General features: G+C 54.2%; 86 protein-coding genes, 1 tRNA gene, 1 other RNA gene and 7 pseudogenes. 84 read left to right on the forward strand and 11 right to left on the reverse strand.

All coding sequences use genetic code 11. From position 1 onward, the window contains the following. The first annotated feature begins 445 nt into the window (after positions 1 to 445). From GM30_RS16160 to GM30_RS16170, 3 genes are all read left to right on the forward strand, one after another. Positions 446 to 1,303 (forward strand): small-conductance mechanosensitive channel MscS, encoded by an 858-nt coding sequence (locus GM30_RS16160; RefSeq protein WP_049849459.1) that lies wholly within the window; start codon positions 446 to 448, stop codon positions 1,301 to 1,303. Between the two features lie 144 nt (positions 1,304 to 1,447). Further along, a complete protein-coding gene (gene argO / locus GM30_RS16165) occupies positions 1,448 to 2,083 on the forward strand; it encodes an arginine exporter ArgO (protein WP_049849460.1) in 636 nt (211 codons plus the stop codon). 90 nt (positions 2,084 to 2,173) lie between these two features. After that, positions 2,174 to 2,917, forward strand: a complete 744-nt coding sequence (locus tag GM30_RS16170) for an oxidative stress defense protein (protein WP_049849461.1) — start codon at positions 2,174 to 2,176, stop codon at positions 2,915 to 2,917. 40 nt (positions 2,918 to 2,957) lie between these two features. On the opposite strand, the gene argP is transcribed toward GM30_RS16170, so the two are convergent. Continuing rightward, positions 2,958 to 3,851, reverse strand: a complete 894-nt coding sequence (argP, locus tag GM30_RS16175; RefSeq protein ID WP_049849462.1) for a DNA-binding transcriptional regulator ArgP — start codon at positions 3,849 to 3,851, stop codon at positions 2,958 to 2,960. A 146-nt stretch (positions 3,852 to 3,997) separates the two neighbouring features. Between argP and rpiA the strand changes: the two genes are divergently transcribed. Together rpiA and serA are read left to right on the forward strand one after the other, a co-directional pair. Then, complete coding sequence (gene rpiA / locus GM30_RS16180) at positions 3,998 to 4,657, forward strand: ribose-5-phosphate isomerase RpiA (RefSeq protein WP_049849535.1); 660 nt, start codon at positions 3,998 to 4,000, stop codon at positions 4,655 to 4,657. Between the two features lie 265 nt (positions 4,658 to 4,922). Then, complete coding sequence (serA, locus tag GM30_RS16185; protein ID WP_049849463.1) at positions 4,923 to 6,155, forward strand: phosphoglycerate dehydrogenase; 1,233 nt, start codon at positions 4,923 to 4,925, stop codon at positions 6,153 to 6,155. A 54-nt stretch (positions 6,156 to 6,209) separates the two neighbouring features. On the opposite strand, the gene GM30_RS16190 is transcribed toward serA, so the two are convergent. From GM30_RS16190 to zapA, 3 genes are all read right to left on the reverse strand, one after another. Continuing rightward, positions 6,210 to 6,815, reverse strand: coding sequence for a 5-formyltetrahydrofolate cyclo-ligase (locus tag GM30_RS16190; protein ID WP_049849464.1), 606 nt, complete (start codon positions 6,813 to 6,815; stop codon positions 6,210 to 6,212). An 18-nt stretch (positions 6,816 to 6,833) separates the two neighbouring features. Next, positions 6,834 to 7,017, reverse strand: a non-coding RNA gene (gene ssrS, locus GM30_RS24715) — 6S RNA. 42 nt (positions 7,018 to 7,059) lie between these two features. Beyond that, positions 7,060 to 7,389, reverse strand: a complete 330-nt coding sequence (zapA, locus tag GM30_RS16195; protein ID WP_038158105.1) for a cell division protein ZapA — start codon at positions 7,387 to 7,389, stop codon at positions 7,060 to 7,062. A 166-nt stretch (positions 7,390 to 7,555) separates the two neighbouring features. On the opposite strand from zapA, the gene GM30_RS16200 reads away from it, so the two are divergent. From GM30_RS16200 to trhA, 8 genes are all read left to right on the forward strand, one after another. Beyond that, positions 7,556 to 8,134 carry a YecA/YgfB family protein gene (locus GM30_RS16200; protein WP_124966067.1) on the forward strand — a complete coding sequence of 193 codons (579 nt, stop codon included), beginning with the start codon at positions 7,556 to 7,558 and terminating at the stop codon, positions 8,132 to 8,134. A 24-nt stretch (positions 8,135 to 8,158) separates the two neighbouring features. Then, the gene (gene pepP, locus GM30_RS16205) at positions 8,159 to 9,421 is read left to right on the forward strand and encodes a Xaa-Pro aminopeptidase (protein WP_049849466.1); all 1,263 of its coding nucleotides are present in this window, start codon (positions 8,159 to 8,161) and stop codon (positions 9,419 to 9,421) included. Beyond that, positions 9,418 to 10,584, forward strand: a complete 1,167-nt coding sequence (ubiH, locus tag GM30_RS16210; protein WP_049849467.1) for a 2-octaprenyl-6-methoxyphenyl hydroxylase — start codon at positions 9,418 to 9,420, stop codon at positions 10,582 to 10,584. The genes pepP and ubiH overlap by 4 nt, the downstream gene beginning before the upstream one ends. Positions 10,585 to 10,595: 11 nt before the next feature. Continuing rightward, positions 10,596 to 11,798, forward strand: a complete 1,203-nt coding sequence (gene ubiI / locus GM30_RS16215; RefSeq protein ID WP_049849468.1) for an FAD-dependent 2-octaprenylphenol hydroxylase — start codon at positions 10,596 to 10,598, stop codon at positions 11,796 to 11,798. Positions 11,799 to 12,221: 423 nt separating this feature from the next. Continuing rightward, positions 12,222 to 13,316, forward strand: coding sequence for a glycine cleavage system aminomethyltransferase GcvT (gcvT, locus tag GM30_RS16220; RefSeq protein WP_049849469.1), 1,095 nt, complete (start codon positions 12,222 to 12,224; stop codon positions 13,314 to 13,316). A 27-nt stretch (positions 13,317 to 13,343) separates the two neighbouring features. Then, positions 13,344 to 13,733 carry a glycine cleavage system protein GcvH gene (gene gcvH / locus GM30_RS16225; protein ID WP_049849470.1) on the forward strand — a complete coding sequence of 130 codons (390 nt, stop codon included), beginning with the start codon at positions 13,344 to 13,346 and terminating at the stop codon, positions 13,731 to 13,733. A 132-nt stretch (positions 13,734 to 13,865) separates the two neighbouring features. Then, positions 13,866 to 16,739, forward strand: a complete 2,874-nt coding sequence (gcvP, locus tag GM30_RS16230; protein WP_049849471.1) for an aminomethyl-transferring glycine dehydrogenase — start codon at positions 13,866 to 13,868, stop codon at positions 16,737 to 16,739. A 240-nt stretch (positions 16,740 to 16,979) separates the two neighbouring features. Further along, a complete protein-coding gene (gene trhA / locus GM30_RS16235; RefSeq protein WP_049849472.1) occupies positions 16,980 to 17,639 on the forward strand; it encodes a PAQR family membrane homeostasis protein TrhA in 660 nt (219 codons plus the stop codon). A gap of 40 nt (positions 17,640 to 17,679) precedes the next feature. Here the strand turns inward: trhA and ygfZ are convergent. Then, positions 17,680 to 18,662, reverse strand: a pseudogene (gene ygfZ, locus GM30_RS16240) (tRNA-modifying protein YgfZ). Positions 18,663 to 18,908: 246 nt separating this feature from the next. Here ygfZ and sdhE point away from each other — a divergent pair. Both sdhE and GM30_RS16250 read left to right on the forward strand, forming a co-directional pair. After that, on the forward strand, positions 18,909 to 19,175 hold the full coding sequence (gene sdhE, locus GM30_RS16245; protein ID WP_049849473.1) for an FAD assembly factor SdhE: 267 nt from the start codon (positions 18,909 to 18,911) through the stop codon (positions 19,173 to 19,175). Further along, positions 19,156 to 19,566: a protein YgfX gene (locus GM30_RS16250; RefSeq protein WP_049849474.1), complete on the forward strand. Its 411-nt coding sequence runs from the start codon at positions 19,156 to 19,158 to the stop codon at positions 19,564 to 19,566. The genes sdhE and GM30_RS16250 overlap by 20 nt, the downstream gene beginning before the upstream one ends. Before the next feature lie 9 nt (positions 19,567 to 19,575). Here the strand turns inward: GM30_RS16250 and fldB are convergent, their stop codons facing one another. Next, entirely contained in the window at positions 19,576 to 20,097 is a 522-nt protein-coding gene (fldB, locus tag GM30_RS16255) for a flavodoxin FldB (RefSeq protein WP_049849475.1), read from the reverse strand. A 104-nt stretch (positions 20,098 to 20,201) separates the two neighbouring features. Between fldB and GM30_RS16260 the strand changes: the two are divergent. The 8 genes and pseudogenes from GM30_RS16260 to GM30_RS24730 all read left to right on the forward strand — a co-directional run. Further along, positions 20,202 to 21,003: pseudogene (locus GM30_RS16260) on the forward strand (site-specific tyrosine recombinase XerD). Between the two features lie 22 nt (positions 21,004 to 21,025). Further along, the gene (gene dsbC / locus GM30_RS16265) at positions 21,026 to 21,739 is read left to right on the forward strand and encodes a bifunctional protein-disulfide isomerase/oxidoreductase DsbC (protein WP_049849476.1); all 714 of its coding nucleotides are present in this window, start codon (positions 21,026 to 21,028) and stop codon (positions 21,737 to 21,739) included. A 5-nt stretch (positions 21,740 to 21,744) separates the two neighbouring features. Next, a pseudogene (recJ, locus tag GM30_RS16270) lies at positions 21,745 to 23,422 on the forward strand (single-stranded-DNA-specific exonuclease RecJ). A gap of 89 nt (positions 23,423 to 23,511) precedes the next feature. Further along, positions 23,512 to 24,541, forward strand: a protein-coding gene (locus GM30_RS16275; protein ID WP_155483997.1) for a PCRF domain-containing protein whose coding sequence is annotated in 2 segments (ribosomal slippage) — positions 23,512 to 23,586 and positions 23,588 to 24,541 — 1,029 coding nt in all. Because the reading frame shifts where the segments join, the coding sequence is not laid out codon by codon here. A 9-nt stretch (positions 24,542 to 24,550) separates the two neighbouring features. Continuing rightward, positions 24,551 to 26,071, forward strand: coding sequence for a lysine--tRNA ligase (gene lysS, locus GM30_RS16280; RefSeq protein WP_049849478.1), 1,521 nt, complete (start codon positions 24,551 to 24,553; stop codon positions 26,069 to 26,071). 160 nt (positions 26,072 to 26,231) lie between these two features. Continuing rightward, positions 26,232 to 26,978 (forward strand): amidase activator ActS, encoded by a 747-nt coding sequence (gene actS, locus GM30_RS16285; RefSeq protein WP_049849479.1) that lies wholly within the window; start codon positions 26,232 to 26,234, stop codon positions 26,976 to 26,978. A gap of 80 nt (positions 26,979 to 27,058) precedes the next feature. Further along, a tRNA-Gly gene (locus GM30_RS16290) sits at positions 27,059 to 27,132 on the forward strand. A gap of 195 nt (positions 27,133 to 27,327) precedes the next feature. Beyond that, positions 27,328 to 27,676 (forward strand): annotated as a pseudogene (locus GM30_RS24730) (transposase); the annotation flags it as partial. Between the two features lie 207 nt (positions 27,677 to 27,883). On the opposite strand, the gene GM30_RS16295 reads toward GM30_RS24730, so the two are convergent. After that, entirely contained in the window at positions 27,884 to 28,879 is a 996-nt protein-coding gene (locus GM30_RS16295) for a glycosyltransferase (RefSeq protein WP_049849480.1), read from the reverse strand. Continuing rightward, positions 28,851 to 29,771, reverse strand: a complete 921-nt coding sequence (locus GM30_RS16300; protein WP_049849481.1) for a GNAT family protein — start codon at positions 29,769 to 29,771, stop codon at positions 28,851 to 28,853. The genes GM30_RS16295 and GM30_RS16300 overlap by 29 nt, the downstream gene beginning before the upstream one ends. Before the next feature lie 1,077 nt (positions 29,772 to 30,848). Here GM30_RS16300 and tssB point away from each other — a divergent pair. From tssB to GM30_RS16385, 16 genes and pseudogenes are all read left to right on the forward strand, one after another. Next, positions 30,849 to 31,352 (forward strand): type VI secretion system contractile sheath small subunit, encoded by a 504-nt coding sequence (gene tssB / locus GM30_RS16310; protein ID WP_049849483.1) that lies wholly within the window; start codon positions 30,849 to 30,851, stop codon positions 31,350 to 31,352. Positions 31,353 to 31,381: 29 nt separating this feature from the next. Beyond that, positions 31,382 to 32,863, forward strand: coding sequence for a type VI secretion system contractile sheath large subunit (tssC, locus tag GM30_RS16315; protein ID WP_049849484.1), 1,482 nt, complete (start codon positions 31,382 to 31,384; stop codon positions 32,861 to 32,863). Between the two features lie 6 nt (positions 32,864 to 32,869). Continuing rightward, positions 32,870 to 33,304 carry a type VI secretion system baseplate subunit TssE gene (gene tssE / locus GM30_RS16320; protein ID WP_049849485.1) on the forward strand — a complete coding sequence of 145 codons (435 nt, stop codon included), beginning with the start codon at positions 32,870 to 32,872 and terminating at the stop codon, positions 33,302 to 33,304. A 5-nt stretch (positions 33,305 to 33,309) separates the two neighbouring features. Continuing rightward, positions 33,310 to 35,136, forward strand: a complete 1,827-nt coding sequence (tssF, locus tag GM30_RS16325) for a type VI secretion system baseplate subunit TssF (protein ID WP_049849486.1) — start codon at positions 33,310 to 33,312, stop codon at positions 35,134 to 35,136. Further along, complete coding sequence (gene tssG, locus GM30_RS16330; protein WP_049849487.1) at positions 35,100 to 36,134, forward strand: type VI secretion system baseplate subunit TssG; 1,035 nt, start codon at positions 35,100 to 35,102, stop codon at positions 36,132 to 36,134. Before tssF ends, tssG begins: the two co-directional genes overlap by 37 nt. Before the next feature lie 17 nt (positions 36,135 to 36,151). After that, positions 36,152 to 37,474 (forward strand): type VI secretion system-associated FHA domain protein TagH, encoded by a 1,323-nt coding sequence (gene tagH, locus GM30_RS16335; RefSeq protein WP_049849488.1) that lies wholly within the window; start codon positions 36,152 to 36,154, stop codon positions 37,472 to 37,474. Further along, positions 37,471 to 38,013 (forward strand): type VI secretion system lipoprotein TssJ, encoded by a 543-nt coding sequence (gene tssJ / locus GM30_RS16340; RefSeq protein WP_049849489.1) that lies wholly within the window; start codon positions 37,471 to 37,473, stop codon positions 38,011 to 38,013. The genes tagH and tssJ overlap by 4 nt, the downstream gene beginning before the upstream one ends. Before the next feature lies 1 nt (position 38,014). Then, positions 38,015 to 39,332 (forward strand): annotated as a pseudogene (gene tssK / locus GM30_RS16345) (type VI secretion system baseplate subunit TssK). A 20-nt stretch (positions 39,333 to 39,352) separates the two neighbouring features. Further along, entirely contained in the window at positions 39,353 to 40,117 is a 765-nt protein-coding gene (gene icmH, locus GM30_RS16350) for a type IVB secretion system protein IcmH/DotU (RefSeq protein WP_049849536.1), read from the forward strand. Further along, positions 40,114 to 42,717: a type VI secretion system ATPase TssH gene (gene tssH / locus GM30_RS16355; protein WP_049849490.1), complete on the forward strand. Its 2,604-nt coding sequence runs from the start codon at positions 40,114 to 40,116 to the stop codon at positions 42,715 to 42,717. Before icmH ends, tssH begins: the two co-directional genes overlap by 4 nt. Next, complete coding sequence (locus GM30_RS16360) at positions 42,714 to 43,511, forward strand: helix-turn-helix domain-containing protein (RefSeq protein ID WP_072092090.1); 798 nt, start codon at positions 42,714 to 42,716, stop codon at positions 43,509 to 43,511. Before tssH ends, GM30_RS16360 begins: the two co-directional genes overlap by 4 nt. Continuing rightward, positions 43,508 to 44,197: a type VI secretion system-associated protein VasI gene (gene vasI / locus GM30_RS16365; protein ID WP_049849492.1), complete on the forward strand. Its 690-nt coding sequence runs from the start codon at positions 43,508 to 43,510 to the stop codon at positions 44,195 to 44,197. Before GM30_RS16360 ends, vasI begins: the two co-directional genes overlap by 4 nt. 23 nt (positions 44,198 to 44,220) lie before the next feature. Beyond that, a pseudogene (locus tag GM30_RS25650) lies at positions 44,221 to 45,030 on the forward strand (type VI secretion system ImpA family N-terminal domain-containing protein); the annotation flags it as partial. Further along, a complete protein-coding gene (locus GM30_RS28035; RefSeq protein WP_080993454.1) occupies positions 44,937 to 45,611 on the forward strand; it encodes a type VI secretion system domain-containing protein in 675 nt (224 codons plus the stop codon). The pseudogene GM30_RS25650 and the gene GM30_RS28035, both read left to right, overlap by 94 nt. Before the next feature lie 3 nt (positions 45,612 to 45,614). Then, positions 45,615 to 49,136, forward strand: a complete 3,522-nt coding sequence (gene tssM, locus GM30_RS16375; RefSeq protein ID WP_049849494.1) for a type VI secretion system membrane subunit TssM — start codon at positions 45,615 to 45,617, stop codon at positions 49,134 to 49,136. Between the two features lie 198 nt (positions 49,137 to 49,334). Then, positions 49,335 to 50,390 (forward strand): VasL domain-containing protein, encoded by a 1,056-nt coding sequence (locus tag GM30_RS16385; RefSeq protein ID WP_049849496.1) that lies wholly within the window; start codon positions 49,335 to 49,337, stop codon positions 50,388 to 50,390. A gap of 61 nt (positions 50,391 to 50,451) precedes the next feature. On the opposite strand, the gene GM30_RS16390 is transcribed toward GM30_RS16385, so the two are convergent. Both GM30_RS16390 and GM30_RS16395 read right to left on the reverse strand, forming a co-directional pair. Then, positions 50,452 to 50,931: an Hcp family type VI secretion system effector gene (locus GM30_RS16390; protein ID WP_049849497.1), complete on the reverse strand. Its 480-nt coding sequence runs from the start codon at positions 50,929 to 50,931 to the stop codon at positions 50,452 to 50,454. A 63-nt stretch (positions 50,932 to 50,994) separates the two neighbouring features. After that, complete coding sequence (locus GM30_RS16395) at positions 50,995 to 51,513, reverse strand: Hcp family type VI secretion system effector (protein WP_049849498.1); 519 nt, start codon at positions 51,511 to 51,513, stop codon at positions 50,995 to 50,997. Positions 51,514 to 52,171: 658 nt separating this feature from the next. Between GM30_RS16395 and GM30_RS16400 the strand changes: the two genes are divergently transcribed. The 3 genes and pseudogenes from GM30_RS16400 to GM30_RS16410 form a co-directional block, all read left to right on the forward strand. Next, a complete protein-coding gene (locus tag GM30_RS16400; protein WP_080993459.1) occupies positions 52,172 to 54,085 on the forward strand; it encodes a type VI secretion system Vgr family protein in 1,914 nt (637 codons plus the stop codon). 3 nt (positions 54,086 to 54,088) lie between these two features. Beyond that, on the forward strand, positions 54,089 to 54,541 hold the full coding sequence (locus GM30_RS16405) for a DUF1795 domain-containing protein (protein WP_049849500.1): 453 nt from the start codon (positions 54,089 to 54,091) through the stop codon (positions 54,539 to 54,541). Continuing rightward, positions 54,534 to 56,853: pseudogene (locus tag GM30_RS16410) on the forward strand (DUF6531 domain-containing protein); the annotation flags it as partial. The gene GM30_RS16405 and the pseudogene GM30_RS16410, both read left to right, overlap by 8 nt. A 275-nt stretch (positions 56,854 to 57,128) precedes the next feature. On the opposite strand, the gene GM30_RS16415 reads toward GM30_RS16410, so the two are convergent. After that, positions 57,129 to 57,716, reverse strand: coding sequence for a helix-turn-helix domain-containing protein (locus tag GM30_RS16415; protein WP_049849502.1), 588 nt, complete (start codon positions 57,714 to 57,716; stop codon positions 57,129 to 57,131). 149 nt (positions 57,717 to 57,865) lie between these two features. Here GM30_RS16415 and GM30_RS16420 point away from each other — a divergent pair, with 149 nt between their 5' ends. The 42 genes from GM30_RS16420 to GM30_RS16620 form a co-directional block, all read left to right on the forward strand. Next, positions 57,866 to 58,132 (forward strand): helix-turn-helix domain-containing protein, encoded by a 267-nt coding sequence (locus GM30_RS16420; RefSeq protein WP_049849503.1) that lies wholly within the window; start codon positions 57,866 to 57,868, stop codon positions 58,130 to 58,132. Positions 58,133 to 58,197: 65 nt separating this feature from the next. Then, positions 58,198 to 58,971 carry a hypothetical protein gene (locus GM30_RS27380; RefSeq protein WP_476691184.1) on the forward strand — a complete coding sequence of 258 codons (774 nt, stop codon included), beginning with the start codon at positions 58,198 to 58,200 and terminating at the stop codon, positions 58,969 to 58,971. Next, the gene (locus GM30_RS27385) at positions 58,968 to 60,071 is read left to right on the forward strand and encodes a Mu transposase C-terminal domain-containing protein (protein ID WP_049849505.1); all 1,104 of its coding nucleotides are present in this window, start codon (positions 58,968 to 58,970) and stop codon (positions 60,069 to 60,071) included. Before GM30_RS27380 ends, GM30_RS27385 begins: the two co-directional genes overlap by 4 nt. Positions 60,072 to 60,082: 11 nt before the next feature. Next, positions 60,083 to 60,970 (forward strand): AAA family ATPase, encoded by an 888-nt coding sequence (locus GM30_RS16435; protein ID WP_049849506.1) that lies wholly within the window; start codon positions 60,083 to 60,085, stop codon positions 60,968 to 60,970. Positions 60,971 to 60,980: 10 nt separating this feature from the next. Continuing rightward, positions 60,981 to 61,259 carry a hypothetical protein gene (locus tag GM30_RS16440; protein WP_049849507.1) on the forward strand — a complete coding sequence of 93 codons (279 nt, stop codon included), beginning with the start codon at positions 60,981 to 60,983 and terminating at the stop codon, positions 61,257 to 61,259. A gap of 11 nt (positions 61,260 to 61,270) precedes the next feature. Next, on the forward strand, positions 61,271 to 61,480 hold the full coding sequence (locus GM30_RS16445; RefSeq protein ID WP_049849508.1) for a hypothetical protein: 210 nt from the start codon (positions 61,271 to 61,273) through the stop codon (positions 61,478 to 61,480). Then, positions 61,470 to 61,649, forward strand: a complete 180-nt coding sequence (locus GM30_RS16450; RefSeq protein ID WP_049849509.1) for a hypothetical protein — start codon at positions 61,470 to 61,472, stop codon at positions 61,647 to 61,649. The genes GM30_RS16445 and GM30_RS16450 overlap by 11 nt, the downstream gene beginning before the upstream one ends. Then, the gene (locus GM30_RS16455; protein WP_049849510.1) at positions 61,646 to 62,290 is read left to right on the forward strand and encodes a DUF3164 family protein; all 645 of its coding nucleotides are present in this window, start codon (positions 61,646 to 61,648) and stop codon (positions 62,288 to 62,290) included. The genes GM30_RS16450 and GM30_RS16455 overlap by 4 nt, the downstream gene beginning before the upstream one ends. A 262-nt stretch (positions 62,291 to 62,552) precedes the next feature. Then, positions 62,553 to 62,732 (forward strand): hypothetical protein, encoded by a 180-nt coding sequence (locus tag GM30_RS16465; protein WP_049849512.1) that lies wholly within the window; start codon positions 62,553 to 62,555, stop codon positions 62,730 to 62,732. After that, a complete protein-coding gene (locus GM30_RS16470) occupies positions 62,725 to 63,441 on the forward strand; it encodes a DUF2786 domain-containing protein (RefSeq protein WP_049849513.1) in 717 nt (238 codons plus the stop codon). The genes GM30_RS16465 and GM30_RS16470 overlap by 8 nt, the downstream gene beginning before the upstream one ends. Then, positions 63,438 to 63,887, forward strand: coding sequence for a DUF4406 domain-containing protein (locus GM30_RS16475; RefSeq protein ID WP_080993456.1), 450 nt, complete (start codon positions 63,438 to 63,440; stop codon positions 63,885 to 63,887). The genes GM30_RS16470 and GM30_RS16475 overlap by 4 nt, the downstream gene beginning before the upstream one ends. A gap of 111 nt (positions 63,888 to 63,998) precedes the next feature. Further along, the gene (locus GM30_RS26785; protein WP_072094151.1) at positions 63,999 to 64,631 is read left to right on the forward strand and encodes a hypothetical protein; all 633 of its coding nucleotides are present in this window, start codon (positions 63,999 to 64,001) and stop codon (positions 64,629 to 64,631) included. Continuing rightward, positions 64,628 to 65,335 carry a hypothetical protein gene (locus GM30_RS16485; RefSeq protein ID WP_049849515.1) on the forward strand — a complete coding sequence of 236 codons (708 nt, stop codon included), beginning with the start codon at positions 64,628 to 64,630 and terminating at the stop codon, positions 65,333 to 65,335. Before GM30_RS26785 ends, GM30_RS16485 begins: the two co-directional genes overlap by 4 nt. After that, complete coding sequence (locus tag GM30_RS16490) at positions 65,332 to 65,820, forward strand: ead/Ea22-like family protein (RefSeq protein ID WP_049849516.1); 489 nt, start codon at positions 65,332 to 65,334, stop codon at positions 65,818 to 65,820. Before GM30_RS16485 ends, GM30_RS16490 begins: the two co-directional genes overlap by 4 nt. Before the next feature lies 1 nt (position 65,821). After that, positions 65,822 to 66,148, forward strand: coding sequence for a hypothetical protein (locus GM30_RS16495; RefSeq protein ID WP_049849517.1), 327 nt, complete (start codon positions 65,822 to 65,824; stop codon positions 66,146 to 66,148). A 10-nt stretch (positions 66,149 to 66,158) separates the two neighbouring features. Further along, complete coding sequence (locus GM30_RS26790; protein WP_193391785.1) at positions 66,159 to 66,788, forward strand: hypothetical protein; 630 nt, start codon at positions 66,159 to 66,161, stop codon at positions 66,786 to 66,788. A gap of 28 nt (positions 66,789 to 66,816) precedes the next feature. Next, entirely contained in the window at positions 66,817 to 66,963 is a 147-nt protein-coding gene (locus tag GM30_RS26305; RefSeq protein ID WP_155483998.1) for a hypothetical protein, read from the forward strand. A 1-nt stretch (position 66,964) separates the two neighbouring features. Then, positions 66,965 to 67,147, forward strand: coding sequence for a hypothetical protein (locus tag GM30_RS26625; protein ID WP_049849518.1), 183 nt, complete (start codon positions 66,965 to 66,967; stop codon positions 67,145 to 67,147). Beyond that, positions 67,147 to 67,908 (forward strand): hypothetical protein, encoded by a 762-nt coding sequence (locus GM30_RS16510; RefSeq protein WP_049849519.1) that lies wholly within the window; start codon positions 67,147 to 67,149, stop codon positions 67,906 to 67,908. Before GM30_RS26625 ends, GM30_RS16510 begins: the two co-directional genes overlap by 1 nt. Beyond that, positions 67,892 to 68,311, forward strand: coding sequence for a gp16 family protein (locus GM30_RS16515; RefSeq protein ID WP_049849520.1), 420 nt, complete (start codon positions 67,892 to 67,894; stop codon positions 68,309 to 68,311). The genes GM30_RS16510 and GM30_RS16515 overlap by 17 nt, the downstream gene beginning before the upstream one ends. Next, a complete protein-coding gene (locus GM30_RS16520) occupies positions 68,295 to 68,756 on the forward strand; it encodes a mor transcription activator family protein (RefSeq protein WP_238582668.1) in 462 nt (153 codons plus the stop codon). Before GM30_RS16515 ends, GM30_RS16520 begins: the two co-directional genes overlap by 17 nt. Before the next feature lie 12 nt (positions 68,757 to 68,768). Then, positions 68,769 to 69,188 carry a hypothetical protein gene (locus GM30_RS16525; RefSeq protein WP_049849521.1) on the forward strand — a complete coding sequence of 140 codons (420 nt, stop codon included), beginning with the start codon at positions 68,769 to 68,771 and terminating at the stop codon, positions 69,186 to 69,188. 186 nt (positions 69,189 to 69,374) lie between these two features. After that, positions 69,375 to 69,713, forward strand: coding sequence for a phage holin family protein (locus GM30_RS16530; RefSeq protein ID WP_049849522.1), 339 nt, complete (start codon positions 69,375 to 69,377; stop codon positions 69,711 to 69,713). After that, a complete protein-coding gene (locus GM30_RS16535; protein ID WP_072094152.1) occupies positions 69,700 to 70,218 on the forward strand; it encodes a lysozyme in 519 nt (172 codons plus the stop codon). The genes GM30_RS16530 and GM30_RS16535 overlap by 14 nt, the downstream gene beginning before the upstream one ends. Positions 70,219 to 70,528: 310 nt before the next feature. Then, entirely contained in the window at positions 70,529 to 71,032 is a 504-nt protein-coding gene (locus tag GM30_RS16545) for a DUF1804 family protein (RefSeq protein ID WP_420802276.1), read from the forward strand. 44 nt (positions 71,033 to 71,076) lie between these two features. Further along, the gene (gene terL / locus GM30_RS16550) at positions 71,077 to 72,714 is read left to right on the forward strand and encodes a phage terminase large subunit (RefSeq protein ID WP_049849525.1); all 1,638 of its coding nucleotides are present in this window, start codon (positions 71,077 to 71,079) and stop codon (positions 72,712 to 72,714) included. Continuing rightward, positions 72,714 to 74,303 (forward strand): DUF935 domain-containing protein, encoded by a 1,590-nt coding sequence (locus tag GM30_RS16555; protein WP_049849526.1) that lies wholly within the window; start codon positions 72,714 to 72,716, stop codon positions 74,301 to 74,303. The genes terL and GM30_RS16555 overlap by 1 nt, the downstream gene beginning before the upstream one ends. Before the next feature lie 92 nt (positions 74,304 to 74,395). Next, positions 74,396 to 74,833: a phage head morphogenesis protein gene (locus GM30_RS26795; protein ID WP_476691175.1), complete on the forward strand. Its 438-nt coding sequence runs from the start codon at positions 74,396 to 74,398 to the stop codon at positions 74,831 to 74,833. A 398-nt stretch (positions 74,834 to 75,231) separates the two neighbouring features. Beyond that, the gene (locus GM30_RS16565; protein ID WP_049849527.1) at positions 75,232 to 75,783 is read left to right on the forward strand and encodes a phage virion morphogenesis protein; all 552 of its coding nucleotides are present in this window, start codon (positions 75,232 to 75,234) and stop codon (positions 75,781 to 75,783) included. Between the two features lie 208 nt (positions 75,784 to 75,991). Beyond that, positions 75,992 to 76,435 carry a phage protease gene (locus GM30_RS28255; RefSeq protein WP_476691178.1) on the forward strand — a complete coding sequence of 148 codons (444 nt, stop codon included), beginning with the start codon at positions 75,992 to 75,994 and terminating at the stop codon, positions 76,433 to 76,435. Continuing rightward, positions 76,383 to 77,030, forward strand: a complete 648-nt coding sequence (locus GM30_RS28260) for a phage protease (protein ID WP_338011796.1) — start codon at positions 76,383 to 76,385, stop codon at positions 77,028 to 77,030. Before GM30_RS28255 ends, GM30_RS28260 begins: the two co-directional genes overlap by 53 nt. Beyond that, positions 77,031 to 77,429, forward strand: coding sequence for a hypothetical protein (locus GM30_RS16575; RefSeq protein ID WP_049849528.1), 399 nt, complete (start codon positions 77,031 to 77,033; stop codon positions 77,427 to 77,429). An 11-nt stretch (positions 77,430 to 77,440) separates the two neighbouring features. Next, complete coding sequence (locus tag GM30_RS16580; RefSeq protein WP_049849529.1) at positions 77,441 to 78,349, forward strand: Mu-like prophage major head subunit gpT family protein; 909 nt, start codon at positions 77,441 to 77,443, stop codon at positions 78,347 to 78,349. A gap of 317 nt (positions 78,350 to 78,666) precedes the next feature. Further along, positions 78,667 to 79,089, forward strand: a complete 423-nt coding sequence (locus tag GM30_RS16585; RefSeq protein WP_080993457.1) for a gp436 family protein — start codon at positions 78,667 to 78,669, stop codon at positions 79,087 to 79,089. 40 nt (positions 79,090 to 79,129) lie between these two features. Then, entirely contained in the window at positions 79,130 to 79,735 is a 606-nt protein-coding gene (locus tag GM30_RS16590) for a phage protein Gp37 (protein ID WP_049849538.1), read from the forward strand. Continuing rightward, positions 79,722 to 79,952 (forward strand): hypothetical protein, encoded by a 231-nt coding sequence (locus GM30_RS16595; protein WP_049849530.1) that lies wholly within the window; start codon positions 79,722 to 79,724, stop codon positions 79,950 to 79,952. Before GM30_RS16590 ends, GM30_RS16595 begins: the two co-directional genes overlap by 14 nt. After that, positions 79,945 to 81,366, forward strand: coding sequence for a phage tail sheath subtilisin-like domain-containing protein (locus tag GM30_RS16600; RefSeq protein ID WP_049849531.1), 1,422 nt, complete (start codon positions 79,945 to 79,947; stop codon positions 81,364 to 81,366). The genes GM30_RS16595 and GM30_RS16600 overlap by 8 nt, the downstream gene beginning before the upstream one ends. Positions 81,367 to 81,376: 10 nt before the next feature. Further along, positions 81,377 to 81,751: a hypothetical protein gene (locus GM30_RS16605; protein ID WP_049849532.1), complete on the forward strand. Its 375-nt coding sequence runs from the start codon at positions 81,377 to 81,379 to the stop codon at positions 81,749 to 81,751. Further along, positions 81,748 to 82,143, forward strand: a complete 396-nt coding sequence (locus GM30_RS16610; protein ID WP_049849533.1) for a hypothetical protein — start codon at positions 81,748 to 81,750, stop codon at positions 82,141 to 82,143. The genes GM30_RS16605 and GM30_RS16610 overlap by 4 nt, the downstream gene beginning before the upstream one ends. Next, a complete protein-coding gene (locus GM30_RS26805; RefSeq protein ID WP_193391787.1) occupies positions 82,143 to 82,298 on the forward strand; it encodes a hypothetical protein in 156 nt (51 codons plus the stop codon). Before GM30_RS16610 ends, GM30_RS26805 begins: the two co-directional genes overlap by 1 nt. Next, positions 82,288 to 82,464, forward strand: a complete 177-nt coding sequence (locus GM30_RS27395) for a hypothetical protein (protein WP_238582670.1) — start codon at positions 82,288 to 82,290, stop codon at positions 82,462 to 82,464. The genes GM30_RS26805 and GM30_RS27395 overlap by 11 nt, the downstream gene beginning before the upstream one ends. A 189-nt stretch (positions 82,465 to 82,653) precedes the next feature. Continuing rightward, positions 82,654 to 83,544: phage tail tape measure protein (locus GM30_RS16620; protein WP_238582671.1), on the forward strand; the 891-nt coding region annotated here is incomplete at its 3' end.

The following is an 83,544-nucleotide window of genomic DNA, read 5'->3' on the forward strand; positions in this document are numbered from 1 at the left end:
GAATCACTGGCGACATCAACCTCAAGGGTAAACGGGCATGAATAATCCTGTTTTAACGCAAAGCTGACGACAGCGAAAATATCCGGTTCCTGGCCATCCACTTCCAGAGTAAAGCGCAATCCTTGCTGTGACATAAGCGTGTTCCCGAATTATTTATGAATGTGATATATAATGTGAAAGCATAAAATAATTATATAAAGCAATGACTTACTTGATGACGAGATACTTGCATGAGTCCGGGAGAAGTAAGTGTGCGTACTATCACAAATAGAAAAATTCGGTTCAGGAGGTTTTCAACTGACGGGAATTCTCTTGTTTTCCCCGACCGCAGCGTGAGCTTTTTTTTGAAAAATGGCATATTCGTTCGTTTTTGTTTACCTTTAAAAATAACATTTCGTGATCACGATCTCATTGCGTTTATAGGGTTATTTTAAAGGAAGAGTAAATGGAAGATTTAAATGTTGTCGACAGTATCAACAATGCAGGCTCCTGGCTGGTACGCAACCAGGCGCTGCTGCTGAGTTATGCTGTCAACATCGTCGCAGCGCTGGCGATTATCATCGTCGGTATGATTGCGGCGCGGGTTATCTCCAACGCCGTCAATCGTTTGATGCTGTCGCGTAAAATTGATGCCACCGTTGCGGACTTTCTCGCTGCGCTGGCGCGCTATGCGGTTATCGCTTTCACATTAATTGCCGCGCTGGGTCGCGTCGGGGTGCAGACGGCCTCGGTGATCGCGGTGCTCGGTGCCGCCGGTCTGGCCGTCGGTCTCGCACTGCAGGGGTCGCTGTCTAACCTTGCCGCGGGCGTGCTGCTGGTGATGTTCCGTCCGTTCCGTGCGGGTGAATATGTCGATCTCGGCGGCGTGGCGGGGACGGTGCTGAACGTGCAGATTTTCTCCACCACCATGCGTACCGTTGACGGCAAAATCGTGGTGATCCCGAACGGGAAAATCATCGCCGGGAATATCATCAACTTCTCCCGCGAGCCGGTGCGCCGTAATGAATTTATTATTGGCGTGGCGTATGACTCAGATATCGATCAGGTTAAACAACTGGTGATGCAGATCCTCGAATCTGACGATCGCATTCTGAAAGATCGTGAGATGACAGTGCGTCTGAATGAGCTGGGCGCGTCGTCGGTGAACTTTGTGATCCGCGCGTGGAGCAAGAGCGGCGATCTGCAGGCGGTGTACTGGGACGTGCTGGAGCGCATTAAGCGTGACTTTGATGCCAACGGCATCAGCTTCCCGTATCCGCAAATGGACGTGAATTTTAAACGTCCACAAAAAGATACGAATTAATCGATGCTAAAAGGCCGGGCATCCGGCCTTTTTCTCATCTTCTTATATTAGCTTGGCTTATTGCTGATTAATATTATCAATTTCCGCTAATGATTTTCTCGCGATATAGTTTGCATCCATACTGAACTGAACGAGAAAGCTGTTGTGTTATCTTATTATTTTCAAGGTCTTGTGCTTGGCGCTGCCATGATCCTGCCCCTCGGCCCGCAAAACGCTTTTGTGATGAACCAGGGGATACGCCGCCAGTACCACATCATGATCGCGCTGCTCTGTGCGATGAGCGATTTGCTGCTGATCTGCGCCGGAATTTTTGGCGGCAGCGCGTTGCTGATGCAGTCGCCGTGGCTGCTGGCGCTGGTGACCTGGGGGGGCGTCGCGTTTCTGCTGTGGTACGGTTTTGGCGCGCTGAAAACGGCCATGAGCAGTAACCTCGAACTGGCCAGCGCGGAAGTGATGAAGCAGGGGCGCTGGAAGATTATTGCCACCATGCTGGCGGTGACCTGGCTGAATCCGCACGTTTACCTCGACACCTTTGTAGTGCTCGGTAGTCTCGGTGGTCAGCTGGACGCGATCCCCCGTCGCTGGTTTGCGATGGGCACCATCAGCGCCTCGTTCCTGTGGTTCTTCGGACTGGCGCTGCTGGCGGCCTGGCTGGCGCCGCGACTGCGGACCGCGAAAGCGCAGCGCATCATCAATATCCTGGTCGGGCTGGTGATGTGGTTCATCGCGTTTCAATTGGCAAAAGAAGGTGTTACGCACGTTCACAGCCTGTTCAACTAAGGCTTATCTTATGGACTTTTGGTCATCTGACGCTAAGCTTGCTGGCATGCGCCCTGTTTTGGGTGAACAACGTAACATGGAGGAACGACAGTGAAGTTCAACGTGATGGCCCTGGCGGCATTCATTGGTTTTAGTGGCATGTCGGTACAGGCAACTGAGTTGCCGGACGGCCCGCACATCGTCACCTCAGGGACGGCAAGCGTAGATGCGGTTCCGGATATCGCCACCCTGGCGATTGAAGTGAACATTGCGGCGAAAGATGCTGCGACGGCGAAGAAGCAGGCCGATGACCGTGTTGCGCAATATCTCTCCTTCCTCGAACAGAACGGGGTCGCGAAAAAAGACATCAGCTCCGCTAACCTGCGTACGCAACCCGACTACGACTACCAGAACGGCAAAAGCATACTCAAAGGCTACCGCGCGGTCCGTACTGTCGAAGTGACGCTGCGCCAGCTCGATAAGCTGAATGCGCTGCTGGACGGCGCGCTGAAAGCGGGGCTGAACGAGATCCGTTCCGTGTCGCTGGGCGTTGCGCAACCGGAAGCCTATAAAGACAAAGCGCGTAAAGCCGCGATTGATGACGCAGTGCATCAGGCGCAGCAACTGGCCTCTGGCTTTAACGGTAAGCTGGGTCCGGTTTACAGCATTCGTTACCACGTTTCCAACTATCAGCCGAGCCCGATGGTGCGGATGATGAAAGCGGATGCCGCACCGGTCTCTGCGCAGGAAACTTACGAGCAGCCGACAATCCAGTTCGACGATCAGGTCGATGTGGTCTTCCAGCTGGAACCTGCCGGGGCCACTGCCGCCACACAGCAGCCAAAAGCACAGTAAAACGCTCAAATGAAAGAGGCCGGGGTAATCCCGGCCTCTTTTAGTTCTGTCGCAATACGTTATGCCCGTAGTCGATCAGCGCATCGGTGACCCGACGCATCATGCGGCTTTCTGGCGCAAAACGGTGCCAGTAGAGCATCCGGCGCTGGAACAGGCCCGGCGTCAGATCGATAAGCTCGCCGCTCGCCAGTTCTTTCTCAATCTGCAGATGCGGGATCATACAGCAGGTGGTACTCTGACGCGCCAGCTGTACGAACGCTTCCGAAGAATTCACGATATGGCACGGCACGCTGCCCGGCGGCAGATCGAAATGCTGCTGCAGGAACGCCTGATGCATATCATCAAGATGGTCGAATGCCACGGCAGGTGCTTTCAGCAGCGCTGAACGCGTCACGCCGTTCGGGAAATAGCGTTCTGCAAAAGGCTTCGAGGCGACGAACAGGTAGTCCAGCGCGCCCAGTTGATCGACAAGGCAGCTCGGCAGCGCCTGCGGTTGAATACTCACCGCGCCCACCACTTCGCCCCGGCGCAGACGCTCCTGTGTACGGGTTTCGTCTTCCACCTGCAAATTCAGGCGAATCGGGGAGTCAGCAAGCACGCCCGCCAGCGCCGGCAGCAGCCAGGTCGCCAGACTGTCGGCGTTCACCGCCAGCGACAGCAGCAGCGGGGTGGAACCGATTTGCTCATCGCCCAGCCACTCCTCTTCCAGCAGTTCAACCTGACGCAGCAGCGCCAGCAGCTTTTGCCCCTGCTCGGTCGGACGTGGCGGAACGGTACGCACCAGCAACGGCTGCCCGAACATGTTTTCGAGCTGCTTGATGCGCTGCGAGACCGCCGATTGCGTGATGCACAGCTTCTGCGCCGCGCGCTCAAAGCCACGTTCCCGGATGACGGCATCCAGCGCCTGTAGTGTTCTGTAGTCAGGTCGTTTCATCTGATCTGGCTAACTCCTGTGAAGTCTTTATCCCGCACTATGACATAATTTTGTTTTTGATACAGACCAAATTGGTGACCTCGCTGGTCACAAGGCATTTGCTGATGATCTATAATGCGCGCACCACTCACTCCTTGGGTAACATCATGACGCAGGATGAACTGAAAAAAGCAGTAGGCTGGGCAGCCCTTCAATACGTACAACCAGGCACAATCGTGGGCGTGGGCACCGGCTCAACGGCCGCGCATTTTATTGATGCGCTCGGCACCATGAAAGGGCAGATTGAAGGCGCGGTTTCCAGCTCGGACGCTTCAACCGAAAAGCTGAAAAGCCTCGGGATCACCGTTTTTGATCTCAACGAAGTGGACCGTCTCGGCATTTACGTGGATGGCGCGGACGAAATCAACGATCACATGCAGATGATCAAAGGCGGCGGCGCGGCGCTGACCCGCGAAAAGATCATCGCCTCGGTGGCGGATAAATTTATCTGCATCGCCGATGCCACCAAGCAGGTGCCGATCCTCGGCAAGTTCCCGCTGCCGGTAGAAGTGATCCCGATGGCCCGTAGCGCCGTCGCGCGTGAACTGGTGCGTCTGGGCGGCCGCCCGGAATACCGTCAGGGCGTATTAACCGATAACGGCAACGTGATTCTGGATGTGCACGGTCTGGAAATTCTCGACCCCATCGCGCTGGAAAACGCCATCAACGGCATTCCCGGTGTGGTGACCGTTGGGCTGTTTGCCAACCGTGGCGCAGACGTCGCGCTGATCGGCACCGCCGATGGCGTTAAAACCATCGTGAAATGATCTGACGGGAGGCAAACGTCCTCCCGTAAAAAAAATTTCCATCGCGCCATTTCGGTGACTTGTGTCACATTTCTCCGCCGCGAGTGTTAATCGTACTGTCATATTTCTCAGCATCAGCATTTTGTCCTGCCTTTTCCCGCTGCATGACATTTCTTCAAATTGCCGACGCAAACGTTCATATTGCCGCGATAATTATTTTTGATATGTTGCTTAGGTGGACTTTTGTCCAACACAACATCAGAAAGAAAAAAGACAGGACGGGGAAATGGCTAAGGTATCACTGGAAAAAGACAAGATTAAATTTCTGTTGGTCGAAGGGGTGCATCAGAAAGCGCTGGATAACCTTCGTGCGGCGGGCTACACCAATATCGAATTTCATAAGGGCGCGCTCGATAACGAGCAACTGAAAGCGTCGATCCGTGATGCGCATTTCATCGGCCTGCGATCCCGTACCCACCTGACGGAAGAGATTTTCCAGGCGGCAGAAAAACTGGTTGCCGTGGGCTGTTTCTGTATCGGCACTAACCAGGTGGATCTCAACGCGGCGGCAAAACGCGGTATTCCGGTGTTTAACGCGCCGTTCTCGAATACCCGTTCCGTCGCGGAACTGGTGATTGGCGAGCTGCTGCTATTGCTGCGCGGCGTGCCGGAAGCGAACGCGAAAGCGCATCGTGGCGTGTGGAACAAACAGGCCGTTGGCAGCTTCGAAGCGCGCGGGAAAAAACTTGGCATCATTGGCTACGGGCATATCGGTACACAGCTGGGTATCCTGGCCGAGTCGCTGGGCATGCACGTCTATTTCTATGATATTGAAAACAAACTGCCGCTGGGCAATGCCACGCAGGTTCAACATCTTTCCGATCTGCTGAACATGAGCGATGTGGTGACCCTGCACGTGCCGGAAAACGCCTCCACCAAAAACATGATGGGGCAGAAAGAGCTGGCGCTGATGAAACCGGGATCGCTGCTGATCAACGCTGCGCGCGGCACCGTGGTTGATATTCCTGCGCTGTGCGAAGCGCTGGCGAGCAAACATCTGGCCGGGGCGGCAATTGACGTCTTCCCGACTGAACCGGCAACCAACAGCGATCCGTTCGTGTCGCCGCTGAGCGAGTTTGATAACGTGATCCTGACGCCGCATATCGGCGGTTCCACTCAGGAAGCGCAGGAAAACATCGGTCTGGAAGTGGCGGGCAAGCTGGCGAAATACTCTGATAATGGCTCCACGCTGTCGGCGGTCAACTTCCCGGAAGTCTCTCTGCCGCTGCACGGCGGTCGTCGTCTGCTGCATATCCACGAAAACCGTCCAGGCGTGCTGACAGCGCTAAACCAGATCTTCGCCGAGCAGGGCGTTAACATCGCGGCGCAGTATCTGCAAACCACTCCGCAGATGGGCTACGTAGTGATCGACATTGAAGCCGATGAAGACGTGGCAGAAAAAGCGTTGCTGAGTATGAAGGCCATTCCGGGTACTATTCGTGCACGTTTACTGTTCTGATTGAAAAAAGGGATCCTCTCGGGGATCCCTGTCAGCGATTGCGGTTAATCACGCTTACGATTCCGGCCACAGCCACAGTTTTGAGGGCGTAACGACGGCGGGCAGGGGAATGTCCCACTGCGCTGTCGGTAAGGCGTCTACCTGCTGGCAGTCGTGAGCGTAACCCACCGGGTGCAGCCCATGCTCGTGCCAGTGTTGCAGGGTGCGGTCGTAAAACCCGCCGCCCATGCCCAGGCGCTGTCCCTGCGCATCAAACGCCACCAGCGGCGTGATCAGCACATCAAGGCGGTTCAGCGGCAACACGTCGCGTACGTCGAGCTTTGGCTCCTGAATTTTCAGACGATTCACCACCAGCTCACTTTGCGGATGGTAATGCAAAAACAGCAGATTGCCGGGGCTGAACGGATGGAGCACCGGGAGATACACCCGCTTCCCGGCGCGCCAGAGCTGTTCAATCAGCGGACGCGTATCCAGTTCACCATCAAACGAGAGAAACAGCGCGACGGTATGCGCCATCACCACGGGCGAATACGCCATCATGCGGGCGGCGGCCTGTTGGGCGAAATGCTGTTGCTGTTGAGAGGTTAATGCGCGACGACGTTGCCGGATCTGCTGGCGAATGTCTTGTCTGGATAAGGGTGTTTCAGGAAGTTGGGTCATGGGTATCGGGAAGAGAGGGGAATCTCCGAGATGCCGCCGCAGGCTGTAACCCTTGAACCCGTGGTTCAAGGTGAATACGTCGTCACAGTCTTAAGGCTTCTCGGACTAACCGAGCATGCGCACCGACCATGGAGCGTCGCATTCTTGTTGTTTCAAATATCGGCTCAGGGGACTGGCCCGCTTGCGAACATCTCAGAGAAATTTTTGTCTTCAGGGTCACTCTACCACAGTTAACCATGAAGTGTTATTCAAACTTTTGCCCCGTTCTTTCGGTAATGCGACCCTGGTCAAGCAATGCCTGTTCAATGGTCTGTTGGAGCATCCGAATACGCTGTTCCATGCTGGCGGCGTAATCACGGGTCTTTGCTTTTTCCTGCGTTAACTCATAGCTGATGTTCAATGCGGCGATGAACACCAGTTGTTCTGTATTTGTGACTCTAGTGCGTTCTTTCAGATCATGCAACCGCTGATTGAGATCGTCCGCGGCCTGATTCAGGGCATCCCTTTGTTCAGGCGGGCAATTCACTCGCAGTGAACGGCCAAAAATTTGGATATCGACGGGTTGTGCAGACATGCCACCTTCCTGCTAATTGACTGCGCGGCCTTCACACCCAAATCCGGGTCTGCGAAGGGGCGACACTATAGCTACCCTGGTGTGATGATACAAGCCCTTTTCTGGTATCACCAGGGTCCAAAGTGGTAGCATAACATGATATTCCTCCCAACGACGATGAATGCGCATGTCTATACAGAACGAAATGCCTGGTTACAACGACGTTAACCAGTTACTGAACCAACAGGGAGTGGGCCTGACTCCCGCCGAAATGCACGGCCTCATCAGCGGGATACTCTGTGGCGGAAACAAAGACAGCAGCTGGCAGCCGCTGATCCACGATTTGACCAACGAAGGGTTGGCGTTCGGCCACGATCTGTCACAGGCGCTGCGTAATTTACACTCCGCCACCAGCGACGCGCTGGAAGACGAAGGCTTCCTTTTTCAGCTTTATCTGCCTGATGGCGACGACGTGTCGGTATTCGACCGCGCCGATGCGCTGGCCGGCTGGGTTAACCACTTCCTGCTGGGTCTCGGCGTCACGCAGCCGCGCCTCGATAAGATAAAAGGCGAAACGGGCGAAGCGATTGACGATTTGCGTAACATTGCTCAGCTCGGTTATGACGAAGACGAAGACCAGGAAGAACTGGAGATGTCGCTCGAAGAGATCGTGGAGTACGTTCGCGTGGCCGCGCTGCTGTGCCACGACACCTTCACGCATCCGCAACCGACCGCGCCGGAAGTTCGCAAACCGACACTGCACTAACCGCACATTGCTCAGGAGGTCGTCATGACACAACAAGAGTTTGACAGACGCCGTCAGGCATTGTTAGCGCAAATGCGGCCCGGCAGCGCGGCATTGATTTTCGCCGCGCCGGAAGCGACCCGCAGCGCAGACAGCGAATATCCGTACCGCCAGAGCAGCGATTTCTGGTATTTCACCGGTTTCAACGAGCCGGAAGCGGTGCTGGTGCTGATTAAAAGTGATGACACCCACAACCACAGCGTGCTGTTTAATCGCGTCCGCGATCTGACCGCTGAAATCTGGTTTGGCCGACGTCTCGGGCAGGACGCCGCCCCGGCGAAACTGGGTGTTGATCGCGCGCTGGCGTTCAGCGAAATCAATCAGCAACTGTATCAACTGCTCAACGGCCTGGACGCTATCTACCACGCTCAGGGCGAATACGCGTACGCCGACAACATCGTTTTTACCGCGCTTGATAAGCTGCGCAAAGGTGCACGCCAGAATCTGAGCGCTCCGGCATCCGTCATTGACTGGCGTCCGCTGGTGCATGAGATGCGTCTGTTCAAATCGGCAGAAGAGATTGCCGTCATGCGCCGTGCAGGAGAAATCACCGCGCTGGCCCATCGTCGGGCGATGGAAAAATGCCGTCCGGGGATGTTCGAATATCAGCTGGAAGGGGAAATTCACCACGAATTTACTCGCCATGGCGCGCGTTACCCGTCCTACAACACCATTGTGGGCGGCGGCGATAACGGCTGCATTCTCCACTACACCGAAAACGAATCGGAACTGCGCGATGGCGATCTGGTGCTGATCGACGCCGGTTGCGAATACAAAGGTTACGCGGGCGACATCACCCGAACTTTCCCGGTAAACGGCAAATTCACCCCAGCCCAGCGCGCGATTTACGACATCGTGCTGGAATCGCTGGAAACCGCGCTGACGCTCTACCGCCCAGGCACTTCGATGCAGGATGTGACCGGCGAGGTGGTGCGCATCATGATCAGCGGCCTGGTGAAGCTGGGCATTCTCAAGGGCGACGTCGATACGCTGATTAGCGAAAACGCGCACCGTAAATTTTTCATGCATGGCCTGAGCCACTGGCTGGGGGTCGACGGCCNGCTGACCGTCGAACCCGGGCTGTATATTGCCCCGGATGCTGACGTACCGGCGGAGTATCGCGGCATCGGCATTCGTATCGAAGATGACATCGTGATCACCGAAAACGGCAATGAAAATCTGACTGCCAGCGTGGTGAAAAAAGCCGATGACATCGAAGCGTTAATGGCAACGGCGAGAAAATCATGAGCATCATCATTGTTGGTGGCGGAATAAACGGCGCCACGCTGGCGCTGGCGATATCACAGCTGAGCGGCGGCCAAATGCCGGTGCATCTGGTGGAAGCCGTCGCGCCTGAAAGCCAGCAGCATCCGGGTTTTGACGCGCGCGCGATTGCGCTGGCGGCAGGCACTTGTCAGCAACTGGAGCGCGTGGGGATCTGGCAGGCGCTGCGTGATTGCGCCACCGCCATCAACACCGTCCACGTCAGCGATCGTGGGCACGCGGGTTTTGTCACCCTCGATGCGGCGGATTACTCTCTTCCGGCGCTCGGTCAGGTGGTGGAACTGCACGATGTCGGGCTGCGTCTGTTTGCCCTGCTGCGCAAAGCGCGCGGCGTGACGCTGCACTGTCCGGCGCGGGTTGAAGCCTTCACCCGTAGCGAAACAGGCGTGAGCGTAACGCTCGACACCGGCGACACCCTGCAGGGAAAGTTGCTGGTCGCGGCGGACGGTTCACGATCGGCGTTGGGCGAGCAGTGCGGCATTCACTGGCAGCAGCAGCCTTACGCGCAACTGGCGGTGATCGCCAACGTCAGCACCTCGATCGCCCATGATGGCCGCGCGTTCGAACGCTTCACCGAATTCGGCCCGCTCGCCATGCTGCCGATGTCCGAAGGCCGTTGTTCGCTGGTGTGGTGCCATCCGCTCGACAGACGCGATGAGGTGCTGGGCTGGTCGGACGCGCATTTTTGCAACGAATTACAGGCCGCGTTTGGCTGGCGGCTGGGGCGAATCACTCACGCCGGGCAACGCAGCGGCTATCCGCTCACGCTCACCACGGCCGATCGCGCCATTTCTCACCGCCTCGCGCTGGTCGGCAACGCCGCGCAGACGCTGCATCCTATCGCCGGGCAGGGGTTTAACCTCGGCTTGCGCGACGTGATGACGCTGGCGGAAATGGTCGCGCTGTCCGTTGACCCGGGCGATTATTCGCTGCTTTGCCGCTATCAGACGCGCCGTGGCGAAGATAAATCGGCCACCATTGGCGTCACCGACGGCTTAGTGCATCTGTTTGCCAACCGCTGGGCACCGCTGGTAGTGGGGCGCAATGTTGGGCTGATGGCAATGGAATTATTCACCCCGGCGCGTGACGCGCTGGCCCGGCGTACCCTTGGCATGGTGGCGAGATAAGGAGTCATAAAGTGCAAAGTGTTGATGTTGCTATCGTCGGCGGTGGCATGGTAGGGCTGGCGGTTGCCTGTGGCTTACAGGGCAGCGGCCTGCGCGTGGCGGTGCTGGAACAACATGCGCCGCAGTCGCTAAATCCCGAGGCGCCGCCTGCGCTGCGTGTCTCCGCCATTAACGCCGCCAGCGAAAAGTTGCTTTCACACCTTGGCGTGTGGTCGACCATTCAGGCGACGCGCGCCAGCCGCTATCACGGCATGGAAGTGTGGGACAAAGACAGTTTTGGCCGCATCGTGTTTGATGACCAAAGCATGGGCTTTACCCATCTTGGTCATATCGTTGAAAACACGGTCATTCACCACGCGCTGTGGCAAAAAGCGCAGCAGTGCAGCGATGTGACGCTGCTGGCACCCGCTGAAGTCAAACAAGTGGCATGGGGCGAGAACGAAGCGTTTATTACCCTGAAAGACAACAGCATGCTGACGGCACGTCTGGTAGTGGGCGCGGATGGCGCAAATTCCTGGCTGCGTAACAACGCTGATATTCCGCTGGCTTCCTGGGATTATCGTCATCATGCGCTGGTGGCAACCATTCGCACCGCAGATCCGCATCAGGCCACCGCCCGGCAGATTTTCCACGGCGAGGGCATTCTGGCTTTTCTGCCGCTGAGCGATCCGCATTTATCTTCGATCGTCTGGTCGCTGTCGCCGCAGGACGCGGAGCGTATGCAGCAGGCGAGCGAAGCAGAGTTTAATCAGGCGCTGACGATCGCCTTCGATAACCGCCTGGGCTTATGCCGGCTGGAAAGCGAACGGCTGGTGTTCCCGCTGACCGGGCGTTATGCCCGCCAGTTTGCAGCGCATCGTCTGGCTCTGGTCGGCGACGCGGCGCATACCATTCATCCGCTGGCCGGGCAGGGGGTTAACCTCGGCTTTATGGATGCGGCGGAACTGATTGACGAACTGAAACGGTTGCATCGCGAAGGCAAAGACATCGGGCAGCATTTTTATCTGCGCCGCTACGAACGCAGCCGCAAGCACAGCGCCGCGCTGATGCTGGCGGGTATGCAAGGTTTCCGCGAACTGTTCGCGGGCGAACATCCGGCAAAGAAACTGCTGCGTGACATCGGCCTTAAACTGGCCGACACGCTTCCCGGCGTCAAACCGCAGCTGATTCGCCAGGCGATGGGCCTCAACGATCTCCCGGACTGGTTACGTTAACCCCGTCACATTTCTCTTCCCGGCCATCGCGCCGGGAGATTTTCCCCTCGTTTGAAATATTCTAATTTCACCCTCTTTTTCGCATTAGATTTTGTAATGCTGCAAATTTCGCGCTGCGCGAATTTTGCCCGCGTTTCCGCACAAACTGTCACCTTGTCCTGGGTTTGCGTCACGAAATGTTAATTTTATGTGGCATTAATCGCATTTTTCCAGTTGATAACTCTGTAGAGTTTTTCGCTCATTTTGGTCATAAGCTAATGTGATGACCCGCTCTGCCTTATGGTTTACCACCGGGTTCAGTGGTAAGTTCAGGCGAAAGAGAACGTTTGCGTCGATGCGCGGGAGTGGCCTCGACGACGGGTTTTGCGGTGCCAAAAAACGCCGCAAAAAACAGGCTGACCTTGCTTATTCAACGAGGAAAAGATGGTTCAACAGACGCCTTTGTATGATCAACACACGCAGTGTGGCGCCCGCATGGTGGATTTCCATGGCTGGATGATGCCGCTGCACTACGGCTCCCAGATTGACGAGCACCACGCTGTCCGCACCGACGCCGGTATGTTCGACGTATCCCATATGACCATCGTCGATCTTCACGGCAGCCGGACCCGGGAGTTTCTGCGCTATCTGCTGGCGAACGATGTCGCCAAACTCACCACCCCCGGTAAAGCGCTCTACACAGGCATGCTCAATGCCTCCGCTGGCGTCATCGATGACCTGATTGTTTATTTCTTTACTGAAGATTTTTTCCGTCTTGTTGTTAACTCCGCGACCCGCGAAAAAGACCTTGCCTGGATAACCCAGCACGCTGAGCCTTACTCCATCGATATTACCGTGCGTGATGACCTGTCGCTGATCGCGGTACAGGGGCCGAACGCGAAGGTAAAAGCCGCCAGCCTGTTCAGCGATGAACAACGTAAAGCCGTCGAGGGCATGAAACCCTTCTTTGGCGTGCAGGCGGGCGATCTGTTTATTGCCACCACCGGCTACACCGGTGAAGCGGGCTATGAAATTGCCATGCCGAACGAAAAAGCGGCGGAGTTCTGGCGGGCGCTGATGGAAGCGGGCGTGAAGCCGTGCGGCCTTGGCGCGCGCGATACGTTGCGTCTGGAAGCCGGGATGAACCTGTACGGTCAGGAGATGGACGAAGGCGTCTCTCCGCTGGCCGCCAATATGGGTTGGACTGTTGCCTGGGAACCGGCCGATCGCGACTTCATCGGTCGTGAAGCGCTGGAATCACAGCGTGAAAAAGGCACCGAACAGCTGGTCGGCCTGGTGATGACTGAGAAAGGCGTTCTGCGCGGCGAACTGCCGGTCCGCTTCACCGACGCTCAGGGCAATCAAAAAGAGGGCGTGATCACCAGCGGCTCTTTCTCGCCGACGCTGGGCTACAGTATTGCGCTGGCGCGCGTGCCGCAGGGCATTGGCGATACCGCCGTGGTGCAAATTCGTAACCGTGAAATGCCGGTCAAAGTGACGAAACCTGGTTTTGTACGCAATGGCAAGGCCATTGTGTAATCCTTTATTTTTTCTGGAGAAATGTGAATGAGCAATGTACCTGCAGAACTGAAATACAGCAAAGAACACGAATGGCTGCGTAAAGAAGCGGATGGCACCTACACCGTCGGCATCACCGAGCATGCGCAGGAGCTGCTGGGCGATATGGTATTCGTCGATCTGCCGGACGTCGGCAAAACCGTTGACGCGGGCGATGACTGCGCGGTAGCCGAATCGGTCAAAGCGGCGTCTGACATTTATGCGCCGATCAGCGGTGAAATCGTTGCAGTTAACGAAGAACTGAACGATTCCCCGGAGCTGGTTAACAGCGAGCCGTATACCGCAGGCTGGATTTTCAAAATCAAAGCCAGCGACGAATCCCAGATTGCCGATCTGCTGGACGCGACCGCGTACGAAGCTTTACTGGAAGACGAGTAACACCTTTTCTTGCCGGATGGCACTGCGTTTATCCGGCCTACTGCACGAACGTAGGCCCGGTAAGCGTCAGCGCCACCGGACAATTCTGTTACAGACAATCACGATTCACTGCACGTTTCAGGACCATCGCTCATGACACAGACTTTAGGCCAGCTTGAACACCGCGGCGCATTTATTGAACGTCACATTGGCCCGGATACTCAGCAACAGCAGGACATGCTGAAAGCCGTTGGCGCCGACTCGTTAAACGATCTCATCAGCCAGATCGTGCCAAAGGACATCCAGCTCGCCACACCACCGCAGGTGGGTGAGTCAACAACCGAATTCGCGGCGCTGGCCGAACTGAAAGCCATCGCCGGTCGCAACAAGCGCTTTAAGTCTTACATCGGCATGGGCTACACCGCCGTGCAATTGCCGCCGGTTATTCTGCGCAATATGCTGGAAAACCCAGGCTGGTATACCGCCTACACCCCGTATCAGCCGGAAGTGTCGCAGGGGCGCCTCGAAGCGCTGCTTAACTTCCAGCAGGTAACGCTGGATCTGACCGGGCTGGATATCGCTTCCGCCTCGCTGCTTGATGAAGCCACCGCCGCGGCAGAAGCGATGGCGATGGCCAAACGCGTCAGTAAACTGAAAAATGCCAACCGTTTCTTCGTGGCTGCTGACGTGCATCCGCAGACGCTGGACGTGGTACGCACCCGTGCGGAAACCTTCGGGTTTGACGTGATTGTCGATGATGCCGACAAAGTGCTGGATCACCAGGACGTGTTCGGCGTGCTGTTGCAGCAGGTTGGCACCACCGGCGAAATCCACGACTACCGCGCGCTGATTGCGGAACTGAAATCCCGTAAAGTGGTGGTCAGCGTGGCGGCCGATCTGATGACGCTGGTGCTATTGACCGCGCCGGGGAAACAGGGCGCGGATATTGTGTTTGGTTCTGCCCAGCGTTTCGGCGTACCGATGGGCTACGGTGGTCCGCACGCGGCGTTCTTTGCCGCAAAAGATGAATTCAAACGCTCCATGCCGGGCCGTATTATCGGCGTGTCGAAAGATGCCGCGGGCAACACCGCGCTGCGCATGGCGATGCAGACCCGCGAGCAGCATATCCGCCGCGAGAAAGCGAACTCCAACATTTGTACTTCCCAGGTGCTGCTGGCTAACATCGCCAGCCTGTACGCCGTATTCCACGGTCCGGCAGGGCTGAAGCGTATTGCGGGCCGCATTCACCGTCTGGCTGATATTCTGGCCGCGGGCCTGCAACAGAAAGGGCAGAAGCTGCGTTTCGCCCATTACTTTGACACCCTGTGTGTTGAAGTGGCCGACAAAGCCACGGTGCTGGCGCGTGCCGAAGCCGCTGAAATCAACCTGCGCAGCGACATCGTTGGCGCGGTGGGCATCACCCTCGACGAAACCACCACCCGCGAAGACGTGCTTAAGTTGTTCAGCGTGATCCTCGGTGATAACCACGGGCTGGATATCGACGCGCTGGATAAAGAAGTGGCACACGACAGCCGCTCCATTCCGGAAGCGATGCTGCGCAACGACGCGATCCTGAGCCATCCGGTGTTTAACCGCTATCACAGCGAAACCGAGATGATGCGCTACATGCACTCGCTGGAGCGTAAAGATCTGGCGCTGAACCAGGCGATGATCCCGCTCGGCTCCTGCACCATGAAGCTCAACGCCGCCGCTGAAATGCTGCCCATCACCTGGCCTGAGTTCGCCGAACTGCACCCGTTCTGTCCAACGGAGCAGGCGGAAGGCTATCAGCAGATGATTAGCCAGCTGTCCGACTGGCTGGTGAAACTGACCGGCTACGACGCCATTTGCATGCAGCCGAACTCCGGCGCGCAGGGCGAATACGCAGGCTTGCTGGCGATCCGTCACTATCACGAAAGCCGCAATGACGGGCACCGTGATATCTGCCTGATCCCAAGTTCGGCGCACGGCACCAACCCGGCGTCCGCGCAAATGGCGGGCATGCAGGTGGTGGTCGTTGCCTGTGATAAGAACGGCAATATCGATCTGGCGGATCTGCGCGCGAAAGCAGAGCAGGCGGGTGAAAATCTCTCCTGCATCATGGTGACTTACCCGTCCACCCACGGCGTGTACGAAGAGACTATCCGTGAAGTCTGCGAAATCGTGCATCAGTATGGTGGTCAGGTGTATCTTGACGGCGCAAACATGAACGCTCAGGTGGGGATTACCTCGCCAGGTTTCATCGGCGCGGACGTCTCGCACCTTAACCTGCATAAAACCTTCTGTATTCCGCACGGTGGTGGCGGCCCGGGTATGGGACCGATCGGCGTGAAATCTCACCTTGCGCCGTTTGTGCCAGGCCACAGCGTGGTGCAGATTGAAGGCATGCTGACCCGTCAGGGCGCGGTTTCTGCAGCACCGTTCGGCAGCGCCTCTATTCTGCCGATCAGCTGGATGTACATCCGCATGATGGGCGCGGAAGGGCTGAAGCAGGCGAGCCAGATGGCGATCCTCAACGCCAACTATATCGCCAGCCGTCTGAAAGACGCGTTCCCGGTGCTGTACACTGGTCGCGATGGCCGCGTGGCGCACGAGTGTATTCTCGATATTCGTCCGCTGAAAGAAGAGACTGGCATCAGCGAACTGGATATCGCCAAACGCCTGATTGACTACGGTTTCCATGCGCCGACCATGTCCTTCCCGGTTGCTGGCACGCTGATGGTAGAGCCGACAGAATCCGAAAGTAAAGTCGAGCTGGACCGCTTTATTGACGCGATGCTGGCCATCCGTAGCGAAATCGAGCGTGTGAAACAGGGTGAATGGACGCTGGAAGACAACCCGCTGGTTAACGCGCCGCACATCCAGAGCGAACTGGTGGCCGAGTGGGATCATGGCTACACCCGCGAGCAGGCGGTGTTCCCGGCAGGGTTCGCCAACAAATACTGGCCGACGGTAAAACGTCTGGACGATGTTTACGGTGACCGTAACCTGTTCTGCTCCTGTGTACCGATGAGCGAATATCAGTAATTATTAGACGTTGAATATGAGCCGGGTAAGCGTAAAGGCTACCCGGCTTTTTTATGCCATTGATTTCAAATGACTTAAAAAATAAGGAACGTGTGTGCGTTGAAATTCAATTGTAACGTTATGATTTTATAGTGGTTACGAAAGATAACGGTTTTATTTTAGCTAACAGGTGTTCACTGGAACTATTCTCAGTTACGCTATGTAAGCGTTAAAAGTATATTCGTTTTCCCGGAGCTCATCATGGTTCGCAAACCATTAATCACACAGGGTTACTCGCTGGCAGAGGAAATTGCCAACAGCATCAGCCACGGTATCGGGCTGGTGTTTGGTATTGTCGGTCTGGTGTTGCTGCTGGTGCAGGCGGTGGATGCGAAGGCCAGCGCGATGGCGATTACCAGTTACAGCCTGTACGGCGGCAGCATGATCCTGCTATTTCTCGCCTCGACGCTGTACCACGCCATTCCGCACCAGCGGGCAAAAATCTGGCTGAAAAAATTCGACCACTGCGCCATCTATTTGCTGATTGCCGGTACCTACACGCCATTTTTGCTGGTGGGGCTCGACTCGCCGCTGGCGCGCGGGCTGATGATTGTCATCTGGAGTCTGGCGCTGCTGGGCATTCTGTTCAAATTGACGATAGCTCACCGCTTTAAGGTGCTGTCGTTAATCACCTATCTGACGATGGGCTGGCTGTCGCTGATCGTGGTTTATCAACTGGCGATCAAACTGGCGGTTGGCGGCGTGACGCTGCTGGCGGTCGGTGGAGTGGTTTATTCGTTGGGGGTGATTTTTTACGTCAGTAAACGCATCCCGTACAACCATGCCATCTGGCACGGGTTTGTCCTTGGCGGCAGCGTCTGCCATTTCCTGGCGATTTATTTGTACGTCGGGCAGGTATAATCGTCATTGCCCGGCAGGCTCAGCGCCGCCGGGCAATGTCTTATTCGCTGTCGAGTGAATAAGGCAGCGGCTCGATACTCAGTGTATTGGCATCGTCGCGAACGCGGAACACGCTGTCCGGCTCCATGTCATTGTTCATCACCACCTGCACCAGCAGACGCCCGTCATCCAGTTGAACGGCGGCGAGTACGGTGCCGGTGCGGCGCCAGTTTTCACCCATCTTCAGTTCAAGATCTTCTCCCGCCTCCGGTACGCGGCTGGCGGTGCCTGCCAGATACCACATTGCGGCTTGTTAGCGCCGCGGAATTTCGCGCGGGCAACCATCTCCTGTCCGGTGTAACAGCCTTTCTTAAAGCTGATGCCACCCAGCGCCTGCAGGTTCGTTGCCTGCGGGATAAACTGACCGCTGTTGGCGCTGTCGATGACCGGAATACCCGCTTCGATGTCCAGCGCCAGCCACTGCTGGCTGTTGTTGAGCTGCGCTTCGCCGCGCAGGGCGTCGGTCACGCGCTGCGCCGTGGCAGCATCGGTGACCAGCAGGAAACGCTCGGCAGGCTGTTCAAACCACAGCACGGTAGTGCCGCCGTCCTGCGTCACCGGGTTTTCGGCATCCGGCAGCGCTGAGAACAGATTCGCCAGCGCGGCGCGAGCCTGAAACCCCGCCACGCCCAGCAGGACGCGTTCATCGTCCGGGGCAATCACCACTTTCGAGAAAACGGCATATTTCTTTAGCTCAGTGAGCTGGGCGTCACGCAGGCTGCGGCGCTCGATCCATGCGAAACCGTCGCCGGAACGGAACAGGCGCAGATTGCTCCACATTTTGCCTTTTCCGTCGCAGTGCGCGGCCAGCAGATGCTGATTTTCCGTCATGTGATCGACATCGGCGGTCACCTGGCCTTGCAGGTATTTTTGGCTGTCCGCGCCGGTGATCGTTGCCAGCGCCCAGTCGTCCAGGGTGATCAGCGTCAGCGGCAGACGTGCGGAGGCGGAAGGCTGGCGCGGAGGAAATGGAGTAAAAGCCATAATAATGTCCTGAATTGCTTAACGCTCGAATAATGACTAATGGTAAAAGAGACAGGCCCTAATGCAAGTGCTTTCAACAGGCCATTTGTGCCGTTTTACGGTTTTGCGTGCCGCTACGAAAAAAACTGAAAACCTTGCACATCAAAGGGTTTTTTGCTGAATCAGCGCCGCACAGTTTAATATTACTGTAAAGTAAGGGCGCAAAACGCGTTAAACTATTCTGTATTGTTATGCAGGAAGGACAACATGGACATTAATAATAAAGCTCGCATTCACTGGGCATGCCGTCGCGGTATGCGTGAACTTGATATCTCCATCATGCCGTTCTTTGAATATGAGTACGACACGCTGAGTGACGACGACAAACGCCTCTTTATTCGTCTGCTGGAGTGCGACGATCCGGATCTGTTTAACTGGCTGATGAATCACGGAAAACCCGCCGATGCCGAGTTACAGCGCATGGTGCTCTTAATTCAGACACGGAATCGGGAACGTGGTCCTGTGGCAATCTGATCTCCGCGTCTCGTGGCGCTCGCAATGGATTTCCCTTCTGCTTCACGGCGTAGTGGCGGCGGCGGTATTGTTGATGCCCTGGCCGCTCAGCTATACCCCGTTGTGGCTGCTGCTGTTATCGCTGGTGGTGTTCGATAGCGTACGCAGCCAGCGGCGGATAAACGCCCGGCAGGGCGAAATCAAACTGCTGATGGACGGGCGGCTGCGCTGGCAAAATCAGGAGTGGGAAATCATCGGTACACCGTGGATGCTGAACGTCGGTATGCTGTTGCGTTTGCGTCGGTTGGGGCAACGTCGCTGCCAGCATTTGTGGCTGGCGGCAGACAGTATGGATAGCAAGGAGTGGCGCGATTTGCGCCGGGTGATGCTGCAAAGACCGGCGCAGGAATAGCGTGTGGCGTCAGGCGAACTGCTCGGCCATTTCGCCGAGAATTTGCTCGCACCAGGTCTGGATGCGTTCGTCGCTCAGATCGTACTGATTGGTTTCATCCAGCGCGAGGCCAACAAACAATTGCCCGTCAGCGATGGTCGGTTTGGGGCTGGTAAATTCGTAACCTTCTGTCGGCCAGTAGCCAATGAATGTCACGCCTTTCGTCGCCAGCTTGTCGTGCAGCATGCCGAGCGCATCAAGGAACCATTCGCCGTAACCCAGCTGATCGCCCATTCCGTAAAGCGCGACGATTTTGCCCTGCAGATTCAGCGTGTCGAGCTGTTCCCAGACGGCTTCCCAGTCTTCCTGAATTTCGCCAAAATCCCAGGTGGGGATACCGAGGATCAGCACATCGTACTGCTCCATTAACGCCGGTGAGTCATCTTTCACATTATGCAGCGTGACCAGTTCGCTGCCGATAATGTCGCGAATTTTCTCCGCGGCCATTTCGGTGTAGCAGGTGCTGGAACCGTAGAAAAGACCAATCTTCATCGCCTGAACATCTCATTTCTTGCTATGACTTCGCGCTAGTGTAACAGAAATGCGGTCGGTTCAGGCATAATGGCACGGGTTGCACACTCAGAGAGGCCAATGGGGTGGAAAAGGATCTCGCACTGATCGAACAGTTTCTTGATGCGTTGTGGCTTGAGAAAAATCTGGCGGAAAATACGCTCAACGCCTATCGTCGGGATCTGTCCATGCTGGTGGAATGGCTACAGCATCGCGGACTGACGCTTGAAACGGTAATGAACGACGATCTCCAGGCGTTGCTGGCGGAACGGCAGGCGGGCGGGTATAAAGCGACCAGCACCGCACGGCTGTTAAGCGCGATGCGCCGTCTTTTCCAGCACCTGTATCGTGAAAAAATTCGTACTGACGATCCGAGCGCGCGGCTGGCGTCGCCGAAGCTGCCGCAGCGGTTGCCGAAAGATCTCAGTGAAGCGCAGGTTGACCGCCTTCTGCAGGCGCCGCTGGTGGATCAGCCGCTGGAGTTACGCGATAAAGCCATGCTGGAAGTGCTTTATGCTACCGGCCTGCGCGTCACCGAGCTGGTGAGCCTGTCGATGAGCGATATCAGCCTGCGTCAGGGCGTGGTGCGGGTCATCGGTAAAGGCAATAAAGAACGGCTGGGTCCGCTGGGGGGCACAACAGATGACGCGCCAGACCTTCTGGCACAGAATTAAACACTATGCCCTGCAGGCGGGCATAGACAGCGAAAAGCTCTCGCCGCACGTTTTACGGCATGCGTTCGCGACACACTTGCTGAACCACGGCGCGGATCTCCGCGTGGTGCAGATGCTGCTTGGGCACAGCGATCTTTCCACGACGCAGATTTACACCCATGTCGCCACCGAACGCCTGCGGCAACTTCATCAACAGCATCACCCGCGAGCGTGAGTGCTGATAAAAAGGAAATGGTATGAAAAAAGGTTTACTGATGTTCACTCTGCTGGCCGCCTCGCTGTCCGGTATGGCCCATGCAGATGATGCCGCCATTAAACAGTCGCTGGCTAAGCTCGGCGTTCAGAATCCGGAGATCGAGACCGCGCCGGTGGCGGGGATGAAAACCGTACTGACCGACAGCGGCGTGTTGTACGTCACCGAGGACGGCAAACACATCATTCAGGGGCCAATGTACGACGTGAGTGGCGCGCAGCCGGTTAACATCACTAATCAGCTGTTAATGACCCGCCTGGACGCGCTGCAAAAAGAGATGATCGTCTACAAAGCGCCGCAGGAAAAACACGTCATTACGGTTTTCACCGACATCACCTGCGGTTACTGCCACAAGCTGCATGAAGAGATGAAAGACTACAACGCGCTGGGCATTACCGTGCGTTATCTGGCGTTCCCGCGTCAGGGGATCCAGAGCCAGGCCGAGCAGGATATGAAAGCCATCTGGTGTGCGAAAGATCGTAATAAAGCCTTTGATGACGCGATGGGCGGCAAAGATGTGCAACCGGCAAGTTGCGACGTCAATATCGCTAAACACTACGCGCTGGGCGTGCAGTTTGGCGTGAACGGCACGCCAGCGATTGTGCTGAACAACGGCTTTGTCGTACCGGGTTACCAGGGGCCAAAAGAGATGAAAGCCTTCCTGGATGCACACCAGAAACAGACCAGCGGTAACTGATTCGCGTGAAACCACAGATTCAACTTCGTCGTCGTGAAGTCGACGACACGGTGCAGCTTCCCGACGATCTCCCGGCGCTGCTGCGCCGTCTGTATGCCAGCCGTGGCGTAAAAAGCGCCGACGATCTTGAACGCAGCGTCAAAGGTATGCTGCCCTGGCAGCAGCTCAGCGGCGTGGAAAAAGCCGTAGAGATCCTTTACAACGCGTTTCGCGAAGGCGTGCGGATCATGGTGGTGGGCGATTTCGACGCCGACGGTGCCACCAGTACGGCGCTGAGCGTGCTGGCCATGCGCGCGCTGGGCTGTGAGAACGTTGCCTATCTGGTGCCTAACCGTTTCGAAGATGGTTATGGTCTCAGTCCCGAAGTGGTCGAACAGGCTCACGCGCGCGGCGCGCAGCTGATCGTCACCGTTGATAACGGCATCTCTTCTCACGCCGGTGTGGAGCGGGCGCATGCGCTGGGGATCCCGGTGCTGGTCACCGATCACCATCTGCCGGGCGACACGCTTCCTGCCGCCGAAGCGATCATCAACCCCAATTTGCGTGACTGCAATTTCCCGTCGAAATCGCTGGCAGGCGTTGGCGTCGCGTTTTATCTGATGCTGGCGTTGCGCACGCATTTGCGCGATCGGGGCTGGTTTGACGCGCGCGGCATTGCGGTGCCTAATCTGGCGGAACTGCTGGACCTGGTGGCGCTGGGCACCGTGGCTGACGTGGTGCCGCTCGACGCCAACAACCGCATTCTTACCTGGCAGGGGCTGAGCCGCATCCGTGCGGGCAAATGCCGTCCGGGGATCAAAGCGTTACTGGAAGTTTCCAACCGCGATGCGCAGAAGCTGGCGGCCAGCGATCTCGGCTTCGCGCTGGGCCCACGGCTGAATGCGGCGGGGCGGCTGGATGATATGTCCGTCGGCGTGGCGCTGCTGCTGTGCGATAACCCCGGTGAAGCACGGGTGCTGGCGAACGAGCTTGATGCGCTTAACCAGACGCGTAAAGAGATAGAGCAGGGGATGCAGGCCGAAGCGTTGACCCTGTGCGAAAAACTGGAGCGCAGCCGTGCAACGCTGCCCGGGGGGCTGGCAATGTATCACCCCGAATGGCATCAGGGCGTAGTGGGTATTCTGGCATCCAGAATCAAAGAGCGTTTTCACCGTCCGGTGATCGCCTTTGCACCCGCGGGCGACGGCACGCTGAAAGGTTCCGGGCGTTCCATTCAGGGGCTGCACATGCGCGATGCGCTGGAGCGGCTGGGTACGCNTCGAAGAAGCGCGTTTCGACGAGTTCCAGCAGCGTTTTGGCGAGCTGGTGACCGAATGGCTCGATCCGTCGCTGTTGCAGGGCGAAATCGTTTCTGACGGTCCGCTTTCTCCCACCGAAATGACGCTGGAAGTGGCGCAGATGCTGCGCGACGCGGGCCCGTGGGGACAAATGTTTCCAGAACCGCTGTTCGACGGGCGCTTTCGCCTGCTGCAACAGCGCATCGTCGGCGAACGTCATCTCAAGGTGATGGTGGAACCTGTTGGCGGCGGGCCGCTGCTGGACGGCATCGCCTTTAACATCGATACCACCTGCTGGCCCGATAACGGCGTGCGTGAAGTTGAACTGGCGTATAAGTTGGATATCAATGAGTTTCGTGGCAACCGAAGCGTACAGCTGATCATTGACAATATCTGGCCGGGATAACCGTGAGTTTCGCTATAAAAAAAGGCGGAAATCCGTTAAAATTCCGACTTTATCGCCGCATTTTACAAGTCCATTAAAGAAAACAGACCATGTTTGAAATTAATCCGGTAAAAAACCGCATTCAGGATCTCACTGAACGTTCCGACGTTCTTAGGGGGTATCTTTGACTATGATGCTAAGAAAGAACGTCTCGAAGAAGTAAATGCCGAGCTGGAACAGCCGGATGTCTGGAACGAACCCGAACGCGCGCAGGCGCTGGGTAAAGAACGTTCCTCCCTCGAAGCCATCGTTGAAACGCTGGATCTCATGTCCCAGGGGCTGGACGATGTTTCCGGTTTGCTGGAGCTGGCCGTTGAGGCCGACGACGAAGAAACCTTCAATGAAGCGGTTGCTGAGCTTGATCAACTGGAAGAGAAGCTGGCTCAGTTAGAATTCCGTCGCATGTTCTCTGGTGAATACGACAGCGCTGACTGCTATCTCGATATCCAGGCCGGTTCCGGCGGTACGGAAGCGCAGGACTGGGCGAGCATGCTGCTGCGTATGTACCTGCGCTGGGCTGAAGCTCGCGGGTTCAAGACCGAAGTGATTGAAGAGTCAGAAGGTGAAGTCGCGGGCCTGAAATCCGCCACCATCAAAATTTCGGGTGACTATGCCTACGGCTGGCTGGGCCCCAGCTCCGCGTTCGTTTACCCGGAAGTGGATGATGATATCGACATCGATATCAACCCGGCGGATCTGCGTATTGACGTCTATCGCGCGTCGGGCGCGGGCGGTCAGCACGTTAACCGTACGGAATCTGCGGTACGTATTACCCATATTCCGACCGGGCTGGTGACACAGTGTCAGAATGACCGCTCACAGCACAAGAACAAAGACCAGGCCATGAAGCAGATGAAAGCGAAGCTTTATGAGCTGGAAATGCAAAAGAAGAATGCCGAGAAACAGGCGATGGAAGACACCAAATCCGACATCGGCTGGGGGAGCCAGATTCGCTCTTACGTCCTGGACGACTCGCGCATTAAAGATTTGCGTACTGGTGTAGAGACCCGCAATACCCAGGCCGTGCTGGATGGCAGCCTGGATCAATTTATCGAAGCAAGTTTGAAAGCAGGGTTATGAGGAACCAAAATGTCTGAACAACAAGCACAAGGTGCCGACGAGGCAATTGACCTTAATAATGAACTGAAATCCCGCCGTGAAAAGCTGGCAGCGCTGCGTGAAGAGCAGGCTGTCGCTTTCCCGAATGATTTCCGTCGCGATCACACCTCTGACCAATTGCACTCTGAATTCGATGGAAAGGAAAACGAAGAACTCGGATCCCTGAACGTTGAAGTCTCTGTTGCTGGCCGTATGATGACCCGTCGAATCATGGGTAAAGCCTCCTTCGTCACGCTGCAGGACGTCGGTGGCCGTATTCAGCTGTATGTGTCACGTGACGATCTGCCGGAAGGCATTTACAACGAACAATTCAAAAAATGGGATCTCGGCGACATCGTTGGCGCCCGCGGTAAACTGTTCAAAACGCAGACCGGTGAGCTCTCCATTCACTGTACTGAACTGCGTCTGCTGACCAAAGCACTGCGCCCGCTGCCGGATAAGTTCCACGGCCTGCAGGATCAGGAAGCTCGTTATCGTCAGCGTTATCTGGATCTCATCTCTAACGATGAATCCCGTCACACCTTTAAAGTGCGTTCTCAAATCCTGGCTGGCATGCGTAAATTCATGGTTGAGCGCGGCTTCATGGAAGTGGAAACCCCGATGCTGCAGGTGATCCCGGGTGGTGCGTCTGCACGTCCGTTCATCACTCACCACAACGCTCTGGACATGGACATGTACCTGCGTATCGCGCCGGAACTGTACCTGAAACGTCTGGTGGTTGGCGGCTTCGAACGCGTTTTCGAAATCAACCGTAACTTCCGTAACGAAGGTATCTCCGTTCGCCATAACCCTGAGTTCACCATGATGGAACTCTACATGGCTTACGCCGATTACAAAGATCTGATCGAGCTGACCGAATCTCTGTTCCGTACGCTGGCAGAAACCGTGCTGGGTAAAACAGAAGTGCCTTACGGCGAACATACGTTCGACTTCGGCAAGCCGTTCATCAAACTGACCATGCGCGAAGCGATCAAGAAATACCGTCCGGAAACCAACATGGCGGATCTGGATAACTTCGACTCGGCGAAAGCCATCGCAGAATCTGTCGGCATTCATGTTGAGAAGAGCTGGGGTCTGGGCCGCATCGTCACGGAAATCTTCGATGAAGTGGCAGAAGCGCACCTGATTCAGCCAACCTTCATCACTGAATACCCGGCAGAAGTGTCTCCGCTGGCGCGTCGTAATGACCATAACCCGGAAATCACTGACCGCTTTGAATTCTTCATCGGCGGCCGTGAAATCGGTAACGGCTTCAGCGAGCTGAACGATGCGCAGGATCAGGCGCAGCGCTTTAAAGATCAGGTTGCGGCGAAAGACGCAGGCGATGACGAAGCGATGTTCTACGACGAAGACTACGTGACCGCGCTTGAACATGGTCTGCCGCCGACTGCTGGTCTGGGTATCGGTATCGACCGTATGATCATGCTGTTCACCAACAGCCACACCATTCGCGACGTGATTCTGTTCCCGGCCCTGCGCCCACAGAAATAATCGTCTGATGGTGGAAAGCCCCCTGGCTCGCGAGAGCGAAGGGGCTTTTTTTTGCCCGCAGATTATTGAGTCTGGGCGATTTTAAGCGTCGCCAGGCATTGGCATCCTGCTTCAGGCTGCTATCATAGGCCATCCGATTATCGCCGTTTGAGGATTTGCTTTGCGTGCAGGACGCCTGAATCGCTCCCCTTTTTGCCTGATGCTTTGCCTGCTGGCCGGGTTGCTGCTGGCTGGCTGTTCCGGTAGTAAATCGGGTTCAGACGGCAGTTACAGCGGTGCGACCTACACCGTCAAGCGCGGCGATACGCTGTACCGTATTTCGCGCCTTACCGGCACCAGCGTGAAGGATCTGGCGCGGCTTAATGGCATTTCACCGCCTTATACCATCGAAGTGGGGCAGCGGCTGAAGGTCAATGGCTCGTCGGGCTCCTCGAAGAAAACGAGCAGTAAATCCACCAGGACCGCCAAAGTCACGCCGTCATCTGCCGTGCCGACTTCGTCATGGCCACCGGTCGGCCAGCGCTGCTGGCGCTGGCCCACGAGCGGGAAAGTGGTGCTGCCTTACTCGACGAGCGATGGCGGTAACAAAGGCATCGATATCGCAGGCCAGCGTGGCCAGCCAGTGTATGCAGCGGGAGCAGGGAAGGTCGTCTACGTCGGCAACCAGCTGCGCGGCTACGGCAATCTGGTGATGATCAAGCACAGCGAAGATTACATCACTGCGTATGCGCATAACGACAAGCTGATGGTCAACAATGGTCAGAGCGTGAAGATTGGTCAGCAGATCGCGACCATGGGCAGCAGCGATGCTGACGGTGTGCGGCTGCACTTCCAGATCCGCTATCGCGCGACGGCCATCGATCCGCTGCGTTATCTGCCGCCGCAGGGCAGTAAGCCTAAGTGCTAAAAGATTATTTTCTCGCCAGTTAGCGTGGGAGTGTCTTGTCAGGCAGGACGTAACGTTTATAATGTCCCACGCACCTCTCCGCGGGCGTAGTTCAATGGTAGAACGAGAGCTTCCCAAGCTCTATACGAGGGTTCGATTCCCTTCGCCCGCTCCATGACCATTCTTAAAGTCTACTAACTTACTGAATCACAAGGGATATGGCTTAAAGCCTACTTACAGAGTTACTTACTGTAACCCACTGTGTAACCCTTTCAGGGCATACAGATATATGATTCAGCTATCAAACTGAATCGCCACGGGTTTAACAGACACCTCAGAGTCATTTAAAATGGCTTAATGAGACGTGCACATGAGCAGTATGCGTTACCCTGAAGAGTTTAAAATTGAAGCAGTTAAACAGGTTGTTGATCGTGGCCATTCTGTTTCCAGTGTTGCAACACGTCTCGATATCACTACCCACAGTCTTTATACCTGGATAAAGAAGTACGGGCCGGACTCTTCTACCAACAAAGAGCCGTCTGATGCTCAGGCCGACATCCGCCGACTCCAGTAGGAGCTGAAGCGAGTTGCTGACTAACGGGACATAGTAATAAAGCCGCGGCGTACTTTGCAAAACTGTCCAACTGAGGTACGCCTTTATCCGTGACAACTCCTGTTGTTGGCCTGTTCGTCTGCTCTGTCGGGTGCTGAATATTCATCACGCTGACGCTGGTTCTGCTCAAGCAACTGTTGATGCTGCTGTTGAATAGTATCGCGATCTGCGGGAGAAAGCGGAGCCGCTCTGGCGCGTACGCACGCTACCGCCAGAATGGCGATGCAGAAGAGGGCCCTGACGAAAGAATATCCGCGTACTGGCTTCCAGCCTATTTCCATGTCGTCGTGGTCAACATGTCGATATCCAGGGGTTAACGTCGCTCCGGTGAAACGGTGGTGGGCGTCTGGCGGCCTGCAGGCAGGTAGATATTGCGCGCCAGTTTCAGGAGGAAAAAGACATCACTCAGGCTGCTTACGCCGGGCACCAGATGGCGAAAGGCTATTCGCGAACGAAAGTGTGTCCGGACCACCGGACGGTTACTGACCTTGCGCCGGTACAGCCCAAGAAAATGGCGGCTTTCCACCAGCGCATGCCTGACCAGTGCGCGACTGACAGCGCGGTTCTGCGGCTGCGCGCTGAGCGCCAGAATATCGACAATCACGTCGGTATAACTGGCCGCGCGGATATCGTAATAATCCGGGCGGTGCGTAATGGACGCCGGGTTATTCACCCAGAAGTAATCCTGTCTGTCGGCGAAATAAAACCGGCCATCTGCGGCGGCAAGCTGTATCGTCCAGAGAATATCTTTGTGGCTTTTTCCTTCCTGAAAGTGCAGGTTGTTGTCGCGGATATACGCTGAGCGCACTATTTGCAGCCACAGATAATGTGGCCACTCCCTCTGACTGACGCAATGGCGTATCCACTGTTGACCGGTGAGCGTCTGGCCATAAGGTTGTCTGTGGTGAACCGGATGGCGCTGATGTCCGTCGCAGTCGGTATGGCGGGCATTAAAAATGGCAACATCCGCCTGGGCTTCACGGGCTGTGCGTAGCCGTTCCTGCAGAAAATCGGCCGCAATCTGGTCATCCGCATCCAGGAATATCACCCATTCACCACGGTGGAGTGCCAGTGCGGCATTGCGGGCGGCATACACGCCCAGATTCTCCTGTCGGATGATGATAAGCCGGCCATCGCTGATGGTTCGCAGGACGTCCTCCGTTCCGTCAGTGGAGCCGTCATCCACGACGATAACTTCAATGCTGAGGGTATGCTCCCGCAGGAGATCATTCACCAGAGGAAGAATAGTGTCCTGCGCATTGAAGGCAGGAATGATGACGCTAATGTCTTTTTGTTGATAGTGGTTCATATCGACTTGTGGGTAGTGGCTGGGGGTTGGGAAACCAGCGGGCTTTATAATCTGCCGTCGGACGCCCAAAACTAAACCTCATCTTTTTCCCTGTCGTCTGGCAATAACTCAGCGCTGCCTGAATATTCACCCATGCAGCCAGCGTGTCTACAGATAAAGATGACAATGAAAGATCCATTCCGGCGTTAATATAATCCAGATAGACGCATTGATGGTCTTCTGATTTGGTAAGCCATTGCATAGCGCAAGGGGTGCCGTTGAAGGTCAGTATTTTCCCGAACATAATACCAGGTACTTCATTCAGTAATTCAGCTGACGCCTCGGTGGTAATTTGCTTCCCTCGTCGCAAAAAATATAAGCGGGCATAAATACTGATAAGTTCATCCTGAGAATATTCGCTAACACAGCGAACTTCCCCTCCCTTATTCAGAAATTGTTTTAACTCACGATTACGGGACTGGCGCGTTTTCTGACTGACCGTTCTGACAATGCTGATCTCTCTCCCTGCATTGAGTCTGTGGCTGCAGTTCAGGAAGGCGGTGTGGTTGAGCGGAGAAAGAAATTTTGTTCTGAACGGTAATAACGTTCTGACCTCTCCAGAGACAGGCAATACCAGCTCATCAAAGTTCAGAGGATAACGGGATAACTGATGCGCCTTCACGACCTTCTGATCACCGGCGATATATTTCCCCTTCCAGGTACACACCCCGCCCGTTAATATTTTCTGTCTGTTACGACGAATAAAGAATTTTTCGTTAAGGTTATGTCGGGTATGGAAGAAATGAAGAATACGGGGATCGGCGAGTGTGCTCCCGCCAAAAAGACGATAAGCCTGGATATAATCTTCAAAAGACGCTTCCTGCCAGCCTAAACGACGGGATAAAAAATGCATACCGACTCCTTTTTCTGCCGTTATTTTATTTTTTTAGGTTGGGTCTCAGGGACGTCTTGTTTTTCTCTTATTTCCTGATTCACCACCGGCAGGCAGTCATCGCAGTAGTCCTTGTCCAGACCAAAAAGGCGACTGAAAATCCCTCTTTTCCTGTTGCACCGTTCACATCGTTTCATGACGCCATCAACCATCCGTTCTGAATAAAATAGAGCTAATACAACGTATTGTTTTTTTGATGCTTACGGTTATCGTCCTGCGTATGACAATCTATAATTGATTTTACAGGTAAATATATGCAAATTGATTCATATTTTCGATGAATGACGACAATAAGCCCTACCAGGCGCACAATCCTGTATCAGAGACTCGTCCCGGTACGGTTGTCAGGGAACATCAAACGCTTATCCACTGATGTCCGCACAGCCCAGAATGTTGATGATGTCGCAATGGATTATGCGTGAATTCGTCAGTTTCTTCGGGGCGTTTGTTCTCCACAGTTTTCTTACCGGATTCTTAGTAAGCAGCATAATGAGTCCGGCGATTAAAGGATTAGTCAGGCTACTACATTATTGTTCTGCTATTTCACTTCAGCTGGAATGCACATATTTTGTCTTCATCAATATGTTTAGCGACGTTTATGTTTTAACTATTCCATATGTGCAGCTAATTAATCATTTAAAATACAAAATATAAGAAAACCTTAATTTGAGTTTTTTTGTATTTGTATCTGGTTTTTCTTTATGTTTATTGTTATAAAAATGATGCCTTTGATTTCAAGGTGGCCAGGATTGTATTGAGGGTTTCATAATGCAGAATATTAACATGTGACCATGTTGAGACTTTATATCAATAATGAACAAATGACACCATGTTACGGAGATTTTCTGAAAGAAATTCTATAATCTGCATAGGTGAGAATGGCCGTAATAAAATTGTATTATTCAGGGAAGTACATTTTTTTAACTGAATGCAGTCGGGCGCTAAAACTGAAGTAATATAACAAGCCGACGATTTTGTTCTCTTATCAATTCAAACTTGAATATTCTTGCTAAAGATGCAAAAGAGAGGATCTTTGTTATGAGTAAGGACAGCAGTGTAGCACCGAAAGAGCGTATTAATATCAAGTATGTACCTAATACAGGGGATCAGATCGCTGAAATAGAGCTTCCGTTAAACTTGTTTGTTGTTGGGGATATGAAAGGCGTCCGTGAGGACTCTTCCCTTGAAGAGCGGCAACCGGTGTCCATCAATAAGAATAATTTCAATTCTGTGATGAGTGAGGCCGGTTTGAGTCTCTCTTTTGTTGTTCCCAATCGACTGGATGAGAAAGAGAGTAATGAAGGCGAAAATGATTTGCCTGTTCGTCTCGATATCCATTCTCTTTCCGATTTCTCCCCTGATAATGTGGCCCGCAACGTTCCTGAACTGAATAAGTTACTCGAGTTGCGTGAGGCGCTGGTCGCCCTTAAAGGGCCACTGGGCAATATTCCTGCATTCCGATCTAAATTACAGGCGCTGTTGAAGGATGAAAAAGCGCGTGAACAGCTTCTCGAAGAGTTAAATATTCTGGATAAGAAGTGATACCTGTTTGTACTTAGAGGGATTTTTTTATGTCATTACGTGAAGAGCAGACAGCTACGCCTGAACAACCAGCACGAGCATTTTCTCTGCTGGACGAAATTATGTCTCAGGCGCACATGCAGCCGGATAACGATGGATATGATATTGCTCGTCAGGGTGTCGCTGCGTTTATCTCGAAAATTCTTGATTCAGGAACCAGTGAAGAACCCATCAATAAGATGTTGGTTGACCGCATGATCCTGGAGTTGGATAAAAAACTCAGTGCTCAGATGGATGAGATCATGCATGCGGACGAATTCCGCGCACTTGAATCCTCCTGGCGTTCGCTTAAGTTATTGGTTGATCGCACAGATTTTCGTGAAAACATTAAAATAAATGTGCTTCATGCGACGAAGGAAGAACTGCTTGATGACTTTGAGTTTGCGCCTGAAATAGTACAGTCAGGATTTTATAAACATATTTACTCTTCCGGCTATGGCCAGTTTGGTGGCGAGCCGATCGGGGCTGTAATTGGTAACTATGCGTTTAAAAACACCGCCCCGGATATGAAATTATTACAATATGTGGGCGCTGTCGGTGCGATGGCGCATGCGCCGTTCCTGTCATCCGTGGCACCGGAATTTTTCGGTATCAGCAGCTTTACCGAATTGCCGGCAATCAAAGAACTCAAATCGGTATTTGAAGGGCCTTCGCATACCAAATGGCGTTCGCTGCGAGAGTCGGAAGATTCACGTTACATCGGCTTAACAGCGCCACGTTTTTTACTTCGTCTGCCTTATTCAAAAACGGAAAACCCTATTCGCTCTTTCGGCTATGAAGAGAGCGTGCATAAAGGACATGAAAAATTCCTGTGGGGGAATACCGCTTTCCTGTTAGCGAGTTGCCTGACGGACAGTTTTGCTAAGTATCGCTGGTGTCCAAATATTATCGGCCCGCAAAGTGGCGGTGCAGTTTATGACCTTCCAGTGCATCTGTATGAAGCCATGGGGCACATTCAGGCGAAAATCCCAACTGAGGTGCTCATCACTGACCGTCGCGAATTTGAACTGGCGGAAGAGGGGTTCATTACGCTGACGATGCGCAAAGGGAGCGATAACGCCGCCTTCTTTTCAGCAAACTCGATCCAAAAGCCAAAGGTTTTCCCTAACACTCGCGAAGGGAAAATGGCCGAAACGAATTACAAACTGGGTACTCAGTTACCTTATATGTTCATTATCAATCGCCTGGCTCACTACATCAAAGTCTTGCAGCGTGAACAGATCGGCTCCTGGAAAGAGCGCCAGGATTTGGAGCGCGAACTGAATATCTGGCTCAAGCAATATATCGCCGATCAGGAAAACCCACCGACAGAAGTTCGCAGCCGTCGTCCTCTGCGTGCCGCACAAATTAAGGTGCTGGATGTTGAAGGCGATCCAGGCTGGTATCAGGTCACTATGTCTGTACGTCCGCACTTTAAATATATGGGCGCGAGTTTCGAACTCTCACTGGTAGGGCGACTGGACAAGGAGTAAATAACCATGGCCGGGTTATTGAGTTGGAGACGTGATCGTTCAGGCAGTTTATTTGAACGGATCCAGAAACAGGAGACCGGTATTATTCGGATCTCCTCTTCCGGTAGTCTACTGGCTTCAATAAAAAAAAACCTGAACCAGGTGTTAAATTCACATCAGGGCGGAAGTCAGAGTGCACCCATGTTAGGTGTGCTTGATCTCAACGATGCCACGTTGTCATCGTCTGACTTCCGCCAGTCCATTGAGCGCATCGTTCGGGCCTGCATTATTGACTACGAGCCCCGTATTAATTGGGTGGAAGTCAGTGCCGGGCAGGTCGATGAACAGGATCCTTTAGCACTGAATTTTCATATCCTCGCGCATGTGGGTTTCGATGATGTAAACAGCATGATTGAATTTAATATCCATCTGGATAAGCAACAGCGCTACCATCTGAGCTGAATGATATGGCATTCGAGAAATACTTTAGGGACGAACTGGATTATTTGCACCAGATTGGACGCATTGTTGCGCGTGAAAAACCGCATCTGGCTGAGTTTTTATCTGAGAAAGGGGTTGATCCAGACGTTGAGCGTTTGCTGGAGGGGTTTGCGTTCTTATCCGGAAATTTACGTGAAAAAATCGACGATGAGTTTCCTGAACTGACGCACAGCTTGCTGAACATGTTGTGGCCGAATTATCTGCGCCCGACGCCCAGCATGACCATCATCGAATATACGCCTGAGAAAAATATAATCACTGAGGCGACAAAGGTGACGCGCGGGACCGAGTTATTAAGTCGTCCCATCCAGATTATTGCAGAGTCGGATGATGGACTGGATCCGCGTCAGGATCCGCATAATCTGACCCACTGTGTTTTTACGCAATGCCGTGATCTGTGGTTACTTCCGGTAGAGCTTGATGATATTCGGGTGAGTAACAGTAACGAAATGGCGGTTATTAATATCGATTTTTCCGCCAGTGGAGAAATCAGCATTAATGATCTGGAACTGGGTAAACTCCGGTTCTGGTTGGGTGAAGCAGGGTACAGCAGCTATCAACTCTATTTCTGGCTGAGTTATTACTTTGAAAAAGCAGAGCTAATCGTCGGCGATGAAAGCTATGTATTCCCCGATTTTGATTTTGTGCCGTTAGGGTTTGGCCGTGATGAATCCATGTTGCCATGGCCTAAAAATTCAGTAACGGGTTATCGCATTTTACAGGAGTACTTTTGTTTTCCTGAAGGATACCTATTTTTTGATGTTAAAGGGGTACCGAAATTACCCACGGAACTTCATGCCAGCCAGTTTTCATTGCGACTGAGTTTTTCCCGCCCATTACCCCCGGAGGTGAAAATCAGGCGAGATTCGCTGCGCCTGCACTGTACGCCAGCCGTTAATCTGTTTAGCCATTACAGCGAATCCATATTGCTGGATGGTACGCAAACGGAATATCCCTTACGCGTTAGCTATAGTGAACCCGATTTCTACGATATTTTTTCAGTAGATAAAGTGGAGAGCTGGCTTAAAAATGATGCCCAGGATCACGGGCGGTCTCGTGGGTTATTGCGGACCTACACGCCATTTGAAAGCTTTCAACATCAGATTGAATATACCCGCGGAAGAGAAAAAATCTATTACCGGGTGCGTATCAAACCTTCCGTACTGCGTCCGGGGCTCGAGCATACTATTTCCTTCGTCCGTGGTGATGAGCTGAAATGTGCGCTTAATGATGAAACGATCTCAATACAACTGACCTGCACCAATCGGAAATTACCGACATTATTGCGTATTGGTGATATCGACACCGTTGCCCGTGACACGCCTTCATTTGCGTCGTTTCGCAATATTACCCGACCGACAACGCCGCTCTATCCCGTGCTTGACGGAAGCCTGACCTGGTCGCTGATTTCCAATATGTCGCTGAATTATCTTTCTCTGCTTAATAAAGATGCCTTGCGTCAGATTTTACTTACCTATGATTTGCCAGGCCAGCATGATCGGCAGGCTGCGCGTGGGTCGCAAAAAAAGATGGATGGCATTGTCAATATAGAGACTCAGCCAGTTGATCGTCTGTTCCGTGGTGTTCCTGTCCGGGGACTTGAATCCACCTTGTGGCTGGAACAAAGCGCTTTTTCTTGTGAAGGGGAACTGTATTTATTCGGCACTATTCTGGCCCGCTTTTTCTCACTGTATGCCAGCGTGAACTCGTTCCACATTTTGAAGGTAATCAATACTAACAATAAGGAGTGCTACGAATGGCCGGAGCAGAAGGGACAGCACTCGCTGATTTAAGGTATCAGCATGTGTCCGACAAGGCAGGGCATTTCAACTTTTACCAACTGGTGGAATTACTGACAAAGGGAACGGCGGAGCCGGTATCTTCCTTCGCATTAAATCCGGAAGACGAAACTATTCGTTTCCGCTCAACGGCCAGTATTTCATTTCCTTCACGTGATGTGATCGCATTAGAACGCCCGGAGAATAAGCAGTGGTTGCTGACGGCGTCATTTCTTGGGCTGCATGGCAGCCAGTCACCGCTGCCGGGATATTACCTGGATAACCTTGCCTGGGAAGAGGCGCAGCAAAATTTTCATCTGACGGATTTCCTCGATGTTTTTAATCATCGTTTTTTGATGCTGTTGCACCGCATCTGGCGCAAATATCGCTATTACATCTGTTTCGAAAATGAAGGAAAGGATGCGTTCTCACAACGTATGTTTGCGCTGGTGGGTCTGGGCTCCGCGGATGTTCGTCAGCAATTAAATATTAATCACAGCAAAATGCTGGCCTATGCGGGTTTGCTTGCCAGTCCGGGGCGTTCTCCCGATGTTATTTGCGGGCTTATTGCGCACTGTTTTGAACTGGATGACGTCACGTTGCAGCAGTGGCAAAAACGTAACGTGACCATTATTCCCGAACAACAAAACCGGTTGGGTGGCATTCATCATTACAGCGGTAAACGGACGGTTTGCAAATCAGTTTTAGGTGAAAACTTTTCCATTGGCGCCAGGGTGCCGGACCGTGGTGGGAAGTTTTTATTGCGGCTGAACGGCCTGTCCCGTCAGCGTTTTCTGGAATTTCTGCCGGAAGGCGCCAGTTATTTGCCGCTGGTGACATTTGTGTCATTTATTCTCCGCGATCAATTCGCCTGGGATTTATGTCTTGGCATTGCGCCAAATCAGGTTGGGGGCATGACGTTAGGGGTTGAACAAAATGCGTTGTTGGGCTGGTCCTGCTTTTTAGGCCAGCCGGATGAGAGACCTGAGGTCACACTCTGTGTCAGGGAGTGAAATAGAGGAACTGAAAGATGAACAACCATGAACATTATCTCCCGTCACTCCAGTTGAGAGTGAATAACAGCCATCAACTTGAGAGTGGTTGTAATGCCAGCCATGATTTTGGCCCTGCCGGAGGCAGCGTTGGCAGTAATGAACAAAATGTCTGGCGCATTCAGGATACGCTGCGAAAAATCGCCGGTACCCATTTTGTGATCCTCTGGCAGGATGACGCGTTTTGTCTGCGTACCCAGGGCGCGCCGGTTTCGGTTAATCAGACACCGCTGAATCCGAATATCGGTATTGTGCGTCTGTTGCAGGGCGATGAAATCACCCTTGGCGAACTGACGCTTAAAACGCTCATTAGCGTCAATGGCGGCGAAATACAGGATCCCCTGCAGGTAACGCCGGAATCTCTGGTGACGCATTACAGTAATCCGCTTGAATCCTTACTCGAACAAGATCCTAAACACGATCAGGTGAAAATAACGGCGCCGTCGCTTGAGCAGACGGTAGCGAATTCATGGTCGCAGGATCCGCTTCGGGTATTACAAAACAAAACCCTTACGGAACCGGGGATAGATCCTGTGACAACAGAAAATTCGGCTGAAAGTATTTTACAGCGTTCGCCTGATGGAAAATCCGGTGAGACGTTTTCCCTTACGGACGATCCCGCGAATCGGGTGGTCGATCAGGAGTTTCTGGAACTCCCGCAGATCACCAGTTACCTGAATAAACAGAAAGCGACGGTGAAACAGGAAGACATGTCCGATCGTTTTGTCGCGATGACGCCATTAATGCGTGGGCTTAATGCGCCGCTCTCGATGTATGACAGCCAGCAGGCAAATGATTTTCTTGAAGAAGCGGGCCGGACATTGCAGATGACAATCCGCGGTTTACTCGCCCTGCAAAGCCATCAGGATACCTTGTCAGATAAACATCTGCGACCGCTCGAAGATAACCCGCTGCGTCTGAATATGGATTATGACACCACGCTGAATGTGTTATTTGCCGAAGGGAAAAGCCCGGTTCATCTGTCTGCTCCGGAAGCGGTAGCGGAAAGCCTCGATAATATGCGTCTTCATTATCAGGCGAATCAACAGGCTATTTCTGAGGCGCTGTCCGTCATGCTGGAAGCTTTTGCGCCAGGGCGCCTGATGTCCCGTTTTGCGCAATATCGCCGGGTCGCCGAACGCAGTGAGATGGATCCGGCGTGGGCATGGACGATGTATTGCAATTACTACGAAGAACTGGCATCAAGCCGCCAGCAGGGGTTCGGTAAGTTATTTAATGAAGTCTATGAACAGGCCTATGACAGAGCATTAAGGAAGGGGCTGCAGGAGAGCAAAGTATGAGCTCTGTCCGCAAAGTCTGTAGGTGGTTTTCGGTTTTGCTGATAACGCTGTTACTGAGCAGTTGTACTGTCAGCAAGAAAGTCGGCCAGGTGCTGATGGATCCTGATATTCAGGTGGGTTCTCTTGCGGAACAACCCTCGACCGTCAGAATTACTTTGCTGGCTGAGCCAGATATTAATAAGAATGAAAGTGATGAAGCGACGCCGGTTAATTTACAGGTCATTTACCTGAGTGAAGACTCAAAATTACTGGCAACAGACTTTGATCAGCTGAATGAAGAAGAGAGCGATCTCGAATACATTCTCGGAAAAAATTATATCGATCACCAGGACTATACCCTGTTGCCGGGGCAGTTCAAACCGCTGGAGCTGATAAAGCTTGAGGAAGATAACCAGTATATTGGCGTGGTGGTTTATTACGCAGATGAAAATAGTAGTCAGTGGAAGAAAGTCATAAAAATAAAAGGCGTTGGGCACGCTTACCATCTGCTTATTCATGTCCGTGACAATGACGTCGAATTACAAAAAGAGGAGGACTGATATGCCAACCAGGAATCGGGTTATCTGGCGTGAAGGGTTATTCGTTAAACCCCAACACTTCCAGCAGCAACAACGTCATAATGACTATCTGAATGATGTGCGTATGACGCTGCTCCAGCGCTACGGTTATGGTTTTTACTCTCTGGTTTTAAATCAGGAAGTCCTTAAGCTTGGTCGTATCGGCATGACCTCCGCACAGGGCATCATGCCCGATGGCACCCTGTTTGATATTCCTTATCAGGATTTACTCTCTGCGCCTCTCGATATTGGCCCGATGCATGAGCCGGGCAGCCGGGATATTTACCTGGCGTTGCCCTTAGTCAACGAGGCAATAAACGAAATTGGTACTGCGGAATCGTCGGTCCGAAATGTCCGTTACCGGGAAGTGATGGCGGATGTCCGCGATCTCCACTCAGAAGAGGGCGATGTCAGTACCCTGATGCTGGCGCAACTGGCGCCGCGGCTGATGCAAGGGCATGAGGATCTGAGCGCGTGGACCGTATTGCCGGTATGCCGCATTAAAGAGAAGCGCCCTGATGGCGCGCTGGTGCTGGATGAGGAATTTATTCCTTCCTGCCTCACGATCAATGTGTCGGCCCCATTGCGTAGGTTTATGGATGAAGTGCAGGGCACCCTGGTGGAGCGCGCCAGAATGCTGGCCGAACGTATTGGCTCGCCAGGCCAGCAGGGGATTGCGGATGTGGCGGAATTTATGATGCTGCAACTGTTTAACCGCCTGCAGCCGGTCTTTACGCACCTTTCTTATCAGCGATTACTGCACCCGGAAACCTTTTATACTCAGCTGGTTCAGGGCTGCGGTGAGTTAATGACCTTTACCGATGAGTCGCGTCTGCCCGGAACATTTCCGGTATATAACCACGATAATCTGACCGAGACGTTTCTGCCGCTGATCCTCATGATGCGGCAGGCTTTGAGTACGGTACTCACCCCGCGCGCGATATCCATCCAGTTGCGCATGCAGGCGCACGGTATTCGTGTCGCCACCATTAATGAACGTGAGTTGCTCAGCAGCGCTGAATTCATTCTGGCCATTCGCGCGCAACTGCCGCAGGAGCAATTACGGCGGGAGGTTTTNCCGCATTCGTGATCTGGTGAGCGTGCAACTGCCTGGCGTGCCGCTGGTTGCGTTGTCCGCCGCGCCCCGTCAGTTACCTTATCACTCGGGATACACCTATTTCATGCTGGATAAACAGAGTCCGGCCTGGAAAGACGTACTGCAGAGCAACGCGATTGCATTCCACGTCTCCGGCGAGTTTCCGGAGCTGGATATGCAGTTCTGGGCAATAAGGGGGAACTGATGGTCGATGACGCGATACCGATGAAAGAGAGGTTGCTCAGCACCACCCATGACGTGGCGGATAACCATCGTCATTATCAGATGTTGCTGCGGGGAGAAGGTCTCAACCCGATGATTGATGCCGCAACACCTTTGCTGGGCATGGTGTTGCGCCTGCAGGCGATGGGAAATCAGCCTCTGCCGGAGCGGTTATATCAGCAGGTCGTCGCGGATGTGCGTGCGACGGAGCAATCACTTCAGAATCTGGGCTATGAGCCGGGCGCGATTATTTCATTCCGCTATGTGCTCTGCACCTTTATTGACGAAGCAGCGTTAGGGCATGGCTGGAATAACGAAAACGGCTGGCTGAAACAATCCTTACTGGTTCATTTTCATAATGAAACCTGGGGCGGAGAAAAAGTTTACGTTCTGCTGGAGCGTCTGATCAGCGAACCCCAGCGTTACCGGGATCTCCTTGAGTTCATTTATATCTGTTTCTGCCTGGGATTCCGTGGCCGGTATAAAGTCACCGTCCAGCATGCAGACGCGTTCGACCGTATATTTCGTCGGCTCTATAACATTATTCGCACGATGCGGCCTGAAACGGATGTCACCGTGTTGTATCAGGACGGTGAGCGTTCGCCTGGCCGTTACAAACTGATTAAGCGACTGACGGTGAAACACTTATTGATCGGTGGGATTGCACTGATGGTGGTCTTTTATCTGTTTTATCTGCTGAGACTGAATGTGCAGACCGAGGATATTTTGCATCAACTTAATAGTTTACTCAGTGGAGGCAAACGATGATCCAGATTGATTTGCCCGCGTTAGTCAACCGTCTTCATCCTGTCGCGCGCCATGGGCTTGAAAGCGCCGCAGCAAAGTCGGTGAGTGCGCAGGTGGCAGAAATAACGGTGACGCAGGTGCTGCTGGAAATGGTGAAAACCCCACTCAGTGACATCCGTCTTATTCTGAACCGTGCTGAAGTGGATTATGACGCGTTGTGCGAGTTGCTCGACAACGTACCTTCAGGCGGGCGCGATACCGCCGCGCAGTACCCGTCATTTTCACCGTTACTGGTTGAATGGCTTAAAGAGAGCTGGTTACTGGCTTCAGCCGAGTTCAGCCATCCGCAACTGCGCAGCGGCGCCATGCTGATTGCCTTACTGCACACGCCGCACCGCTATCTGCCCGCCGAAGTGGTTCAGTTGCTGCTAAAGGTCAATGTCGCCCTGCTGCGTGATGAATTTGCCGCCTGGACAGCGGAATCGGCAGAAAGTGATGCGATCGACAGCGTGGACAAAAAATCCGCTGGTCAGTCTGGCAGTGAGAGTCTGCTGGCTCGCTTTACAACGGATATGACGAAAGCGGCGCGTGAAGGGAAACTCGATCCGGTACTGTGTCGGGATGCGGAAATTGATTTGATGATCGACATCTTGTGCCGTCGGCGGAAAAACAATCCGGTGGTGGTGGGGGAAGCCGGGGTTGGAAAGAGTGCGCTGATAGAAGGGCTGGCGCTGCGGATCATTGCCGATCAGGTGCCTGACAAGCTGCGTAATACGCGCCTGATGTCATTAGATTTAGGCGCGTTGCAGGCTGGTGCCGCGGTGAAAGGGGAATTTGAAAAACGCTTTAAAGGGCTCATGGCGGAAGCTGTCCAGTCAACGGAGCCGGTCATTTTATTCATTGATGAAGCACATACGGTGATCGGCGCAGGCAATCAACAGGGTGGGCTGGATATCTCGAATCTGCTGAAACCGGCCCTGGCGAGAGGTGAACTCAAGACCATTGCCGCCACGACCTGGAGTGAATACAAAAAGTATTTCGAAAAAGATGCGGCGCTGTCCCGACGGTTTCAGGTCGTAAAAGTCATGGAGCCGACGGCGGCGGAAGCCACTATTATTCTGCGCGGCCTGAGCGGCGCCTATGAGAAAGATCATGGTGTATTGATTGATGACGAGGCCCTGCAGGCGGCCGCAACGTTAAGCGCGCGTTATCTTTCTGGCCGCCAGTTACCCGACAAAGCGATTGATGTTCTCGATACCGCGTGCGCACGGGTTTCTATCAATCTGACGTCGCCGCCCAGGCAGATGTCGGAATTAATGACTGAACAGCAGCAGCTTGAGCAGGAAATCGCCCAACTGGAACGCGAGCATCGCATCGGCTTACCTGGCGATGTTGATTATCTCGCGTCACTCCATCAGCGTTTATCTGAGCTTAGCGAGGTACTAACCAAACTGGATGCTGACTGGCACGAACAGCAATCCCTGGTTCAACAGTTGATTGCGCTGCGCACAGCCTTGCTGGACCCTTCACAAGAGGCGGAGGAAGAACAAACCATCAGCGAACTGGTGGAACTTACGCAGGCGCTCGATGTATTACAAAAAGATAAAGCGCTGGTCTCTCCACACGTCGGGAAAAAACAGATTGCGGAAGTCATTGCGGAGTGGACTGGTGTCCCGCTCAATCGCCTGTCGCAAAGCGAAATGATGGCAATCACGGAGCTGCCTGTATGGCTTGGTGAAGTCATCCGCGGGCAGACGATGGCGATCGCACAGTTACATAAACACCTGCTGACAGCGCGCGCGGATTTGCGCCGTCCGGGCCGACCGTTAGGCGCGTTTTTACTCGTCGGTCCCAGCGGAGTCGGCAAAACCGAAAGCGCCCTGCAGATTGCGGACACGCTGTTCGGCGGCCGTCAGTACCTGACCACCATCAACATGTCTGAGTTTCAGGAAAAACATACGGTCTCGCGCCTTATCGGTTCTCCGCCTGGCTATGTGGGCTATGGCGAAGGCGGTGTGTTGACGGAGGCGATCAGACAAAAACCGTATTCTGTGGTGCTGCTTGATGAAGTTGAGAAAGCCCATCCGGATGTACTGAATCTTTTTTATCAGGCGTTTGATAAAGGAGAACTGGCCGACGGGGAAGGACGAATCATTGACTGTAAGAACGTCGTGTTCTTTCTGACCTCCAATCTCGGGTATCAGGTGATTGTCGAGCATGTCAGCGATCCTGCGGCTTTGCAGGACGCGTTGTACCCCGTTCTGGCTGATTTTTTCAAACCGGCATTGCTGGCACGCATGGAAGTGATTCCTTTCCTGCCACTGGATAACGACACGTTAGCCGACATTATCGCCAGTAAGCTCACCCGACTTGAAAACCTTCTCCGGCAGCGTTTCGCTGCGTCTGTAACGATAGATGACGCCGTCTCTGTGGAGATTATGCGCAGAGTGACCCGCTCGGAAAACGGCGCGCGAATGCTGGAATCGGTTATTGACGGCGCACTCTTACCGCCACTTTCGTTGCTTTTATTACAGCATATGGCAGCAGGGAACGCGGTCAGTCAGATTCATCTCTTTACCGATGACAATGAGTTCAAAGCCAGGGTGGAAACGAAGGTATGAGAAAGCGACTGAGAAGTGTGCTTTCTCTGCTGGAAAGTCACACTCAGGAAGAACTGATCTTCAACTTTCTGGAGATTAACCAGCGTCGTCCTCGCTTTGAGGCGCTGATGGCCGGGGTGATCAATACCACCGAAAAGCGAATGGAATGCTATGCCGTTTCGGGGACCCGTAATGTGAGTCTTCAGCGCTTTGAAGTCAGCCTGCTTGACGTCAATCACCCCTTGATCCACGTGCTGCGTAGTGGTGTGAACGCTATCTGGCAAACGCTGCACAGAGGGGTGCGGATAGAAGAAAGTCGTTTCAGGCAGTTTGTCTGCGAACTGCCCAATGAATGTGGGCTTTTCGCGACCCCCGTTTTTGACCACCGGGGCGCGGCCAGCGGCGTCATTGCTGCTTTCAGCTGCCAGCCAGAGCAGTTGAATAAACCGAACAGCGTGTTCAGCCTGAGTTGTGAACTGTTCCGGTATCAGTTGAAGAAGGCGATGGAGCTTGAGCAATTGCATCGCCAGCTTCGTCAAATCCAGACCGTGTTTCATACCCAGCAGCAACGACAAAAGCAGCTTGATGAACTCATTGCCGAACTGAGTTCGACCGGGGACAGAAACCCGCCTGGCATTGCCAAAGATTACAGCGGCATTAACGATCTGCTGGTGGCGATAGAAGAGTTTGAATGCAACGTACTGACTCAGCGGCTGCGTCAGTTCAACGCAAATAAAAAACGTGTTGCGGAAAGTCTGAATTTGTCACCCCGGACACTGGCTTACAAACTGACGAAATACGGATGTGATGTATGAACATTGCGTTCTTGCTGCTCATAACCGGATTGAGCGCTGTGACCAATCCGTCTCCGTTCTCTTCTCTGAAAGTGCCGCTGTCTGCCGCCACGGAAAGGCCCCACGATGCCGCAGTCTTATCTAAAGCCATGCTGTGCCGTAATGAGTCGTCGCCGTTGCTGCGTCTTGATTGTTATGACAGCGCGTTATCCGATGACGAGTCGCAAACACCTGACCAGCCCGCTCCGAAAGGTGGCGTCGCCTGGTTGCGGGCCATGGCGCAGGAAAAAACCAGAGACGACCACACCACGGCGTTCATCGTCACAAACAGTGGCGGCGAAAACCCGCAGGTGATGCTGACGACTCCGGCGATTGGCGAAACGCCGCCGCGACCAGTGCTGATGTTCAGCTGTATTGACAATATCACTCGCCTGCAAATTGCGCTGTCCTCACCCCTGAAGAGTGGGGAGGGCAATGTCTCACTGAAGACGGATCGTAACCAGTACGATGTGAACTGGTTTATCCGGGAAAATGGCTACCTGCTGGATGCCAGCAGAGGACTTGCCGGTATTGAGGAAATCAAACAACTGTTTGGTTCCGAAACGGTCACCGTGAGCCTCACCGGGCGCAGTTCTCCTCACCTGATTTTTAATATTCAGGGTTTAGCGCAGGAGATTGAACCCCTGCGTAAAGCCTGTCACTGGTAAGGGACGCGTGATGGCTGAACAACATGACTGGCTTTAAAAAATGGCAGNGGAAAATCAGCGCCCGCCTGAGCGATGACAATCCGCACTGGGCGTTTATTGATGGCGAAATGGTCAAACTCGGAGCGCTGACCCACAGCACTCTGGATATGGCTGACATACAGCAGCGGATCCTGTTGTTACTGAGCACGCAAAGCAAAGATTTTCGTCTCATCGTACATTTGTTGAGGACGCTCCAGCATGGAGGTCAACCCGCAGACGTCACGCTGGCAATGCAACTGCTTGGTAAGTGGGTCGAATTGTACTGGTCGCAAGCATGGCCGGATAACGCCCTGATGAAACGCCGCTTGTCGCAACAGGTGATCCGGCGGTTTTCTTCCACCGTAAATAGTTTTGTTGCTCAGGCGACACCGGTGCAGCGGCAGGCGGTACAGGAGGCGCTATCCTGGCTTGAACAGTTCTGGCAGGAGCCGGAGCGCGAACTTGCCGACGAGCTCAAAAAGCTGAAAGTGTCGTTTGCCCGTCAGCCAGACCGTCCGGTACTGGAAGAAAAAGCACAGAACGTGCCTTCTGCGGGCGCACTACCTGAAACATCCCCGAATGTGGCACCGACAGCGCCGGTGATGGATGTGGTGAGTTCCGATGAAAAAAACTGGCGGCAAACGCAGCTACAAATGGCAGGCATTCTCTACGAACGTCAGCCGGAAAATCCTTTGTGGTGCCGTTTACGCCGTAACGCGATCTGGCAGGGCATTACTGCCGCACCGCAGTCCGCCGAAGACGGGAGAACGCCACTCGCGGCGTTTTCTGCCGATCGGATGTCGGAGTATCAGGGCAGGCTGGCGAACCCGNGGTTGAAGAGAGCCTCACCTTAGCGCCTTATTGGTTTGATGGTCACCATCTCTCTGCCCAAATCGCGCAGAAACTGGGATATGAGCGTGTCGCTACTGCCATTCATGAAGAGCTGTCGGTTTTTTTACAACGCATTCCTCAGCTCAGGACCCAACGTTTTATCAATCGAGCGCCTTTTTTATCCGTTGATACGCTGAACTGGCTGGAGAACGGCGGGGCGGGTCAGTCAAAAACGGCCTCACGGGGGCAGGCAACGGCTCAGGCTAACATCGATTCAGCGGCTATCTGGCAAATTCGCGAAACACAGGGGCTGGAAGCCGCACTGTGCCAACTGGACGCGCTTGCCCAACAGCGTAATCCACGTGAGCAGTTCTACTGTCAGCTGCTGGGCGTTGATTTACTTGATAAATCGGGGCTGAAAATACTGGCACAACAACATTATCAGCATCTCCGGCAAATCGCTCAGGTGATCACGCTGCCGGACTGGGAGCCTGAGCTGATGAAGCAATTAGAAGAAAATATTGTCATGACGAAGGACAACCACCGGATGGAACAGGAGTGTTAATCAATGAAAATACCAGGGTTTTTTAGCTCTCTGAGGCCTGCTCTTCCAGGGTTTAAGGCGTCTGCTACGCTCTTGCTCGCCATTTTCTGGTGCTTCGCCATTTTCTGGGTCTGGTGGTGGGGACCCGAATGGGTTATCGGCTCGAAGAAGCCTCTCCAGACACCCTTGAGCCGTTGGCTGACAACGGCGGTTCTGGTGCTTATTGCTCTGACATGGTTGACGGTGCGCGTGATGCGGCGGTTGCAGCAGCTCGAGCAATTGCAAAAATTATCCCGGGAAGAAGTTAACGATCCCGTCAGTGCCGATATTAACTATCAGCGCAGATATCTGGCGCGCTGGTTGCTGCAACTGGAACGTCACCTCAGCGCCCGGAATTACCTGTATAAACTGCCCTGGTATCTGGTTGTGGGGGCCTCCGACAGCGGTAAGAGCACGCTGATGCGTGAAGGGCAGAAACTGGCCCCGCTGTATGTCCCGGAAAAAACAAAAGGCGAACAAAACACCGACTTGCATGTTCATTGCCTGGTGGGTGAACAGGCGGTGTTGATCGATGTCGACGGCGTACTTATTGAACAGCCGGTGGTTCAGGATGCGGAAAAACCGGAACTTTTTGGACGACTCTGGCGCGATCTGCTGGAGTGGATGACAACGTCCAGAGCACGTCAGCCGCTGAATGGCGTTGTGCTGGTCGTGGATATCGACGACTTTATGACCTCAGGGAAAACACGCCGCGATGCCTGGCTTGCAACAATGCGACAGCGTTTGCAGGATCTGCGCGTTCATTTGCATAGCCAGTTGCCGGTCTATGTCGTGCTGACGCATATGGATCTTTTTCATGGTTTTGACGCGATGTTCCAGTCGCTGGACAAAACAAAACGCGAGTCCGCCCTCGGCATCACCTTTTCAGGCCATAACGACAACTGGAAACAGGAGCTTGATACCTTCTGGCATAACTGGCTCAACATGATGAATGACGCCATGCCGGGGATGATGATCGCCAATGTGGATAGCGCACAACGTAGCTCGTTATTTACGTTCATTCGTCAGATGTCTGGTCTGCATGAATATGTGGTGCAGTTGCTGGACGGCCTGCTTTTTAATGATGAAAACCCGCCATTACTCCGTGGCGTCTATCTGACTTCAGCAAAACAGCGGGGGCAAATTGACGATCTTTTTGTGCAGAGTGCTTCCGGGCAATATCACCTTGGTGTTCAGGCGTTTCCGGCATGGCCAGTCAAAGAGAGCGTGCCGTATTTTACGCAGGCGCTGTTCGATCGCGTTTTATTTTCAGAGCCTAACCTGGCAAGCGAAAACAGTATCTGGCTGCGTAAATCACGTCGCAACGTAACGCTTTATTCGGTGGTCAGCGGTGTGATCCTGCTGTGTCTCTTGTTGGGCTGGCATCATTACTATCGCATGAATTACCGTTCTGGCGTTGAGGTTCTGACACAGACAAAATCATTCCTCGATATTCCGCCTCCGGTCGAAAAAGATAATTACGGCAATTTGCAATTACCGCTGCTCAACCCTATTCGTGAGGCTACGCTGGCTTATGGTGATTATCATGAGCGTAATACGTTACTGGCGGATATGGGGTTGTATCAGGGAGATAAAATCGGTCCGTATGTAGAAGACACCTATCTGCAACTGTTGCAGCAGCGTTACCTGCCGGCATTAATGAATGGTTTGCTTAAACAACTGAATGAAGCGCCTGCAGGCAGTAATGAAAAGCTTAACATCCTGCGCGTGATGCGGATGCTGGATGATAAGAGCGGGCGTAATAAGGAACTGATCAAGCAGTTTATGGCAGAGCGCTGGAGCCAGCGTTTCAGTGGGCAAAATCTTCTTCAGCAACAGCTCATGGCCCATCTGGATTATGCGCTGGAGCATACCGACTGGAACGCCCTGCGACAGACCGGAAACGAGGGCGCCATCAGCAGCTTTGCGCCGTTTGCCCAGCCAGTCAGAGATGCGCAGCTTGAACTGAGTAAATTGTCTATCTATCAGCGGGTGTACCAGAGTTTGCGTAGTAAGGCGCAGCAGGTTTTGCCGTCCGATCTCAATCTTCGCGACCAGGTGGGGGCGAATTTCGATGCCGCCTTTACCGCCAATGATGATAAGCGGCTGCGGATCCCGCAGTTTCTGACACGTTATGGACTGGATAACTATTTTGTTAAGCAACGTGATGGACTGGTGGAACTGACGGCCATGGACAGTTGGGTGCTGAACCTGACCCAAAACGTGCAATACAGTGAGGCGGACCGCAAAGAGATACAGCGGCAAATTACCGAACAGTATCTCAGTGATTACACCTCCACCTGGCGCGGTGCCATGGGCAACCTTGAGATCTCTCAGTTTGATGAAATATCCCAGGTGATTAGTGCGCTTGAGCAAATCATCAGCGGCGATCAGATCTTCCGCCGGGTGTTGCAGACGTTAAAAGATAATACTGAGCCGCCGATGATGCCGGATGGTTTACCTGAAAAATCACGACAGGCTTTTCTCAGCGCGCAAAATTATCAGTTGCTGACCCGTATTAACCGTGAATTTGCCCCAGAAAATAGTCTGCTGTCCGATCAAAAAGAGGATGGCGGGATGCTGCAGGGCGTTAATCAAAAATTAACGGATTTGCACCGTTATCTGTTAGCCATTCAGAACTCACCGACACCCGGAAAATCGGCGCTCAAAGCGGTGCAGATGCGTCTGAATGAAAACAGTAACGATCCTATTTTTGCCCTGCAACAGACGTCGAAGAGCTTACCGGACCCGCTTAACCGGTGGGTGGGGGAACTGGCTGAGCAGGCCTGGCGTGTGGTGATGATTGAAGCCATTCAGTACCTGGAAGTGGAATGGGGAAATACCGTCGTCAGGCCATGGCAGACTCATCTCGCAGGACGTTATCCGTTTACACCTGGTGCGAAAGAGGATGCTTCGCTGAGTGAATTTGAGCGCTTCTTCAAACCTGACGGGGTGATCGATGCGTTTTATCAGCAGAATCTGAAGCCATTTATGGAAAATGAACTGACATGGGGCAGTGACGGACAGACGTTAATCCGTAGCGATATTCGTCAGCAAATGGAGAACGCACAGAAAATCCGTGACACCTTCTTCACGCCGCAGAATGGTCTTGGCACTCAGTATGCGATTGAAACGGTGGAGCTGTCGTCCGATAAACGGCGCAGTGTGCTGAATATGGATGGGCAGTTGCTTGAGTTTACGCACGGTCGTACCCGGACGGTGCCGCTGGTCTGGCCGAACTCAATGCGTTCCGGCGTGGAGAGCAAACTGACACTGGTGCCAGATAAGAGCAATTATGCCCCGCGAAGCATTGGTTTTAGTGGGCCATGGGCACAGTTACGGCTGATCAACTCGGGGCAGTTGACGTCGGTGACAGACGGTTCATTCAACGTGCGTTTTAACGTTGATGGCGGTTATATGATCTACCGGGTTCATGTGGACGCTTCCGATAACCCGTTCGCTGGCGGCTTGTTCAGCCAGTTTACCGTGCCGGAAACCTTGTACTGATCAGGGAAGAGTGGGAGTGAATTGCCGTGAATGAACAGACTCAGGATATCGTCATACGCACCGGAGGCGATCCCCGCCATCTGGAGGAATTTCAGGCGATACGCGAGGAGATCAATAAGATCAATCACCCTGCACAGCAGGAGGTGAACTGGAAACGGATCGAATCTCTGGCGCTGGCGGGGGTCCGCCCCCACNGAGATGGCGCGTATCGAATTACTTGACTGGTTTAACGCCAAAGCAAGTACCATGCTGCGCACGCTCTCGTTTGAGAAGAAAGACCTGGAAGTGCTCTCCCGAACGGAAAATGCGTTAAAAACGCTCAGCGATAAATTACAGCAGCTTCCGCTACGCCGTGTTCCACGGGTGGAGAATTTGCAGTTTTTTATTCGCAATACCTGCCAGCGACTTGAACAAAAATCAGTGCAGGAAAATGTGTCGCAATCTGCTGCATCGGAAAAAATGATATGGGTACCAGGTGGGGAGGATGCAGACAATCAGTGCCAGCCTCTGGATCCCGGGCTGACGAAGAGGGTGACGTGTGCGCTTGTGGGTCGCGATGAGACCGCATCATCGCCGTCAGTGACATCTTCCCCAACGGTGAAAAAAACGCGCTGGATAGCGACTGGCTTTTTCGGGGGCCTGTTCTGCAGTTTATTGATCACGCTAACGGCTTATTATTGTTATGTCGTACCGATGCAAAAACAGCTGGATGAGATTTCCAGCCTGCCTTCAGGATCTGCGCTTATCTGGTTAAGTCAGCCTGATATCAGGACGTATGCCCGGCAGATCGAACGCCTGGCAAAACCCTCTCCCTTCCTGCCCTATACATTAGCTGAACGCTCCGTGATGGTCGCCAGCCAAACGTGGCCCGCAGATCCCTTGCAGCATTCCGTGACCCGCCAATGGGAAGCGCAAATACAGGCCGGAAATGATACCGATCTGACCGGGCAGAGTTATTTCATCGTGCAGCAGCAGTTGCAGAAGTTGAGTGATGAGTTAATCCGTCAGGAACGGTCACGCGGTGGGTTGACCATCTCTTATCTGAAGACGGCGGTGTATCAGATGCAGTCGTCACTCAATGCGGATGTTCCTTTAGAGGAATTACTGCGACGACTGGAAGATGCCCGTCAGACAGGGCATCCTTCGCCGGTGAGCTTAATGAAACAGATTGACGATCGCTGGGATAGTCTCAGCCGGCATTACTATTTGTTGGTACAGAAGTATAAAGAACAGCGTCAGGGTGAGCGTCATTGACGTTCGGATGACGGAGCCAGCCCGGGCGCGAAAGACTCGCCCGGACCACGCTGTGCAGGCGCTATAACACCCGTTCATCCCAGATGCTATAAGCGCTGGTGCCCGCCATCACATGTTCCCAGGTGACGGATGCATATTTGAAGGAAATGCTTTCATAAGGCTGGGCATCATTGTGCGAAACGGAGTTCGGGCAGTGCAGACGAATATCGCAGAGGGTCGCCTCCGTTAGCGTAATCCGAAAATAGAGCTCGTTACCCCCGGTCTGGGCGGTACGGTATAAGTTAAACGTACAGTCCATTTTTTCGTTGTCGTTGATCGCCTGCGCCAGCAGGGGGGTGGATTTATCCACGGGTTTGTGAACTTCGAGGGGATGAAGCGACACGTTTTCGTTGCGGGTCATATGGTTAATCAGCGCCAGCACAAAAATTTCGTCTTCATGCCCGGACTGGTATTTATTGCCAATCGATTTAATATCGGAACAGCCCGCAGAGATTAGCCCTTGTTTCTGACCTTTGATGGTCATGTAGATAATGTTTGCCATAGACACTCCCGGATAAACAGGGGGAGCCCTGGTGCTCCCCCGGTATGGTTAGGCAACAGGCACTCAGGCCTCAATCGGGGCGCGCCAGTCATCTGCACCGGAAGTGCCGGCCGTGGTGTGCTCCCAGTTGATTTTGCGGTAGGCCAGCGACACTCGCAGCATCTGGGTAAATTCGGATTTGGTCGTGTCCTGACAATGTGGCATCTTGCAGTCGATGTCCACGATAGTGGCATCTTCCAGTTTGGTGGTGAAGAAGTGCTCCTGTTTCCCTTCTACAGAGGTGCGGTACCAGCGCAACTCTACAGACGGCAGCATTTCACCGGAAGCCAGTGCGTTGTACAGCAGCGGAACGGCTTTATTCAGTGCCACCGTAAAGATGAACGGCTTATGTACACGCTGGCCGGAAGGCTGACCGGACTGAGGATCTGTCGGAACGGTGACAATGTGGTCGAATTCCTGCACCAGCATTTCATCTTCATGACCCTGGACATAAATATTACCGACGGACTCTGCCGTAAAGGCGCCCGCGGTGATATTACCCTGAGTTTTCCCGTTGATCGCGATATAACATGGAGTTGGCATGGCATGATTCCTTATTTCAGCGTAAAGAGTGATGAAAAGTCTTATTAATCGGGAGCCGTCTGCCAAAGAAGGTTTATATCCGGAGTCGTTGCAGCGGGTCCTGTACGGGCTAACTATAAGGCTCTGACGGTAAATATCCAGACCCGGATATCTGCGGGTGGATAAAATTGCTGACAAAGCTGGCGGATAAAATTATAATTTTTGCCACAATGGTTTTATTTATTATGAATGATATTTATCTCGGGATAATATGTTGTATTTAGCCTGTGATTTTTTCGTATCTATATGATTAACAATGCTTTTTTCTATTCCTCGTATTTGCGGGTCGCTCAGTTTTGTTTTTCGCTATGGTAAGCTGATTTCATCAGACCCGGGTCACTCTGGTGGCTTTTATTTATATCTTCAGACTGCCGAATATCCGGCAAAAAGATATACGGGATGGAGAACGCAAAACAACGGAGTCGGCAATGTTTTCTGAAGATAACAGTAAAAAGGACCTCTCCACAGATATTACAAAAACGATTAAGGATATTGCGAAAGATCGTCTTAATACGGCGGTTGAAAAACATATCCCGCCGTTGAANAAACCCCTGCCGGAAACAGTATCCCCACCCTGGTGGCTACCGCCGGGCAGAATGCCCCGTCACTGGCGGCGGCGATGGGGGCGGCACCCTCTGGTCTGAAATTCACCCTGACCGTTCAGGGGCTGCCTCCTGAAACGTTTGCCGTTACCGACTTTTCCCTCACCGAATCCTTCTCCTCTCCGTATCTGTTGGAAGTGGGGCTGGTCAGTGAAGATCCGGCGGTCAGTTTTGAATCGGTGCTGGACAACAACGCGACCCTTTCCGTTCTGCGGGACGGGAACCCTGAGCGGACGGTCACCGGGATTGTCGCAGCATTTGAGCAGGGCGACACCGGTTTACACCAGACCCGCTACACCCTGTCTGTTCGTCCGGCGATGTGGCGGACGTCGCTGCGCCGTAATTCGCGCATATTCCAGCAGCAGACGCCGGAGACAATCATCACTACGCTGCTGCGGGAAAACGGGGTGATCAATGTGGCGTTTTCTCTGCGCCATGCCCATCCCGCGCGGGAGTTCTGCGTGCAGTATCAGGAGAACGACCTTGATTTTATCAGCCGTCTGAGTGCTGAAGAGGGCATGTATTACTACTTCGAAAGCGGCGAAGGCGGAGAAACGCTGATTTTTGCCGATGACGCGGGAACGCTGCCGTCCGGCCCCGAGTTGCCCTGGAGTCCGGCGCTGGAAGTCCAGAATACCATGCCCTGTGTCAGCCAGTTCCGCCGCAGCGTCCGGGTACGTCCGGCGATGGTGGAGCTGAAGGACTACACCTTCAAAAATCCCCGCTGGCCGGGCAGCTTCAGTGAGAAGGCCGGTGAACTGCATAACCAGTGTCCGGACTATGAATATTATGATTTTCCGGGACGTTTCAAGGATGAACAGCACGGGAAAGATTTTGCCCGCTATCAGCTGGACGGATTACGCAATGACGCTGATGCCGGCGACGGGGAGAGTAATGACGCCCGTCTGACCCCGGGTCTGCTGATGACACTGTTCAACCATCCCCGCCCGGACCTGAATACCCGCTGGCAGGTGACCAGCGTCAGCCATCATGGTCGCCAGCCGCAGGCGATGAAACATGCCGATGGCGAGCAGGGCACTGATCTCTCCACGCAGTTCAGTTTTATTCCGGCGCACCTGACCTGGCGCCCGGCCCCGTTGCCCAAACCGCGGGTGGATGGTTCGCAGACAGGCGTCGTGGTGGGGCCGCCAGGGGAAGAGATTTACTGTGACCAGTTCGGTCGGGTACGGGTGCAGTTTCCATGGGACCGCTACGGACAATCCAACGACCAGAGCTCGTGCTGGATAAGGGTATCCCAGCCGTGGGCAGGCCAGGGCTGGGGTGTGATAGCCACGCCGCGCATAGGTCAGGAAGTGGTGGTGGATTTTCTGCACGGTGACCCGGATCAGCCCATCATCATCGGTCGTACCTATCATGCGAGCAATCTCCCTTCCACCGGATTACCGGCGGCGAAAACGCAGATGGCGTTTCGCAGCAAAACGCATAAAGGCGAAGGGTTCAATGAACTGAAGTTTGAGGACGCGAACGGTCAGGAAATGCTCTCCATGCATGCTCAGAAGGATATGGATACCGTGGTTCGCAATAACCGCTCGACGTCAGTGGCCGTGGACCATGTTGAGTCTGTCGGTCAGAACCAGAGCATCACCGTGGGCAACAACCGGGAACTGAGCGTTACGGGTAATCAGACGACAAAAGTGGAAAAGGACTATCAGCAGCAGGTAATCGGCAATTATCAGCAGGAAGTGAAAGGAGAGAAAAAGGAGTTTATTACCGGCCAACGGTTCACCGAAGTGCTCGCGACAGAGACGCTGGCAGTGAAAGGCAATGTTGAGATTAATTCATCAGAAGGTGGCATCACCCTGACCACAGGCAAAGCCACTATTTTTCTCAGTAACGACGGCACTATTCTGCTGCAGGGTGTTTACATACGCCAGGTGGGTGACCAGATCGATCTGAACCCGGAGGGATAAAAAATGCAACCGGATGCACGTAACGCCTGTTACATCAATGAAGGGTCTGTCACGCTCCCGGCAGGCTATTGCGACCGTACCGTCAATGTCTTCACTACCGGTGGATCTGAATCTCCCTTTGCCCTGAACATAGCCCGTGACACTCCGGAAGACGGCGAATCCTTACCTGATTACGTCAGGCGGCAGGTGGGCCTGCTTGAGAAGAACCTGCGCAAATACCGCGTCAGCCGACATTCAGTTGCAGAAGTGGGTGAACTGAAAATTCCCGCAGAAATCATTGAGGCCACATACATGGCTGACCGCCGCCAGGTCTGGCAGCGGCAACTGGCGATATATCATGGGGACCGGGTATTAATTTTCACCGCAACGGCCACCGCCGCCTTTACGGCACAGCAGAATGCAGACTGGGAACAGTGGGTCAACAGTTTCAGACCGGGAGCCAGGGATCATGTTTGAAGCGGCCAGGGTTAATGACAGCCTGTACCACACCAGTGCTCTTGCCGGATTTATTGTCGGCTCCCTGATTGGCGCGGCTGTGGTTTTCGCGGCAGCCGCCTATGCCGCNNGGGATGTTTGTCACCACGGCCGGTGTGGGGCTGGGAGGGCTGATACGCTCAGCCGGTGAAGCCATTGGTGGAATGTTCCACCACGATGCGGGTGTTATCACCTCCGGCTCTGCAAATGTGAAGGTAAACAGCCGGGCAGCAGCGCATGTTGAACGCAGCACCGTGGTCTGTAAGGATCATTCTGCCATTCAGAGGATGGCAGAAGGCTCTACGAATATCTTTATCAACAGCAAGGCGGCTGTGCGCAAGGATGATAAAACCACCTGCGATGCCACCGTGGATTCCGGTTCGGACAATGTGGTATTCGGAGGCGGACGGCAGCAGTACCTGGACATCAACCGCGAAATTTCGGATGACTGGCGCATGGCGTCGGAAGTTCTTTTCTTTGTTGCCGGTATTGCCGGGGGAGTCTTTGGTGCCGCGCGGCAACTCGGCTGTTTCGGCGCAAAATGTCTGGGGAAATTACTGGCTGGCGAGCTAATCGGGGCAGGTATCGGGTTCGGTATTTCAAAAGGTATCGAGGCTATTGGCGGGTTTTTTGGTAACCCTGTGGATGTGATAAGCGGTCAGAAACTGTTGCCAGGGGATGATGACGACACTGATTTTATCCTGCCTGGCGTCAGGCCACTTTACTGGCAACGGATCTACCGCAGTGAGAATACTGTTACCGGCGCACTGGGCACGGGCTGGACGCTCTTCTGGGAGCGGACGCTATGGCGCGATGGCGAACAGATCATTTATCGCAATAATGAAGGTCGTGAAATTGCCTTTCCTGTGGTTAAACCCGGCGAACGCTGGTTCAGCCCCACAGAGCAAATCTGGCTTGCCCGCTCGGAGGATGACAAGTGGGCAGTCAGCAGTCCGTTTGAAACCTGCTTTGTTTTTGAATCCCTACCGGAACAGGGAGAGGCCCGCCTGTCGTCCATCAGAGACCTGACCGGAAACAGTATTTGTTTCAGCTACACGCCGCAGGGGCATCTGGATCAAGTCAGGACCAGCAATGGGTATGTGCTTCACTGCCACTGGCAGGGAGAACGTCTGAGCTCGGTGGTATGTGTCGAAGGCGGTATGCCCGGTACGCGGGTCAGCTATCAGTATGATGATGAACAGCAACTTGTTTCGGTTATTAATCAGCGGGGGCTGACAACCCGCCGGTTCAGTTGGGAAAATGGCCGGATGAGCGGGCTGGCAGACGTCCGGGGCCTGGAAAGTCGTTACACCTGGTCAGTGGTAGGGGATCAGCAGAGGATCACAGCATACACCACCAGTGCGGGTGAGCACTGGTGTTTTGACTATGACACGCAGGCCTGCAGGACCCGGCTCACGGATGTTAACAGCGGTCTGATGGCGGAGTGGGAGTACAACGAGCAGCATCTGATCACCGCCTATCGGGACTTTGACGGCAGTGAATACCGCTTTGACTATAACGACCAGAATATGCCGGTGCGCTTCCTGTTGCCCGGCGGGCGTGAAATACAGGTGGATTATGATGCGCTGGCCAGACCCGTACGTATCACCGATCCGCTGGGGCAAAGCACGCTGACGGATTACCACCGCAACAGCCTGCGAGTGACGCGTCGGCAGCTTGCGGACGGACGTCTGTGGCTGAGCGAGTACGACGTGCTTGGACGCCTGCTTAAAGAAAAGCTCCCGTCGGAAGCGGAGTTTATTTTCCACTACCGCGACAATGAGCCGTTGCCTGAGCGGGTGACGCGTCCATCTGGTGATGTGCAGCTCAGTTGGCAGCGTCATGGCGAAGTGGCGCGGTGGACGGACTGTTCGGGAAAAACTACGCATTATCAGTACGATGCCGACGGTAATCTGATCTGTGTGACCAATGCGCTGGGGCAGGAGACCCGTTACTTCTATCATCCTGGCGGGGTGCCGGGCGGGGTCCGTTACGCTGACGGGCGGGAAGAGCGCCTGTACTATAACAGTCAGGGCCTCGTGGACAGGTTTACGGACGCGGCCGGTCAGGTACAGCGCTGGCAGTACAATGTTCGGGGCCAGGTCACCGCATTCACCGACCGGTTGCACCGGCGTCTGCAGACAGCGTATGACTATCTGGGGCGTGTGACGTCGCTGGAAAACGCCAATGGAGGGGTATTCAGTTTTAGCTGGGATGCAGCAGGGCGACTGGCGTCAGAGCACCATCCCGATAACCTGTCACGTTATTACCAGTATGCTGCGGCAGGCACCCTGTCGGTGTGGGGAGGTGATCAATTCTGGATTAACAGGGGAGCTCGAAAAATCGACGCGACGCCTTGAAAAATGAGGCTTGGTGGTGGGCTTGGAGATTCTGGACTGTTTTGCAAAAACCGCCAGAAAATGATTAAAATTGCGATGAATTCTGGACTAAAGCGAAATCGTTCTGATCGTTTTTAAATACTTTTTAATCCTCTTTAATCTGGCGCGTAAAGGTGGCTTGGCACACAAAGGACTGACCTAATATCTGAAGGATCAGAAAATCGCCATGCTCAACCTGCGTGCTTGTTCGTTGAGTTAGTTAGATCGTCTCCATCACAACCTTCAGATGCCCCCTTTTTGACCTGCTCATGGAGCCGTAAGAGCCGCGATTTTTCTTCTTCAGGCAACGCCAGAAACTGGGCATCAATGTCATCATCAAGCCGTAAAATGGCTGCTATGCCTCTTGTATAGATAACCCTCATAAATTTTTCTTTTTGTTCTGTAGATAAATACGACAACACAACGTCCAGTTCAGAATTACGAGATTCGTTATTATTAACTGAATTCTCGTATATTTCTAATGGCGCATGGTTGCCATCCCCTTCGCCAGTAGCCAGCCAAGACATAGAGCAGGAACAAGCTTCTGCAAGCAGTGCCAGACGGTCAAGCGTTGGATATGTCTCCCCCTTCAAATACTTTCTGATTGTTGATTCAGATAGCTCTGTCTTCTTCGCGAGTTGGTTGTTACTGGGTAAATGAGCGTTTTCCATTGCTTGCTTCAGACGCTCTGGAAAGCGGTTTATTCCGTACCGTAGAAAAAACCGATCACGGTTTTTATCAGTACCTTCGGTTTTTTCTTTGTAACCATTTGAATTCATAAGTAAACCTCTTGATAAAAATCATTCGTTAATAAAAACGAATAAACCGTTAATGACCGTTGACTTCGGTTTTTTGTGATCGTATATTTTAACGAGTTAGATAATCGTTTTAGATAATCGCTTTAGATAAACATAGAAGGATATCAACAATGCAATTGCTGAGACAAGACATGGCCAGCTTGTTCGTCGTGGAAGGTCAGGACTGGTCAAGCAAAGCGATCATTGCGGCCCTTGACCGTCATGGTGTCAGCCTGAGTGATTTGGAGACCGAATTAGGCCTCGGGAAAAATGCACTGCGCAATGTTTTTTATCGTAAGTGCGGACGCTACGAGGAAGCCATCGCAGACAAAATTGGAGTCTCCCCGTCAGTTATCTGGCCGAGCCGTTACTTACCTGATAACCGGCTGAGAGCCTGAAGGAGATAGGGATGTCTATCTGGTTAACAGCTGCGGAATGTGTTGGTCTGCCAGGGCTTCCTGGTATGGTCCACAACATTCGAAACAACCTCAATAAACGCTCAGGGGAAAGCTCTGATCTGCGCCGCATCCGTGCGGGTTCTAAAGCTTTTGAATATCACGTCGAATGTCTGCCAACTGAGGCGCAGGAGGTTATTCGCCAGCGTCACTACCAGTCAGTTATGGAAGCCCCCGCCGCTGTTCCTGCTGTTGCGGACTCGAAGAAATCAACCATCAAACCGCGTGAGACCCTGCAGGTTTTCCAGCAGTGCCCTGCATTGCTGGAGCGTGAAATCTGTCAGTTGACCACAAAGCAGAAACAGATCGCCGACGCACGTTCTGCCCTGGCGCAGGAAGTGCTGAAACTTATCGGGGCTGGCATGAGCCGTATCGGTGCGGTGAATTACATTGTTGAAGGCTCCCGCACCGGCACCCTGCCGGGACCGTTGATGCAGATGGCCATGCTCGCGAACGCCCGTAAAGGGCAGCGTGTGGGAGTCGGTCGCGCCAGTCTTCAGGAGTGGTATTCCGTCTATCTGCTGACGGTGAACGATACCGAAAAGCGATTGGCCATGCTGGCACCCGGTCATCATAAAGCCACCAAACCAGAGGACGTCAGCTGGCTGCCGCGCTTCCTGTCCTACTGGCGGAATACGAGCGGCCCGACCATGCGTTTTTGTTATCGCGACTTTGTGGCTGACTGGAAACGTGAGTTTCACGATCAGCCTGCCATGCTCGCGGTTGTGCCGTCGTATGACGCTGTCTGCCGTGTCATGAAAAAACTACCAAANNGAAGGTGAAACACCCCATCAGCAAAACCGCGTTTACCCCGGAACTGACGCTGGTTATTGATGGCCGTTCGCGCTTTGTCGTCGGCTGGAGCCTGTCCTATTCCGAGAACGTGCGCGGGGTTTCTGAGGCGTATCGCTACGGAATACAGCGCTACGGGAAACCGTTATTTGTCTATACAGATAACGGTTCCGGCCAGAAGAACAAGACGCTGGACGCGGAAACGACGGGTATTTTCCCGCGTATGGGGATCGAACACATGACCGGTATCCCCGGAAACCCGCAGGCTCGCGGCATCATTGAGCGGCTCAACGGTGTCATTCCTTACGCTATCGCCCAGCGAGCACCGACCTATAACGGGCGCGGCGTTGACCGTGACAACCTCCGCCGTCTGATGGTGGCTGTTGAGTCTGCTGAGAATGCCATGAGTCAGGGTAAGCAGCTCAACACCCGTCAGCGTCAGGCTGTGGAGGCCGTGCCGGAGTGGGACGTCGTTCTGGAAATCATCCAGGAAGAGATTGACCGCTATAACAACAGCCACGAACACAGCGAGTTACCTAAATACAACGGCCAGCACCTGACCCCGGCCCGTTACCGTGACGCCGTTCTGGCCACTGAGGGCGACGAAATCGAATATCTGACCGAGGTCGAACTGCTCGAAATGTTCATGCCGGAGGAAATCCGCACCGTCGAACGTGGCTGGGTGAGACTGAACAACAACGGTTATTTCTCCCACTCTCTCGCCGATTTCGACGGACAGCAGGTCCGGGTCGCCTACGACATGCGAAATGCCGAGGAGGTTATCATTCGCCGGATGGACGGTTCATTCATCTGCAGGGCGATCTGGAACGGCAATACCAATGCTGCTGTACCAAAAGCCCATATGGACAGAGCCATTGAGCAAAGAACAGCCCGTCAGCTTGAGCGCCTGGACAAGAAAAAACAGCGCGTCATTGAACAGTCAACACCTGCTATTGAACACGACCCATTGCCGGATTTTGGAACACTCCTGCAGGGGGAAATCCTGCAGCCAGAAGAACCCGACTACCACTTTTTACAGACAGACCGGGAGCATTTCGCAAAAAAGACCGGAACCTGGAATAAGGACTGAACGAGGTATTTATGATTAGAGATCTTACTGAACTCATGGCGCGCCGCAACTGGTCTCAGACTCAGGTCGCCCGCGCTATCGGCAAAAGCCCGACGGTAATCAATCAGTATTTGCACGGAAAATACCCAGGCGACATGGCCAGCCTGGAGCGGGATATCGCCGCCCTGATTAAACGTGAGGCGGACAAGGAAAAAGGCAAGCGCCTGACGGTCGCCTTCGTCCGCACATATACCGCCACTCGCTGCCTTGAGGTCATCAGGCTGGCTCACCTGGACTGCGATATCAATGTGATCTTCGGGGACGCAGGTATGGGTAAGACCATGATTATGCGCCAGTACGCGCTGGAAAACCCCGGTGCCATTCTGCTGGAGGCCGACCCGGGTTACACCGCCCGTGTCGTGCTGGAGGAAATCTGCGCGAGGCTGGGTCTCAACCGTCGCGGCAACATGCACGAACTGAGCGACGGCATCATCGGCGCGCTGCGTGATTCAGGCCGCGTTCTGCTTATCGACGAAGCCGAGAACCTGCCGCTGCGGGCGCTGGAGGTTATTCGCCGCATTCATGACAAAGCGGGGATCGGCGTTGTACTGGCCGGGATGCCCCGCCTGATTATCAACCTGAAGGGCAAGCGCGGCGAGCTGAAACAGCTGTATTCCCGTGTTGGTTTCGCGCTGGCGCTGGGGGATGTGCTGCCGCGTCAGGATATCGACGAAATAGCCGCCAGCGTCCTGGACGACGCTCAGGATCCTGCCGTGGGCGAAGCGCTGTTCACAGCATCGAGGGGCAACGCCCGCCGCCTGTTTAAGCTGCTGCGTGGGGTGCATCGCCATAGTCAGTTAAACGGTGTTCCCGTCAACGCTGGCGCGGTTCGTAAGTTCTCAGAAATGCTGATTAATTAAGGGGATCGTTATGGTTAACGGTATGAATACAGACGCATTTCTGAACTCTCTGGACGCTGCCTCACTGGTGATTAAGGCGCTCAGCGGTCAGGGAGTAACCGTCAAAGCAGTCACGCTGACAGGCGCAAAACCGGTGATCCGTATCGAGCGCTGCGGCATGTGCGACACCATGATTCACGAGGGTCGCGCAACATTTCTGGAGTTTGGCTGTGACGTGTCAGGCAGATATCGTCAGGGCCATTTTTATACCAACGGCTGCAAGGTCGTCTGGTCTGAATCAATGCACTAGAGACTGAAAATATGGCAACGAGAATTCAAATTATCTTCAAGGAAAACGAGTTTGGTATTACCACTGACTCTTCTCTGGATAGAGCTGAAGAGGGCTTCACTGGAAAAGAATTGCTGGTATCTCAGGCACTTTATAACGAAATCATCAAATGGATTGAAACCAATCTTAATGCAAAAGAAGTAACGCCTAACCAATCAGAAGGAACATCAAGTGTCCACTGATAAAGCGGTAATTACGATTTCTGTTACTGGCGATGATGTAAATGTCTCAGCAACGATATCCACGACAGAAAACCCACTTTTATCTTATATCAGCAAGGAAATAGCACCTGTTGTACTGATGAAAGTTATTGCACTTGAAAAACAATTTAAAGAGGAAAAGCGTCAATGAAAACTGACAACACTATCAAGCAGTACACCACCGCACAGGCCCCGGACGGTTACTGGACCGACGCTCGCGGCGTTCTGACACCTGTCAGCCTGGTGAAACCTATCGACCAGGATCGCGACGCGCTGGTCGGCGAACTGGTGGAACTGGCGGTCAATGTATCTGCCGCCCTGCGCGACCTGAAAGAACGCGCCATCGCTGACGTTCAGGCGTTCGTTGACCTGTCCGCTGAGAAGTACGGTGCGAAGACCGGCGGCGCGAAAGGCAACGTGACCCTGTTTACCTACGATGGCCGTTTCAAAATCCAGCGTCAGATGGCCGAGAACATCAAGTTCGACGAGCGTCTGCAGGCCGCCAAGACGTTGATCGACGAATGTCTGGCCGACTGGACAAAAGACGCGAGCCCGGAGATCCACGCGCTGATTAGTCAGGCGTTCTCCAGTGACCAGGAGGGGAACATCAAAACCGGCCGGGTGCTGGCGCTGCGTCGCCTCAAAATCAACGATGAACGCTGGCAGAACGCGATGTTGGCCATCAGCGAGTCGGTTCAGGTTGTCGGGACTAAATCCTATATCCGCGTCTATGAGCGTGTGGGCGATTCCGACGAGTACCGTCCGATTGCACTGGATATGTCGGGGGTCTGATGGTCGCTGCGGAATTTAACAGGCGCTGGCCGGTTGGAACGGCATTCATGCATATGGTTTTGCGTGATGTCAGGATAGTGAAAACTGTCTCACAGGCCAGAGATTTCAAATGCGGCTGTGTGGTGGAAATAAACCGGGAGCCATATTTCGTTAAAGTGGAAACACTGAAATATAGCTGATTTTATCAGTAATTAAATCGCAATTAAAAATATTGGCGTAAACCCGCCAGGGCTGGCTTACGCCAAATTTCAGGAATCTGAATATGAATATTTTGCTTGATTCTTGCTGTCCTCGCTGTGAACGCAGCGCCACGCTCGAACTAACAGCCGACGCGGCAGCTCATGACCCGCAGCAAATAGACATCATTATTAAATGTCACTTTTGCGATGCGACATTTAATGAATTTGTTTCTATTGATGAAATGGAGGTTATCGATGAATAGGGAAAAATATCTCGCCAAAATTAAAAAGCTGCTGAATCTGGCCCGTAAGTCGACCAATACCAACGAGGCTGCAGCTGCTCTGCGTCAGGCGCAGAATATGATGCGTGAACATAACGTCTCCGAGGTGGAGGCAGAATTCACCGGCATCAGCGAAGCCAGCACCAAAGGCGCACCGAACCACGCACAGACACCGCCGAAGTATCTCATTTATCTGGTCGAGATCATCAAGCGCGCGTTCGGTGTCCAGGCGTATTTCACGTGGCGTGAGACCAAGTTTTTTTACAGAAATCCCCGCCGCGTCGTGACGTTCTACGGTCCTGACAGCCGCCCTCAGATTGCCGCCTACGCGTTTGATGTGCTGGCCCGTCAGATGACCACTGCCCGTAAGGCGTTCATCAGCGAACTACACCGCAATACCAAACCTGCTAACCGTACTGCAAAGGCCGATCAGTTCTGTGAAGGCTGGGCCAGCGGCGTCTGGCATATCGTCGCGGAGCTGGTCCCCACTGAGTCAGAGACCACGCTCATGGAGGTGTACCGTGAGCGCCAGCTCACAGGGATGAAAACAGCTACCAGCCGGGAGGCCAGACAGGTCGCTGGAAGTGACTTTGCCAGAGCTGAAGGCTATCGCTCCGGTCGTCAGGCTCAACTGAGCCACGGTGTCGACGGTACTGCCAGTGAAACGAAACTCATCGGGGGGCGCGTATGAAGTCTCTCCGTATTCCCCGCGACAGCCACACATGCTGTCAGGAGTTACCAAAAATTGGCCAGGGCTGCCAGGTGATGATCTCCGGTCCGATGACCGGTATCCCTGATTTTAACCGGCCGATGTTCAACGCCGTGGCGGAACAGCTGCAGGCCGATGGCTTCATCGTTTACAACCCGGCTTCTCTGCCTGACGGCTGGACACACGCCCAGTACATGATCACCACGCTGGACTGGGTTAATTACGTTGACGGGCTCTACATGCTGGACGGATGGGAAAACAGTAACGGAGCGGTGCGCGAGTTTGATCGCATCATGATTCGCTGCGTTCCCGTCCTGATGTTTCAGTCAATTGGCGCGTTCCGGGCGGCCATTGAGCGCAGCAAGAAGCTGAGGGCCGTGCTGGTCTCCCCGCAACAATCAGGAGGGGTCCGGGATGCTCATCGTTAAGGGCTGTGAGTATCGCGACAACGGCAGGGNCCGTTCCATCCACACCAGCGCGGTGAAACGGGAAATGAAACAGGCTATCGAACGTCATAAAACCAAGTGGAGACTGGCCAAATGAACAAGAGCACTAACAACTGTCTGCGTAACGTATCAGCGGCCCGCTTTAACCAGTTGCACACCATCGGGGCGCGTTTTAATTATTACCCGGTTCTGGGAATCCCTGATTCAGTCCCGGTGGTGACGGAGTCTGAGGCGTGGGATTTGTGTGGTCGCCCGGTGGTGAAGATTTCAGGTCGTATTGGTGGTGTCTCGATCTGCCACCTTGAACCGGCAGGCCGTGACGTAATTCAGGCCGCGCAACTGGCTGCGGAGAATGCAGAACTGAAGTATGCGATTGTTACCCTCCAGGACAGATATATGGGCTGGGAAGGTCTGTCAGATACATTTGAAGCCGCGTTGAGTATCAAAACCCCAGCCACCGACGCTGTCCTGGCTGAAGTGCGGGCGCAGGGTGTGGAGATGTTCGTCCAGAAATGTAATTCAAAAGCCGATCAGGCGCTCGCGGCTGATATCCGCGACAACTGGAAATTACTCGGAGAGCATGCTTCCGATTTCGCTGCCCAACTTCGTCTTGAGGCAACCGAACTTCCTACCTGCCCGCACTGCGGTGCGCAAATCCACTCAGCGCTCGATCGTTTCTGTAGCCAGTGCGGTGGTCAGTTAACCGACAAAGGGGCAGGAAAATGAAACGCCGTCAATTTGATACATCCAGCCGTTTTCTGGTTGATACAGCTTTTCACCGCCTTGAAATAATCCGTGACGATGACCTGTACCGTCACCTGCGCCTGAAACAGCCGGGAACATCCTGTTATGGCTTCGACGTGATCACCTGGCCGGGATATCTGACGGTAACCGGCGACATGGGAACCTGGACATTCTCCCGCATCGCGGACATGTTCGACTTTTTCGGCCCATGGCAAGACGGGATTAACACGGGGTACTGGTCCGAAAAGCTGGAAGCTGGCGCAGGTTGTTCGGCGTGCGAACTTCTCGCGAAAGAATATGACCATGAGGCGTTTTGCCGGAGCCTGAAGGAATCAATGAGTGAGTACCTCGAAGATTCTGAAGATGACCAGCAGGAAGACGAAAACTGGGACGATGACGACGACACACCAGATAGCGATAAAGCGAAGGTTCGTGAGGCAGTCCGTGAATTATGCCTTTCTCAATTCAGCAATGAGTGGGAAGCATATCAGGCGGTCTATGAGGCTGAATGGCCAGAGAATTGGAGTGCGTGGGATATCTGCGACGGGCTGACGTTCAAAACCTACACCAGCCACTTCCGCTGGATCCTGTTCGCGATCACCTGGGCGATTGCTAAATACCACAACACGAAGCTGGTAGATAAGGCAATGTCCACCTTCCTCGCAGTGAAAGGAGCCGCGCAATGAGCAATATCGACAAACAGGCGCTGCGTGAGCGCTACTCACTAAAAGCAGCGCCACTGTGCAAAATCTGTGGCGGAAAAATGTCAATCAGTACAGCGTCATATAAGCGCGCCACGTACGTTTGTTATGGCGTGTTCTATGACGAAGGGGGTCACCATTACGCAAATGGCAGGTCTCTAGGAGACGAGCATTACGAGCAATCAAAAATCACTCTCGTTGACACCAGTGACGATGAGGTTATTGCGCTGCTGGATGAGCTGGAAGCCGCAGAGCATACGGCAGCAGTTGACCATGAAGCGGCATGTTCTTTAGTTGTAGAAAACGAGGAATTAAAGCGCAAGCTGGCGGCAGCAGTGCCGGAAGAATGCCCGGAAGAATTGAGAAATCAGATTATAGACATTTGTGACGGAATTATAGTTGGCGACGTAGCAGCGCAGATGATATGGGATGCCTGCCGCGCCACTGGCATCGGCATTAAGGAGTCGTGATATGGCTTTCGAATCCATGAACAACGTAAAAAACGTTGGCTTCCATAGACCGTTTATTCGTTGCGCTGACAACCGCGCTGGCGGTTCCACTATCTACGTCAGCGCGCGCACCGGACTACGTGGCAAGCGCGTGCTGATTGAAATAGACCGCGAGGAGAGTCTGGTCAGACTGCGCTCAGCAGGCGAAAACGAACGCGGCGCGCAGTGTTTAATTCAGGGTGTGATGAGTGCGTCTAAAGCGGTGGTTCTGGCCTGCGGCACATTCCGTATCTACGTCGAACAGCATGCCGATGGGTGGTGGTACGGCAAACTACCCACTATCAGTTGAGGACCAACCAATGACCACTATTACCATAGAACGTGTTACTGGCATTTCTAACGGAGAGAAATGCTACACACACGATGATGTTGTCGAGCTGGCACGTATCGCGCTGGCATCGCTGGAGGCTGAGCCAGTGGCGTGGAGCACTGACAGTAGCTTAATCGTTAATAGTCGAGTGATTACGATTTACAAATCTGTAGCAGATAGTTGGATTGAGAAAGGGATGAGAGTAGTGCCGCTATACACCGCCCCGCCAGCGCCCGTGGATTTAACTGCGGAAAACGAGGAGCTGAAGCGCAAACTCTACGCCGTCAGCAAACGAAATGTTTGGCTGGAGGGGGCGTTATCGTCACAGGCGGCAGTTGACGTTCTTGCAGAACGGCAGCGCCAGATTCTCTCCGAAGGCTGGACGCCGGAGCATGACGACGAACACGGACGAGGAGAAATGGCGATGGCTGCTGTTTGCTACATCAACGAAACAGGAACGGTAAACCGCAATGGTGGTAAACCGTGGGGATGGCCGTGGGATGCGTCATGGTGGAAACCTAATACCAGACGCCGCAACCTGGTAAAAGCTGGTGCATTAATCCTGGCTGAGATTGAGCGAGGTGATCGCGCCTTCGCCGGTCGGGAAGAGGGAAATTGATATGTGGATTCTCATTTTGTGGATGCATATGAGCAATATCACTGGTGAAGGCATGGTCATTACATCTGTTGAATTTACTACTGAAATCGCCTGCAAACAGGCGTTTCAGGAGGTAAAAAAAGTGAATGACGGGTCAGTTTATTTGCGCGGCGTATGTACGCCAAAGGGGATGTGATATGCGGAAATCAGCAATCCCCATCGCGATGGCGATGGCGCTCGCCTCGTTAAACGTGTCGTCGGTTACATGGGACAGAGCGATGTCGGCCACGCGGTCGCAGAGTTACCCGATTGCATCAAATCGCCACACCGGGAAAGCCGAAGAACGCCGAGCCGCTAAACGTCGCAGGAGGGCAAAGTAATGTCAAAGTTAACCAAAGAATGGCTGAAAGAAATCATTTCTGGCCTGGAAGATCTTCGTGACCCGATGCTCTCCTTTCTGGATGACGACCAGGGAAAAACGTATGAAGCGTTTAAGGTCGCGCTGGCATCACTGGAGGCTGAGCCGGTGGCTGATGTTGTTGCCTGGTCGTCCCCAAATGAAGAGCGGAAATGCGATATCCGCTGGCGTCGTCACGATGTAGCACCGGGGCCGTTGTTCACGTATCCACCGTCAGCGATTGAGTTCCCGGAAACGTTGCCGTGTCCGGTGCTGCTTAAGCCTGGGCTGCTCGGCAAGGGTGTTCGTACCAGAACCATGCTGGATTCGTTACAGCGCCGTGCAGATTACACCGCGATGATTGGGGCTATGACGCCAGAAGAGCGCGCAGCACATGACGCCAGCATTGAACTGGTTAAAGACATGTTTCCGCAACCAGTGGCGTTAGTGCCGGGTGACTTCAATCGTCTGCGCCAGTGGTTTAATTCAATGGAAGACACCAACCCAAAATACATTGAGGACGCTGACAGGGAACTGTATGACCGCATACTGAAGGTTTGCCGGGGCTCAGGAGTTAACACTACAGACGCAGTCATGTGGACAGAGGCCGAAACGGTCGCCGACAGACTGGAGAATGAAATCCGTAATCTCATCGAAGACCCGACCGCCGATAACGCAACGTGTCTTGTACGGTCTGTAATGAATTTGTGTCGTAACTGGGGGTGCTATGACGCCGAACGCTAAAAAACTGATCGGGGCTATTAAGGCTGGTCAGGCGTTTCTGGGGTGGGATGACGTTCTCTATCGTCAGACGCTCCACCGTCTCACCGGCAAGACAACCTCCACCCGCTGCAGCCTGGAAGAACTGCAGACCATCAAAGAGTACATGCACCAGGCGGGATTTCCCCGCCTGTCTCCAAAGCATGGCCGTCGCCCGTCTGTTGCGAAAACGCGCAAGGGGGTGCTGAGTAAGATTGAGGCACTGCTGACCGATGCCGGTCGTCCGTGGGCGTACGCGGAGGGCATGGCTAAACGTATGTTCAGCCGGGAACGCGTGGACTGGCTGACGACTGAAGAGCTCACAAAGCTGATGCAGGCGCTGGCCATTGACGCGAAACGCAGGGGGAAACGTGAAAATCAACGTTAATCATGAGGAGCTGGCGCAGATAGAAGCGCTACTCCCGGAGTCAGCCAAAATGCTGATCCACGTACTGGGGTATCCGGCGACCAGTAAGCTGATTAATCGTTTCGGTGGAGTGACACTTGCGGGTAAAAGTGGTGCGGCACGGGAACGAACCGGCGGCGTCCATGCGATGCTACGGGAGGTACTGAGTGAGGAGGAGATAAAAAAATTGATCGCGTACCTTGGTGAAGAGCAGTTTTATATCCCCCGTTGCGACAGTGCCCTGCGGCAGTTGCGTAATGCCAGGTTCGTGGCGGCCATCTCCGAACGGCAGGACGACGGACTATCAATACGGCAGGCGATGGCGATATTATGTCCACGTTTCGGAATCAGTGATCGTCAGGGCTGGAAACTGGTAAGTGATAAAGCCTCGACCATCAATCCGGGCCAGAAGGATTTATTTAACTAAAGGAGTTACCACGTGAAATTTATAACGGCTGTCCTGTTTTTTATCTTCGCCACTGGTGCCACGGCTGCTACGGACAAAGACACCAGCCTTAAATCCCTGGCGATTCATGTTTCAACAGCAGCGAAAAACATCGCCAGCGATGCAGCTAAAATGCAGTTCTCAGATAATTCACTTAAAGCGAGACTTGCTTTAAATTTACGCGTTGACAAACTGACAGAAGAGGCTAAACCGCTCGGTCTGGCTTTTGATAAACCATACGGGCGGTGTGGTACAATGGTTAAGAATTTATATGATTTTATTGAAGTGGCAGCGGGTATCAGTAAAACCCCAATAACCTACGTTGATATGTATCGTGACAGTGAACGGTGGTGTACCAGCCAGATAAACGGGGACGATGAATCCGATAAAGACACTGCCATTCTGCACTTGTAATCAAAATGCCCTCGCCTGAGGGCGTTTTTCACTGGACTTTTTTGTTAAATTCTCCCGTAATATTCCATCACTTCCCCTGTAATACCTGATGCGCTGAACCCTCTCAGCCGCTCACCCACTCCCCGACATTCCAGAATACCCACTACTCATTAACGTGGCAGTGGCCACCGTAACCAGGGACAACCTATGAGTCAGTTGTGGGAGAACTCACTGAAATGGATCGCTGAGAATATGCCAGCCATAAGCGCCGGGCTTGCCGGAGCGGGGGTATCAGCACTCATGAACATTAAAGACGGGAAACCGAAAAAGTACACCATTACCAGCGCCTGCGTGTGCGGGATTATCGGCATCAGCGTAGCGGGCATCATGGGCCATTTTGGCCTTGAACGCGGCTGGGAGGTATTTTTCGGGTGCGTTGTAGGCTTCCTCGGGGCTGACAAGTTGCGCGACATCGCAAACAACGTTGTCAATAACCGCCTCAATAACGTGAAATCGCAGCAGGGGAACAAAAATGAAAATCAGTAATAACGGCCTGAATCTGATTAAAAAATCAGAAGGGCTTGAGCTGGAAGCATACCCTGACCCGGGGACGGGTGGCGCGCCGTGGACCATTGGCTACGGTCACACCGGGCCGGACGTTTATAAGGGGCTGGTCTGGACTGATGTGCAGGCCGATAAGGCGCTACGTCAGGATGTTGCCCGGTTTGAGCGTGACGTGACAAACCTCGTCACCGTTCCCCTCACTCAGAACCAGTTCGATGCGTTGGTAGATTTTGCGTTCAACTGTGGGAGCGATATTGATTCTGACGATATCGCAGAAGGTCTTGGCGACAGCACGCTGCTTAAAAAGCTCAACGCCGGAGACTATCAGGGTGCCGCCGACGAGTTCCCGAAGTGGAACAGATCCGGTGGTCGGGTTATGCCGGGTCTGGTTACCCGCCGTAAAAACGAAGGCTGGTCGTCGTTGTCGCCGTCATTGTGGCGGGATATTTCGCCGTTGACAGCTACCTCACCACCCGTGCGGCGGTGAAGACGCTCACGGATAAAAACAAGAAGCTCAGCGATGAGCTGGCTGCCAGCCGCAAACAACACAACGCCGAGAACACTACAGGCCAGCAGGGGCTGGCATACAGTCAGCAGGGANNGCCGCCGGGCAATAACCCGGGGCGGCTCAGCTGGGGTGAGTCACTGCTCTGGAACCTCGGACTACTGGATACAGTACGACAGAGCAATTGTGACAAGGCGTTGATCCGGCAGATTGAGCAACTCAGGGTCAGTGAAGAGTTCGGGAAGACGCTCCCTCCACCGCCTGAGTGCCGGTTACTGACTGAAAAGGATGAATGATGGCGTGGCCACAGGAAGTTAAGGATAAGGTCCGCACCGGCTACATTTTTGACCAGCTCCCGCTGGAGATGGTCGCCCTGCGCTGTGGCGTCCCGCACGATACCGCGCGACGCTGGAAAATGCAGGCGGCCAAAAACGGTGACGACTGGGATAAATTGCGGGCCGCCCACACGCTGGCGGGTGACGGGCTGGAGAACGTGGCCAGAACGGTGCTGATTAGCCTGGTTGTGAAATGTCAGGCAACGATTGAGCAGCTCAACAAGGATCCTGATGTTCCGGCAAAACAGTCGGTGGAGCTGCTGGCAAGCCTGGCGGACAGTCTCAGCAAGGCGGTATCGAGCAGTAAAAAAATCCTCCCGGAAACGGACCGGCTGGCAACGGCGCTGGAGGTGGTTCAGTTGCTGGGTGCGTATATCAGCAAGAAGCACCCGAAACTCAACGCGGCGTTTCTGGACGTGCTGGAAGGGTTTGCCAGGGAACTGGAATCAGATTTTAGTTAACGGCGGCCCGGGTTCTCCCGGGCCTTGTTCATTCAGGGGTAATTGTGGCCAGACGTAAAAAGACACAACGGGAGTTTCAGCAGAGCCTGCAGGAGTACATCGCCAACCTGCGCATGACCATCGAGACGGAGTGCCTGGGATTTGACATCGATGCCGAAGCGGCAAGGGCGCGACAGGCCGCAGTGGCTGACCCTGTTGCGGGCTTTGAGTTTTTTGTCCGCACCTATTTCCCGCATTATGTCCGCAACCCGGCCATCAGCGAGCTGCATAAATATTTGTTCAGGCGACTGCCGGAGATTGTGGCCAGCCCGGAGGGTGAGAGCGACGCTATCGCTGCTCCCCGTGGTGAGGCCAAATCAACGATAGTCAGCCAGCTGTTTAATCTGTGGTGCATTGTCCTGGGTCTGAAACATTACCCGGTCATCATAATGGACAGTATCGATCAGGCGTATCCGATGCTGGAAGCGATTAAGGCTGAACTGGAATTTAACGCCCGTTTAAAAAGCGATTTCCCGGACGTATGCGGTCAGGGTCGGGTATGGCGTATGGGGACTATCGTCACGGTCAACAATATCAAGGTGTCGGTCGCCGGTAGCGGTAAGAAGTTGCGTGGTCTGCGTCACGGCCCGTATCGTCCTGATCTCGTTATTCTGGACGATATTGAAAACGACGAGATGGTCGCTAACCCGGAACAGCGTGACAAGCTCCACAACTGGCTCACCAAAACGGTGATGCCGCTCGGCGAGGCCGGAGGAAAAACCGATATCGTCTATATCGGGACTATCCTCCACTACGATTCCGTTCTCTCCCGCACGCTGGATAATCCGATGTGGAAGGCCGCGCGCTTCAGGGCGATTATCCGCTGGCCGGACAACATGCAGTTATGGGACCAGTGGGAAGAATTCATCCGTAATAAAGACCTGGATACGGCTGCGTTGTTCTATGCACAGAATGAATCGCTGATGCTGGCCGGTGCGGTCGTGTCCTGGGCAGCGCGACCGTTGCTGATGCTGATGAAAATCCGCGTTCGTGACGGTCATGGCACCTTCGACAGCGAATACCAGAATGACCCGGTCAGCGGCGATGATGCCCTGTTCGTAAACTGTATTAATTTCTGGGTAAACCGGCTCAATGAGTGGGTTTTTTATGGCGCGGTTGACCCGAGCCTGGGCAAGAAAAACAAGAAGCGGGATCCCTCCGCCATTATGGTGGGCGGTTTTAACCGCTATACGGGGATCCTTGATGTGGTTGAGGCTGACATTCGCCGCCGTCTGCCAAACGTTATCATTTCAGATGTCATCAGATACCAGCGCGAATATGGCTGTATTGCCTGGGCGTTCGAGTCCGTCCAGTTTCAGGAGTTTTTGCGCACCGTATTAGTGGAGCAATCCGCAAAACTCGGGGTGCCGGTCCCGGCTATCCCGGTTATCCCGCTGGATGATAAAGCGCTGCGCATTGAATCACTGCAGCCCCACATGTTTAACGGGTTAATCAGACTGCACCCGTCGCAGCAGACGCTTATCGATCAGCTAAGGCATTACCCAAAAGCCGACCACGACGACGGCCCGGACGGGCTGCAGATGTTGTGGGTTCTGGCTGTTTCCCGTAGTACAAAATTTCAGATTCACACCCCCGGCCGGGGTCGTGATTCACACAGTCGTTTTGGTTCTGGAGGCTGGTAATGGGCCGGATTGTAGATATTCACGGGCGACCGCTGGAGCGTGACGCCCTCAAAACCGGGCAGACAGTCCAGCTGGCTGAGCGCCTGCGTGTTTACCCTGATCACCCGTCACGTGGTCTGAACATTCGCAAGCTGCCGCGAATCATGGCCGCAGCCGAACAGGGAGACATTCAGGCACAGGCGATGCTGTTTGCCGATATGGAAGAGCGCGACGGCCACCTGTTCGCGGAAATGGAGAAGCGCAAAAACGTCCTGCTCAAACTGGACTGGTCCATCGAGCCGCCCCGCAACCCCACGACTGAAGAGAAGAACCTGACCGCCGCCGTCGATGACTGGCTGCGCGGGCTCCAGAATCTGGAGGATGTCATCCTGAACGGGATGAGCGCGGTTGGTTACGGGTTCAGTTGTCAGGAAATCGCCTGGGAACTGACGGACAAAATCTGGCTCCCCGGAGAAATCAACCTTCGCCCTCACCACTGGTTCAGAACGCAGCCGGATAAGGGGGACGAAATCCGCCTCGATGACGGCAGTTATCAGAACGGGATCAGTGGTTCGGAACTGTGGCCGTTCGGCTGGCTGGTTCACCGCACTAATGCCCGGTCGGGCTTTATCGGGTCGTCCGGGCTGTTCCGCGTGCTGGTCTGGCCGTATCTGTTTAAAAACTTTGCCCTGCGAGATCTCGCGGAATTCCTGGAAATCTACGGGCTTCCGGCGCGGATTGCCTATTACGCGGCGGGAACCAGTGATGCCGATCGCGATGCCATCCTGCAGGCGCTGGTCACGCTGGGGCATGAAGCGGTCGCGGCAATACCCCAGGGTAACGAGATTAGATTCGAAGCGGCTGCAGAAGGCGGGCCCGACGCGTTTATGGCGATGATTAACTGGGCCGAACGCACACAGTCAAAGGCTATTCTCGGCAGTACGCTCACCAGCCAGGCCGACGGGAAGACCTCGACCAATGCGCTGGGGAACGTCCACAACGAAGTTCGTCACGACATTATGACGGCGGACGCCCGCCAGATGGAGGGCATGTTCCGCAACCTGATTAGCCAGCTGGCGGCACTGAACGGCTACGGTGACGTTAAACCGCGTCGCCTGCCGCGCCTGGTATTCGACACGCAGGAAGAAACGGAAGTCAAAGACTGGGCGGAGTCGCTGGATATTCTGGTGAACAGGGTCGGGCTGCCGGATATCCCGCACTCCTGGGTGCGTAAACGGATGGGGATCCCGACGGCAAAAAACGGCGAACCGGTGCTGACCCGGGTACCGCTGGCCAGCACTACCCCGGCCAGCCTGAGCCGTATCGATGGCGGGTTACGGCTGGTTGCGCTCAACCAGACCACGGAAGACGATGACCCGGCCCAGACCGCTATCGACAGGGCACAACTGCCCGCTGATGTGATTAATCAGGGGATGGAGGCACTGCTGGCCCCCCTGGTTCAGTCGCTGGAACAGGGGCAGAGCGCTGACGAGGCGATGAATATTCTGGCGGAAGCCTGGCCTCAGTTGCCTGATGACACCCTGCGCCAGCTGCTGGAGCAGGCGATTTTTGTAACAGAGGTCTGGGGTCATTTAAATGCCGACAGCTGACGACGTTGATCTGGGGTTCGCCTACTCGCTGGCCCCGGAAGAAGCCATTGAGTATTTCAAATCGAAGGGCTTCGTTATCGGTTTTAACTGGCATGACGTCCGGGATATCGCCCACGCCCGCGCGTTCTCCGTGGCGGGGGNTCAACAACGCACTGAGTGAGGTGCAGGCCGGTGGTGGTACTTACCGGGAGTTCGTTAAAGGGCTGCAGCCAGTACTGGAGGCTAAGGGGTGGATTGGTCGGGGTCTGGTTGCAGATCCTGAGACCGGGGAACTCCAGGGGAAACAGCTGACCCCACGGCGGTTACAGACCATTTTTGAAACTAACCTGCAGTCCAGCTACAACGCCGGACGCTACCGGCAGCAGATGGCCAACGTGGCGGACCGGCCCTACTTCGAGCGTGTGGCGGTGATGGATATCAGAACCCGCCCGCGACATGCGGCCCTGAACGGCTTCACTGCCCGTGCCGATGATCCTGTCTGGGAGTTTCTGTATACACCCGACGGCTATCACTGCCGCTGNNCGGTCTGACCATCCAGAGCAGCGAGGGGCGACTGGTCGAGGTTGAGCAGGAGTATGGACAGCCCGGGAAAACCATCAAAGCGACGGGGCTTAAAATGCCTGACGGCTCCGTCTACACAACTGCACCGGGATTCGGATTTAACCCGGGCCGTGTGGCGTTCCAGCCAGAGCTGGACAAGTACGCGTATCAGTCAGCCCGCCAGTACGTCACCGGCTCCCCGACGGGGGCGGGNGCCCGCGATTTCTGATTACGTACTGATACAGCAGACTATTGAGAACGCCGGAGAGATAACGCAGCGCGGCAGCGCCTGGCGTTATTCGCTGCAGCAGGATGGCCGCTGGTCGGTGGCCACAGTTGAGGGTGACGAGCTGACCGACTGGCATATTCAGGACACCCCGGAGGAGTAATGGCTAAAGACTCACTGCGACTGAAGGTTGATATCAGCGCCTTTGATGCCGGTATGCTGAAACTGATTCGTGCCACGAAGGACCGACATGACCTGATGACGGCGCTGGCCGGAACGATGCTGGACGCGGTCGAAGAAAACTTCCAGCAACAGGGGCGCCCAAAATGGCTGGGGTGGAGCCCGGCTTACGCTAAAAAACGGGGTTCCGGTCAGATCCTGCAGAAGACCGGTCGACTGGCGGCCAGTATCCGCGCCGCCATTTCAAACAACGAGGCGACGGTCGGGACCAACGTCCGGTATGCGCGTATCCATAACGAGGGGGGCGAAATCAGACACGCTGCCAGGACCACTGACCTGCATTACAAACAGTACAAAAACGGCAGCGTCAGCCGCCAGTTCGTCAAAAAGCGCAACAGTAATTTCGTGCAGAGCGCCACTATCGGCGCACACACCGTGAAGATGCCAGCCCGCCCCTTCCTGCAGCTCACCGGTGACGATATTGAGGAACTGGAGAACACCGCGAAACGGTATTTCGAACGCGTTATTGACTAAGTGGCGTCAAACGCGCTGTAATTCGCTCTGCGCCGTTTTGTTACTGTCAGTGCAAAATGCTCATTCTCACTGTGAAAACCCCGGAGAATCATTTTTAAAAGGGGTTTAACAGCGGTTCCGCTTTCTGTTCCTGTTTCCCCGTCCGCTAACCTTATGCGCTGAACCCTCTCAGCCGCTCCCCGGTATTCGTCCGCGTCATCATGACCGCATGAAACGTATCGCTGCACTTGCCATAGCAATCACAAAAGCGACTCACAACGAAATCCAGCTGTTCCCGGCCGGAGAATTTCGTGCAGTGGACGGTCGCCCGACCGACGTCGACAACTGGGTAATGACGGCTGAACTTGCGGCCGTCATCGTCGCTCAGGTGGCGGCACGGACCACTCCTCTGGTGATTGATTACGAACACCAGACCCTTAACGCGTCCAGAAATGGACAGCCCGCCCCCGCTGCTGGCTGGTTCAGCCAGGTTGAATGGCGCGACGGCTCCGGGCTGTGGGCTGTGGGTGTTGAATGGACCGACAACGCTGCCGCCATGATNTGGCGAGGTCACGCACCTGTTGCACGCCGCACTCACCAACACACCTGCACTGGACGGAATGGACGCGGTCATGCTGGCCGCTGCCAGCCGTCTGGCCAGTCTTTCAACTGAAACGGAGGCCACTACTGTGGACGAAGAATTTTTAGCCGAGCTGCTGACCAGTATTCGCTGGATGCTGAACCTGCCTGTCACTGCCACCCCGGAGGAGATCAGGGTGGAGTTGCAGAAAGTTATCGACGCCATTTCAAAAGGCCAGGGCACCGCCGCCGCATCTGTCGGGCTGCTGACTCTGCTGGCTCAGCACGACGAGCAGGTCGCCAGCCTGTCTGCAAATGCCTACGACCCGTCAAAACATATCGCGCTTGAGGCGTTCAACGAGCTGCAGACCCGCTATGCGTCGCTGTCGCAGTCGTCCGCCACACAGGAAGTTGACGGGCTGGTCACGGTCGCCCTGTCGGATGGTCGCCTGCTGCCGGCACAGGAAGCATGGGCGAAGGACTACGGCCGCAAGGACATGGCCGGACTGAAGAGCTGGCTGGATAAGGCCCCGAAAATCGCGGCGCTCAGCCAGACCCAGACCACCACATTCACCCCACCGAACCCGGAAGACCAGATTAACGTCGCCAGCCTCACGGCGGAGCAACTGGCCATCTGTTCCGCGTTCGGTAACGACCCGGCGGAAGTTGCCCGCCAGCTGGAGGATTAAATGGATCGCAATACCTGGCGTAAAAGCTGCCTGTTCATCTCTCTGCAGGTAGCTGCAGGGGCAATTATTTACGGTGGCCATCAGGTCGCCATCAACGAGACCGGGTTCGCCGTTCCTGCAGACCCTGGAACGGCGACAGATAACCTCGCCGTTATTGGTGTGTCCGATGAGTTCGTGGACAACACGAACGGCGCGGATGGTGCGGCAATCGTAATGATCCGTCGCGGCGAAGCGTTTTTCCTCGGTAACAGCTCCGCGAAACCAGTCACTCAGGTACTGGTCGGTAAGCCGTGCCAGGTTGAGGACAGCGTGACCGTCTGCGCTGATGACACGGTGAACCGTACCGCCGGAACGGTAATGGAAGTTTCACCAGACGGCGTCTGGGTTTTCATCTCTTAAGGAGTTTTTAAATGATTGTTAACAAGGCGAATATCGCAACCTTTTTCGTCAATCTGAAAACCACGTTTAACGGGGCGTTAAAAGCCGCACCGACCCAGTGGCAAAAGATCGCGATGAAAATCCCGTCCACCGGTAAATCGAACGATTACAGCTGGATGATGAACTTCCCCCAGATGCGCAAATGGGTAGGCGACAAAGTTGTTAAATCGCTGGCGGCGTTCAAATACTCGGTGGAAAACGACGACTGGGAAGCCACGATTGAAGTTGATCGTAACGACCTCGAAGACGACCAGACCGGGATTTACGCCGTCCAGGCGAAATCCGCCGGTGAGTCCGCCGCGCAGTTGCCGGACGAGATTGTTTCCAGCCTGGTGAACAATTCGTTCACGTCGCTCTGTTACGACGGCCAGTATTTTTTTGATACCGACCACCCGATGGGGAACGGTGTGTTCTCCAATAAGGGAACCAAAGCGCTGTCTATCGACACACTGGCCGCCGCGCAGGCGTCCTATGGGGCGGCGCGTATCCAGCTCGGGAAAGTGAAGGACGACGAAGGCCGCGCCCTGAACGTTACCCCGAACATTCTGCTGGTCCCGGTGGCGCTGCAGGATGTGGCCAATGCACTGATGACCACTGACCGCCTGGAAGACGGCAAGGTCAATATCTACAAAGGCACTGCCGAAGTGGTTGTCGACCCGCGTCTCACGAGCGATACCGCCTGGTTCCTGCTGGATACCAGGAAGGCGATCACACCGTTCTTCTATCAGGAGCGTAAAGCGCCGCACCTGGTTGAGCAGACCGACATGAACGCGGACGACGTGTTCAACCGCAAAAAATATAAATACGGTGCAGAAGCCCGCGCCGCCGGTGGCTACGGTCTCTGGCAACTGGCCTACGGCTCCACCGGAACGGAGGTATAAGGCATGGAAAAGGTGATTGAAATTACCGCCAAGCGGGAGGGATTCCGCCGCGCAGGGATTGCGCACAGCGAGCAGACTCAGACTTACCCGCTGGTATCACATCCCTGACCAGTGAGCTGGACGCCGAGCGTGAGAAAAACGCCAGTGCGCTCGGCACGCTGGAGCTGGGTAAACAGGGGCTTCAGGAAGCGAATGGTTTACTGGCAACGGAACGTCAGAAAAACAGCGAGCTGACAGCGCAACTGGAAGCGGAACAGCAGAAGGTCACAGACCTGACTGCGCAACTGGAAGCCGCCAGTAAAAAGGGGAAATAACCCATGTCCTACGCCACACCGGATCAGTTTATCAGGACGTTCAGCGAGCGGGAGACCGTCTCGCTGACAGACGAAAAGCGCACCGGCCAGGTTGACACTGACAAGCTGGCCTTCGCGCTGACCCGTGCCAGTAACGTTATCGATGGCTATCTGGTGGCGCGTTATAAAACGCCGTGGCCGGACTCACCGGGGATCCTGACGGGGTACTGTTGCGATATCGCCCGCTATCAGCTGGCGACCGATTACCGCCAGGTGTCTGATGAAATCCGGTTCCGCTATGAAGACGCGATCAAATTTCTGCGCGACGTGGCCAGCGGCAGGATCGGGCTTGGGCGTGACACCGCCGGNAGATGCGGATTTACTCCGGCGTTCGCCAGTTCGGACGGGAGTCGACGGACGGAGGCGCGTTTTGATAACGGATATTGAGAAGGCGCTGGTTGAACGTCTGCGCCGGGGCCTCGGCAGGATGGTCTGGGACGTGACCACCTACGCGGGGGAACTGGACGATGACCCGGGGAAGATTATCCACCGTCTCCCGGGTGCATGGGTGACATTCGGCGGCATTGTAAAAACCGAACGTTATTCCACGTCCAGGCAAAAACGGAAAGTCACCGGCCGGTTTGTGGTGGTGGTCGGTGACTACAATACCCGCGACGAACAGAGCGCCCGCCACGGCGGCGTAAATCAGGATGAGGTCGGAACGAACCTGCTGGTCGAGTCGGTTCGCCGACTGATTACCGGTCAGGATCTGGGGCTGAAAATTGATTATTTCGAACCAGGTCGTGTCCGAACCCTGTTCAACACGGCTGTTGAAGAACGCGCCCTGTCGGTATTCTCCTGCGAGTTTGACACCGCGTGGATCGAGCGGGCGCTGGAAAACGGCAAATGGCCGGAACGTTCAGCAGACCCGGAGGCACCGGACGCGGCGTTCAATGCCTACGATGGCGAGCTGTCCGACCCGGACCCGGACCTGCTGCGCGTGGGGATTCGCTATCACCAGCCTGGCACCAGTCAGGACGATGACCAGGAAGACCTGGTCGAAGTGAGGAAAGAAGAAAATGGCAACGATTAAAGTCAGGGCCGCTGCAGGGGTGATATTCCCGATGGAGCGGCGTGCCAGGAAATATATCACCGGTGATGTGGTTGAGGTTGAGAGCACGGCTTACTACCGCCGCGCTGTCGCAGCCGGTGACCTTGTTCTGGTGACAGTGGATGAGCAGGTAACGGCGAAAGCTGCCCCCGCTCCGGCTCAGGTTAAGAAAGAGATTAAGGCGGAACCCAATGAGTGAGATCCAGTTTGACTCAATCCCGAACAGCATCCGCAAGCCGGGGCAGTATCTCGAATTCAACACCAGGACAGCGGTCAATACGCTGCCCGGGAACCCGCAAAGAATGCTGATCATCGGGCCGATGCTGGACACGGCCACCGTCGCACCGCTGGTTGCCACTGCCGTGTTCTCAGATGATGAGGCGTCGCAACTGTTCGGTACGGGCTCGCTGGCGGCAGCGATGGCGGCAGCGGCTATCAAAGCCAACGCGTACCTGCAGCTCAGCGTCATCGGCCTGGAGAACGGCGAGGCAGGAGTACCGGCAAAGGGGACACTGAAAATTACCGGTGCAGCCACGAAATCCGGCACGCTGACGGTACTGATTGCAGGCACTGAAGTTGCGGTAAATGTGGATAACGGTGCCCTGCCTGCAGATATCATTCCGGCGCTGGTAACCGCGATGGGCCAGAAGCCTGAGTTGCTGGTGACGGGGGCCTATGATGTTGAAGGTGGTGCGTTAACCCTGACCTGTCGCTCATGGGGCGAATGGGGGAATGATATCACCCTGTCAGCCAGTACCACGGCCACCGGCCTGACACTGACCGTTACGCCGATGGCCGGGGGTGAAAAAAATCCTGATATCCAGCCTGCGCTGGACGCGGTATTTACTGCCGGTCATAACATTCTGGTTAACCCGTTCAGCACGGATACCGCACTGGCAGCGTTCAGCGAACACCTGACCGCGACCGGAAACGCAATTGAAAAACGCGGGGCGATTGGTTGTTCAGGCTGGACCAGCACTCTGGGCAGCGGGATCACGCTCGCCCACAACGTCAACGACGGGCGCATTTCGATTCCGTGGTATCGCGGTTCGGTAAAACTCCCGGCTATTCTGGCGGCCGCTTACGCTGCGGTACTGGCGAGTGAGGAAGACCCGGCCCGCCCGCTGAACGGACTGCCGCTCACCGGCATGGACGTCGTTGCTGAGAGCCAGTACGAAAGCCGTACTGAGCAGGAAAGCGCGCTGCACAACGGACTGACCCCGATTGAAGTTGGCCCGGGCAACACCGTCCAGATCGTACGCGCCGTGAGCGCCTATATCGTCAACCCGCAGGGAGTGGAAGACCCGGCGCTGCTGGATATCACCTCTATCCGTACGCTGGACTACACCCGCAAGGCGTGCGCTGACCGTATCGGTCTGCGTTTCCCGCGCGATAAGAACAGCATCCGCACACCGCCTAAAGTGCAGAGTGAGCTGTATGACGTGTTGCTGAAGCTCGATGATGCGGAGATCCTGGAAAACGTGGTCGCCAACAAGGACAAGCTGAAGGTGCAGAAAAGTGGCACTGACGCGAACCGCTGCGATGCGGTCATCCCTGCTGACGTGGTCAACGGGCTGCATGTTTTTGCAGGCCGAATCGATATGATTCTGTAAGGAGCTAATCATGGCGTTAGAAGAATACGTCGGCTCAATTGTGATGGAAGTTGACAGTCAGGAAATTGAGATCACCGACTTCAGCGTTCAGATCGTGACCGGGCGAAAGCTCGTCAAGACGATGAACCGCACCGGCCGCGCCAGAGGGTTTGCCCAGGGTATCGCCACGTACGAACTGTCCGTGACTGCCGTGGTGCCTGATGCCAATGTGCCCGACTGGGAAGGCATGGAGGGTGTGAAGATTTCCATTTATCCGCTGGACAACAGCGCTAAACGAACCTCCTATCTGGACTGTTTCACGACTGAGGTCGGTGAGCAGTATACGGTCGACAACGAAGCAAAAATCGACATTAAGCTGAACGCGCTCAATAAGGTTGATGCATGACGATCAAGACTGAAAAAGGCCGTCTGCTGGACGGCATTCCGTTCGGTGGGGAGATGCATTTTGATTTCGAACTGCGTCTCCCTGTGATGGCCGACAGCAACCGGGCACTGGACGCCACTGAAGAATGTTTCGAAAAGGCCGACGAGAGTTACGAATCGGACGCGTTTTATCGCAGCGCCGTAATGGCCAGCACGATAACCCTCGGCAAAATCCCGCCGGAGGAACTGACCGCTGAGCTGCTTTTTAACGAACTGACCCGTGACGATTATGACGTTCTGTTTGCTGCCAGGGAACGGCTGAAGGCAAAGCGGAGAGGCGGGAATCCCGGCTCGCCGGACTCCGAATCACCGTCCTCGCCCTCGGACGATGCGGGATCAGTGAAGAGCGAATAATGCAGATGAGCCGTCCTGAACTGGACGGCCATATTGCCGCGCTCAGCAAGCTGAATGGCAACAAGCCGGGTAAGAAAGAGACCCGCGTAACCCACCAGAAATTTAAATCCCTCAGAAAGAAACGCAAAAAAGGGAGCTCCCGCAATGGCCGGTAATTTCAAAGTTGGCATGACCCTGACCGCAAATGATGACGCCTCGGCGGTACTGGTCAAAGGGCTGAAGCTCACCACCAAAGCCGCAGCGCGCCATCCAGCGGGAAATCTCCCAGACTATCGCCAGTTACAACCGCCTCGCCCGCTCCGGGGTGGCATCAGCCCGTGAACAGGAGCGAGCCTTCCGCTCGATGAGGACCCACGTCAAAGAGCTGCGTCAGGAAATGCGCGGTTTCAGCCGACTGGGTGAGGCCAGGCGCATAGGCGGAAACGCGCTGGCCGTTACCGGTGGACTCGCTGCCGGTGGTGCCGTTCTGGCACAGCCGGTAGAGCGACNNACAAGTGGCTGCCGGAGCTGATGAAACTCTCCACCGCATCAGGCGCATCACCAGTGGACCTTGCAACACTGGCAGTTAAGGGTAAGCAGTCGTTCGGGCTCAGTGATGAAGACATCCCAACGGCACTGAATATGGCGATAGCAGCCGGTAAGGCCGGGAATGTGGAGCTGAAGGATATGGCCAGATACCTGGCTCCACAAATGGCCGCAGCCGGTGCAGCAGGTATGAAAGGGATCGACGATTTCGGGAAGTTACTGACGCTGAATGAAGCCGCAGGTATTACGGCCGGAAACAGTGATGAAGCCGGGAATAACGTCGTTAACCTGCTGGCCAAAATAAACAGCCAGGATGCGGCTAAAGCTGCCGAAAAAGTCGAGATCAACGGTCATGGGATTGACCTCCCGGGGACGCTGGCTGATGCCCGTGAGCGTGGGATTGATCCGGTTGAAGCATTCTCCCGTGTTGTTGACAGAGTGGTCTCCAGCGACAAGCGCTACCAGCAACTGCAGACGCGTCTGGACGGAGCGAAGGATAACAGCGAACGTAGTGCTGTACTGGAATCAATGGCCACGATTCTTGAAGGTTCTGGCGTCGGAAAGATTATCGCTGACCGTCAGGCCCTGATGGCGTTGCTGGCGTATCGCAATAACCCGGAATACCGGAAACAGGTTGAAGGACAAATCAACGCCCAGCGGACGCTACCGGAAGGCCAGCGGGCCGGTGACGAAGACTTCAAGTTTATTGCCAGCACCAATGATTTTAAGATTGAACAGGCGAAAAACACCGCTGATTTCGCGCAGATGGACAGCGTCAAAAAGCTGGCCGATGTGGCGGGGTCAGCGGCTGAAGAAGTCACCAGGCTTGGACAGGAATTTCCGGGCCTCACCACGGCCGTGGCCGGGGCCACAACC

Source organism: Trabulsiella odontotermitis (assembly GCF_001188485.1).
GTDB lineage: Bacteria > Pseudomonadota > Gammaproteobacteria > Enterobacterales > Enterobacteriaceae > Trabulsiella > Trabulsiella odontotermitis_A.

Bases quoted from the DNA above. Each gene is read 5' to 3' on its own strand.
- GM30_RS16160 (WP_049849459.1), top strand. From the start codon at position 446: ATGGAAGATTTAAATGTTGTCGACAGTATCAACAATGCAGGCTCCTGG.
- argP (WP_049849462.1), bottom strand. From the start codon at position 3,851: ATGAAACGACCTGACTACAGAACACTACAGGCGCTGGATGCCGTCATC.
- rpiA (WP_049849535.1), top strand. From the start codon at position 3,998: ATGACGCAGGATGAACTGAAAAAAGCAGTAGGCTGGGCAGCCCTTCAA.
- serA (WP_049849463.1), top strand. From the start codon at position 4,923: ATGGCTAAGGTATCACTGGAAAAAGACAAGATTAAATTTCTGTTGGTC.
- GM30_RS16190 (WP_049849464.1), bottom strand. From the start codon at position 6,815: ATGACCCAACTTCCTGAAACACCCTTATCCAGACAAGACATTCGCCAG.
- zapA (WP_038158105.1), bottom strand. From the start codon at position 7,389: ATGTCTGCACAACCCGTCGATATCCAAATTTTTGGCCGTTCACTGCGA.
- GM30_RS16200 (WP_124966067.1), top strand. From the start codon at position 7,556: ATGTCTATACAGAACGAAATGCCTGGTTACAACGACGTTAACCAGTTA.
- ubiH (WP_049849467.1), top strand. From the start codon at position 9,418: ATGAGCATCATCATTGTTGGTGGCGGAATAAACGGCGCCACGCTGGCG.
- gcvT (WP_049849469.1), top strand. From the start codon at position 12,222: ATGGTTCAACAGACGCCTTTGTATGATCAACACACGCAGTGTGGCGCC.
- gcvH (WP_049849470.1), top strand. From the start codon at position 13,344: ATGAGCAATGTACCTGCAGAACTGAAATACAGCAAAGAACACGAATGG.
- gcvP (WP_049849471.1), top strand. From the start codon at position 13,866: ATGACACAGACTTTAGGCCAGCTTGAACACCGCGGCGCATTTATTGAA.
- trhA (WP_049849472.1), top strand. From the start codon at position 16,980: ATGGTTCGCAAACCATTAATCACACAGGGTTACTCGCTGGCAGAGGAA.
- sdhE (WP_049849473.1), top strand. From the start codon at position 18,909: ATGGACATTAATAATAAAGCTCGCATTCACTGGGCATGCCGTCGCGGT.
- fldB (WP_049849475.1), bottom strand. From the start codon at position 20,097: ATGAAGATTGGTCTTTTCTACGGTTCCAGCACCTGCTACACCGAAATG.
- dsbC (WP_049849476.1), top strand. From the start codon at position 21,026: ATGAAAAAAGGTTTACTGATGTTCACTCTGCTGGCCGCCTCGCTGTCC.
- lysS (WP_049849478.1), top strand. From the start codon at position 24,551: ATGTCTGAACAACAAGCACAAGGTGCCGACGAGGCAATTGACCTTAAT.
- GM30_RS16295 (WP_049849480.1), bottom strand. From the start codon at position 28,879: ATGAACCACTATCAACAAAAAGACATTAGCGTCATCATTCCTGCCTTC.
- GM30_RS16300 (WP_049849481.1), bottom strand. From the start codon at position 29,771: ATGCATTTTTTATCCCGTCGTTTAGGCTGGCAGGAAGCGTCTTTTGAA.
- tssB (WP_049849483.1), top strand. From the start codon at position 30,849: ATGAGTAAGGACAGCAGTGTAGCACCGAAAGAGCGTATTAATATCAAG.
- tssC (WP_049849484.1), top strand. From the start codon at position 31,382: ATGTCATTACGTGAAGAGCAGACAGCTACGCCTGAACAACCAGCACGA.
- tssE (WP_049849485.1), top strand. From the start codon at position 32,870: ATGGCCGGGTTATTGAGTTGGAGACGTGATCGTTCAGGCAGTTTATTT.
- tssF (WP_049849486.1), top strand. From the start codon at position 33,310: ATGGCATTCGAGAAATACTTTAGGGACGAACTGGATTATTTGCACCAG.
- tssG (WP_049849487.1), top strand. From the start codon at position 35,100: ATGGCCGGAGCAGAAGGGACAGCACTCGCTGATTTAAGGTATCAGCAT.
- tagH (WP_049849488.1), top strand. From the start codon at position 36,152: ATGAACAACCATGAACATTATCTCCCGTCACTCCAGTTGAGAGTGAAT.
- tssJ (WP_049849489.1), top strand. From the start codon at position 37,471: ATGAGCTCTGTCCGCAAAGTCTGTAGGTGGTTTTCGGTTTTGCTGATA.
- icmH (WP_049849536.1), top strand. From the start codon at position 39,353: ATGAAAGAGAGGTTGCTCAGCACCACCCATGACGTGGCGGATAACCAT.
- tssH (WP_049849490.1), top strand. From the start codon at position 40,114: ATGATCCAGATTGATTTGCCCGCGTTAGTCAACCGTCTTCATCCTGTC.
- GM30_RS16360 (WP_072092090.1), top strand. From the start codon at position 42,714: ATGAGAAAGCGACTGAGAAGTGTGCTTTCTCTGCTGGAAAGTCACACT.
- vasI (WP_049849492.1), top strand. From the start codon at position 43,508: ATGAACATTGCGTTCTTGCTGCTCATAACCGGATTGAGCGCTGTGACC.
- tssM (WP_049849494.1), top strand. From the start codon at position 45,615: ATGAAAATACCAGGGTTTTTTAGCTCTCTGAGGCCTGCTCTTCCAGGG.
- GM30_RS16385 (WP_049849496.1), top strand. From the start codon at position 49,335: ATGGCGCGTATCGAATTACTTGACTGGTTTAACGCCAAAGCAAGTACC.
- GM30_RS16390 (WP_049849497.1), bottom strand. From the start codon at position 50,931: ATGGCAAACATTATCTACATGACCATCAAAGGTCAGAAACAAGGGCTA.
- GM30_RS16395 (WP_049849498.1), bottom strand. From the start codon at position 51,513: ATGCCAACTCCATGTTATATCGCGATCAACGGGAAAACTCAGGGTAAT.
- GM30_RS16400 (WP_080993459.1), top strand. From the start codon at position 52,172: ATGGGGGCGGCACCCTCTGGTCTGAAATTCACCCTGACCGTTCAGGGG.
- GM30_RS16405 (WP_049849500.1), top strand. From the start codon at position 54,089: ATGCAACCGGATGCACGTAACGCCTGTTACATCAATGAAGGGTCTGTC.
- GM30_RS16415 (WP_049849502.1), bottom strand. From the start codon at position 57,716: ATGAATTCAAATGGTTACAAAGAAAAAACCGAAGGTACTGATAAAAAC.
- GM30_RS16420 (WP_049849503.1), top strand. From the start codon at position 57,866: ATGCAATTGCTGAGACAAGACATGGCCAGCTTGTTCGTCGTGGAAGGT.
- GM30_RS16435 (WP_049849506.1), top strand. From the start codon at position 60,083: ATGATTAGAGATCTTACTGAACTCATGGCGCGCCGCAACTGGTCTCAG.
- GM30_RS16440 (WP_049849507.1), top strand. From the start codon at position 60,981: ATGGTTAACGGTATGAATACAGACGCATTTCTGAACTCTCTGGACGCT.
- GM30_RS16445 (WP_049849508.1), top strand. From the start codon at position 61,271: ATGGCAACGAGAATTCAAATTATCTTCAAGGAAAACGAGTTTGGTATT.
- GM30_RS16455 (WP_049849510.1), top strand. From the start codon at position 61,646: ATGAAAACTGACAACACTATCAAGCAGTACACCACCGCACAGGCCCCG.
- GM30_RS16465 (WP_049849512.1), top strand. From the start codon at position 62,553: ATGAATATTTTGCTTGATTCTTGCTGTCCTCGCTGTGAACGCAGCGCC.
- GM30_RS16470 (WP_049849513.1), top strand. From the start codon at position 62,725: ATGAATAGGGAAAAATATCTCGCCAAAATTAAAAAGCTGCTGAATCTG.
- GM30_RS16475 (WP_080993456.1), top strand. From the start codon at position 63,438: ATGAAGTCTCTCCGTATTCCCCGCGACAGCCACACATGCTGTCAGGAG.
- GM30_RS26785 (WP_072094151.1), top strand. From the start codon at position 63,999: ATGAACAAGAGCACTAACAACTGTCTGCGTAACGTATCAGCGGCCCGC.
- GM30_RS16485 (WP_049849515.1), top strand. From the start codon at position 64,628: ATGAAACGCCGTCAATTTGATACATCCAGCCGTTTTCTGGTTGATACA.
- GM30_RS16490 (WP_049849516.1), top strand. From the start codon at position 65,332: ATGAGCAATATCGACAAACAGGCGCTGCGTGAGCGCTACTCACTAAAA.
- GM30_RS16495 (WP_049849517.1), top strand. From the start codon at position 65,822: ATGGCTTTCGAATCCATGAACAACGTAAAAAACGTTGGCTTCCATAGA.
- GM30_RS26790 (WP_193391785.1), top strand. From the start codon at position 66,159: ATGACCACTATTACCATAGAACGTGTTACTGGCATTTCTAACGGAGAG.
- GM30_RS26305 (WP_155483998.1), top strand. From the start codon at position 66,817: ATGAGCAATATCACTGGTGAAGGCATGGTCATTACATCTGTTGAATTT.
- GM30_RS26625 (WP_049849518.1), top strand. From the start codon at position 66,965: ATGCGGAAATCAGCAATCCCCATCGCGATGGCGATGGCGCTCGCCTCG.
- GM30_RS16510 (WP_049849519.1), top strand. From the start codon at position 67,147: ATGTCAAAGTTAACCAAAGAATGGCTGAAAGAAATCATTTCTGGCCTG.
- GM30_RS16515 (WP_049849520.1), top strand. From the start codon at position 67,892: ATGACGCCGAACGCTAAAAAACTGATCGGGGCTATTAAGGCTGGTCAG.
- GM30_RS16530 (WP_049849522.1), top strand. From the start codon at position 69,375: ATGAGTCAGTTGTGGGAGAACTCACTGAAATGGATCGCTGAGAATATG.
- GM30_RS16535 (WP_072094152.1), top strand. From the start codon at position 69,700: ATGAAAATCAGTAATAACGGCCTGAATCTGATTAAAAAATCAGAAGGG.
- GM30_RS16545 (WP_420802276.1), top strand. From the start codon at position 70,529: ATGATGGCGTGGCCACAGGAAGTTAAGGATAAGGTCCGCACCGGCTAC.
- GM30_RS16555 (WP_049849526.1), top strand. From the start codon at position 72,714: ATGGGCCGGATTGTAGATATTCACGGGCGACCGCTGGAGCGTGACGCC.
- GM30_RS16565 (WP_049849527.1), top strand. From the start codon at position 75,232: ATGGCTAAAGACTCACTGCGACTGAAGGTTGATATCAGCGCCTTTGAT.
- GM30_RS28260 (WP_338011796.1), top strand. From the start codon at position 76,383: ATGGACGCGGTCATGCTGGCCGCTGCCAGCCGTCTGGCCAGTCTTTCA.
- GM30_RS16575 (WP_049849528.1), top strand. From the start codon at position 77,031: ATGGATCGCAATACCTGGCGTAAAAGCTGCCTGTTCATCTCTCTGCAG.
- GM30_RS16580 (WP_049849529.1), top strand. From the start codon at position 77,441: ATGATTGTTAACAAGGCGAATATCGCAACCTTTTTCGTCAATCTGAAA.
- GM30_RS16590 (WP_049849538.1), top strand. From the start codon at position 79,130: ATGGTCTGGGACGTGACCACCTACGCGGGGGAACTGGACGATGACCCG.
- GM30_RS16595 (WP_049849530.1), top strand. From the start codon at position 79,722: ATGGCAACGATTAAAGTCAGGGCCGCTGCAGGGGTGATATTCCCGATG.
- GM30_RS16600 (WP_049849531.1), top strand. From the start codon at position 79,945: ATGAGTGAGATCCAGTTTGACTCAATCCCGAACAGCATCCGCAAGCCG.
- GM30_RS16605 (WP_049849532.1), top strand. From the start codon at position 81,377: ATGGCGTTAGAAGAATACGTCGGCTCAATTGTGATGGAAGTTGACAGT.
- GM30_RS16610 (WP_049849533.1), top strand. From the start codon at position 81,748: ATGACGATCAAGACTGAAAAAGGCCGTCTGCTGGACGGCATTCCGTTC.
- GM30_RS26805 (WP_193391787.1), top strand. From the start codon at position 82,143: ATGCAGATGAGCCGTCCTGAACTGGACGGCCATATTGCCGCGCTCAGC.
- GM30_RS27395 (WP_238582670.1), top strand. From the start codon at position 82,288: ATGGCCGGTAATTTCAAAGTTGGCATGACCCTGACCGCAAATGATGAC.